The organism is Confluentibacter sediminis, from assembly GCF_003258355.1.
In the GTDB taxonomy this organism is placed as follows: domain Bacteria; phylum Bacteroidota; class Bacteroidia; order Flavobacteriales; family Flavobacteriaceae; genus Confluentibacter; species Confluentibacter sediminis.
This window is the reverse complement of record NZ_QKPO01000015.1, coordinates 57,672-146,209: the sequence shown is the minus strand read 5'-3', so window position 1 is coordinate 146,209 and position 88,538 is coordinate 57,672. Positions and strand designations below refer to the sequence as shown.

73 protein-coding genes, 2 tRNA genes and 1 pseudogene (1 of these 76 only partly in view) are annotated in these 88,538 nt (G+C 33.8%); 43 read left to right on the top strand and 33 right to left on the bottom strand.

Annotated features, from left to right (window positions below):
• A partial coding sequence (locus tag DKT72_RS14330; protein ID WP_162623319.1) for a hypothetical protein occupies positions 1-685 on the top strand: 685 nt, incomplete at its 5' end.
• Positions 686-797: 112 nt separating this feature from the next.
• Here the strand turns inward: DKT72_RS14330 and murI are convergent.
• The 8 genes from murI to DKT72_RS14290 form a co-directional block, all read right to left on the bottom strand.
• Complete coding sequence (murI, locus tag DKT72_RS14325; protein ID WP_111309424.1) at positions 798-1,577, bottom strand: glutamate racemase; 780 nt, start codon at positions 1,575-1,577, stop codon at positions 798-800.
• Between the two features lie 64 nt (positions 1,578-1,641).
• A complete protein-coding gene (locus tag DKT72_RS14320; RefSeq protein WP_111309423.1) occupies positions 1,642-2,145 on the bottom strand; it encodes an OmpH/Skp family outer membrane protein in 504 nt (167 codons plus the stop codon).
• A gap of 31 nt (positions 2,146-2,176) precedes the next feature.
• Positions 2,177-3,157, bottom strand: coding sequence for an OmpH/Skp family outer membrane protein (locus tag DKT72_RS14315; protein WP_111309422.1), 981 nt, complete (start codon positions 3,155-3,157; stop codon positions 2,177-2,179).
• A gap of 276 nt (positions 3,158-3,433) precedes the next feature.
• Entirely contained in the window at positions 3,434-6,121 is a 2,688-nt protein-coding gene (locus DKT72_RS14310; protein WP_111309421.1) for a BamA/OMP85 family outer membrane protein, read from the bottom strand.
• Positions 6,051-6,794, bottom strand: coding sequence for an undecaprenyl pyrophosphate synthase (uppS, locus tag DKT72_RS14305; protein ID WP_111309420.1), 744 nt, complete (start codon positions 6,792-6,794; stop codon positions 6,051-6,053). Before uppS ends, DKT72_RS14310 begins: the two co-directional genes overlap by 71 nt.
• Position 6,795: 1 nt before the next feature.
• A complete protein-coding gene (gene porG, locus DKT72_RS14300) occupies positions 6,796-7,482 on the bottom strand; it encodes a type IX secretion system protein PorG (RefSeq protein WP_111309419.1) in 687 nt (228 codons plus the stop codon).
• A 99-nt stretch (positions 7,483-7,581) separates the two neighbouring features.
• Positions 7,582-8,463 carry an NAD kinase gene (locus DKT72_RS14295; protein WP_111309418.1) on the bottom strand — a complete coding sequence of 294 codons (882 nt, stop codon included), beginning with the start codon at positions 8,461-8,463 and terminating at the stop codon, positions 7,582-7,584.
• A gap of 3 nt (positions 8,464-8,466) precedes the next feature.
• Positions 8,467-9,126: a CBS domain-containing protein gene (locus tag DKT72_RS14290; RefSeq protein ID WP_111309417.1), complete on the bottom strand. Its 660-nt coding sequence runs from the start codon at positions 9,124-9,126 to the stop codon at positions 8,467-8,469.
• A gap of 109 nt (positions 9,127-9,235) precedes the next feature.
• Here DKT72_RS14290 and DKT72_RS14285 point away from each other — a divergent pair, with 109 nt between their 5' ends.
• The 6 genes from DKT72_RS14285 to clpX all read left to right on the top strand — a co-directional run bounded on the left by DKT72_RS14285 (position 9,236) and on the right by clpX (position 14,685).
• The gene (locus DKT72_RS14285) at positions 9,236-9,949 is read left to right on the top strand and encodes a pyridoxine 5'-phosphate synthase (protein ID WP_111309416.1); all 714 of its coding nucleotides are present in this window, start codon (positions 9,236-9,238) and stop codon (positions 9,947-9,949) included.
• On the top strand, positions 9,949-10,716 hold the full coding sequence (locus DKT72_RS14280; RefSeq protein ID WP_111309415.1) for an alpha/beta fold hydrolase: 768 nt from the start codon (positions 9,949-9,951) through the stop codon (positions 10,714-10,716). Before DKT72_RS14285 ends, DKT72_RS14280 begins: the two co-directional genes overlap by 1 nt.
• A 30-nt stretch (positions 10,717-10,746) precedes the next feature.
• Positions 10,747-11,100 (top strand): phage holin family protein, encoded by a 354-nt coding sequence (locus tag DKT72_RS14275; RefSeq protein WP_111309414.1) that lies wholly within the window; start codon positions 10,747-10,749, stop codon positions 11,098-11,100.
• A 136-nt stretch (positions 11,101-11,236) separates the two neighbouring features.
• Entirely contained in the window at positions 11,237-12,565 is a 1,329-nt protein-coding gene (gene tig, locus DKT72_RS14270; RefSeq protein WP_111309413.1) for a trigger factor, read from the top strand.
• Between the two features lie 139 nt (positions 12,566-12,704).
• Positions 12,705-13,379, top strand: a complete 675-nt coding sequence (gene clpP, locus DKT72_RS14265; protein ID WP_111309412.1) for an ATP-dependent Clp endopeptidase proteolytic subunit ClpP — start codon at positions 12,705-12,707, stop codon at positions 13,377-13,379.
• Between the two features lie 73 nt (positions 13,380-13,452).
• Complete coding sequence (clpX, locus tag DKT72_RS14260; RefSeq protein ID WP_111309411.1) at positions 13,453-14,685, top strand: ATP-dependent Clp protease ATP-binding subunit ClpX; 1,233 nt, start codon at positions 13,453-13,455, stop codon at positions 14,683-14,685.
• 15 nt (positions 14,686-14,700) lie between these two features.
• Here clpX and DKT72_RS14255 read toward each other — a convergent pair whose 3' ends face one another.
• Positions 14,701-17,196, bottom strand: coding sequence for a DUF5686 and carboxypeptidase-like regulatory domain-containing protein (locus DKT72_RS14255; protein WP_111309410.1), 2,496 nt, complete (start codon positions 17,194-17,196; stop codon positions 14,701-14,703).
• 63 nt (positions 17,197-17,259) lie between these two features.
• Positions 17,260-18,237, bottom strand: coding sequence for a pyruvate dehydrogenase complex E1 component subunit beta (locus DKT72_RS14250; protein ID WP_111309409.1), 978 nt, complete (start codon positions 18,235-18,237; stop codon positions 17,260-17,262).
• Positions 18,238-18,507: 270 nt separating this feature from the next.
• Between DKT72_RS14250 and DKT72_RS14245 the strand changes: the two genes are divergently transcribed.
• The 5 genes from DKT72_RS14245 to DKT72_RS14225 all read left to right on the top strand — a co-directional run bounded on the left by DKT72_RS14245 (position 18,508) and on the right by DKT72_RS14225 (position 23,579).
• Entirely contained in the window at positions 18,508-19,254 is a 747-nt protein-coding gene (locus tag DKT72_RS14245; RefSeq protein ID WP_111309408.1) for an electron transfer flavoprotein subunit beta/FixA family protein, read from the top strand.
• Positions 19,255-19,361: 107 nt separating this feature from the next.
• On the top strand, positions 19,362-20,321 hold the full coding sequence (locus DKT72_RS14240) for an electron transfer flavoprotein subunit alpha/FixB family protein (protein WP_111309434.1): 960 nt from the start codon (positions 19,362-19,364) through the stop codon (positions 20,319-20,321).
• 119 nt (positions 20,322-20,440) lie between these two features.
• A complete protein-coding gene (locus DKT72_RS14235) occupies positions 20,441-21,058 on the top strand; it encodes a bifunctional nuclease family protein (protein ID WP_111309407.1) in 618 nt (205 codons plus the stop codon).
• An 11-nt stretch (positions 21,059-21,069) separates the two neighbouring features.
• Positions 21,070-22,593, top strand: a complete 1,524-nt coding sequence (locus DKT72_RS14230; RefSeq protein WP_235841718.1) for a NupC/NupG family nucleoside CNT transporter — start codon at positions 21,070-21,072, stop codon at positions 22,591-22,593.
• Between the two features lie 161 nt (positions 22,594-22,754).
• Positions 22,755-23,579, top strand: a complete 825-nt coding sequence (locus DKT72_RS14225) for a thymidylate synthase (RefSeq protein ID WP_111309406.1) — start codon at positions 22,755-22,757, stop codon at positions 23,577-23,579.
• 53 nt (positions 23,580-23,632) lie between these two features.
• Here DKT72_RS14225 and DKT72_RS14220 read toward each other — a convergent pair whose 3' ends face one another.
• Entirely contained in the window at positions 23,633-23,923 is a 291-nt protein-coding gene (locus tag DKT72_RS14220) for an isoamylase early set domain-containing protein (RefSeq protein ID WP_111309405.1), read from the bottom strand.
• Positions 23,924-24,213: 290 nt separating this feature from the next.
• Here DKT72_RS14220 and DKT72_RS14215 point away from each other — a divergent pair, with 290 nt between their 5' ends.
• The 7 genes and pseudogenes from DKT72_RS14215 (at position 24,214) to lspA (ending at position 29,183) form a co-directional block, all read left to right on the top strand.
• Positions 24,214-25,098 (top strand): dihydrofolate reductase, encoded by an 885-nt coding sequence (locus DKT72_RS14215; protein ID WP_111309432.1) that lies wholly within the window; start codon positions 24,214-24,216, stop codon positions 25,096-25,098.
• Positions 25,099-25,226: 128 nt separating this feature from the next.
• A pseudogene (locus tag DKT72_RS18750) lies at positions 25,227-25,372 on the top strand (DUF4256 domain-containing protein).
• The gene (locus tag DKT72_RS18745) at positions 25,348-25,488 is read left to right on the top strand and encodes a DUF4256 domain-containing protein (RefSeq protein ID WP_369074225.1); all 141 of its coding nucleotides are present in this window, start codon (positions 25,348-25,350) and stop codon (positions 25,486-25,488) included. The pseudogene DKT72_RS18750 and the gene DKT72_RS18745 overlap by 25 nt, the downstream one beginning before the upstream one ends.
• A gap of 121 nt (positions 25,489-25,609) precedes the next feature.
• The gene (locus DKT72_RS14205) at positions 25,610-27,166 is read left to right on the top strand and encodes an NAD(P)/FAD-dependent oxidoreductase (protein ID WP_111309404.1); all 1,557 of its coding nucleotides are present in this window, start codon (positions 25,610-25,612) and stop codon (positions 27,164-27,166) included.
• A gap of 11 nt (positions 27,167-27,177) precedes the next feature.
• Positions 27,178-27,738, top strand: coding sequence for a sugar O-acetyltransferase (locus tag DKT72_RS14200; RefSeq protein ID WP_317048443.1), 561 nt, complete (start codon positions 27,178-27,180; stop codon positions 27,736-27,738).
• Between the two features lie 32 nt (positions 27,739-27,770).
• Positions 27,771-28,655, top strand: coding sequence for an ACP S-malonyltransferase (gene fabD, locus DKT72_RS14195; RefSeq protein WP_111309403.1), 885 nt, complete (start codon positions 27,771-27,773; stop codon positions 28,653-28,655).
• 12 nt (positions 28,656-28,667) lie between these two features.
• On the top strand, positions 28,668-29,183 hold the full coding sequence (gene lspA, locus DKT72_RS14190; protein ID WP_111309402.1) for a signal peptidase II: 516 nt from the start codon (positions 28,668-28,670) through the stop codon (positions 29,181-29,183).
• 23 nt (positions 29,184-29,206) lie between these two features.
• Here the strand turns inward: lspA and galE are convergent, their stop codons facing one another.
• Both galE and DKT72_RS14180 read right to left on the bottom strand, forming a co-directional pair.
• Entirely contained in the window at positions 29,207-30,256 is a 1,050-nt protein-coding gene (galE, locus tag DKT72_RS14185) for a UDP-glucose 4-epimerase GalE (protein WP_111309401.1), read from the bottom strand.
• The gene (locus DKT72_RS14180) at positions 30,249-31,403 is read right to left on the bottom strand and encodes a DegT/DnrJ/EryC1/StrS family aminotransferase (protein WP_111309400.1); all 1,155 of its coding nucleotides are present in this window, start codon (positions 31,401-31,403) and stop codon (positions 30,249-30,251) included. The genes galE and DKT72_RS14180 overlap by 8 nt, the downstream gene beginning before the upstream one ends.
• 204 nt (positions 31,404-31,607) lie before the next feature.
• On the opposite strand from DKT72_RS14180, the gene DKT72_RS14175 reads away from it, so the two are divergent.
• The 4 genes from DKT72_RS14175 (at position 31,608) to DKT72_RS14160 (ending at position 41,182) form a co-directional block, all read left to right on the top strand.
• On the top strand, positions 31,608-32,783 hold the full coding sequence (locus tag DKT72_RS14175) for a 3-deoxy-D-manno-octulosonic acid transferase (RefSeq protein WP_235841716.1): 1,176 nt from the start codon (positions 31,608-31,610) through the stop codon (positions 32,781-32,783).
• 321 nt (positions 32,784-33,104) lie between these two features.
• Positions 33,105-36,155 (top strand): SusC/RagA family TonB-linked outer membrane protein, encoded by a 3,051-nt coding sequence (locus tag DKT72_RS14170; protein WP_235841715.1) that lies wholly within the window; start codon positions 33,105-33,107, stop codon positions 36,153-36,155.
• A 10-nt stretch (positions 36,156-36,165) separates the two neighbouring features.
• Complete coding sequence (locus tag DKT72_RS14165) at positions 36,166-37,713, top strand: RagB/SusD family nutrient uptake outer membrane protein (protein ID WP_111309398.1); 1,548 nt, start codon at positions 36,166-36,168, stop codon at positions 37,711-37,713.
• Positions 37,714-37,822: 109 nt separating this feature from the next.
• Positions 37,823-41,182 (top strand): VCBS repeat-containing protein, encoded by a 3,360-nt coding sequence (locus DKT72_RS14160; RefSeq protein WP_235841713.1) that lies wholly within the window; start codon positions 37,823-37,825, stop codon positions 41,180-41,182.
• Between the two features lie 74 nt (positions 41,183-41,256).
• Here the strand turns inward: DKT72_RS14160 and DKT72_RS14155 are convergent, their stop codons facing one another.
• The 4 genes from DKT72_RS14155 to DKT72_RS14140 are packed head-to-tail and all read right to left on the bottom strand — an operon-like array spanning position 41,257 to position 47,089.
• Positions 41,257-42,294, bottom strand: coding sequence for a glycoside hydrolase family 43 protein (locus DKT72_RS14155; protein ID WP_111309397.1), 1,038 nt, complete (start codon positions 42,292-42,294; stop codon positions 41,257-41,259).
• Positions 42,295-42,315: 21 nt separating this feature from the next.
• Entirely contained in the window at positions 42,316-43,752 is a 1,437-nt protein-coding gene (locus DKT72_RS14150; RefSeq protein ID WP_111309396.1) for an MFS transporter, read from the bottom strand.
• Positions 43,753-43,756: 4 nt separating this feature from the next.
• Entirely contained in the window at positions 43,757-44,899 is a 1,143-nt protein-coding gene (locus tag DKT72_RS14145) for an endo-1,4-beta-xylanase (protein WP_111309395.1), read from the bottom strand.
• A 36-nt stretch (positions 44,900-44,935) separates the two neighbouring features.
• Positions 44,936-47,089, bottom strand: coding sequence for an alpha-glucuronidase family glycosyl hydrolase (locus DKT72_RS14140; protein WP_111309394.1), 2,154 nt, complete (start codon positions 47,087-47,089; stop codon positions 44,936-44,938).
• A 232-nt stretch (positions 47,090-47,321) separates the two neighbouring features.
• On the opposite strand from DKT72_RS14140, the gene DKT72_RS14135 reads away from it, so the two are divergent.
• A complete protein-coding gene (locus DKT72_RS14135) occupies positions 47,322-49,592 on the top strand; it encodes a glycoside hydrolase family 3 C-terminal domain-containing protein (protein ID WP_111309393.1) in 2,271 nt (756 codons plus the stop codon).
• Between the two features lie 38 nt (positions 49,593-49,630).
• Here DKT72_RS14135 and DKT72_RS14130 read toward each other — a convergent pair whose 3' ends face one another.
• Positions 49,631-50,662, bottom strand: a complete 1,032-nt coding sequence (locus tag DKT72_RS14130) for a LacI family DNA-binding transcriptional regulator (RefSeq protein WP_111309392.1) — start codon at positions 50,660-50,662, stop codon at positions 49,631-49,633.
• Positions 50,663-50,805: 143 nt separating this feature from the next.
• On the opposite strand from DKT72_RS14130, the gene DKT72_RS14125 reads away from it, so the two are divergent.
• Positions 50,806-51,081, top strand: a complete 276-nt coding sequence (locus DKT72_RS14125) for a hypothetical protein (protein WP_111309391.1) — start codon at positions 50,806-50,808, stop codon at positions 51,079-51,081.
• A gap of 76 nt (positions 51,082-51,157) precedes the next feature.
• On the opposite strand, the gene DKT72_RS14120 is transcribed toward DKT72_RS14125, so the two are convergent.
• The 8 genes from DKT72_RS14120 to mutS all read right to left on the bottom strand — a co-directional run bounded on the left by DKT72_RS14120 (position 51,158) and on the right by mutS (position 60,939).
• Positions 51,158-52,828 carry a sodium:solute symporter gene (locus DKT72_RS14120; protein WP_235841712.1) on the bottom strand — a complete coding sequence of 557 codons (1,671 nt, stop codon included), beginning with the start codon at positions 52,826-52,828 and terminating at the stop codon, positions 51,158-51,160.
• Between the two features lie 201 nt (positions 52,829-53,029).
• Positions 53,030-54,355, bottom strand: coding sequence for a xylose isomerase (xylA, locus tag DKT72_RS14115; RefSeq protein WP_111309390.1), 1,326 nt, complete (start codon positions 54,353-54,355; stop codon positions 53,030-53,032).
• A 23-nt stretch (positions 54,356-54,378) separates the two neighbouring features.
• Positions 54,379-55,866, bottom strand: a complete 1,488-nt coding sequence (locus DKT72_RS14110) for a xylulokinase (RefSeq protein ID WP_111309389.1) — start codon at positions 55,864-55,866, stop codon at positions 54,379-54,381.
• A 3-nt stretch (positions 55,867-55,869) separates the two neighbouring features.
• Positions 55,870-56,856 carry a GntR family transcriptional regulator gene (locus DKT72_RS14105; protein ID WP_111309388.1) on the bottom strand — a complete coding sequence of 329 codons (987 nt, stop codon included), beginning with the start codon at positions 56,854-56,856 and terminating at the stop codon, positions 55,870-55,872.
• Positions 56,857-57,031: 175 nt separating this feature from the next.
• Complete coding sequence (locus DKT72_RS14100) at positions 57,032-57,916, bottom strand: carbohydrate kinase family protein (RefSeq protein WP_111309387.1); 885 nt, start codon at positions 57,914-57,916, stop codon at positions 57,032-57,034.
• Between the two features lie 164 nt (positions 57,917-58,080).
• Positions 58,081-58,164 (bottom strand) — tRNA-Leu (locus DKT72_RS14095).
• Between the two features lie 23 nt (positions 58,165-58,187).
• Positions 58,188-58,260 (bottom strand) — tRNA-Gly (locus tag DKT72_RS14090).
• A 99-nt stretch (positions 58,261-58,359) separates the two neighbouring features.
• Positions 58,360-60,939, bottom strand: a complete 2,580-nt coding sequence (gene mutS, locus DKT72_RS14085; protein WP_111309427.1) for a DNA mismatch repair protein MutS — start codon at positions 60,937-60,939, stop codon at positions 58,360-58,362.
• 271 nt (positions 60,940-61,210) lie between these two features.
• Between mutS and DKT72_RS14080 the strand changes: the two genes are divergently transcribed.
• Positions 61,211-61,741 (top strand): RNA methyltransferase, encoded by a 531-nt coding sequence (locus DKT72_RS14080; protein WP_111309386.1) that lies wholly within the window; start codon positions 61,211-61,213, stop codon positions 61,739-61,741.
• A gap of 64 nt (positions 61,742-61,805) precedes the next feature.
• Here DKT72_RS14080 and DKT72_RS14075 read toward each other — a convergent pair whose 3' ends face one another.
• Together DKT72_RS14075 and DKT72_RS14070 are read right to left on the bottom strand one after the other, a co-directional pair.
• Positions 61,806-63,107, bottom strand: coding sequence for a beta-helix domain-containing protein (locus DKT72_RS14075; protein WP_111309385.1), 1,302 nt, complete (start codon positions 63,105-63,107; stop codon positions 61,806-61,808).
• Positions 63,108-63,158: 51 nt separating this feature from the next.
• The gene (locus DKT72_RS14070; protein WP_111309384.1) at positions 63,159-64,034 is read right to left on the bottom strand and encodes a hypothetical protein; all 876 of its coding nucleotides are present in this window, start codon (positions 64,032-64,034) and stop codon (positions 63,159-63,161) included.
• 442 nt (positions 64,035-64,476) lie between these two features.
• Between DKT72_RS14070 and DKT72_RS14065 the strand changes: the two genes are divergently transcribed.
• From DKT72_RS14065 to DKT72_RS14030, 8 genes are all read left to right on the top strand, one after another.
• Positions 64,477-65,514 carry a sensor histidine kinase gene (locus DKT72_RS14065; protein ID WP_235841711.1) on the top strand — a complete coding sequence of 346 codons (1,038 nt, stop codon included), beginning with the start codon at positions 64,477-64,479 and terminating at the stop codon, positions 65,512-65,514.
• Positions 65,507-66,184 (top strand): response regulator, encoded by a 678-nt coding sequence (locus DKT72_RS14060; protein ID WP_111309382.1) that lies wholly within the window; start codon positions 65,507-65,509, stop codon positions 66,182-66,184. Before DKT72_RS14065 ends, DKT72_RS14060 begins: the two co-directional genes overlap by 8 nt.
• A 298-nt stretch (positions 66,185-66,482) precedes the next feature.
• Entirely contained in the window at positions 66,483-66,812 is a 330-nt protein-coding gene (locus DKT72_RS14055; RefSeq protein WP_111309381.1) for a hypothetical protein, read from the top strand.
• A 1-nt stretch (position 66,813) separates the two neighbouring features.
• Positions 66,814-68,151, top strand: coding sequence for a TrkH family potassium uptake protein (locus DKT72_RS14050; RefSeq protein WP_111309380.1), 1,338 nt, complete (start codon positions 66,814-66,816; stop codon positions 68,149-68,151).
• Positions 68,152-68,529: 378 nt separating this feature from the next.
• Positions 68,530-69,321 carry an SDR family NAD(P)-dependent oxidoreductase gene (locus tag DKT72_RS14045; protein WP_111309379.1) on the top strand — a complete coding sequence of 264 codons (792 nt, stop codon included), beginning with the start codon at positions 68,530-68,532 and terminating at the stop codon, positions 69,319-69,321.
• A gap of 781 nt (positions 69,322-70,102) precedes the next feature.
• Positions 70,103-70,432, top strand: coding sequence for a helix-turn-helix domain-containing protein (locus DKT72_RS14040; RefSeq protein WP_162623318.1), 330 nt, complete (start codon positions 70,103-70,105; stop codon positions 70,430-70,432).
• On the top strand, positions 70,429-71,478 hold the full coding sequence (locus DKT72_RS14035; protein ID WP_111309377.1) for a DNA cytosine methyltransferase: 1,050 nt from the start codon (positions 70,429-70,431) through the stop codon (positions 71,476-71,478). Before DKT72_RS14040 ends, DKT72_RS14035 begins: the two co-directional genes overlap by 4 nt.
• A 3-nt stretch (positions 71,479-71,481) precedes the next feature.
• Positions 71,482-72,441 carry a HaeIII family restriction endonuclease gene (locus DKT72_RS14030; protein ID WP_111309376.1) on the top strand — a complete coding sequence of 320 codons (960 nt, stop codon included), beginning with the start codon at positions 71,482-71,484 and terminating at the stop codon, positions 72,439-72,441.
• Between the two features lie 257 nt (positions 72,442-72,698).
• On the opposite strand, the gene folK is transcribed toward DKT72_RS14030, so the two are convergent.
• Positions 72,699-73,826 (bottom strand): 2-amino-4-hydroxy-6-hydroxymethyldihydropteridine diphosphokinase, encoded by a 1,128-nt coding sequence (folK, locus tag DKT72_RS14025; RefSeq protein WP_111309375.1) that lies wholly within the window; start codon positions 73,824-73,826, stop codon positions 72,699-72,701.
• A 72-nt stretch (positions 73,827-73,898) separates the two neighbouring features.
• Between folK and DKT72_RS14020 the strand changes: the two genes are divergently transcribed.
• The 4 genes from DKT72_RS14020 to rpsU all read left to right on the top strand — a co-directional run bounded on the left by DKT72_RS14020 (position 73,899) and on the right by rpsU (position 78,641).
• Positions 73,899-74,603: a queuosine precursor transporter gene (locus DKT72_RS14020; protein ID WP_111309374.1), complete on the top strand. Its 705-nt coding sequence runs from the start codon at positions 73,899-73,901 to the stop codon at positions 74,601-74,603.
• A gap of 132 nt (positions 74,604-74,735) precedes the next feature.
• On the top strand, positions 74,736-77,438 hold the full coding sequence (locus tag DKT72_RS14015; RefSeq protein ID WP_111309373.1) for an AsmA-like C-terminal region-containing protein: 2,703 nt from the start codon (positions 74,736-74,738) through the stop codon (positions 77,436-77,438).
• A gap of 108 nt (positions 77,439-77,546) precedes the next feature.
• Entirely contained in the window at positions 77,547-78,410 is an 864-nt protein-coding gene (locus DKT72_RS14010; RefSeq protein ID WP_111309372.1) for a sigma-70 family RNA polymerase sigma factor, read from the top strand.
• A gap of 36 nt (positions 78,411-78,446) precedes the next feature.
• Complete coding sequence (rpsU, locus tag DKT72_RS14005) at positions 78,447-78,641, top strand: 30S ribosomal protein S21 (protein ID WP_111309371.1); 195 nt, start codon at positions 78,447-78,449, stop codon at positions 78,639-78,641.
• 51 nt (positions 78,642-78,692) lie between these two features.
• Here rpsU and DKT72_RS14000 read toward each other — a convergent pair whose 3' ends face one another.
• On the bottom strand, positions 78,693-79,487 hold the full coding sequence (locus tag DKT72_RS14000; protein WP_111309370.1) for a DUF2797 domain-containing protein: 795 nt from the start codon (positions 79,485-79,487) through the stop codon (positions 78,693-78,695).
• Between the two features lie 42 nt (positions 79,488-79,529).
• Here DKT72_RS14000 and DKT72_RS13995 point away from each other — a divergent pair, with 42 nt between their 5' ends.
• From DKT72_RS13995 to DKT72_RS13985, 3 genes are all read left to right on the top strand, one after another.
• Positions 79,530-81,050: a GH3 auxin-responsive promoter family protein gene (locus tag DKT72_RS13995; RefSeq protein WP_111309369.1), complete on the top strand. Its 1,521-nt coding sequence runs from the start codon at positions 79,530-79,532 to the stop codon at positions 81,048-81,050.
• A gap of 364 nt (positions 81,051-81,414) precedes the next feature.
• Complete coding sequence (locus tag DKT72_RS13990; protein WP_111309368.1) at positions 81,415-81,942, top strand: inorganic diphosphatase; 528 nt, start codon at positions 81,415-81,417, stop codon at positions 81,940-81,942.
• 123 nt (positions 81,943-82,065) lie between these two features.
• Positions 82,066-84,480, top strand: coding sequence for a sodium-translocating pyrophosphatase (locus DKT72_RS13985; protein ID WP_111309367.1), 2,415 nt, complete (start codon positions 82,066-82,068; stop codon positions 84,478-84,480).
• 51 nt (positions 84,481-84,531) lie between these two features.
• On the opposite strand, the gene DKT72_RS13980 is transcribed toward DKT72_RS13985, so the two are convergent.
• The 3 genes from DKT72_RS13980 to DKT72_RS13970 are packed head-to-tail and all read right to left on the bottom strand — an operon-like array spanning position 84,532 to position 86,816.
• On the bottom strand, positions 84,532-85,371 hold the full coding sequence (locus DKT72_RS13980; protein WP_111309366.1) for a phosphatase PAP2 family protein: 840 nt from the start codon (positions 85,369-85,371) through the stop codon (positions 84,532-84,534).
• 38 nt (positions 85,372-85,409) lie between these two features.
• Positions 85,410-86,024: a deoxynucleoside kinase gene (locus tag DKT72_RS13975; RefSeq protein ID WP_111309365.1), complete on the bottom strand. Its 615-nt coding sequence runs from the start codon at positions 86,022-86,024 to the stop codon at positions 85,410-85,412.
• Between the two features lie 3 nt (positions 86,025-86,027).
• Entirely contained in the window at positions 86,028-86,816 is a 789-nt protein-coding gene (locus DKT72_RS13970) for a hypothetical protein (protein ID WP_111309364.1), read from the bottom strand.
• Between the two features lie 166 nt (positions 86,817-86,982).
• Here DKT72_RS13970 and DKT72_RS13965 point away from each other — a divergent pair, with 166 nt between their 5' ends.
• Together DKT72_RS13965 and DKT72_RS13960 are read left to right on the top strand one after the other, a co-directional pair.
• Positions 86,983-87,837, top strand: coding sequence for a GLPGLI family protein (locus DKT72_RS13965; RefSeq protein WP_111309363.1), 855 nt, complete (start codon positions 86,983-86,985; stop codon positions 87,835-87,837).
• A gap of 36 nt (positions 87,838-87,873) precedes the next feature.
• On the top strand, positions 87,874-88,538 hold the beginning of the coding sequence (locus DKT72_RS13960) for a TonB-dependent receptor (protein ID WP_111309362.1). It continues 2,047 nt past the right edge of the window; the window shows 665 of its 2,712 coding nt (coding positions 1-665); it begins with the start codon at positions 87,874-87,876; its stop codon lies off the right edge, out of view.

Below are 88,538 nucleotides of genomic sequence, written 5' to 3'. Positions count from 1 at the left end.
ATTACTGTTTAAAGTTAATATTATTTTTACACTTTTAAACAGTTCGGTTTTAAGGGAAGCTTACAAAGATCATGAACAACTGACAACAGTACTAATTAATGATTCGATATTGCATTTATTTAATAATCTTAAAGATTACGAGTCATCATCTTTGTATGAAGAAAATGAAAAAAAATCTATTTTTAACAAGAATTTAAATACAAACAAAAGTTCCATAGCTTCTCAAACTAGTGTTAGTACTATTTCTGAAACATTACCTACATATCCTAATTTTATAAATGAAGTTTATTTGTATCTTAACAAGGATTATATATTCAATGTTAAAGGATATTATATTACTTCTTACACTGGTAGTGGTCCTTTAATGATACCAGATTTTAACAATTTAGCAAATACTGCATCTTCCTATGGTAATAGACCTGGGTCTAGTTTGTTTCCGTTAAGCTTTTATAATCAACAATTTGGAAATCTTAATGATGCAATAAGTTCTGTTTATGTCAATTTGGCTAAAATAACCCTTTATGAACATCCAAACTATGGAGGAAAGGTACTGATATTAGATGCAAGACCAGGACCTACTTATTATGTACAAATATCGAATTTAAAAGATGTGAAATATAGTTGTGGGTTTTTATGCAAAAGGAATTGGAATGATAGGATATCTTCGGCTATTATTGAATTTTAGATAAAAAGCACAGATTTTAATTGAAATCTGTGCTTTTTTTACTTAAATATTTATTTCTGGGTTCTTAAAATTATAGATTTCTAGGAAAGATTTAAAAAAACATAAAATTTGATTAAAAATCCAAAATATCTACTTTAAATTTTGAATCTAAAAGCGATTGCATAATCTCTGGATTTCCATTTGTAAAAAATTTATTTTTAGGACGAATAGTTTTTGTGCTTAGTAGATTGTACTTTTCTAAAACAGCTTTAGTTTGTCGTGCAACTGCTTCTCCCGAATCAATGATTTTAACATGATTGGGGAGCAAATCAATAAGCATGGGTATCAAATATGGGTAATGTGTACAGCCCAAAACTAAATAATCGATATTAGCGTCTATCATAGGCTTTAAATACACTTTTAATAAAGCGCTCATCTCGTCAGAATCCAATTGACCTCTTTCAATAAGTTCAACGAGACCTTCACCAATGCATTCTATCACTTTTATGTTACTTGCAAATAAATTAGTGGTTTTATGAAACAACTCGCTTGATAGCGTTCCTTTGGTAGCTAATATACCTACTGCTTTTGTTTGTGTGTTTAAAGCCGCTGGTTTAATAGCAGGTTCTATACCTATAAAAGGGATGTTATAAGTTTCTCTTAAAACACTAATTGCATTGGTTGTGGCGGTATTACAGGCCACTACAATAAGTTTACAGCCTTTATCAATTAAGTATTCAGTATTTTTAATGCTGAGGTTAATGATGGTTTTTTTCCCCTTTAAGCCGTAAGGAGCATTGGCACTGTCTGCTAAATATAAGGTGTTCTCATTTGGTAAAAGTTTATGGATTTCTTTCCAAATGGAAGTCCCTCCAACTCCAGAATCAAAAATGCCAATAGGTTGTGTGCTCATGTAACAAAAATAAAAAAGCTGTCTTGTAAAAAGACAGCTTTAAGTAATTTTATTTGTTTTAAAATTAGATGCCTAATTCCTTTTTTACATCATTAAGTAAATCTTTCCCATCGGCCACTATGGTTACTCCAACTGAGGAGTCTAAAACATAATCAAAACCTTGAGCTCTACCTACTTTCAAGATAGCAACTCTAGCTTTTTCTGTAATAGGTTTTAAAAGTGTTTCTTGTTTTTCTTGATATTGTTTTTGTGCTGTATTTTGAAATTCACGAGCATTTTGTTCCATAGTCATTAATTCTTGCTGTCTCTTATCATTTTCTTCTTGAGTTTTAGTAGGTGCTTCAGCAGTATATTGTTTTGATTTGTTTTGTAATTCTGTACCTAAGGATTGTAACTCTGTTTGCAATGTTTTTGAAAATGTTTCCAGTTCTGTTTGAGCAGCTTTCATTTCTGGCATAGCAGAAATTAAATCATTCGTATTTATATGAGCAATTTTGCTTTGCGCTTGTGTAAAACTTACGGTTAAAATGCATGCAGTTGCTAATAATAGGGTTTTTAATTGTTTCATTTTAAATGTATATTAATGTGTTATAAATTATTTAATTATTGTTTATACTATCTTTTATTTTTTGTCGTTCTTCTAAAATTTGTTTCTTTTTATCTTCGAGTTCTTTTTGTCTAGCGGCTCGTTCTTCTAATTTTTTTTGTCTATTTTCTTCAATAAGTTGTTCTCTTGTTTTTGTTACTACTTCTTTTGTAGTTGTTCCAGTTTCACTTTCAGGATCTTTAGACACATTATTCCTAGCATCTAATTTTTCTTGTTTGGCCTTTTCGCGTTCTTCCAAAATTTGTTGACGTTTGGCATCAGCTTCTTTTTGTTTTGCTTCACGAGCTTCTAAAATTTCTTGTCTGCGTTTTTCTATAGCACTTTCACGTTCAGCTTTTTTTTCTTCTAATGCTTTTTCACGAGCTTCCAGTTCTTCATTTATTTCAGGAAGTAATTCCTCTTCTTCAGCAGCTCTAACTTCAGCTTTAGTTTCTGCTTGTGTTCGTTTTGACGCTCTTGTAATACTCCTTAATATTTGCTCACTCAAATCAAATTGCTTTGCCGAATATAGCATGACGGCATCAGATGACTTATCAAAAATGAAATCATATTTTCTGCTTGCTGCCATATCTTGAACTGCTGAGAAAATTTGATCTTGAATAGGTTGCATTAATTGCCTTTTCTGAATCATTAAATCTCCATTTGGTCCAAAACGTTTTTGCTGATAGTCTAAAATTTCTTTTTCTTCAAAAGATATATCTTCTTCTCGTTCGTCAATAAGTTCTTTTGTGAGTAAAGCCTTTTCATTACTTAAATCTTTTCGCTTTTGTTCAACATGTAACATTTTTGTTTGAATTTCATTTTTCCAATTCTCAGCTTTACTATCTAGCTGAATCATGGCTTCTTGATATTCGGGAACATTTTCTAATATGTATTCTGTATCAATATAAGCAATTCTTACACCACGTTGCGCATTTGAATAAAAGCTACACATGAGAACCAATGTCAATAAAAAAAGAACGTTATGTTTCATCTGTTTTTAATATTTTATAATGTATTATCATATAAATTCTAAAAAAGACAAATGATTTTTATTTGAAATCTATTTCCTTTTTGAACTATATTTTCAAAATTAACGAAATTTAATCTTAAAAATTTTAATTCTTGTTTTATCTGATTAAATTTATTTGTTTCTAATGGTCTCAGATAGCATGTTTTTTAAAGCATTCAGGACAATTTTCAAAAATTTATCATTTAACATTTCAGATAATTAAAGTATTAATAGAAAATATCGTGCCAAAAATTATTATTAAAATTGTTGTCCAATGATAAAGTGAGTTTCCCATCCATGACTGCCTGTTTCGCCAGGTAGAGGATCGAATCCATGACCAAAATCTATTCCTAACAAACCAAAAGCGGGCATAAAAATACGAACACCTAAACCAGCAGAACGATATATATTAAAGGGATTGTAATTTCTAAATCCATTATAAGCAGAACCCCCTTCCATAAAAGCTAATGCATAAATTTTAGCAGATGCTTTTAAGGTAATTGGATAACGTAACTCTAATGAAAACTTATTGTATATGGTTGCACCATCATTAATAGTAAGTCCATTACTATCAACAGGTTGTATAGATTGGTTTGGATACCCTCTAAGAGCAATGGTTTCTCTACCATCTAAGCTATAACTGCCCATGCCGTCACCTCCTAAGAAGTAGCGTTCAAAAGGGATGACACCTCTATCATTATTATAAGCACCTAAAAAACCAAATTCCATACTGGGCTTTAATACTAAGTTCTTTGTGATTTGAGTGAACCATTCTCCTTTAAAGTTTACTTTATAAAACTCCAGCCATTTGTAACGCTCTTGGTCGATTTCACCAATTCTTTTACTCGCAGAAATATATTCGGGAGATGATGTACTAGAGGCATTTACTTTTTTTATGACTTCACTATCATATTCTTTCGATAATTGTTTATAATCAACACCATTGAAGAGGGAGTATGGAATGGTCATTTTTCCAACAATACTAAATCTAGAACCACCTGTTGGGAAAATAGGGTCTATATTGGTATCATCTCTACTTAGCCCAATGGTATAAGACAAGTTTTTTGCACTTCCATTTCCAAATGTGAAGAGACCAGTGTTGTAATTATTTAAGTCATAAATTTGGAAAGTTACGGCTTGTGATAATACAAAATAATCATCAGGAACAGTTAGTTGCTTTGCTAAACCAACAGTAATACCGGTTATATTAAAGCTTTTGCTTTTATCAGCTCTTCTGTTTATAGGATCGTAAAGAAATTGTTTTGTTTGAGATATAGAGGTAGAGAATTGTACAGGTCTTTTGCCACCTAACCAAGGTTCAGAAAATGAAAAACTATAGGTTTGATAAAATTGACTGGCTTGCAGGCGTAATGCTAGCTTTTGACCATCACCCATTGGAATTGGCTTATAAGCATCTTTATTAAATAGGTTTTTTATGGAGAAATTGTTAAAAGACAACCCAAGCGTTCCAATAAAACCACCACCACCATAACCGCCTTGCAGTTCTATTTGGCTTGATCCTGTTTCTTTTACAGAATATTTAATTCCTACAGTACCCTCGTTAGGATTCGTAAGTTCAGGAGGAAAAGTAGGCGTTATTTCTTGAGCATCAAAGAAGCCTAATTGACCAAGCTCTCTAACTGTACGTACGACATTGGCTTTGCTATACAAATTACCTGGTCGCGTACGTAATATCCTGTAAATAACATGGTCGTTGGTTTTGTCGTTACCAACTACAGATACATCGCTAAAATAAGCAGGTTTGCCTTCAGAGATACGTATTTCCATATCAATTACATTCCCGTTTGCACTGACTTCTACTGGGTTTATTGAAGAAAATAAATAACCATAATTTTGGTAGGCGTTTGCTATATCATCCGCATCAGGACTTTCATCTTGTATCCGTTCTTGTAATAATACACCATTATAGACGTCCCCTTTTTTTATACGTAAAAGCCTAGTTAATTGTTCATTCGTGTAAACGGTATTCCCAATAAATGTAATATCACCAAACTTGTACTGCTCACCTTCTTCTAAATTGATATGCAGTGAAATGGTTTTGTCACTATTTACAATTAAACTATCAGATAAAATACGCGCATCTCTATAGCCGTTTTCTTTATATTTATCTATCAGTTTGGTTAAATCTTCTTTATAGTCTTTTTCTATATATTTTGAACGCTTTAAGATACGTATAGGATTTATTTGTTTGGTTTTTTTCATGCTTTTTCTAAGCTTTTTATCGCTTAAAACATCATTTCCAGTAATAACAATATCCTTTATTTTTACTTTTTTCCCTTTGTCTATATTAACGACCATGTTAACACGGGCAATTTGCAACGAGTCTTTTACTTCAACAGTGTTTATATTAACTTTTGTATTGTAAAAACCTTCTTTTTGGTATTTTGAAGTAAGATAATTTTTTGTAGTAGATTTAAGGTTTTCGGTAACTTTTGTTCCTTTATCTAATTTGTTTTCTTTAATAATAGCTTCGACTTTTCCTTTTTTTACACCGTTAATTTTAACTTCATTAAGCTGGGGTAAATCTGAAAGGTGAATTTCTAAATAAGCAACATCACCTTCAATTTTAGTTACATAAACTTCAATATCGCTAAATAAATTAGAACCCCAAAGTTTTTTAATAGCATTACCAATCTCTTCACCTCCAGGAATGGTAATTTCTTGTCCTTTACTTAATCTAGAATAGGCTACAATGGTTTGTTCGTTAAAGGTTGTGTTTCCGGAAACTGTAACGCCTCCTAATGTATACTTTTTACCACTATCATAAGATGAGTCTTGAGCAGTTACATTAAAACTGATTGCAATTATTAACAGTGCAAGGCATTGTTTTATATAATATGTTTTTGTAAGTAGTTTACTGGCTAAGTTGTTCACTTGTTTTCCCAAATCGTCTTTCTCTTTTTTGATATTCAATAATAGCTTCATGCAAATTTTGCTTAGTAAAATCAGGCCAAAGTGTCTCTGTGAAATACAATTCGGCATAAGCAATTTGCCATAGTAAAAAGTTACTTATACGTTGCTCCCCGCTCGTCCTTATAAGTAAATCTACGTCTGGTAAATTTTGCGTGTAAAGATGCTCATTTATAATTGATTCATCAATTTTTTCTGCCGAAATTATATTATTTTTAACTTTAATACTAATTTCTTTTATTGTATTTATGAGTTCTTCCCGTGAACCATAGCTTAGAGCAATGGTTAAAGTCATTCTATTATTGTTCTTGGTTTTTTCAATAACCTCAGATAATTCTTTGTGAACCTTGGATGGAAGTGCGTCGAGTGTGCCAATAGCACAAAGTTTTATATTGTTTTCATGAAGTGTTTTTATTTCCTTTCTTAAAGAAGAGATTAACAATTTCATGAGTGTTTGTACTTCTAATTTTGGTCGATTCCAGTTTTCTGTAGAAAATGCATAAAGTGTTAGGTTTTCTATACCAAGTTCTGCACTACCTTCTACAACTTCTCTGACTGCTTTTGCACCATTTTCATGTCCGATAGTACGTATCATGCCATGCTTTTTTGCCCAGCGACCATTCCCATCCATAATAATGGCAACATGCTTAGGTAATTTTTTTGCTTGTATGCTTTCTAGTGAATTCATTTTAGTTTACACAATAACAAGGGTTTTGCCCAAAGGTATAAGTTAATATAATACCTGAAAACATATACCAATCATTATTATTAATATTCCCGAATCTATTTGCTATATGGTTGGTATTGTTAGGATAACTTCCATCAATAGCATCACTGAATGTATATCGAGCACCAACTTCAAAACTTAAAATAAAATTATTAATAAATGTGGTTTTAAAACCAATGGCCATTGGGATACCAAATGCCCAACTTGAAGCATTTTCGGAGGTTTGAACACCATTTTGAAAATAATAATCCTTATAATTTGTAATAGTTACCCCTGAATACAAATAAGGAGTGGCCATTTTTTTTTCAGAATGTAAATCGAAATCAAAAAAAGTAAGTTCCATTCCAACTGAGCCTTCTATTATTTTATTCTTAAAATTATAGCCTCTTTGCGTGCGTCGAGGGTCCTCAGACTTTAAATCATCACCTTTTAAATTGCTAAAAATCAATGAGGCTCTATACGAATGTCTAGAACTTCTGTTCCATCTATAAACCGCACCCAAAGCCAATTGGTTGGGTGATACGTAATCTGTAGCACCAACATCGCCAATAAAATTACTCCCACCAACATACAAGCCAAGTTCATTAATTTGAGAGTGACTACATTGAATGCTAAAAATGCTTATAATAATTATGGTTATATACCTCATAATAATTTAAAAGTTTGCAAATATAATAAATAAGATTAGCCCAAAGCAATTTGAATTGATTTGTATGGCTTTAAAACAACATTTAGCAGAAATTATTGTTTAATTACGCTTATCTTCTCCCCAAAGTAGTTTTTTGCGAAGCGTATCTAAAAAGCTTTCATTCAGCAAATCGATCATTTTAATTTTAAATGGCGCTTTTTTAATTTTTATGAGTGTATTATTATCTAAAGTGGCTATTCTGGAATCTAGAGATATTAAGTGATTATCTTCTCTACCCGTAACTTTAAGATGTATTTCTGTGGAATCTGGAATTACTAATGGGCGGGCGCTTAAATTATGTGGTGCTATGGGCGTTAAAATAAAGCTATTGGTGTCGGGTGTTATTACAGGACCACCACAGCTTAACGAATAACCTGTAGAACCCGTTGGTGAAGCTACTATTAAACCATCGCTCCAATAAGATGTTAAGTATTCACCATTTAAATAGGTTTCTACGGATATCATGGAGGTAGTGTTTTTTCTGTTAACGGCTATTTCGTTCAAAGCGAAATTAAGAGGCGTGATATCAGCATTTTCCGGTACAGTTTCTACGGATAATAAGGTGCGCTCTGAAATGGTGTATTTACCATCAATAATATCTTGAATGGCATTTTCTATACCATCTACTTGAATGGTTGCTAAAAAACCTAGACGCCCCGTGTTAATCCCAATAATAGGAATGTCTATATCTTTTACAAAGGTTATGGCTCTTAAAATAGTACCGTCACCTCCAACACTTACAAGTAAATCAAAAGACTTATCTAAATCATCAAATGTTTTAAAGTTTGAATAGTTGTTGTTGGGCGCTTCTGCTTTTATGATGTTATAGAATTCAGTTTCTATATAAGCGTCTACATCTTTTTTTAATAAGTAGTTAAATAATGTTTCAACAGAACTCGACGTCGTTTTATTGTAAAATCTTCCAAAAACAGCAACCTTCATACCTTAAATATTTAAGTATTTGTTTAAATAATCCGATCGTTCTTTAAGGCTCTCTGTATAACTGTCTTCTTCATGTTCAGAAACTACATTATAGCTATAGCGTCTAAATGTTTGAATGATAGAGCTTAATCCTACATTGCCAATTTTTACGGTTATTTGTATAACATCATTTTTCATTCTAGACACAAACGCCCCGAGAACTTTTCCGTTGTTAGATTCCACAATTTGACTTATTTCACTTAATGAATAGTCGTTAACACCTTTTTCTATGACAACAATGCCGCCAGGAGCTGTGAAAAATGGAGATTCGCCAAAAAGACTAATAATATCATTCAATTCATAATATCCTAAATACTTGTTGTTTTCGTCTAAAACAGGCATGATATTAGTAGAGTTGCGAGCAAAAGCTTCCAGTACATCTAACCATAAAGTTTTGTTCCTCACAAAAAAATCCTCAATGGCATACCCGTATTGACTTAAGGTTTTGTCGGTTTCAAAACAATGCGCATCAGTTTGGGAAAAACACCCCAAAAAAACATGATCATCATTTTCAACGGGAATATGCGAATAGGTAAGTTCATTGAATAACAATTGCAAATCACTTATTTTGCTATTCCTGTTTAAGGGTTTTATATCGTTAATAATGTATTCTGAAAGTTTCATCGGTCGATGTTTCCTTTTATTTTCACTAGTTAAATATGTCTGCAAATTAATCAAAAAAAAAGTATGTCTGCCTGTTCTACTTTGTATTTTTGCATTTTAAAATGAATTCATGACAAAGTTAAGTGTAAACATTAATAAGATAGCTACCTTAAGAAATTCGAGAGGTGGTGATGTACCTAATGTCGTTCAGTTTGCAAAAGATGTGCAGCGGTTTGGTGCTGAAGGTGTTACCATACATCCAAGGCCAGATGAACGTCATATTCGTTATCAAGATGCGCGAGATTTGAAGCCAGAAGTGTATACCGAATATAATATTGAAGGTAATCCTGTCGAATCATTCATGAAATTGGTTCTAGAGGTCAAACCAACTCAGGTGACATTGGTTCCAGATGCTGAAAATGCTATAACGTCTAACGCAGGGTGGGATACCATTAAGCATAAAGGCTTTTTAATTGACGTGATTAAAGAATTTCAGCAAAACGGTATTAGGACGTCCATTTTTGTGGATCCTGTTTTAAAACAGGTTGAAGGGGCAAAAGCAACAGGAACTGATAGGATTGAATTATACACCGAAGGTTTTGCGCACCAATATGATTTAGGATATAAAGATGCTATCAAGCCTTATACAGAAAGTGCTATCTTGGCAAATGAATTAGGGCTGGGAATTAATGCCGGACACGATTTGTCCCTAGATAATATCAAGTTTTTTAATGACAATATCCCCAATTTATTAGAGGTCTCTATTGGTCACGCGCTTATAGCGGAAAGTTTATATCTTGGGGTCGAGAATGTTATTCAAATGTATTTACATAAATTAAAATAATGCTTTTACATTCAAATATATTAGGAGAAGGACAGCCATTTGTTATTCTTCATGGATTTTTGGGAATGAATGATAATTGGAAAACCATGGGGCTAAAGTTTAGTGAAACGGGTTTTCAGGTTCATTTGGTCGACCAAAGAAACCATGGGCATAGTTTCCATAGCAATGAATTTAATTACGATGTTCTTGTAAAAGATTTAAAAACATATTGTGATGCCCATAGTTTGAATAATATTATTTTACTTGGGCATTCCATGGGTGGTAAAACAGCTATGTTGTTTGCGGCAAAATATCCAGAAATGGTTTCCAAATTAATAGTTGCTGATATTTCTCCTCGTTTTTATCCAATACATCATGATGGTATTTTAAATGGATTAAGTGCCTTGAATTTTGACGACATAAAAAGTAGAGGGGAAGCCGATGATGTTTTGAGTAAATATGTATCCGATTTAGGTACTAGACAATTTTTGCTAAAAAACTTATATTGGATTGAAAAAGGCAGGCTTGCTTTACGAATGAATTTAGAAGTTTTAAAAAATGAAGTGGGTGAAATCGGAGAGCCTTTGCCAAGCCAAGCGTTGTTTGAAAAAGACACATTGTTTTTAAGGGGTGATAGGTCTGAGTATATTGGAATTGAAGACGAGGATATTATAAAGAATCATTTTCCTAAAGCTGAAATTATCACCATTCCAAATGCTGGACATTGGTTACATGCCGAAAACCCCGATGGCTTTTTTGATGCTGTGATTCAGTTTGTTGAACAATAATTTTTGTATTTTTAATCAAAACTCATTAAAATGAATCTAATTATAAAACTCTTGTTAAATGCCTTGGCGGTATTTATATTGGCTTATTTTTTGCCAGGTGTGGAATTATCTGGAGATAAGTTTGTTACAGCAGTTATTGTTGCTGTTGTATTATCTGTTTTGAATATATTGGTAAAACCAATTCTGGTTATTTTTACGCTGCCAATAACCATTCTTACCCTAGGTTTATTCTTGCTTATTGTGAATGCTTTAATCATTCTTTTGGCAGATCAACTTATTGCTGGGTTTTCTGTAAGCAGTATATGGGTGGCTATTTTATTTAGTGTCTTGTTATCTATACTTCAATCCGTTCTACATTCGCTTTTAAAAGAACCTAATAACTAGTCTAAAATACAGTATATTAAAACTTTGTTAGGATGTAAAAAAGTTATATTTTTGCATCCCAATTTCAGTTACAAAAAATTCAAGCTATAAAAAGGCTTTTTGTTAAATCCCCTATTAGGGTTTTATATCATTTAAAATGAATATTACAAGAGAAAACGTAGATGCATTAAATGCTGTAGTAAAAGTAGATATTGCTAAAGAAGATTACATTGCCAAAGTAGAAAAAATCCTGACCAATTACCGTAAAACGGCTAATATTCCAGGTTTTAGAAAAGGGCAAGTGCCGATGGGAATGGTTAAAAAACAGTATGGAAAAGCTGTTTTGGTAGATGAAGTAAACAAGTTATTGCAAGATGCCTTAAACAAATATTTAACGGAAGAGAAGCTAGATGTTTTAGGGCAACCATTGCCAAAGCCACAAGATAATATAAATTGGGATTCCGATGGATTTTCTTTTGAATTTGAATTGGGTTTAGCTCCGGAATTTGAAGTTAATTTAAACAGCAAACAACCAATCGATCAATATATTATTATTGCTGATGATAAAATGATTGATGAGCAAGTGGAACGTATTCAAAAACAATACGGAAAATTAGTGTCTCAAAGCGCTGTTGAAGCAGATAGTAATATTACTGGTGTTTACAAAAATGAAGAGCGTAATATTGAAAATACAGTAACGTTAACGTTAGATAAGTTTAAAGGTAAAGCAACCCAAAAACAATTTATTGGTGCTAAAGTTGGAGATGTTATTACATTAAACACTAAAGGACTTTATGAAGATGATCATGAGTTAATGCACGCTTTAAAATTAAGTCATGATGACGTTCATGGATTGGATATTGATGTGACATTTACCATTACCGAAATTACAAAAAGTGAATTGGCAGATTTAGACCAAGATTTGTTTGATAAATTATTTGGAAAAGGAAATGTGAATTCGGTTACTGAATTGAAAGACAAAATAAAAGAAGACGCTGAAAAACAATTCAAACAACAAGCAGATCAAAAACTATTAAATGATGTTACGGAATATTTAGTTGACAATACCAAGTTTGATTTGCCAGCAGAGTTTTTACAAAAATGGATGCAAACTGCAGGTGAAAAACCTATGGATAACGATCAGGCTAAAGAAGAATATGAAAAATCTGAAAAAAGTTTACGTTACCAATTAATTGAAGGTAAATTAATTACAGATAATAATATACAGGTAACTCTTGAGGATATTAAAGGTCATGCAAGAGATATGATAAAAGCACAAATGGCACAATTTGGCCAATTAGATCCGTCAGATAAAGAGTTAGATGATATTGCGGCACGTGTGTTATCAAATCAAGATGAAGCTCGTAGAATTTCAGAACAACTTATAAGTCAAAAACTTATAGCGTTGTATAAAGAAAAAGCAAATTTAAAGGTTAAAGAATTGACTTATGAAAACTTTGTTAAAGAAGTTTACGGAGACAAATAAACTATCATTTAAATAATTATTCCTTATATTTAGGCGCTTTAATTTTTACATTAAAGCGCTTTATTTATTAAGTATAAAATAAAAGACTCAGGTTATATTATCGAGGGTTTAATTTAAAGTATTATAACATAAAATTACTATGGATTACGGTAAGGAATTTGAAAAATTCGCTATAAAAGACCAAGGTATTAGCAGTACATATTACAATAAAATCATTAGTAGCATGTATCCAGCTAACATGACACCTTATATTATTGAAGAACGTCAATTAAACATATCCCAGTTAGATGTTTTTTCACGCTTAATGATGGATCGTATTCTGTTTCTTGGAACAGGAATTAATGATAACATCGCTAATATTGTTCAAGCACAATTATTGTTTTTAGAAAGTGTTGATGCTAACAAGGATATTCAAATGTATATCAATTCTCCTGGAGGAGGTGTATATGCTGGTTTAGGAATTTATGATACCATGCAGTTTATAAAACCAGACGTTGCCACTATATGCACAGGTATGGCTGCTTCTATGGGTGCGGTGTTGCTTTGTGCCGGTGCAAAAGGAAAACGAAGTGGGTTAACGCACTCAAGAGTAATGATTCACCAACCTTTAGGTGGTGCTCAAGGACAAGCAAGTGATATAGAAATTACAGCAAGAGAAATATTAATTTTAAAAGAAGAACTTTATAAGATAATTAGTAAGCATTCAGGTCAGCCTTACGACAAAGTTTATGAAGATAGTGATAGAGATTATTGGATGAAAGCTGATAAAGCCAAGGAATATGGTATGATTGACGAGGTTTTAGCTCGCAGTTAAACATTTTTTTGTAATTTTATAAATTCTAATTAGAGAATTAATATCATTTTTCTCTCATTTAAACAAATGATTAATGGCAAAAGAACAATTAGAATGTTCGTTTTGTGGTAGAAAAAAACCTGAAACGAATTTATTAATAGCAGGATTAGACGCACATATTTGTGATAGATGTATTGAGCAAGCCCACGGTATTGTTATTGAAGAATCTAAACAAAGTGATAGCGGCGATTTATCTGCGGAATTAAAATTACGCAAACCTTTACAGATTAAAGAATTTCTAGACCAGTATATCATTGGTCAAGATGCCACTAAAAAAGTTATGTCTGTGGCAGTTTATAATCATTACAAGCGTTTATTGCAGCCTGCAACAAATGACGATATCGATATTCAAAAAAGTAATATCATCATGGTTGGTCAAACAGGAACAGGTAAAACCTTAATGGCAAAAACCATTGCTAAAATGCTTAACGTACCTTTAGCTATTGTAGATGCAACGGTTTTAACAGAAGCGGGTTATGTAGGTGAAGATGTGGAAAGTATTTTAACGCGTTTACTTCAGGCAGCAGATTATAATCTTGAAAAAGCAGAAAAAGGTATTGTGTTTATTGATGAAATAGACAAAATAGCTCGTAAAAGTGATAATCCTTCCATAACTCGTGATGTGTCAGGAGAAGGTGTTCAACAAGCACTTTTAAAATTGTTAGAAGGAACAGTTGTTAATGTTCCGCCAAAAGGAGGCAGAAAACACCCAGATCAAAAATTCATTGAAGTAAATACTGAAAATATATTGTTTATTGCTGGTGGTGCTTTTGATGGTATCGAGCGTGTTATTTCTAGACGTTTGAATATGCAAGCGGTAGGTTATAGTGCCTCAATTTCTGATGATGTTGTAGACAAAAACCATTTATTGCAATATATTATTCCTAAAGATTTAAAAGATTTTGGTTTGATTCCTGAAATTATAGGAAGATTACCTGTATTGACCTATATGGATCCTTTAGATGCAGAAACATTAAGAGCTATTCTTACCGAGCCTAAAAATGCCATTATAAAACAATATAAGAAGTTGTTTACCATGGATAATATAGAGTTTAGCATTACTGATGGTGCTTTAGATTATATTGTTGGAAAAGCCATAGAATATAAACTTGGGGCTAGAGGATTACGTTCTTTATGTGAAGAAATTTTAACCGATGCTATGTTTGAATTGCCTAGTAGCGATGAAAAGAAATTGAACGTTACTAAAATGTATGCGGAAGATAAAATAACAAAAACGACATTGAAAAAACTAAAAGCAGTGTCTTAGGTTTTAAGAATAAGTTTAAAAATAAAATCCGAATGTGCCTGTAATTCCAAACTTACGGGCATTTTCTTTTTCAAGATAATTTCCTCTAAAGTTAAAGTCAATTCTAAAGACTTTAAAAATATTACCAATTCCAAACCCATATTCATAATACACTTTATCATTAGGGGCTAATAATGGGATACTATTTGGGTTGCTTGTAGTGCTTAAAGCGATGTTTTTATCTGAAAGATCTCCCCAAACCCCTCGGAAACTTACAATTTCCCTTAAATTATATTTTCTTAAAAATGGAATTCTAGAAAAGAAACGGCCATTGAAATTATGTTCTAAATGAAATGATGTATAAGTATCTGAAACAAATTCATAATAATCTAATTGAGAAAAGGTATTGTATATTGAGAAATAGGATTGATTTCCGGGAATAACACTTAATAAGCCTAAAGGCACCTCACCAAAAGTTTTCCCGGCCTCTATGGTTGTGGTCAGTCTTCCAAAACCACCAACTAGCCAAGGCTGAATATATGAAAGCTGAACTTTGGTATAGTCAAAATCACTATCAAATATACGTTTGTCACCCCTAGTAACTTGTGCAAAAAGACTTGCAAAGTTATCATTGGCAACCAATCGTTCTACACCAAAACCGGTCATTTTTCTACCAGGGAAATAAGATATTGAAAAAGAAGATTCAAATTGTTTTATTTCTGATTCAATACCATTAGGTGTGTTATAATCCAAGCTAAAAGTTGGTGAAGCAGATTCTAAAGTTCTGTAATTTCCACCTAACCTCATTATGAAATTCCGCCAAGGTTCAAGTTCAAATGCTAAACTAGTAAGATTTATGGATGTTAGCTTATTGTTAGCGCCTGTTCCTACAATGGACGATGAAGCTAAACTTCGACCTAATACATCCGTAGAGGTTGTTAAACTAGCTCCAATTTGCTCAACATCCCGTCTGTTTCCACCTGAAATTATGAATCTATTTTTCTTATCTATGAGCCATTTTCCTGAAATGCCATATTTAAATTTATCGTCTCTAAATCCGTAAGCTAAAAACCCTTCTAATCGCCATAAATCATTTCTGCCAAAATAGGTTCTTAAGCCTGTGCGTAAACGTAATCCTTCAACTTCATTATATCCAAAAGTTGAAAATATAGGACCGTAATCTAATGGTAGTGTGTTGAACTCAATATAGCCAGATGCCAAGATGCTTCCTAAATTGTAAAGACGCTTAAATTTTTTGACTGTTTTTAAAGTGTCTAACATTTTGTAAACACCTTTCTCATCTTGATTTAAATTCTCTAAACGATTTTCTGCCCAAAAATCGTCATCCCTATCATATATATCTTTATCGTAATTATAAACTTCTTCATCATAGAATTTTTTATCCTTTATTTTATCGAACTCATAATTATCATATAACGTGGTACGCTTGCCATAAATACCATGCGAAGTTTCTTTTTTGCTAAAAGCAAAATCAGACATCATATAATCTCGTTTTATAAGAAACACAGAGTCGTTCAAGACTTCAAATTCTTGTTCTATATAAATGTCTTTTACCCAGTTAATATTGGCACTTTTTGATGCTTGTAAATTAATTTCCTTAATAGCATATGTGGTGTCGGCTACCCAGAAATCACCTTTAAAAGTTAATTCATTTTTCCTTCTAGGATAATAAATAATATTATAACACCATTTATTGTCTATAAATGAGCTATCTGCCAATACATAGTTATAAGTATTGATACCTGTTCTTGACAATGGACTTACAAACCCTTTATCAAAAAACTGTAAATAATTGTCATATACATTAAAGTCTGGATACAGTTGGCCAACAAAATCTATGATGGTTTGATTGTCACTAAATCCTGAATTTTTATTTCCTTTTAAAACTTCTTTTTTCTTATTAAGAATATTATCCCCATATACATCAGAAGCGGCTTCGTTGATGAACATCGGTAAATAGGTTTTTCCAGTAACACTTGATGTGTCGACTTGGTTAAAAACAAATTCCATGCCTTTAAAGAGTTTACTCTTCATTAAGGCACTATCAATCGTATTAATGTCAAATTCTACTTTTTCGTATTTACTGTACTGATATTGATCGAATTTTTTTAAGCCGTTTTTTCGTTTATGTTCCCATATTTTTCTTAGAATATCTATGGCAGGATTATTTTTTTTAGGCTGTTTCCCTGTGGTTATAAATACCTGTTGTAATTGAGAAGCTTCTTCTGCCAATGTGAATTTTAAATCATAATTAACCTTTTTCTCAAGAGGGATCTCAAGTGTTTGGTAGCCAATAAATGACACCACTAAAGTGTTCCAAGTTTGTTCGGATTCTAAATAAAATTTACCATTTTCATCTGTAATGGTGCCTTGTGTAGAACCTTTGAATAAGACATTGGCAAAGGGAACCGATTGGTTGTTTTCGTCAAATACATAACCGCTTACTTTGGTTTGAGCGAGTAGGGATATGGTTCCGAATAAAAATAGGGCAATAGCTAGTCTTAATTTCATAATATAAAAAAACTTCATCAACAACAATGCTAATGAAGTTTATATAACGTAAAATGTTTTAATTTATTTATATAAAACTTTTTTTACTGCTTTTATAACATCTTCACTGTTTGGTAACCATTCTGCAAATAGAACTGGTGAATAGGGTGCCGGTGTATCTGCAGTATTAATTTTTACAATTGGGGCATCTAAATAATCAAAAGCTTCCGATTGTACAATGTAAGTGATTTCGGTAGCGACATTTCCAAAAGGCCATGCTTCTTCTAAAACGACTAAACGATTTGTTTTTTTTACTGATTTCAAAATAGCTTCTTTGTCCATAGGTTTTACGGTACGTAAATCTATTATTTCACAAGAGATATTTTCTTTAGCCAATTCATCGGCAGCTTTGTAAGCTTCTTTTATGATTTTACCAAAAGATACAATAGTTACATCGGTACCTTCACGTTTAATGTCTGCAACACCTAAAGGTATAACATATTCACCTTCAGGAACTTCGCCTTTATCGCCATACATTTGTTCGCTCTCCATGAAAATAACAGGATCATTATCACGTATAGCCGCTTTTAAAAGTCCTTTGGCATCGTAAGGATTCGAAGGTACCACGACTTTTAATCCAGGCGTATTGGCAAACCAACTTTCAAATGCCTGCGAGTGTGTAGCCCCCAATTGACCAGCAGAAGCTGTAGGGCCACGGAAAACGATTGGGCAATTGAATTGTCCTCCAGACATTTGTCTGATTTTTGCAGCGTTATTGATGATTTGATCAATTCCCACAAGCGAAAAGTTAAACGTCATATACTCAACGATGGGTCGGCAGCCTGTCATTGTTGAGCCAATCGCAATACCAGCAAAACCTAGCTCGGCAATTGGCGTGTCTATAACACGTTTAGCCCCAAATTCATCTAACATGCCTTTTGATGCTTTGTATGCACCGTTATATTCTGCAACTTCTTCACCCATTAAATAAATGCTTTCATCTCTGCGCATTTCTTCGCTCATGGCTTCACAAATAGCTTCTCTAAATTGAATTGTTTTCATTCGCTTATTTTATCTTCCTCGTTACTTGAGGATCTTAGTAAATTGAATTGCAAAAATAGGAATAAATGGCGTACTTTTATTAAAAGAATAATTTAAATTTATTATGCGTGCATAGTAATTATTCAGAATAAAATAATTAACTTCGTAGCATAAAATCTATAAAAAAAGCTACAGTGCTTTTAACTCATTGTATTCTGTTTTAGTATGCGATTTTTTTCTGTTTCTACTTAAGAATACAAGTAAAATATTAATGTTTTAAATAATTGATTAATGAAAATACTAGTTTGCATAAGTCATGTACCAGACACCACTTCAAAAATCAACTTTGCTGATAACGACACTAAATTTGATGCCAGTGGTGTACAGTTTGTAATTAACCCAAATGATGAATTTGGTTTAACTCGTGCCATGTGGTTTAAAGAAAAACAAGCGGCAGAAGTAACTGTTATTAATGTTGGTGGACCGGAAACTGAACCAACGCTTCGTAAGGCATTGGCCATTGGGGCAGATGCTGCCATACGCGTAAATGCCGTTGCCACAGATGGTTTTTCTGTTGCCAAACAATTAGCAAAAGTTATTAAGGATGGAGGTTACGATGTGATTATTGCTGGTAGGGAGTCTATTGATTATAATGGGGGCATGGTGCCAGGAATGATAGCGGGTCTAACCAATTCCAATTTTATAAACAACTGTATTGGTTTAGAGATTGATGGGAATTCAGTTAAAGCCATAAGAGAAATTGATGGTGGAAAAGAAACGGTGTCCACAACATTACCATTGGTCATTGGGAGCCAAAAAGGTTTGGTTGAAGAAAGTGATTTACGTATACCAAATATGAGAGGCATTATGATGGCGCGTCAAAAAGCATTAACGGTTTTAGAACCTGTGGATGCTAACGCAGAAACGACCTCTACAAAATTTGAGAAACCAGCGGTAAAAGGTGCTATTAAATTGGTGTCTCCCGATAATTTGGATGAATTAATAAACTTACTTCATAACGAAGCAAAAGTGATTTAAGTTGTCATTAGTTAAGTCGAATCTTTGATTTCCTGCGGAGACAGGAATCCACGAAAGAATTAAATAAACAGATTCCTGCTTTCGCAGGAATGACAAAACAAAAAAATATGTCAGTTTTAGTATATACAGAATCAGAACAAGGGAAATTTAAAAAAGTGGCTTTTGAGGTGGCTTCTTATGCCAAAACAGTTGCCAATCAATTGGGAACAACGGTTACTGCCATAACGATTAATGCAATTGATACTTCTAAATTAGGAATTTATGGTGTAGATAAAGTATTAAATGTAACTAACACGCAGTTAGATGATTTTAATGCTAAAATGTACGCAAATGTAATAAAGCAAGCAGCAGAAAAAGAAGGAACAAAAGTTGTGATTGTTAGCTCGAGTGCCAATAGTAAGTATTTAGCACCATTATTAGCCGTAGAACTTAATGCCGGCTATGCGTCTAATGTTATTTCTGTGCCAACAAGTGTTTCACCATTTACAGTGAAGCGTACCGCTTTTACTAATAAAGCTTTTGAGTTTATACAAATTAATACAGATGTGAAAATAATAGGAGTTTCTAATAATTCTTTTGGATTGGTCGAAACTTCTGGCAATGCTTCCGAGGAAGCGTTTTCTCCGTCTATAGCAGAATCTGGTATTAAAGTAGAGTCGGTAGATAAAGTATCTGGTCAAGTGAGTATTGCTGATGCGGACATTGTTGTGTCGGGAGGAAGAGGTTTGAAAGGTCCAGAAAATTGGGGCATGATTGAAGAATTAGCATCGGTTTTAGGTGCTGCTACGGCTTGTTCTAAACCAGTATCGGATTTGGGTTGGAGACCACATGGCGAACATGTAGGGCAAACAGGAAAACCTGTAGCTGCCAATTTATATATTGCTATAGGAATTTCTGGAGCTATTCAACATTTAGCAGGAATTAATGCCTCAAAAGTTAAAGTGGTTATTAACATAGATCCAGAAGCACCTTTCTTTAAAGCGGCTGATTATGGTGTGGTTGGTGACGCTTTTGTAGTGGTTCCAGAGCTAATTGAAAAATTAAAAGCCTTTAAAGCGCAACAGTAAATTATTTTTTATAAATTGTATAAGCGAAAAAAGTCTGTTAAATTCGGTTTTTTAATAAAACGGTATTAGGCAGTTTGGTAAAGTCCTAATTTAAACGGTTCTTTGCGTTTTTATAAATTATGAGTTTAGTTAGATTAAATATAAAGGGAATATCTTATAGTCAAACCCAGAATGGTGCGTATGCACTAATATTGAATGAAGTGGATGGAGACCGTAAACTTCCTATTGTAATCGGTGCTTTTGAAGCCCAGTCCATAGCCATTGCTTTGGAAAAGGAAATTAAACCTCCCAGACCTTTAACCCACGATTTATTTAAAAATTTTGCTGATAGATTTGATATTGTTATTAAACAAGTAATTATCCATAAACTTGTAGATGGTGTATTTTATTCAAGTTTAATATGTGAGCGTGATAAAATTGAAGAAATTATTGATGCTAGAACTAGTGATGCTATTGCATTGGCCCTTCGTTTTGAAGCACCTATTTTTACTTATAAAAATATTTTAGATAAGGCTGGAATTTATTTAAAAGTAGAGTCTAAAAAACAAAAAGAAGATGAAAATCAAGATAGTATTTTAATGGATGAATTATTAGATAACAATCTTGAACCATCATTTTCTAAAGAAAATTATTCCACAAAAACATTAGAAGAACTTCATAATATGTTAAATGAAGCTGTTAGTAATGAGGATTACGAGAAAGCGGCACATATTAGGGATGAAATTTCTAAGCGTTAATATTCAAATATATGAAGCAAATTTTTTTATCTGTTTTTGTTATTTTATTTAGTGTATCAACTTTACTAGCACAAGAATCAGGTATAAAAAATAGTTCGGTTATAGATCAAGATCAGGATGAAACCCAGTTAACTTTAATAAGTTCAGATTCAACAAATCCATCCCTACTTCAAAATAAAAGTTTACAAGAAATTCCTCAATCGTCAGAAATAAAAACCATCATACCAAGTCAAGGCTTTTCATTAAATAGTTTATTTCGGGGTATTTTAGGGATGGGTTTTTTAATATTTTTAGCCTTTTTATTTAGTAAAAATAGAAAAGCAATAGATTGGAAAATTGTCATTTTAGGATTGGCTTTTCAATTACTTATTGCCATAGGTGTTTTAAAGGTTGAATTTGTAAAAACCATATTTGAATTTGTGGGTAGCCTCTTTGTAAGTGTTTTAGAATTCACTAGGGCAGGAAGCCAGTTTTTATTTGAGGGTCTGGTAGTTGATCAAGAAAAATTCGGCTATATCTTTGCATTTCAAGTATTGCCAACTATCATATTCTTTTCAGCATTAACATCTGTTTTGTTTTATCTAGGTATCATTCAAAAAGTAGTTAAAGGCATGGCATGGTTGCTTTCAAAATTTTTGAAAGTTTCTGGAGCCGAAAGTTTAAGCGTTGCAGGAAATATTTTTTTAGGACAAACCGAAGCACCTTTATTAATTAAGGCCTATTTGGAAAAAATGAATAAGTCTGAAATGCTTTTGGTTATGATTGGAGGTATGGCAACAGTAGCTGGCGCCGTATTGGCTGCATACATAGGCTTTTTAGGAGGTGAGGATCCAGTATTAAGACTGTTTTATGCCAAGCATCTTTTAGCCGCTTCAGTTATGGCAGCTCCAGGGGCGATTGTTATTTCAAAAATATTATATCCACAAACTGAAGACGTTAATAATGATGTTAGTGTGTCACAGGAAGTTATAGGAACTAACTTTTTGGATGCTATTGCCAATGGGACTACAGAAGGTTTGAAATTAGCCGTGAATGTTGGTGGGATGCTGTTGGTTTTTGTTGCTTTTATAGCTATGTTTAATGGAATTTTAGGTTGGTTTGGTGATGTAACGAGTATTAATTTGTGGGTCTCTAGTCATACCGTTTACCAAAGTTTGTCTCTTGAGCTTATTTTAGGTTATATTTTTGCACCCCTTATGTGGATTATTGGTGTGGCAAAAGAAGATATGGCACTTATGGGGCAACTATTAGGTATTAAACTTGCAGCTAGTGAATTTGTTGGATATATTCAATTAGCAGACCTTAAAAATGTAGCGAGTGTTACTCATTTAAAATTTGAGAAATCGATTATCATTGCTACGTATATGTTATGTGGCTTTGCAAATTTTGCGTCCATAGGTATTCAGATTGGAGGTATTGGTTCTTTAGCTCCTGGACAGCGTAAGACCCTTTCAGAATTTGGTATGAGAGCCTTGCTTGGGGGTACTATAGCCTCATTGATTTCTGCTACTATTGCAGGGATGATTATTGGATAATTTTAGTAATATGTTTTACTAAGATAAAATCAAAACTTAAGTGGTTGATAAACTCTTAATAATTAAGGTTTATTTATTAAAAAAACATTATTCCTATTTTCTATTTTTACAATCTAAATGATTAAAATTTTCTTCTCATTGAGAAGATTGAAGAATAATTTATGAAACAATATCACGATCTAGTAAAGCACGTTTTAGAAAATGGCAACCAAAAAGGTGACCGTACGGGTACTGGCACAAAAAGTGTTTTTGGTTACCAAATGCGATTTGACTTAAGTGAAGGTTTTCCTATGGTAACTACTAAAAAGTTACATTTAAAATCTATTATTTATGAATTACTTTGGTTTTTAAAAGGTGATACGAATATAGATTATCTAACCGAAAACGGTGTGCGTATTTGGAATGAGTGGGCTGATGAACATGGTGATTTAGGACCTGTTTACGGTCACCAGTGGCGTAATTGGAACAGTGATGAAATAGACCAAATAAAAGAAGTAGTTGAAACTTTAAAAAACAATCCAAATAGCCGACGTATGTTGGTGTCTGCTTGGAATCCATCAGTTTTGCCAGATACCTCAAAATCGTTTAGTGAAAATGTTGCTAATGGGAAGGCTGCTTTGCCTCCTTGCCATGCATTTTTTCAATTTTATGTCGCTGAAGGGAAACTGTCTTGTCAACTCTATCAACGTAGTGCTGATATATTTTTAGGTGTGCCATTTAATATTGCATCCTATGCTTTATTTACCATGATGATGGCTCAAGTTTGTGGTTATCAGCCAGGTGAATTTATTCACACCTTTGGGGATGCCCATATTTATAGCAATCATTTTGAGCAATTGGAATTACAATTGTCTAGAGACTTAAGGCCATTGCCGAAAATGCTGTTAAATCCAGAAATTAAAGATATTTTCGATTTTAAATTTGAAGACTTTACTTTGGTAGATTATAATCCGCATCCTCATATTAAAGGAGCCGTAGCTATATAAAAAAAAAGTGCTTTCATTTGAAAGCACTTTTTTGTTTAATTTTTAGGATTCAACTAAACATTTACAACGCTATTATTGGCAGCGGCAAAATCATTCCATACATAATTATCGGCAGCATCATCGTTTACATAAATACCGTCAACAATGTATTTAAATTCATAAGAACTTTCGGTATCTAAATCAATGGTTCCTTTAAAAGTTCCATTTTTTAATTTTTTTAAAGGTGTAGCTTTCCATTTGTTAAAACTTCCCGCAAGTTCAACTTTTTTAGCATCTTCAGCAAGTATTGAAAAAGTTACTTTGCAAATAGGTTTGCTTTTAAGATATTGTTTTGTAATAGACATAATTAGAATGTGTTGTGTTGTTTGTTGTTGCAAATTTAGGAAACAATTTTCTAAGCTTTAAACATTAATCAGCTTCGAAATAAAGAATTATCAATTTATTAATATGAGTTCTTTTTAATCTTATCTGAATAAAAAATTATTGATTAAATTGTAGAATCATCAGTATTGTAAATTTTGTTTTTATCTGATTTTAAATGGGTTAATATGATGTCAAATTTTAATATAACCTGTTTGTAATGGTTCTATTTTCATTAAAAAACATTAATTTTACATATTATAATTATTACAAGATGTTTGGAAAAAGTAATGCAAAACCACAGATAGATAAAGATCAGTTAGAACTTCTAAAAAATGCTCAAAAACGAATCAAACAAAAAAAGCGTTTGTACATACATTTTGTGGTTTTCTTAATAGGATCCGTATTTTTTATATTCCTCAATTTGGTGCTGGGTTTAGGAAAGGAATTTAGACCTTTTGATACGAATTGGTTTGTATTTGCTATCTTAATTTGGTTATTTTTGTTGCTTTATCATCTTTTCAATGTGTTTATAACACATAAGTTTATGGGCAAAGCGTGGGAAGAAAATCAATTACAAAAATTGGTTTCCAAACAAGAAAAGCGCATAGAATCACTAAAACAGAATTTAGAAGCGGAAGCTTCTCTAGAAGATTCAGAAAAAAAAAAGTCTAAACTAACCTTAATTGTTGCCGCTGCCGAAAATAATGCGATAGGCAAAGACAATAAATTAATTTGGCACTTAAGCGACGATTTAAAACGATTTAAAAAGCTTACTAATGGGCATTACATTATTATGGGACGAAAAACGTTTGAAAGTTTTGCGAAGCCATTGCCAAACAGAACCCACGTTGTAATTACCAGACAAGCTAACTATAAAGCACCACAAGGCGTTATTATTGTTAATACACTAAAAGACGCCATTACTATTGCTAAAAACGATACACAGCCATTTATAATTGGTGGAGGTGAAATTTACAAGCAGGCTATGGATATGGCCAATAAAATTGAAATTACCAGACTGCACGAAACCTTTGAAGCCGATACATTTTTTCCTGAGATTGATACATCTGTTTGGAAGGAAACTAATAATATTTTCCATAAAAAAGACGAAAACAATGAGTATGATTTTTCCTTTATTACCTACGTTAGAAGCTGAAAATTTATTTGTTTTATAAAGTATTCAACTAATACATTATCGTGTGGGAACTAAAAAGCAATTATCACACACGCCTTATAAACGTGTTAAAAGCATGTTTTGAGAAGCATAAGAATCGGCATGCCGATATGGAATGGTTAAATGTTCAGACAAAACTAGAGTCCAACCTGAAAAACTTTGGTCGCTTAATGAAATGGAAATTACAGGTGGTAAACCTGACGTTATTGATTTTGATGCCAAAACACCCAGTTGGTTAAAACATCAGCAGCTATAAGGAAACTAGAAGGTCCTATTTTTGGCGATTACCGTTATGATATGGTTTTTGTTTACCACAATGATGCACAATCTTATTATGCTGCTAGAGGATTTCGTGGGTTATTAAAAGTTTGATTTTACTCTATAGCAATAAATACTTTGTTTATACATAAACTATTTTAACATCTTTTTAATTGAATTTGTTTAATATAAAAAGAAATGAATCCTATATACCAAATTTCAGTAATTTTGCAGTATGATAGAAGAACTTCAGCTTCGTGTTACGCTTAAAGAAGAAGAATATAAGGATATTTTAGTAGTTAAATCTGCTCAAGCTTTAAATATTGATAAAGAAGATATTACAGGTGTAAAAGTGCTTCGAAAATCTATTGATGCCCGTAAAACAAAAATTATTTTCAACTATAAAGTTGCTGTTTATATTCGAGAAATGCTGCCAAAAACTTCAGATTATCAATTTGAATATCAAGATGTTTCAAAAGCTAAAACGATTCATATCATAGGGTTTGGTCCAGCAGGGATGTATGCAGCTTTGCGTTGTATTGAATTGGGCTTTAAGCCCATTGTTTTAGAGCGTGGTAAAAATGTACAAGACCGTCGTCGCGATTTGAGAGCGATTAATCAAGATCATTTTGTAAACGAAGACTCCAATTATTGTTTCGGAGAAGGAGGTGCGGGAACCTATAGTGATGGTAAGTTATATACCAGAAGTTTAAAACGTGGTGATGTACGGCGTATTTTTGAAAACTTAGTCTTTCATGGTGCCACAGACCAAATATTGGTTGATGCACATCCTCATATCGGTACCAATAAACTTCCAAAAGTCGTACAGAATATTCGGGAAACTATATTGAAATATGGAGGTGATATTCACTTTGAAACCCGAGTGGTCGATTTCATTATAAAAAACAACAAACTACGAGCCATTCAATTGCAAAACGGTGAAGAAATGCCTGTAAACCGGGTTGTTTTAGCAACAGGACACTCAGCACGCGACATATTTTATTTACTTCATAAAAAAGACATTGCATTAGAAGCTAAATCGTTTGCTATGGGTGTTCGGGTAGAGCATCCACAGCATATCATAGATTCTATTCAATATCATTGCAGTGGTGAAAGAAATGAATTATTGCCCGCTGCATCATACAGTTTAGTACAACAAGTCAATAATCGTGGTGTATATTCATTTTGTATGTGTCCTGGTGGATTTATTGTGCCTGCAGCAACAGCTAATGGTGAAGTAGTCGTAAATGGTATGTCTCCATCAAAACGAAATAATCTATTCGCCAATTCTGGTATTGTAGTTGAAATTGATGTGAATAGAGATTTACATAAATATGAGCATTTTGGACCTTTAAAAGGGTTGGAATATCAAAAGAATTTAGAAAAAATAGCGTTTACTGCCGGTGGTAGAAGTCAGGTAGCACCAGCGCAACGTTTAACCGATTTTGTTGAAGGACGGCTATCGGCAGATTTAAATGCATCGTCGTATCAACCAGGGTTAAATTCTGCGCCATTACATTCTTTACTACCCAAATTAATAGGAAGTAGTTTACGAAAGGGATTTCAGGCTTTCGGACAAAAAATGAAAGGTTATTATACGTCTGAAGCGAATGTTGTAGGCGTGGAATCTAGAACCTCATCCCCAGTTTGTATTCCAAGAAACGAACAGTTAGAACATCCACAAATTAAAGGCTTATTTCCATGTGGAGAGGGTGGTGGTTATGCGGGAGGCATCGTTTCTGCCGCTATGGATGGCGAACGTTGTGCGGAAGCAGCCGTTATTGGTTTATAAAATTTAATATTATGACAGAAAAACAGAAAATGTTAGCAGGTGAAATGTATAATCCATCTGATCCAGAATTAATGAAAGAGCGTCATCGCGTTCGACTATTGTTTCACAAATTCAATAGTTTGAGTGAAGAACATATGGAAGAGCGAAATAAGGTATTATATGAGATTTTTGAAGGTGCTGGAGAAAATTTATTTGTAGAACCGCCATTTCATTGCGATTATGGTAGTAATATTAAAGTAGGTCACAATGTTTTTATGAATTTTAATTGCTGCATTTTAGATGTGGCAACTGTAATCATTGGAGATAATTGCATGTTTGCACCTCATGTACAAATTTACACTGCAACACATCCTATAGAATATAAATTAAGAAATAGTGGGAAAGAATATGCAAAACCAATAACTATAGGCAACAATGTATGGATTGGAGGTGGAGCTATCATTTGTCCAGGGGTTACATTAGGCAATAATACAGTTGTGGCAGCAGGAGCTGTTGTTACTAAAAGTTTTCCTGATAATGTTGTTATTGGTGGTAATCCTGCTAAAGTGATTAAGAGTATAAATAATAATTAATTCCTATTTTTGCACCACAAAAAATAAAATACATGAACGCATATATATTTCCAGGTCAAGGAGCCCAATTTTCAGGAATGGGTTTAGAACTTTATAAGAATTCGTCTTTAGCAAAAAAAATGTTTGAACAAGCGAATGATATTCTTGGTTTTAACATTACAGATATTATGTTTGAAGGTTCTGCTGAAGACCTTAAAGAAACCAAAGTAACACAACCCGCCATATTTTTACATTCGGTGATTCTTGCAAAAACTTTAGGGGATAGCTTTAAACCAGATATGGTTGCAGGACATTCCTTAGGAGAGTTTTCAGCATTAGTTGCCAATGATACTTTAAATTTTGAAGATGGATTAAAGTTGGTCTCACAACGTGCCATAGCCATGCAAAAGGCTTGCGAAATTCAACCAAGTACCATGGCTGCTGTTTTAGGATTAGCAGACGATATTGTTGAAAGAATATGTGCTTCAACAGAAGGTGTTGTTGTTGCGGCAAATTATAATTGCCCTGGGCAACTAGTTATTTCAGGTGAGATTGATGCCGTAAATAGAGCATGTGAAGCTTTAAAAGCAGCTGGAGCTAGACGTGCTTTGGTATTGCCAGTTGGTGGTGCTTTTCATTCCCCTTTAATGGAACCTGCCAGAGAAGAATTGGCAGCAGCTATCGAAAATACAGTGTTTAATATACCAAACTGTCCAATTTATCAAAATGTTACAGCTCAAGCTGTGATTAATGAAAATGATATTAAGACAAATTTAATTTTACAACTTACAGCACCAGTGCGCTGGACACAGTCTATACAGCAAATGATTACCGATGGAGCTAGTCTATTTACCGAGGTAGGGCCGGGAAATGTATTGCAAGGTTTAGTGAAAAAAATTTATAGAGATGCAGAAACTACTTCAGCAATTTTAATATAATTAAATAGGCTAATGAAATTATCGAAACGCTCCATTTATATCATATTAGTAATTGTATTGACCATTGCCATCGATCAAATTTCTAAAGTGCTTGTAAGAGCTAATATTCAACCTCAGACAGAGATAAGTTCAGGAGAACGCATTTCATTAATTGGTAATGCTTTCATTATGATGAATGTTGAAAACACAGGTGCTTTTTTAGGTATGGGGAGTGATTTAAACCCGACCCTTAGACTCGTCTTCTTACTTATTTTACCAATGATCGTTTTGGCTTTTGTTTTACGCCATATTTTAAAAGACAAAATGTTAGATAACGTATCACTTTTTGCTTTTGCTAGTATTATTGGCGGAGGAATTGCAAATGTTTATGACAGAATTATGTATGGATCGGTCACTGACTTTTTTTATATAGATTTAGGAGGCGTTTTTAAAACGGGTATTTTTAATATGGCAGACTTATCAGTAACTACTGGAATGATTATACTTGTTCTGATAAGTTTTAAAAAGAAGAAGAGAATAGCAGAATAATAAAAAAAGGCGGCTAAATTTTATTAACCGCCTTTTTTAGACATCAGAGGGTTATTTACCCCTAACCTTTTTTCCCATTTCCATGCGGAACTCATGGCGTCATCTAAAGTTAATTGAGATTTCCACCCCAATTCATTATTAGCTTTTGTGGTATCTGCATAAGCCGAAACAACATCGCCTTCACGTCTATCAACGATTTTATAGTTTAGTTTTTCACCAGAAACCTTTTCAAATGAATGGATGACTTCCAATACAGAACTTCCTGTTCCAGTTCCTAGGTTAAAGGTTTCATAATTATCTTTGTTTTTGTTGTTAAGTAAACGTTGCAAAGCAATAACGTGAGCTTTAGCTAAATCTACTACATGAATGTAATCTCTAACACAAGTACCATCTGATGTCGGGTAATCATCACCAAACACAGAGAGCTGTTCTCGAATTCCTATGGCGGTTTGTGTAATAAAAGGTACTAAATTTTGGGGAACTCCAATGGGTAATTCACCAATTTTAGCTGAGTCATGTGCTCCTATTGGATTAAAATATCGTAAAGCTATAGCTTTTAAATTTGGGGTTACTTTGCAAGTATCCTTGATGATTTCTTCGCCAATTTGTTTGGTGTTTCCATAAGGAGATTCCGCTAATTTTACAGGAGCATTTTCAGTGATTGGTAATTCATCTGCTTGGCCATACACTGTACAAGAGGAGCTAAATATAAAATTTCCAGAAGGCAATTTCTTTAATTCTTTTAGAATGTAAACCAGCGTACCTATATTATTTTCATAATACATTAATGGTTCCTTTACACTTTCACCAACAGCCTTACTAGCAGCGAAATGAATAACTCCTTTCAAATCGTTATGTTTTTTGAAAAAAGCCTCGACACTTTCTTTATCTTTTAAATCTAATTTTTCGAAAATAGGGGCTTTGCCCGTTATAGACGTAATACCATCTAGAACATCTATGGAAGCATTTGATAGATTATCAATAATAACCACTTCATAGCCCTCATTTTGTAATTCTACCACTGTATGAGAACCAATAAAGCCCAATCCACCAGTTACTAATATTTTATCCATTTATAAAATTTATAATAGTTGAGGTAATATAATCGATTTGTTCATTATCCAATTCAGTATGCATTGGCAATGAAATAACTTCTTTAGCCAATTTATTTGTTACGGCAAAATCTTCTTCATTATAACGCTCATCTGAATAGGCTTTTTGTTTATGAAGTGGTATAGGGTAATAGACTCCGCAAGGAATTGATTTTTCACCTAAATGCTTTACTAAAGCATCCCTATCTATACCTTTAAGTTGCAATGTATATTGGTGAAATACATGGCAATCGCAAATATCACATATGTCATCACAATTCCTAACAGTTTTAGGAGTCTTGATATTTTTAACATCTTTAAAGGCTAAATTGTATTTTTTAGCAGCATTTTGTCTAGCTTTATTATAAGTGTCTAAATGTGGTAATTTAGCATCTAAAACAGCAGCCTGTATACTATCTAAACGAGAGTTTACCCCAACGACGTCATGATGATAACGTTCATACATACCATGATTTACGATGCCTCTAAGGGTATGGGCTAAATCATCGTCATTTGTAAATATAGCACCGCCATCACCATAGCAACCTAAATTTTTTGAAGGGAAAAACGAAGTGGCTCCAACATCTCCTATAGTTCCAGCTTTTACTTTTTTGCCATTTTTATAAGTGTAGTTTGCCCCAATGGCTTGTGCATTATCTTCAATAACATATAAATTATGAGCTTTTGCAATTTCCATAACAGCTTCCATATTGGCGCATTGACCAAACAAGTGCACTGGCACAATAGCTTTTGTTTTGGGCGTAATGGCTTTTTTAATAGCTTCAATGTTAATATTGAAATCATCTTCATTAACATCAACTAAAACAGGTGTAAGCTGTAGTAAAGCAATAACCTCAACAGTTGCAGCAAAGGTAAAATCTGCTGTAATAACTTCATCGCCAGGTTTTAATCCTAATCCCATCATGGCAATCTGCAACGCATCCGTTCCATTAGCGCAAGGAATTACATGTTTAACACCTAAATATGCTTCTAAATTTTTTTGAAATTCCTGAACTTTTGGACCGTTAATGAATGCGGTAGTTTCCATAACTTCTTGGATTGAAGCATTAATGACATCTTTAATTTGGGTATATTGACCTTTAAGGTCAACCATTTGAATTTTATTCATCTAAAAAAATTACAGACCATGTATGTGTGGTCAATTTTAACAACTCCTGAGTTTGATTTGGAGACATACAAAATTACAAAATTCATTTACGTAATTGGTTAATTTATTTCAAAGAAATGTAATTTAGCATCAAAGAAAAAAGAATTGGGTTTTATATATAATATTGGAGTTCATCTTGCACATTTTGGATTAAAATGCGCTTCCTTGTTTAATAAGAAAATTGAATTGGGAGACAAAGGTAGATCCGAGACTTTCACTATTTTAAAAAACAATTTAACTTATAAAGATAAAACACTTTGGTTTCACTGTGCATCCTTAGGAGAATATGAACAAGGCCTTCCCGTATTTGAAGTATTAAGAGCTCATTTTAGAAATCATAAAATTGTTTTAAGTTTTTTTTCCCCATCTGGTTATGAAATTAGAAAAAACTCACCCATTGCGGATATTGTTGTTTATTTACCATTAGATACAAAGAATAATGCAAAGCTGTTTTTAGATATAGTTAATCCAGAATTGACAGTTTTTGTAAAATATGATATTTGGCCAAATTTTTTAAATGAATTAAAAAAAAAGAAACTAAGAGCGATTCTTATTTCAGCTAGTTTTAGAGGCGACCAATCTTTTTTTAAATTTTATGGAAAATCTTTAAGAGACGCTTTGTTTGCTTTCGAGCATATTTTCACTCAGAATGAAAAATCTAAAAAGTTACTTAATTCTATACATTATAATCATGTAACAGTTTCTGGAGACACTCGTTTTGATAGGGTATCTAGTCAATTACACCAAGATAATTATTTAGATTTTATTGAAATCTTTAAACAAGATAAATTATGCGTAGTTGCGGGTAGTACTTGGCCCGAAGACGAAGCATTGCTTATTGAGTTTATAAATTCTGAAGCATCCAAAGATGTGAAATTTATAATGGCACCACATAACATTAAATCAGGACAAATAAAAAATATCCAAGAAAAGTTGTTAGTGGAAAGTGTTTTGTTTTCTAATAAGGATAACAAAAAACTTCAGGATACTCAAATTTTAATAGTAGATACCATCGGAATACTTTCCAAAATTTATAGCTATGCTGACATTGCTTATGTTGGTGGCGCAGTAGGCACTACTGGATTGCATAATACATTAGAACCAGCGGTTTTTGGGATACCTATTATAATAGGTAATAACTTTTCTAAATTTCCCGAAGCGAAAGAGATGATTTCTTTAAAGGGCATGTTTTCAATTTCGAATCAAAAAGAATTGAATTCCATTTTAAAGGAATTAATTCAAAATTCAAAAAAGCGACTATATTCTGGACGTAATAATTCAGATTATATTAAAAGAAACAAGGGTGCAGTAAAAGAAATACTTAAATACTTAGGGGTATAATTACTATTTTTCTTTTTAATGTCCATTTGTAAAAGTAATTTCATATTCGAAAAAACACAAAGACTCCACAATTTTTCAAAAACATCAAACCATTATTAAACTTATCAAAATAGTGTGTCCTTATTCTGATGTTAACTGATTGAAAATTTAACCTAGAGTAAGTAATAAAAATCTGAAAATTTAGCGCAATCGGTTGTTTGGTTTGAAAAATTTTCTATATTTGACAAAATAAAACATGTTTTGGTTAAAATAGAGCATGTTTGTATTTAACAATTAAGTGTTAATTCCAATTAATACTAAAACTAAACTAAACTAAATTTTATGACAAAATTTTTATTTTTTAAAAAAGAAGGCATTAAGTATTTAGGATTCCTATTGCTTGTGTTTATGTTTTGTACAGGTATGAATGCCCAAACCAGAGTTTCTGGTACTGTGTCTGATCAAAACGGACCATTACCTGGTGTATCTGTCATTGTTGACGGAACTTCTAATGGTGCTGCTACCGATTTTGATGGTAGATACACATTGTCAAATGTGGCCTCTAATGCAACCCTTGTAATCAGTTATGTTGGGTTTGTTACCCAGAGAATTCCTGTAAACGGAAAAACAACTATTGATGTTACTTTGGTAGAAGACCTACAGGCGCTAGATGAGGTGGTTGTTGTAGGTTATGGGACTCAAAGTAGAGCAACCGTAACAGGTGCTATTTCTAATGTGAAAACAGAAGAGATTGCTGCTGTACCTGTTGCTAATGCTGTTGAGGCTCTTCAAGGTCGTGCAGCGGGGGTGCTGGTAATTAATACTGGTGGCCCAGGTACTGAACCTCAAGTTAATATAAGAGGATTGGGTACTTTTGGAAATAATGCTCCTTTATATGTTGTAGATGGTGTGATAGTAGGAAATCTTTCTGGAATCAGCCAAAACGACATAGAATCTATAAATATATTAAAGGATGCTTCCACAACAGCAGTGTATGGTGCTCAAGGTTCCAATGGTGTTGTCGTAGTGACAACCAAAAAAGGTAAAAAAGGACAAACAGAATTGTCATTGAATGTATTTACAGGATTCCAAACTCAAAACAAAAGATATGACCTATTAAATACACAACAATACCTTCAATACGCACAAGAGGCTTATGGTGTTACTATAACATCTCCTTTGTCTCAATCAGGTATTGTAACCGATTGGCAAGATGAAATCTATCAAACGGGTTTTATTCAAAACTATGATATGGCAGTCTCAGGTGGTGGAGAGAAAAGTACATTCAGGTTTTCTGGAGGATATTCAGAAAAAGAAGGAATCATTATAGAAACTGGTTTTGAAAAATTTTCTTTTAGAGCAAATAGTGATTTCGATTTAGGAAAGTTAAAAATAGGTCAGACAATGTCTGTCAACTTCAATAAAACAAAACCAGAAGCTAACTCTGGAGGACGTTCTTTACTAGAACATGCCATAAAAATGGCTCCTTATTTACCGGTTTACAATCCAGATAATATTGGTGGTTATCAAGGTCCGAATAATGATGATGGTGGAAATGATGCGGAGAACCCTGTTAGAATAATGGAGATTTCTACAAGAAATAACAGATCATTTGCCTTGGTAGGTAATGTGTTTGCTGAATATGAATTTATTGAAGGTTTGAAATTCAAAACACAAGTCGGTTTGGATTATTTTAGTACCAATAATTCTACCTTTACTCCATCTTACTCGGATGGTGATAAAAATAAACAGGATTTTGCCTCAATCAATAAAAGTTCTTCTTTTGGCCAAACCCTAATTTTTACAAATAGCTTAACGTACAACAAAACTATAGCTGATATGCATAATTTTGAATTATTGTTATTAGCGGAGAAATTTGAAAATAAATTTAATAATTTGAATGGTAGTAGTCAAAATCCAGTTTCTAATGAGATAGATAACATTCAGTCTTCTGATAAACAAATAAGCGCAACTAGTTCTAATAATGAATATAATAGGTTGGGTTATTTAGCAAGGTTAAATTACAATTATGATAACAAATATATAGCATCAGCATCGATTAGACGTGATGCGTCATCCAGATTCGGTGCGAATAATCGTTGGGGTACGTTCTATTCTGCGTCTTTAGGTTGGAATATTGCTAGAGAAGCATTTATGGAAAATTCTGATTTTAGTACCTTAAAAGTTAGAGGTAGTTATGGGGTGTCAGGTAACGATAAAATAGCTAATTATTCTTATGCAGCATTGCTTACCAGTGATTTTAATTATCCTTTTGGAAATGGTAATGGTTCTGGTACCACACCTGATGCATTACCAAATGCAGCTTTAAAATGGGAGCAAACAAAACAATTAAATATAGGATTGGATGTAGGTCTTTTTAATGAGAAACTTACAGCAGCTTTAGAATATTACATCAATACAAGTGATGATTTATTAGTAAGGGTACCTATTACTCCATCACTTGGAGTACACGCTGGTTCACAAGTTAAAAATGTAGGTTCTGTTGAAACTAAAGGTTTTGAAATAAACTTGGGATATAATGATTATGAGGGAGATTTTAAGTGGTCTGCAAACTTAAATGTAGGAACGAGTAAGAATATTGCAAAATCTACAGGAACTGCAGAGTTCTTACAAGGCGGGGGGTTTGAGAATGATCAAATTACAAGAATTCAAGTAGGAGAACCTCTTTTCTATTATTATGGATTGGTGAGCGATGGTATATATCAAACTACAGCTGAAGTTGATGCGGTATTTACTGCTCCTGCAGCTAATATATCATATCGTCCGCTGCCAGGTGATGTTAGATACTTAGATTTAAATGGGGATGGAAACATTACAGAAGCCGATAAAACCAATTTAGGAAATTCCACACCAGATTTTACTTATGGCGTGAATTTTGAAGCTTCATATAAAAATTGGGATTTTAATATTTTTATTAATGGTGTACAGGGCAGAGATCTTGTAAATACTAATATATACGATTTGCAAGGGATGCCAAGGTTGTTTAATTCAGGTGTTGGTGTATTGGATAGATGGACGCCAACAAACCCTTCTAATACAATTCCTAGGGCTGGAATAGGTGGTAGTGCAACTAGTGGAGCGCCTTTTAATGTTAGAATGTCAGATCGTTATTTAGAAGATGGATCTTTTGCCAGACTTAAAAACTTAGCTATTGGCTATACATTACCTAAAAACGCTTTTGGTCAAGATTATTTTTCAAAATGCAGAATATATTTCAGTGCTCAAAACTTAATAACAATAACGAATTATTCTGGTTTAGATCCAGAAATAGCTAATGTAGGTCCAGATGGAAGTCTATTTGATTCTGGTATTGATAGAGGTGCATTTCCCCAGCCTAAAACGTATTTAGTAGGCTTACAAGTTACATTCTAAAAAAAAAAATATGAAAACAACAAATAAAATTATTCTTTCGTTTTTCTCACTTTGTACCATATTAGTTATAGTCAGTGCATGTAGTGAAAAGGATCTAGAGCTGGCCGATCCAGGAAAATTATCGCCAGATAATTTTTACAGTACAGAACCTCAAGTACAATCAGCTGTAAACGCGATATATTCTAATTTTCAAACAATTGGTTTGTTCGTTAGGGCTTATTTCTTCCAAATGGATTTGATGGGTGGGGACGCTGCGGGAAATCCCCAATTAGAAGCAGACAAAGTTCAATATAGAAATTTTTCGTTTGATTCAAGCCATGGAAATATATCAGATTATTGGGAAAGTTGCTTTAGAGGCATTAACAAGGCCAATTTTGTTATAGTTAATGAAGACAAAATAAATAGTATAAATGTCGATTTGTTGAGTGATGTTAAAAAGGCAGAATATTTAGGAGAGGCTAGATTTTTAAGAGCTCTTTATTATTATCTTTTAGTTATTAGGTTTGGAGATGTACCATTAATTACTGAAATCCCCAAAACTCCTGAAGGGTTTCCTATATCTCCAAAGGAAGATATTTATAATTTGATTATTTCGGATCTTCAAGCAGCAGTACCTGGACTATATAGTAAGGACCAAGAGGAATATGAATTAGGAAGAGCAAATAAAGAAGCTGCTACTGCGCTATTAGGTAAAGTGTATTTAACTTTAAAACAATATGACTTGGCTTTGGCAGAGTTTAATAAAATATATGGGAAATATGCTCTGGAACCAAATTATTTCGACAATTTTAAGGATGAGACTGAGCATGGTGTAGAATCTATTTTTGAGATTGAATTTGATACAGCTTTAGGAACATCCGCTTTATGGAACAGTAGTGTTTCTGGAGCAGGGCAAAACGAATCTACTTTAAGGGGACAGGAGTATGGATGGAACGATTGGTTCAACACGTATCCAGATGATGATTTACTTGCTGAATATGAACCAGGAGACTCTAGGTATGATGATACCTTTTATACAGATGGGGATATATTCGAAGGGGATCCAGCACAACGTACAATTCGAACAGGAGTACCTCCAGCAACTGTTCCTGCTACAGAAATTTATATTTCGTTGGCACGTCAATCTGCTTGGAGAAAGTATCAAAACTATTATAAACGTTTGAACGAAAACACTAATTCTAGTATCAATTTTAAATATATAAGATATGCAGATGTTTTGCTTATGATGGCTGAATGTGAGAACAAAAGACCTGGAGGGGATCAAGATGCTGCTATTGGTTATATCAACGAAGTGAGACAAAGACCAAGCGTGATGTTACCAGAGTTGCCATTAGGACAGTCTCCAGAGAACGTTTTTAATGCCTTAGTGCATGAAAGACGTGTAGAGTTTGCTGGTGAACAATCACGTTTTAACGATTTATTGAGATGGGATATGGCTGGAACGGAATTGTCAGGACAAGGTTTCAAAACTGGAATACATGAGTTATGGCCAATTCCTCAAAGAGAGATTTCAAATAATGATGCCATAACAGATGATGATCAAAATCCTGGTTATTAATATTTTGGATATTATTAGTTAATTTATATTGATTTGGTTTAATAAAAGCAGCGTAAATAATACGCTGCTTTTATCTTTCATTTATTTTTTCACAAATGCAATTACTATCATGAAAACAATAACATCAGATAATTTACTGTCGTCTATGTTTTTTTTCAGACTTTGTTTAGGGTTCATTTCTTTAAGCACCTTACAAAACTGTTCTAAAAAAGAGGAATCGAATACCACTTTAACCGATACTAAAATTTTTAGTAAACTAGATACTTCCAAGACAGGAATCAATTTTATTAATACGCTAACAGAAAGTGATTCTTTAAACTATTTCACATACGGTTATTTATACATGGGTGGTGGCGTAGCTGTTGGTGATATAAATAATGATGGTTTGATAGATATATATTTTACTGGAAATCAAGTTAAAAATAGATTATACTTAAATAAAGGAAATCTTCAATTTGAAGATGTTACTGATAAAGCTAATGTAGGGGGAGATAATAGATGGTATACTGGTGTAACTATGGCAGATGTTAATGATGATGGATTGTTGGATATTTATTGCTCTGTTAGCGGTCAATCTGGCTCAAGGCAAAACCAATTGTTTATTAATAATGGTGATTTAACTTTTACGGAGAGCGCTGAGGAATATGGTCTAGGCGATAGAGGCAGTAGTGTACAAGCTACCTTTTTTGATTATGATAACGATGGTGATTTAGATGTGTATGTGGCTAATTATCCGCCAACACCATTTTCGGCACCTGTAGTTGTTTATACCTATGCCTTGAATCATGTGAAGGATATAGAATCAGATCATTTATACAAGAATGATAATGGAAAGTTTGTAGATGTAACGACCGAGGCAGGTGTAAAAGCTTTTGGGCTATCATTAAGCGCGACTGTAAGTGATGTAAACAATGATGGTTGGGATGATGTTTATGTATCCAACGATTTTAGCACACCGGACTATTTTTACATTAATAATCAAGATGGCACCTTTAAAGAAGTAACTAAACAAGCAACGCCACATACCGCATTTTACGGGATGGGAGCAGACATTGCCGATATAAACAATGATGGGAACTTGGACATATTTCAAGTGGATATGGATGCTAATAATAACCGTCGGAAAAAAGCAAATATGGCAAGTATGAATCCCCAATTATTTTGGGATGTTGTCGATGCTGGATTCCATTATCAGTACATGAATAATGTCATGCAGATTAATACTGGTCTTTACACTGACGATGGTGTTCCTTATTTTACGAATGTGTCTGGGATTACAGGAACCACTTCAACAGACTGGAGTTGGGGGCCATTGCTAGCTGATTTTGATAATGATGGAAAAAAGGATTTATATATAACCAATGGTACGCGTAAAGAAATAAACCATAATGATTATTTTAAAAGTTTAGATCATGAAAGAAAGAACCTATCTATTCTTGAGAAAAGCGTAGGGATTCCCTCAGAAAAAATAGATAACTTCATGTTTAAAAACCATGGAGATCTTAATTTTGAAAAGGTTAACGATAAATGGGGAATTGAAATGAAAGGCTTTTCCAATGGTGTTGCTTATGCAGATTTTGATAATGATGGTGATTTAGAAATAATAATTAATAATATTGATGATATTGCTACATTTTTTGAAAATAAAAGCTCCGAAAACACAAATTATATATCAATAAATTTTGAAGGTAAAGATGGTAATAAATTCGGACTTGGAAATAAGGTTTATGTTACTAATGAGAATGAAACTCAAGTGCAGGAATTAACATTAAGTCGTGGATTTCAATCATCTGTTGCTCCTGAATTGCATTTTGGATTAGGACAATCTAAAACTATTGAAAAACTGAAAGTAGTTTGGGGCGATGGTAAAATACAAGAACTAAGTAATGTAAATGCCAATCAAAAATTAAAATTAAAGTATACGGATGCTGTAGTGAAGAATGTTGTCGATGAGCAATTAAATGATAAAGTTTTGTTTGCAACAGTTCCGTCTACTTCAGAAATTTTCCCAGAATATAAACATGAAGAAAACATCTTTGATGATTTTGAAACGCAGGTTTTACTGCCACATAAAATGTCCTCATTTGGACCTGCATTAGCTGTGGGCGATTTAAATAACGATGGTTTAGACGATTATTTTATTGGAGGATCATCTGGTTTTGAAGGTCAATTATTTTATCAAACAACTAAGGGAGCTTTCGAAAAGCAAACACAAAATTTTTTCGATGAAGATAAAGTTTCAGAAGATTTAGGGGCCTTAATTATCGATATCGATAATGATGGAGATAATGATTTATATGTAGTAAGTGGAGGCTATGAATTTTTGACCGAAAAGAAATCGGAAAGTTTACAAGACCGATTGTATTTAAATGATGGTAAAGGGAATTTTAGTAAAGCAACCAAAGCTTTACCTAAAATGATTTCAAGTGGTTCTAGAGCTTATTCGGCCGATTTTAATAAAGATGGAAAGCCAGATATTTTAACTTTAGGAAGACAAGTTCCTGGAAATTATCCATTACCAGCAGATAGTTTTGTGTTAATTAACAAGAGTGACAAAAACACTATAAAGTTCAACATACTTTCTCCTGAAGTTTTTAAGGATTTGGGAATGGCAACAAGTGCAATTATTACAGATATAGATAATGATACTTGGCAAGATATTATTATAGTTGGAGAATGGATGCCCATTCGTGTCTTTAAAAATGTTAAAAATGGTTTTAAAGAAGTATCAGAAGATATGGGACTCAATAAAGACTCAGCTGGTTGGTGGTGGAGCATCAATCAAGGTGATTTTGATAATGACGGCGATATGGATTACATACTAGGAAATAACGGTTTAAACTATAAGTATAAAGCTAAGGAAAATGAAACTTTTGATATTTATGTAAATGATTTTGACAGGAACAATAAAAATGATATTGTTTTAAGTTATTATAATGAAGGGGTACAATATCCAGTAAGAGGAAGGGGTTGTTCTTCTCAACAAATCCCCTCAATTAAAGAAAAATTTAAAAATTATGAAACGTTTGCAGAAGCCTCTTTAGTAGATGTGTATTCAAAAAGGGATTTAGAAAATTCATTACACTATCAAGTTAAATCGTTTGCAAGCATATATTTGGAAAATAAAAACGGAAAATTTATCATTCATAAATTGCCTAATATGGCTCAAATATCAAGTGTCAATCAGATTTTAATTGATGATTATGATAAAGATGGATATTTAGATGCTTTAATAGCAGGAAATTTATATGTTTCGGAAGTAGAAACTCCTCGAAATGATGCAGGCTATGGTCTTTTTCTAAAAGGAAACGGAAAAGGTGATTTCAAAGCTGTTCCAGTAACTAAAAGTGGTTTCTTTGTGCCTGGTGATGTAAAGGAGATGGCTACCATAAAAGTAGGTAATAAATCATACATTATTGCGGCTAAAAACAATGATTATTTGCAATTTATTGAGTGTTTAAAATCTTAATTCTCTACAGTAGGCTATAAACAAAGAACACCCTCAATGGAGGGTGTTCTTTGTTTATATTAAATCTGTTGAATTTAATCCTTATAAGGAGTTAAAGTGTTGATAGTACCGTCTTCATTATAAGTGATTTCTGCAACTTTAATGGATCTCAAATGAGTTACCCCTTTAGAAAGGCTTGAGTCATGATAAAATAAATACCATTTATTGTCAACCTCACAAATGGAATGATGGGACGTCCAACCAACCACAGGATTTAAAATTTTCCCTTGGTAAGTAAAAGGCCCATAAGGACTATCTCCAATGGCGTAACAAATAAAGTGAGTATCTCCTGTAGAATACGAAAAATAATATTTCCCATTGTATTTGTGTAACCAGGGACCTTCAAAAAAACGTCTTTCATTATCTCCCGCCAATAAGGGATTTCCGTTTTCGTCTAAAATAACTACGTCTCTTGGGTTTTCGGAAAACTCCAATAAATCATTCGTCATTTTGACTACTTTTGCATTTAAAGCAGGTTCATTGTTTTCAGGAAGATGTGCAGTTGGACTATCTGGATGCTCTGCATTAAATATTCCGGTTCTCCAACGTTGTAATTGTCCGCCCCAGAGACCTCCAAAATACATATAATAACTTCCATCTTCATCTTCAAAAACAGCAGGGTCTATTGAAAAACTTCCTTTTATTGCCTCAGGTTGTGGGATAAATGAACCTACTGGAGAGTTACTTACTGCGACTCCTATTCTAAAAATACCATCATATCCTTTTGCTGGAAAAAATAAATAATATTTTCCATCTTTATGTGCAGCATCAGGAGCCCACATTTGTTTTTCTGCCCAAGGCACATCATTTACATGTAATGCTAAGCCATTATCTACAGCATCACTATTAATACTTTCCATAGATATGACATGGTAATCCTCCATGGCAAAATGACTTCCTAAGTCATCAAATGCTTCTCCTGCATCTATATCATGGGAGGGATATATATAAATTTTTCCATTAAAAACATGAGCCGATGGATCAGCAGTATATATGTGCTTCACTAAAGGCTGCGAAATAGCTTTTTTATTTAAAATTTCAAAATCAATGTGATCAATTGCTTCTTCTGGCATTATTATTTATTGTTTTATTTATTATAATCTCCTAATTTTTAAATCAGCTTCTATTTGAGTCTCCATTTTTTTGTTAATTTCATAGAAAAACAACAATCCAACTCCAATTAAAAATGGGATGGCTGGAAAAATGCTTACAAGTAACCTAGTTCCTTGTATGGCAGATTCTGGTTGTATGATGGGTATACCTGCAACAGCAGCTTCTTTAGTAATGTATCCATATGCGCCTAATAGCCATGAAACTAAAGCACTACCTATACTCAAGCCTCCTTTTAAACCTACCATCATGGCAGAAAAGATAATAGCCGTAGCGCGACGATTGTTTTTCCATTCAGAGTAATCGGCTACATCTGCTATCATCGCCCATAAAATAGGGGTACTAATTCCATAGAAAAACATGTGTAAAATTTGAGAAATAAAAATTATTTCGATTGCTTTAGGAGGATAAAAATAAAAGGCAATGATAAACAGTGTTGAAATAAATAAAGATGCTCCAAAAACGTTTCGTTTGCCATATTTATCTGCCAATCTTTTAGAAAGTGCAATACCTATTAAGCCAATAAGAATCCCACCTCCATTAAAAACACCTAATCCTAAAGATGTTTCATTTTCGAAAGTTGGTAAGAAACTTTTTAAAGGGTTTAAGAAGGAGTTTAATGCATTTTGATCTACATAATTTTCAAAGTAATATACATAAGAACCACCTTTCATTGCTAATGTTACAAAGACTAGCGTTGTTAGGGTTAACATGATAACCCAAGGTTTGTTTTTTATTAAATCACCTAAATCTTCTTTTATACTTGATTTTTGATCCAGATTAGGCACAACGCGTTCTTTTGTTGTGAAAAATGTAATCAGTAGCATAACAGTGCCTATTATGGCTAGCCAAGTCATTACGGTTTCCATACCTGCGGCTTTATTGCCATTTCCAGCTTTCAAAATAAAATCGTACATGAATACTTGAACGAAAAATTGAGCACCCATAACAGCTATAAAACGGTAAGCAGATAAGCTGTTTCGTTCTTTCATATCACCTGTAATAACACCACTTAACGCAGAATATGGTAAATTGTTTGCAGCATATAATAAAAGCAGGAGAGTATAGGTAATTACCGCATAGATAACCTTCCCTTTATAAGCAAAATCAGGAGTGCTAAAGGCAAGCATTGATGCCACTCCTAATGGTATGGCTGTCCACAAGATCCAAGGCCTAAACTTACCCCATTTGGTAGATGTCCTATCGGCTATCATGCCCATAATAGGATTAAAAGCAAAGGCGGCTATAAGCCCTACAACTAATGTTACTGCAGAGGCGTCATGAGCTTTAAGTCCATATATATCTGTATAGAAATAGGCTAAATAGGTAACCAATGTTTGGAACACCAAGTTTGCTGCGAGGTCTCCTAGACTATATCCAATTTTTTCTTTTATGGATAGTTTGTGTGAATCTGTACTCATGTGCTTATTTAGTTAGTTGTTTATCTTCTCTTAGTTTTAATGCAATAATACTATCATAGGCACTTTTTGGTTTTAGTTGCCTATCAAAAAGCAAAGGATAATTAGTTCTTCCTCTAACTGGGAAGCCATTAAGCCAAGATTGCCCATCGCTTACACCCCAAAATGTAACTCTACTGATTTTATCTTTATGCTTTAAAAATATTTTAAAAATGTCTTTATAACGGTTGGCTAGTTTTACTTGGATAGAATCTGGTAAGCCTTTTGTATACGGATTCATTACTTCACTATTTTGAAAGTTTTGAGCAATGTCAGCACCTACTAATTCATCAGGATTTGGTAGCACACTTATGTCAAGCTCTGTAATCGCAACTTTAACACCTAGAGCCGAGTAATCTAAAATACTTTGTTCAATATCTTCAAGAGAAGGCGTATTTAAATGCCAATGCCCCTGCATACCAATACCATCAACTTTAATGCCTTTATCTATAATATTTTTAACCATTTTTATGGCGCCTTTCCTTTTTTCCGCATTAGCCATGTTGTAATCGTTATAATATAAATCTGCTTTAGGATCAGTTTCGGATGTCCATTTAAAAGCTAAAGCTAAATAATCCTCTCCCATAGTGTTTAAGAAAACGGATTGCCTTAAGGTACCATCTTCATTTAAGGCTTCATTTACAACATCCCAAGAATTCACTCTGCCTTTATATCTACCAACAATTGTTTGGATATGGTTTTTAAGGGCTTCGGCCATTTCTGTACTGTCTTTTATGCTTCTTATCCATGAAGATAATTGACTGTGCCAAACTAATGTGTGCCCATGTATGAACATATTGTATTTTTCGCCAAGAGCTACAAATTTGTCTGGATATTCATAATTAAAAGAGTCTTTTGTTGGATGAATTTGCATCGACTTCATTTCATTTTCGGCAGTAATACTACTAAATTCTCTACCGACGATACCTGCCATTACAGAATCGCTTTCATCTATTTGAAATTTATTAATAGCGGTGCCAATATAAAAGGCGTCTTCATAAACATTTCTAAGGGTGATCGCAGGTTTTTTAGGTTCTACTTCATTGGTTTTACAACCAATGACTAATATGAGCAGTGCTGTAAAAAATAGGAATTGTTGTTTTATCTTCATGATTTGTTTATATAGTTTAGTTGTTTTTTTAAGTCTTTAATTACCCGGAGCGAAAGGAAATTTTAATGATTGAAAATAGTCTAAGGTTTGCGTTGGTTTTTCTACGTCTTCTGGTAAAGGCATACCAGAAAATTGTTGAAAATATAATAAACAAGCATCACGCCACCATTTGGCTTCTTTATATTGAATGTTCAATAACATTTTTATGTTATTAAATCTTTCGACATCTACATAATTTTCCATTTTATCCCAAGTTTTTATCATAGATGCTACTTGGTCAACACCTTCTTGGTATTTCAAAGCCATACCATTCCAAAGTGTTTTGCCATTTTTTAATTTATAATCCCAAGGGACATGATGAAACCATAATAAATCTTGTTCTGGAATAGATTTTAAATCATTAAAGACGTTAGCAACTTCAGGAGCATATTGTGCTGTGGCATTACTTCCTGTAGGCGTTCTATCAAAACCAATGCCTAGAGAATCTGCCTTATGGTAATATACAGGATTCCATTCAGGCCTTGAAAGATTAGAGACCCAAGGCCCGGGACCATAGTGGTGCCCAGTATCCATAATATGATGCAAACCTAAAGGCGTCATATAATTAACGACAGCTTCTCTAGAGTCCAGCATCATCTGTTTTATTGGTTTAATAAAGGTTTCGTTATTGGAGAATGTTTGTTTTAGCCATTCATCTGCAATAGTCTCAGCACTCAAATATGGATTCCAAGCGAGTCTGCCAAATCCATACCAATTGGCTTGTAATAAGGAGTTTCCTGTCCAATTAATATCATTTCCTATATTACTAACACCAGCGATGCCAGTTAGTCTTTTGCCGTCTAACGAGCCATCAATATCTTTAGCAACTGTTGAACCTTTTCCTTTTCTATAGGTGTCTGCATGTAATGTTTCCTCATAAAGCTTAGGCAAAAATATGGAATGCGTGCTAAAGCCTAAATACTCTTGTGTAATTTGAAACTCCATCATTAATGGCGTTTTTGGCATAGCTCCAAACATGGGGTGAAATGGTTCTCGCGGTTGAAAATCTATAGCGCCATTTTTTACTTGAATAATGACATTATCTTTAAATTGACCATCATAGGGTACAAACTCCGTGTAGGCTTGTTTCGCTCTATCAGATGCATCATGTTCAGAATATACAAAAGCTCTCCACATCACAATGCCTCCAAATGGCTCAAGGGCATTTGCTAGCATATTGGCACCATCAACATGATTTCTATCATAATTTTGTGGTCCGGGTTGGCCTTCAGAATTTGCTTTTACTAAAAACCCACCAAAATCGGGAATTCTTTGGTAAATCTCTTTCGTTTTTTCTTTCCACCAATTTATAACATTATAGTCAAGCGGATCGGCAGTTTCCAAACCACCAATTTCTATGGGAGCAGAAAAACGAGCGGTTAAATATACTTTTATGCCATAAGGTCTAAAAATATTGGCAAGGGCCTCTACTTTTTCTAAGTATTGAGGAGTCAAAATAATAGCATTGGCATTGACATTATTTAAAACAGTGCCATTAAGGCCTATAGAAGCATTTGCTCTAGCATAATCTGTATAGCGAGGGTCTAGATAATCAGGCAGACGATGCCAATCCCAAATGGAGAAGCCAGCATAACCCCTTTCTACCGTTCTGTCCAAATTATCCCAATGATTTAAAACACGTAAATTGATTTTTGGGGAATCAATGATATGTAATTTTTCTATGGATTGATTTGTTTGCAACAATCTTAAAAAATTATAAACCCCGTAAAGAACACCAACATCTGTTTTTCCTGTGATTATAATATGGTTTTTACCTTTAAAAGCAACAGATTTTATAATAAAACCTTCTTCATTTATTTCATTAAAAGCATTGCCTAATTGAATTAGAACATCTTTATCCAAATTGGCTTTGGAACCAAAAACTAACGTGTTTTTGGTATTCTTATTAGAAGATAAAAACTCTGACCCCAACATGCTGCCAAATCCTCTTTTAAGCTCTTCTAATCCTATATTTATGGTTTCAGAATGCCCTGATGGGACTAATTTTCCAATAGTTTTTAGATAATCTTTTCTTAAAGATTCACTCTTTATATAACTATATTCTAGCCACAATTTGTATCCATCATTTGCAAAAATGTAATTACAAAAAACAATCGAAAACAATAATATGAAATGGTTTTTTTTAAGCATAAATTTTGTGTGAAAGATATATAATTTTCAGCTATATTGCATTATCAATTTTTTTTTAAAGTGCTCAATTTATATGTATTTAGCAATATAGCAGCCATTAAAATGAGGAAGATTTATTTAAAATATGATTTAATTCGTAAAACTAAAACAATCAAAACTAAAATAAAAATTATTCAATACATTTGCTGTATTAAAATAGCCATCCAAACTTAACTAAATAGAACTAATTGCCATGAGAAAAACCATATTTCCTTCTCTTTTGATTATCTTATCCATTCTAGTTATTACTTCATGCAATAATAAGAGGGAAAATATTTCAGGGAATGTAAATAAAGTATCTGAAAATAGTTATGATTCACTTCCTTTTTATAATCCATCACTTTCAATAGATGAAAGAGTTCAAGATTTAATTTCAAGATTAACACTTGAAGAAAAAATAAGTCAGATGATGAATGGTACACCAGCCATTGAACGTTTGCACATTCCTCCTTATGATTACTGGAATGAAGCACTACATGGTGTTGGTCGTACTTGTGCCGCCACCGTTTTTCCTCAAGCTATTGGTTTAGGTGCTACCTTCGATGCCGATTTAGCATTCAGAGTATCAACAGCAATCTCTGATGAAGCAAGAGCTTTGTATAATGCTACTGCAGAAAAAGGATACTACAAACAATATAATGGGTTAACGTTTTGGACACCTAACATTAATATTTTTAGAGATCCAAGATGGGGTCGCGGTCAAGAAACTTATGGGGAAGATCCTTATTTAACAGCTGTTTTGGGGACTGCTTTTGTAAAAGGATTGCAGGGTGATAATCCAAACTATTTAAAAACAGCAGCTTGTGCTAAACATTTTGCGGTACATAGTGGACCAGAGCAAGTAAGACATGAGTTTAATGCCGAGGTAAGTCAAAAAGATTTATGGGAAACGTATTTGCCTGCATTTGAAGCTTTAGTTAATGCGAATGTGGAATCTGTAATGTGTGCTTACAATAGAACTAATGGTGAACCATGTTGTTCAAATAATTATTTAATTACTGATGTACTTAGAAATAAATGGCATTTTAAAGGCCATGTTTTAACAGATTGTGGTGCGTTAGAAGATTACTACAAACAAGCTAATGAAGGAGGGCATGGCATTGTTAAAACAGAAACTGAAGCCGCTGCGTTAGCATTAAAAAGCGGCGTGAGTCTTAATTGTGGTGTTACGTATTCCGCTTTATCCAATGCTATTAAGGAAGGGTTAATTGGAGAAAAAGATATAGACACCCAATTAGCTATTTTGCTAAAAACTAGATTTAAGTTAGGATTATTCGATCCAAAGGGAAGTAATCCTTATGATGACATTTCATTTGATGTGGTAAACGGAAAAACCAATAGAGCCTTAGCGAAGGAAGCCGCCCAAAAAAGTATCGTACTTTTAAAAAACAATGGCATATTGCCTTTAAAGAATGACCTTTCAAAATATTTTGTTACGGGGCCAAATGCCACGAGTATAGAAATCCTTTTAGGCAATTACTACGGTGTAAATTCAAATATGGTAACCATTTTAGAAGGTGTAAGTGCAGCTATCAGTCCTACAAGTCAGTTACAATATAGATTGGGTGCTATGCTTAATAAACCTAATATAAACCCTATAAACTATGCTATTGGGCATGCTGGCAGTAGCGATGTAACCATTGTGGTTTTGGGTTTATCCAGTACCTTGCAAGGAGAGGAAGGAGATTCTATTGATTCTTCAACGGCAGGGGATAGATTGGATTATGATTTACCAGATAACCAAATAGCTTATCTTAAGCAATTACGAGAAGCAGCCGATAAAAATCCGGAAGATAAAAAACCTATTGTAGCTGTGATTACTGGAGGAAGTCCTATAAATCTATCAGAAGTACAAGAATTAGCGGATGCTATTTTAATGGTTTGGTATCCAGGTGAAGAAGGCGGAACGGCTGTAGCTGATATTCTTTTTGGGAATGTGTCCCCTTCCGGCAGATTGCCAATAACATTTCCAAAGTCTTTAGATCAGTTACCAGCTTTTGATGATTATTCTATGAAAGGTAGAACCTATAAATACATGAACCAAGAGCCAATGTATCCTTTTGGGTTTGGATTAAGTTACACCAACTTTACTTATAGTAACATAAAAGCTGCTAGCACTACAATTTCAAAAAGTGATAGTGTAAAAGTGCAAGTGAAAATTACAAACTCTGGAAAAGTAAAATCAGATGAAGTTGCTCAAATATATATATCAGATATAGAAGCATCTGTCTCCGTTCCTAATTTTCAACTTATCAATACAAAAAGAGTGACTTTGGAGCCTGGAGAATCAAAGGATTTGGAATTTGAACTAACTCCCAAAGATTTTGAAATTGTGAAAGAAGATGGTACAAGAACAATAGAATTGGGCGAATTTAAAATCTACGTTGGTGGTTCAAGCCCTATGAAACGTAGTTTTGAACTGGGTGCACCAAAAATGTCTGAGATTCTAATTGCTATAAAATAATGGGGTAGATATCTTAGCTAATAAACTGCCTGATAAAATTAGTTTCTTTTGGATGAATCACGAGCAATAACCTCAGTATTTAAAACTGTGATGTCTTTAATGTCGTTTTTTGTAGGTTGTTCTAAATTTTTTAGAATAATTTCTGCCGAAGCTTGACCCAATTTTTCTGCCGGGTGTGAAATGGTTGATAAATTAGGTTCTATAATCCTAGAATTTGGGTCATTGTTAAAACCAATTACCGCTATTTCCTCTGGGATTTTAATGCCTCTTTTTTTAACACATTGAATGGCACTAATGGCTAACATGTCTCCTGCTGCAAAAATACCATCGGGACGGTTTTTTAAGTTAAGCAGTTTGTTGGTTGCTGTTTCGGTTTCTTCGTAGCTTACAGATTTAAGATTTACTATAAGTTTATTATCAACTGGCAGGTTGTTTTGCTTTAAGGCATCTATATATCCTTTTTTTCTTTCACTATAAATATTCCCAAATTCAGAAGCTCTAGTAATATGTGCAATGTTTATACATCCTTGGTCTATGAGATGTTTAGTCGCTTTATAACCTGCAGCATAATTATCAATCATCACTCGGTAGGTGTCCGCATGTTTTGGTACTCTATCTACGAAGACTAACGGAATGTCATTATCTGTGAATATCTTGAAATGCTTGATGTCTTGGGTTTCCATTGCTAAGCAACAAATAACACCACTAACCCTGCTGCTATATAGTGACTGGATTAAATTGACCTCTTCTTCATAGGAGTCGTGTGATTGCATAATAACTACATTATATCCTGCTTCTTGAGCTGTTATCTCAACACCGCTTATTAATGAAGAAAGAAAAGGTTGAGCAATGGTCGGTAGCAGAACCCCAATAGTCTTTGTTTTTTTATTTCTTAAACTAGCGGCTAAATTATTTGGACGATATCCCATTTCAATAGCTGCTCTTTTTACTTTATCAATGGTTTTTTGACTAATACTATGATGACCATTTAATGCCCTTGAAATTGTCGAAGTTGCTAAATTCAATTTTTCAGCTAAATCATAAATAGTAACTTCTGTATGTTTTTTCATGGATCTTAAAAAAATATGTCAAATATACATTTTTAAAACAAACTACATTTTTAATTTAAAATCAATTTAATTTAAAATTTTAAGAAATTATCATCTAAATGTATAATTATTCGCATATATAACTTAATAATTAAATGATTTCAATGAAAAAAATGGTATTAATGTTCGCTTTAATATTTGTACTAAGCTTAGCTTTTACATCTTGTAGAAATAATAAAAAGGTTGATTCTGCCGAAGAAGTTCTTGAAAATGCCGGTGAAGCGATTGAAGATGCTGCCGATGATGCAGCAAAAGCAACAGAAGAAGTATTAGAAGATGCAGGGAAGGCTATTGAAAGTGCTGTTGATGCTATAGGAGATGCTGTTAAAAAGGCTGGTAAAGCCATTGATAAAAAAATTGATGACGTTAGAAAAGACTAATTCTATAGATTTATAATAATAAAAAAGGGTCTTCAATAGAAGACCCTTTTTTATTAAGTGATTTATAAATAGTAACTTAAGTGAAATAACTAAGGACACCAATTACAATAAGCACTAATAATACAGAAAGAACCACATCAATAGCGTCAAAACTATCCTTATTCGCTTGTTTTTGTTCTTCTGAAAGTGTTCCAAAGGCTAAACCTTTAATCGATTCGTAATTAGGTGATTGGGAAGTCAAGCTAACCGTTACACATACAATTACAGAAAAAATAAACATAAATATAGCCATGTGGGCAAAATTAATGGTAGCGAATATGAAAGCGAAATTTTCAACTTTAATACCTGATGATATTTGAGGTTGATAATATATTTCAGAGCCTAAGCGTAAAATTAATAGAACTAATCCTGATAATAATGTTACTATAGCAGCTTTAGAATTTACTCGTTTCCAAATGATTCCCAATAAAAAAACAGCAGTTACTGGAGGGGCTATATAAGATTGCACATTTTGAAGGTATTGATACATCACTCCGCCACCAATTTTTTCCATAATAGGAATCCAAATAATCCCTAGAACAACAATGAATCCAGTGGCTATTTTACCGGTTTGAACCAAAATTTTCTCTGTTTTTTCTGGATGTAATTTTTTATAAATATCAATAGTGAAAATAGTAGAGCAGGAGTTGAATACGGAAGCTAATGAACTCATTAAAGCTGCCATTAAGCCTCCCGCTACCAATCCTTTTAATCCAACTGGTAATAGTGTTTTTACCAACATAGGAAATGCTCTATCTGCTTTTTCTACTGAAAATACTTCTGGATTTTGAATGGATAAAGCAAATGCGATGATACCAGGAATAAGGAAAATTAAGATAGGAAGTAGTTTTAAATAGGCTCCGAAAATAGCTCCACGTCTACCAATTTTAATATTATTGGCTGCCAAGGTTCGTTGAACTATGTATTGGTCTGTACACCAATACCAGATACCAACAATCGTTCCACCAAATAATAAACCTGTCCATGGGAATTGAGAATCGTGCATTGATCGCCACATATTAAAATGCTCAGGCTTTACAGCAATAACTGTTTCCCGTAATTGTGACCATCCACCCACTTCTCTTAAACCCAAATAAGTTATAATTACTGAGCCCAAGATTAGAATAACAGTTTGTAACGTTTCCGTATAGATAACCGCTTTCATACCTCCAACAACCGTATATATTCCTGTGAAAATCACAATGCCAATGGCACCATACCAGAATGGAATTCCCAATAATTCAGATACTACAATACCGCCTGCATAAATGGTAACGGATACTTTAGTAAGGACATAAGCTACTAACGAAAATAAAGATAAAAACCATCGAGAACGGCTGTCGAACCTTTTTTCTAAAAACTCGGGCATGGTAAAGGCACCGCTTCTAATATAAAAAGGCAGAAATAACCATCCTAGAAGTAATACGATCCACGCATGTAATTCATAATGGGCCATGGGGGTTCCAGATTCAAATCCCGTTCCAGCCAATCCAACAACATGTTCAGATCCTATATTGGAAGCGAAAATAGAAGCTCCAATAACAAACCATCCCACATTTCTGCCCGCTAAAAAATAATCTTCGGTATTTTTATCTTTTTGTAAAACTACCCAAACGGCTACAGCTATTAAGGCAAGGAAATAAACTCCGAGAACTACCCAATCTAAGTTTTCTAGAACCGATTGCATAGCTAAAAAATAAGTTTTCATATAAAAAATGATTTAGTTTAGTCGACTATAAATATATTAATTAAATTATTACAAATTACTCTTGCTTAATAAGTTGATGAAATATTTATTATTTTAATGAAACTCCAATAAAAACGAAAAGAGAGGCTATTAGCCTCTCTTTATTATTAACACAATCAATATTATTTGATTTTACTGAAAAGTAAAGCCAAAATTCAATTTTTAGATATATTGATTTATAATGTTTTCAAACAACTCTTGTTTACCACTTTGTAATGATAATTCACCATTTTCTTGAGCTATTTTGTATAAATCTTGTAAACTTAATTTGCCTTCTTCAAATTCTTTTCCTTTCCCAGAATCAAAAGATGCATAACGCTCTTTTCTAAGTTTCTCGTAAGGGGAAGAAGTCATGATTTTATCAGCAATCAATAAAGCTCTAGCAAATGTATCAGCTCCACCAATATGAGCATGGAAAACATCTTCTAAATCGGTAGAGTTTCTTCTGATTTTTGCATCAAAATTAACACCACCACCTTGTAAACCACCAGCTTTAAGGAAAACTAACATAGCTTCTGTTGTTTCTTGAATGTTATTTGGGAATTGGTCTGTATCCCAACCATTTTGGTAATCACCTCTGTTAGCATCTAAACTTCCTAACATACCAGCTTTTGCAGCGGTTTCGATTTCGTGTTGGAAAGTGTGTTGTGCTAAGGTCGCATGGTTTACTTCAATATTGATTTTGAAATCTTTATCTAAACCGTATTCTTTTAAGAAACCGATAGCAGTTGCACTATCAAAATCGTATTGGTGTTTAGATGGTTCCATTGGTTTTGGCTCAATAAAGAAGTTTCCTTTAAACCCTTTAGCACGTGCATAATCTCTACACATCGCTAAAAATTGTCCCATATGGTCTAACTCACGGCCCATATCTGTATTCAATAAGGTCATGTAACCTTCACGACCACCCCAGAACACATAGTTTTCGCCATTTAATGCCATAGTAGCATCTAAAGCTAATTTTATTTGTCCACCAGCTCTTGCCACCACATTGAAATCTGGATTGGTAGATGCACCATTCATGTAACGTGGGTTAGAGAAACAGTTTGCAGTACCCCAAAGTAATTTAACACCTGATGCGGCTTGTTTTTCTTTTAGATAGTCTGTGATAGTTGCTAATCTAGATTCAGATTCAGCAAATGTTGCACCTTCTCTAATTAAATCGAAATCGTGGAAACAGTAGTAACCAAATCCCATTTTGGTAATAAATTCGAAAGCAGCATCTGCTTTATCTTTTGCAGCTTGAATCGCATCAGAAGATTTATCCCATTCAAAACTTTGTGTTCCAGGACCAAATGGATCACTTCCTTGTCCGCAGAATGTATGCCAGTATGCCACTGAAAATTTAAAATGCTCACGCATGGTTTTACCTGCAACCACTTGGTCTGGGTTGTAGTATTTAAATGCTAATGGGTTGTCGGATTCTTTTCCTTCAAACTTAATGTCGCCAATACCTTTGTAGTATTCTTTGTTGCCTATAATTGCCATTGTAATTATAATTTAGTTAATGTTTATTTGTTATTTAATATGATTTCTAATTCGTTTTTCCAATTCTGATAAGCCTCAAGATACGGTATCTTGTCTTTAAAAGGCATAAACGTCATCACATGATCGTTGTCAATGATGGCTTTTCCGAAGCTTTCAAAATCGCCTTTGTGTAAATCTGCAGCACGTGCAGCTCCTATAGCACCAGTGGTATTATATATTTCTATTTCCTGCTCAATCAATGTGGCTACGGTATTTGCAAAGATGTCTGAGCGAAATAAATTATCGTTTCCAGCTCTAATAACAGTTGGATTTATACCATCAGATTTTAATATTTCCATTCCATACACAAATGAAAAGGCAATACCTTCTAAAGCTGCTCTACAAATATGTCCTTTATGATGATTGTTGAGGTTTAAATTTACGATTCTGGTACCTATTTCTTTATTATTAAGCATACGTTCTGCACCATTTCCGAAAGGAATTAAGCAAACGCCGTCAGACCCTACTGGAATACTTGAAGCCAAGTTATTCATCTCTTCATATGAATCTACATCTAAATTATTTAACAACCACCTGTACTGGATGCCAGCGCCATTAATACATAGCAATTTGCCAATTCTTGCCGCTTCATCCTTTTTATAGTTAACATGTGCAAAATTGTTAACGCGTGCGCTTTCTTTAACAGATAAACTGTCTGTTATGGCATACACGACACCTGAAGTGCCTCCAGTCGCAGCTACTTCTCCTGGATTAAATACATTTAAGGATAAGGCATTGTTTGGTTGGTCTCCAGCTCTATAATAAATAGGTGTGCCAGCAGCAATACCACTTTCGGCTTCTCCTTTTTCATCCACAACAGATTGTAAACCAAACGTATCAACAATATCTGGTACTAAGGATTCATCAATGCCATAATGTTCTAAAAGAAAATTGGCTAGGGTATTGTTTTTAAAATCCCAAAAGATTCCTTCAGAAAGACCAGAGATAGTTGTGTTTATAGTATTTGAAAATTTGTAAGCTACATAATCTCCAGGAAGCATGAATTTATAAATCTTGTTATAAATGTCTGGCTCATTATCTTTTACCCATTTTAATTTAGAGGCTGTGAAATTAGCCGGTGAGTTAAGTAATTTCGATGAGCAGGTGTCTTCACCAATCTCTTCAAAAGCTTTGTTACCAATTTCTACAGCTCTGCTATCACACCAAATAATACTTTTTCTAAGGGGTTTGCCTTCTTTGTCAACCACTACCAAACCGTGCATTTGATAAGAAATACCAATACCTTTTATTTGGGTTCTTGAAATATTATACTGTTTTTTTAAACGGGTAATGGCATTACATATATGTACCCACCAATCTTCTGGTTTTTGTTCTGCCCAACCATTTTTTTGAGCGAACATACTCATTTCTTGTTCTGGTTCTTGAACCACACCGATACTCTTCCCAGTCGCAACTTCAACTAAAGCCGCTTTAATAGAAGAACTTCCTATATCTAATCCTAAATAATACATAATTTATAATGATTCTCTTAATATTAATTTTGTTGGTATATAACTTTGTAATGGTTTGTCTTGTTTTATAAACGCAGCAGCTTTCGCACCTAATTCCTGAAAATCGGTTGAAATAACAGAAATACCTTTATAGATGAATTGTTTCATAGGTGTTTCGTTATAAGATAAAAAGCCCACATCGGTTCCTGGTTCAAAATTGTTGCTTCGGCATTGTTCTAAAAACATTCCTAAAACGCGATCACTCACACTAATATAAGCTTCGCCTTTTGTAATGATAAACTCACTAGTATTGGTAATAATTTTATATTTTAGATTATGTGATTCACAAAACTTTTTAAAATAAGTAAGCGATTCTGTTGGGTGACTTGTATAACTAGGGTACACAAAAACCACCTTCTTATATTTTTTGAAAGGAATAATAGCTTCCGTTAAAGCATTATAAAAGGCCTTTCCGAAATCTTGGAAGACATAATTTTTAGTGTCGGTTGAATGGATATTCCAATCTATTAATAATAACTTTTCATTATCAAATTCAGATAATATTACAGGTACATCTTTATGATTAAAACTCATAACGACATATTTGTAATATTTGCCCTTGCCATTATTTAAAATGGTTTTGAAATTACTAATGTTATAATGATGAAATTGTACATCTACAATAACATTTTTAGGTAAATTATTTACAAATGAATGATATAACACTTCTTTGTACGCTTTGAAGGTATCCAATACTAAAAGCACTTTCCGGGTATCATTAGCAACATAATAGCCTTTGTTGGGAACTGATTCTATAACACTATTTTCTTTTAAAATAGTATAAGCCTTAAATACAGTATCTCTAGACAGGCTATAATTATTGCATATGCTGTTAACAGAAGGCAAAGCATCTCCACTAGTCAGCGTATTGTTAGCAAGCGCATCATTAATGGCATTTACCAACTGCTGATATTTTGGAACATCGCTATTAAAGTTTATATCTAAATTCATTAAACCGTTCTGTTCTGTTCTGGTATGCAAATGTAATTATATTTTTTAATCGTACAAATACAATTATCGATTTTAACCAAAAATTTTACCAAATTCTAAATATGTGGATAAGTTATTGGTATAACTTTAAATCAAACAGTTATAATTTTTAACCAAAAGGAGTTGGGGTACTTATTTACGTTGGGTTTATAAAGTCTTCAATCTGAGAAGTTGTTAATTTAGGGTTGGCACCTTCACTTTGCGCCACCAACGCACCTACAGCACATGCAAAGTCTATAGCTTCTTGGGGATCAACATTATTGAGTAGTTTGCTAATCAAGGAGGCTAAAAAAGAATCGCCAGCCCCAACGGTATCTTTTACATCAATAAGGTATCCGCTATTGTAGTATAGTTTGTTATTATAAAGTAGTACGGCTCCATGGCTTCCTTTGGTAACACATATGTTTTTTGTGTTTGTTTTTTGTGAAATAAATCGAATGTTTTGCTCCATGGCATGGTATTTAGATTCTAAATATCCACTTACCTCATACAGTTCGTCATCGTTAAATTTAATAAAATCAGCCTTGTTCATTAAATGAATTAAAAGGTCTTTCGAGTAATAAGGAGGACGAAGATTTAAATCGAAAACTTTGTAAGGAGCGTATTCTAAAAGTTGAAATAAGGTGTTTTTAGAAACATGATGTCTTGTTGCCAAGCTGCCGTATATAAAAGCATCTGATCCTTTTACGCTGCCAATGGATGTGTCATTTATAAGAATATGATCCCAAGCACTGGGAAAATTTATATCGTAGGATGCAGACCCTTTTTCGTTGAGTGTTACTTGCACCTTTCCTGTTTTAAAAGCGTCAGTAATTTGAATATGTTCTGTGTTTACACCATTTTCTGCTATATAGTCTAGAAGCTTTCTTCCAAGGGCGTCATCGCCAACGCTGCTTATCATAGACACATCATTGCCTAAGGATTGCAATCGTAAAGCTACATTCAATGGGGCACCTCCAATTTTTTGATGATTGGGAAATACATCCCATAAGACTTCTCCGAAACAAATAATTTTAAACATACTTTTAGGATTGTTAAAAAGAATAGAAGAAACTAAAATTACAAAATATCTTTTGGAATAGAACCTATCACCGGTGTTTTATTATGGTTTTGATATGTTTTAAGTATTTTTTAAAGGGGATATAAATAAAAAAAGCCTCTACAATATTATTGTAAAGGCTTTAGTACTGAGGACGGGACTTGAACCCGTACAGCCTAATGGCCATTGGATTTTAAGTCCAACGTGTCTACCAATTCCACCACCTCAGCATGGAATTTTTTATAAGTTTCTGAGCGAAAAACGGGATTCGAACCCGCGACCTCCACCTTGGCAAGGTGGCGCTCTACCAACTGAGCTATTTTCGCCTATGTATTATGAACGTGCAAATCTTTCGATAGCGGATGCAAATTTAAAATTTTTATACTAAAACCAAAGCCTTTTTAATAAAATAATATTTTTTATTTCTAGGCTCTTTTTTTCTTTAAGAGCATACGCTTAATTTCATTCAATTTCATAAGGGCTTCTACAGGTGTAAGTGTATCAATATCAATATGTAATATTTCTTCTTTAATATTTTCTAGTAAAGGGTCGTCCAGATTAAAAAAGCTTAATTGCATCTCATTATTTAAAGATTTTACCTTCTCTGTTAGCTCTTCACTAGAGTGTGATTTTTCTAATTTCTTCAAAACTTGGTTAGCGCGATGCAAAACTTGTTGAGGCATACCCGCCATTTTCGCCACATGAATACCAAAACTATGTTCGCTGCCACCTTCCACTAATTTCCGTAAAAAAAGCACATTATCTTTTAATTCTTTAACGGATACATTAAAGTTTTTAATACGACCAAAGGTTTCGGTCATTTCATTGAGTTCATGATAATGTGTCGCAAATAATGTTTTTGGTTTTGAAGGATGCTCGTGTAAATATTCGCTTATAGCCCAAGCAATGGAAATGCCATCATAGGTACTCGTGCCACGACCAATTTCATCCAACAACACCAAACTTCTGTCAGAAATATTATTTAAAATAGAAGCGGTTTCATTCATTTCCACCATAAAGGTCGATTCTCCCATCGAAATATTATCGCTAGCACCAACTCTCGTAAATATTTTATCAACCAAGCCAATTCTTGCCGATTCGGCAGGTACAAAACTTCCTATTTGAGCTAATAAAACAATGAGGGCGGTTTGACGTAAAATAGCCGATTTACCAGACATATTGGGGCCCGTAATCATGATAATTTGCTGGGTACTTCGATCTAAAAATACATTGTTAGTGATATAGGGTTCGCCAATAGGGAGTTGTTTTTCAATAACTGGATGGCGACCCTCTTTAATATCTAAATCAAAGGAATTATCCATAACAGGATGCACATACTTATTATCTGTCGCCAATTGTGCAAAGCCACATAAACAATCAAGCTGTCCAATTAAATAGGCGTTTTGTTGTACAGGTTGGATATATTGATTGAGCCACATAACAAGCTCTGAAAACAACTGTTGCTCTATGCCTAGAATCCTATCTTCGGCACCTAGTATTTTGGTTTCGTATTCTTTTAGTTCTTCGGTAATGTAACGCTCGGCACTTACCAAGGTTTGCTTGCGTATCCATTCCGCAGGTACTTTATCTTTATGGGTGTTTCTAACTTCAATATAATATCCAAAAACGTTGTTGGAATCTATTTTTAAGGATGTGATGCCTGTGCGTTCACTTTCACGCTGAAGCATGTTGTCTAAATAATCTTTTCCCGATTTGGACAAGCCTCTCAATTCATCCAATTCCGAAGAAAATCCCGCAGCAATGGTATGGCCCTTTAAAACATTAACGGGCGCATCTTCATTAAGCATGGCTTTTATTTTGGCCCGAAGCACATCACAATTTTGAAGGGTATCGCCAATAATTTTAAGCGAGTCGTTATCACAATTTGATGCCAATGCTTTTATAGGAACGATCGCTTCCAACGAATTTTTTAACTGAATGACTTCTCGTGGATTGACTTTGCCAGTCGCCACTTTAGAAATCAATCGTTCTAAATCGCCGATATGTTTTATATGATTTTGAATTTTTTGATGTATCGCCGTTTCTTTGGTAAAAAAGCTAACCACTTCATGGCGTTGCTTTATGTTGTCCACACTTTTTAAAGGCAATGCCAACCAACGTTTTAACATACGTCCACCCATGGGCGAAATGGTTTTATCAATAACACTTAAAAGCGTTACGGCATTGTTGTTAGTGGAATTATAAAGCTCTAAATTTCGGATAGTAAATTTATCCATCCACACATACTCATCTTCGGCAATTCTGGAAATAGCAGTGATGTGTTGCAATTTGTTATGTTGCGTTTCCGATAGATAATGAAGAATGGAGCCCGAAGCAATAATGCCTTCATGCAAATCTTCAATACCAAAGCCTTTAAGCGTTTTGGTGTTGAAATGCTTTATCAGGGTTTCATAAGCATAATCGGGTTGATATACCCAATCTTCCATATAAAACGTATGGAAATCTTTCCCAAAAGTTTCATTAAAAAGACTGCGCTTTTGTTTAGAAACCAAGACTTCGCTAGGGCTAAAATTCTGTAACAGTTTATCAATATACTCAGCGTTGCCTTGTGAGGTTAAAAACTCCCCAGTGGAAATATCAAGAAAAGAAATCCCAATATGCTTTTTGTCAAAATACACCGAACATAAAAAGTTATTGGATTTAGAAACCAATACCTCGTCATTTAAAGCCACACCAGGGGTGACCAACTCCGTTACACCTCGTTTTACAATATCTTTAGTCAGTTTAGGATCTTCTAGCTGGTCGCAAATAGCTACGCGTTCACCAGCCTTAACCAGTTTAGGTAAATAATTATTTATAGAGTGGTGCGGAAAACCGGCCAATTCAATTTCACTGTCGCTACCAGCACCACGTTTGGTTAAGATGATACCTAAAATATGAGCAGTTTTAATAGCATCCTCCCCAAAGGTTTCGTAAAAATCGCCCACCCGAAACAATAGCAAAGCATCAGGATATTTTGCCTTAATCGAATTGTATTGTTTCATTAAAGGGGTTTCTTTTTTAGCCAATGGAAAAGTGGTTTTTAAATGTTATTTTTGCTCGTGTTGATTTCAAAATAGTAAAATTGCTAATGTAGATATTATTTGATATTTTTTGAAATCAAGATGTTAGAAGTTATCTACAATTATTAACATTGTATGGATTGAAAAATAGCCACAAATGCACGAATATATATTTTAATTAGGGTATCCGTGGCAAACACCCTTAAAAATGAGATTCCCACCTTCGTAGGGATGGCAAAAAGATTTTTTTGAAATGCGAAAACTAAAGAACAGTGAATTAGACCGATTGAGTGTTGAAGATTTTAAATCGGTAAAAAAAACACCGCTAATCATTATCCTCGATAATATAAGAAGCCTGAACAATATTGGTTCCGTATTTAGGACCAGTGATGCCTTTTTAATAGAGAAGATTTATCTCTGTGGCATCACCGCCACGCCACCGCATAAAGACATTCATAAAACGGCTTTAGGAAGCACCGATACCGTTGCTTGGGAGTATGTTGAAAACACCATCGATTTGATTGAAAAATTAAAAGCCGACAACGTGAAAATCTGTTCCATCGAACAAGCTGAAAATGCCACCATGCTAAACAACTTTACGACAAACCCTCAAACAACCTATGCCTTGGTTTTTGGTAATGAAGTAAAAGGGGTGTCTCAAAGTGTCGTGTCTGCAAGTGATGTGGTGATTGAAATCCCTCAATATGGTACTAAACACTCATTGAACATTTCAGTGAGTGTTGGAGTGGTTGTTTGGGACTTGTTTTCTAAGTTGAACACATAATTTTGCAATTCCAGTTTTGATGGGATATTGAAAAAGTATCATAAACTAATTATTAGCTGTTTTTTTAACCTTTATTCATAGCCAATATTCTGTCTATACGTAATCTATAATCTGGTTTTTTGCTTGTGTTTGTATCAATAAATAATTCCGAATGATTTGTTTTAGAATAGACGTTGAAAAAAGAAGGGTTTCCGTACCAATTCTCTAAATCTTCATTGTCATCTTTAAATTTTGAAGAAATATTTTTACTGCAATTGTTAAAATATATGTTTTTAAGCTGTATTCTAGACAAACTAGCATCATTAATTTTTATGTTTTCATCCAGCATTATGGCGTTATTAAAACCAGAAATCACACTTCTTTCCATCCTAAAATTTGTATGGTCGCCTACATATATAGATTCCCTTATTAACCCCAATTCAATATCATGCTCTACGTTTTCTGTATCCGTTAAAAGCGTCATGTTTTCTGCTACTACAAAGGTTTCTTTTTTAGTAGGATCCACCTCATGGGCAGTATCATAAGAAACTACGTTTATACTTCTAGAATCGGTTGAGGATACATAAGGAGCGCGAACAGCCAATGAGTTGTATATAGTACAAGTGGCACCATCACTAAAATTATAGTCATTTCCCTTAGCTTTATAAGAAACCATATGTTCCATGTTAACGTCTCCGCCCATAACACTTACAGAATTACCAGCCGAATAGCTTACCATAACATTATTTATGCTTGTTTTGGCTCCTACACCTGCTAATAATAAAGCATTGGATACTTGGGAATTTTGCGATGTCCCTCCTGCGTATTCAATTCTCATATAGGATATAAATCCGGAATTGTTTTTTGGTGTTTCTCCAACTGAATGGCTGTCTTTATAGTTTGAAGTGTCAAGATCTGCATAAAGAGAATTTACTGAATTTTCCCCCATAGTCTTTGTATATCCCTCTCCAAGTACTATGATGCCTCCCCAATCTCCTGCTTTTTTTGTCATGTTATTTGAAGTGAAAACAATAGGATCGGTGATGGTCCCTTCTGCTATGATGCCAGCTCCTGCGGTAATAGTCAGTGTGGCTTTAGATTTGGAATCTCCCATAATCACTGTGCCTGGTTCTATACTCAGAATGGCATTATTTGTAACAAAAACATGTCCTAATAGCAGGTACGTGTATTTTTTATACAGTACGGTATCTTCTGTTATGTTGCCAGATAAGATATGGGTGTTTTCTTTATAATCGACTTTATTTGGCATAAATTCTGTCCAGATATTTAGCCAATTGTTAGAGCCTATGATGCCTCTTTCTTGTTGGGCATTAAGAGATCCTGAAACTAGTATTAGCAAGCATATTATTTTAGTGGAATTTTTCATGATAATAGATTTAATTATTAAACAAGCATTATAAAACCGAATAATGCCTTTTTAACTTTTTACTGAAAAGTTGTTAATAAAGCTATTGTCAACTAAGTACATTTCTTTAGTTCGCTTATTTTGAATGAGCATTTTCTCTTTAAAGGAGTATAATTTTTTTGAAGGGATGCCTAGACTCAAAACAGCTTTTTTTGATACCAATTGATTTTTTGAAAACCCGTGAGTTGGCATGCTTAATACATAATAGCTGTTTACAAGCTCAAAATTTCCTGCGATGTCCTCAGGAGACACCATGTTATTCTGTAACATATAGCCATTGGCACTCTTTGAATCTTTAGTCAGCTTTTTCTTAGTATGGGATAGTTTCTCTCTTAAAGCCACTGAAGAAACATAGGTAGGCATTTCTGGGGCTTTAATTTTAGCATCTAGTTTCAATACAATCTTGTTTAAATGCACTTTCATATCCTCAGGCTTTAAAGTTAGAAGCAAAAAACCAGCCTTCATTTCTTTATTTATCTCGTTATCTGAATAAAAAAGATCTCTCATATGATGCTTTAAGGCTAGAATCTGTGACTCTTTTAAAAGCGTTACTTTTTTTCCAAACGATTCACTGGAGTTATTAAAAGCAATGACCTTGTTTTTAATAATCGATATATCATTAATTTTAGCAAGAGCTTTGTCGTAATCAGCCTTTTTAGAAAGACTATCGGCGACTAACTTTTCTAATTCCGTTTTTAATGTTGTGTATTCAGGATTTGTTGATTCCTCTATGGCAGCGTAAGACACGCTATAGATTTCTGAAGCAGATTGTCCTTTTAATTCTAATTTCCTAGTATGTAGTCTGTTAAATTCAAAATCCTTTTCTTGAGACTGTGTAGTACACACCGTTAAGAATGCAAGAATGGGCAATAAGAATATTGTTTTCATAAGTAATAAATTAAATTCAATAAAGTAAATGAGGGTAGGTCAAATGTAAATGCTAACATATTATAACCTCAAAAAAATTCGATTAAGGGCATTTTTAGTAGTTTTAATAGCTTAAAATCATGTATTTAGGCATTATAAATCGTTGGAATTCTGTGAATTCACAAATTCTAAAATAGATAGAATGCTATCCTAGGTAGTGTAAGTAATGTAATAATTGAACGTTAAAAAGTTTTCTGAGTTTATCATTCTAAGATGGATGTAGGATTCACTTTTAATTTTTTAGATTACCGACTCTTAATAAAACAGATTTCATATGTCAAGATGTTTTCTCCTTATTTAACACCTCATATCTTTACGAAATCTTTATAATACAATAGCTAACTTTGTAATAAAAATTTTGGATTTTCTTCGAACAAGGAATTACAGCAAAAAGAATCAATACTTGATAAGTGTTCTACTCGTCGTGCTTACTGCTGTTTTGTGTTTTTTCTTGGTAGGCTTTATTGGTTATAGAGCTGTTGCTCTTATTTTGCTTTTGGTTGTTTCTCTCAATGCCATTCTTTTTGATATTTTTCCAGTGATGCTTTCGGCATTGTTAAGTGCGTTAATTTGGAATTTCTTCTTTATCCCACCAATATTCACATTACATATAAGCACTGCAGAAGATGGATTGATGTTTTTAATGTATTTTGCCATTGCTTCCATTAATGCGGTTTTAACCTATAAAATAAGGGAAGTGGAGCGCAAGGAAAGAGATGAAGAAGAAAAGGTAAAAGCAATCAAACTTTATAATACCTTGCTCAATTCGCTTTCGCACGAATTGAGAACGCCTATTTCAACCATTATTGGGGCGATTGACACCATAAAAGACAATCAAACCAAACTTTCTGATAGTAACCGTTATGAGCTTTATTCTGAAATTGAAATTGCGGGATTACGACTCAATAGGCAAGTAGAAAACTTGTTGAGTATGAGTAGACTTGAGGCTGGATTTATTCAGCCCAAAAAGGATTGGTGCGATTTGAATGAGCTTGTGTTTACCGTTATAAAGGACAATAAAGAGGCCGCGACTTATCATAAAATAGAGTTCATGCCAAATGAAAAATTACCTTTGTTTAAATTGGACAGAGGGTTGGTAGCGCAAATACTGCATAACCTTATCCATAATGCCATACAGCACACTCCCAGAAATTCTACTATTAGGATTGATCTAGAATATAAAGAAGCCCACTGCATTATTCATATTTCTGATAATGGCAAGGGGTTTCCAGAAAATGAAATGGATTTTGTTTTTGACAAATTTTATCGTTTACACAATACTGCAGCAGGAGGAACTGGTTTGGGACTTTCCATTGTTAAAGGATTTACTGAATCCATGAACGGTAACGTGATTTTAGAAAATTTACCAGAAGGAGGAGCCAAATTCACAATTGAAATTCCTTGTGTAATATCACAAAATACAGACATCGACAATGAATAAGGCAGAAATACTCATTATAGATGATGAACCACAAATTAGGAAATTGCTCCAAATAAATTTGGAAAGCAACGGCTATAAGGTTGTTCAAGCAAGCACAGGAAAAGAAGGGTTGATAGTATCTGCTAGTCATCCACCCGACTTAATTTTGCTTGATATTGGTTTGCCGGATAAAAGTGGTCATCAAATTCTAAAAGAGTTAAGGGAATGGTATAATAAACCCATCATTATCCTATCGGTTCAAGACAATGAAGCGGATATTGTTTCTGCTTTGGATAATGGCGCAACCGACTATTTAACTAAGCCTTTTCGAACAGGGGAGTTATTGGCACGAATTCGTTCGGCAATTAAAAGAAGTCAGAATACAGAAAACAATTCAACCATACTTTGCGGAGATATTGAAATAGATTTAATTGCCCGAATAGTTAAGCGAAAAGAAGACATTGTAAAACTCACTTCAACGGAATATAATTTATTGGCATTGTTTGCCAAAAACGAAGGGAAAGTGTTAACTCATCAATTTATTCTAAAAGAAATTTGGGGTTATAGCTACCAAACAGAAACACAATATCTTCGGGTGTTTGTTGGTACACTTCGCAAAAAGATTGAAGAAAACCCCAACAATCCTCAGCACATCATCACAGAAAGTGGTGTTGGGTACAGATTCCAGTAATAATATGCCTCCCACTGGCATTACGGGACATAAGCCGTCCTCTTTATAAAATCTTTATAAGATCTCATTAAACCTTGATTTTTTGCATATCACTTTCGTGTGAACTTTGTAGCATTAAAATTTTACAAGAATGTGGCGGGTTTTTTTCTATGATGAGTATAACAGCAAACCACATGAGTTTATTAGCGATTGGTATGTGGATGCTAAGTATTTGATTGTACCAACTATTGTCATATTAGTTTTAGGAACTCTCATTTACAATTGCTCCAAATACTTCCATTTCTAAAAATTACAATTCATGAAAAGAGACATAACAATAACCAAAAAAATGACCGATGTGATGGTGCTGCTATGCTTTGATATTGTAGAATTTTCAAGACTCTATGATGTAAACGCTAAAAGCATTTTTCAATGTAATGATAATATAAAAAAAGGTTTAAAATGGTTTGCCCACTCCGAGAGTTCTGTAGACTTATATAACAATATTGAAGATTTTCTTCAAACAGTAAAATTTGCCTTGTTATTATATGAGAATCTAAATATCCCCATGCAGAATAAGGATAAAATAATTGTTCAACTAACAAGCCTTCAAAAACACTTAACCGAATTACAAAATCAATTACACTAATATGATACCACTCATTAAAAAATATCGAAAATTTCAAATATCCCTATCGCCCCAACAAAATATTTTGTTCGGATTTATGACTTATACGTTTATAGGCTGGGCGTTACTGTGTGTACCTTTCTTCCATAAACAGGCAGTTTCGGCATTGGATAGTTTGTTTATTGCTACATCGGCCATTTCGACAACCGGGTTGGTGACAGTCAGTATTTTTGATACCTATAATTGGTTTGGTCAATTCATTGTCATGTTACTTATTCAAATAGGAGGTATAGGATATATGACGTTTACATCCTTCATTTTACTATCTAATAAAAGTAAACTAACCCATTGGCATCAGCGCGTTTTAAATGCTGAATTTTCTATGCCCAAAGGTTTTGAAATAAAAGATTTTTTGAAATCTGTCATCATCTTTACTATTGTTATTGAGACCATTGGAGCGTTATGCTTTTATATAGCCTTTACAAATGCAGGTGTAGAACCTAATTTTGCCATCTGGAGCAGTGTTTTCCATAGTATATCTTCTTTTTGTACGGCAGGGTTTGGATTATACAATGACAGTTTTGAGCAATTTGCTGGCAATACCTCCATCAATACCATTATTTCAGTATTATCCATTTGTGGGTCGTTGGGTTTTATTGTTGTTACAGATTTTTGGAATCGGCTTTCGGGCAAAACAAAAGCCATAACCTTTACCTCTAAAACCATCTTGGGTGTTATTGTGTTATTGTTAATCCTAGGTACTGTTATGATATATTTCTTTGAACCTTCTATAAGTCAATTAGAAGACAGTAAACTCATGGTATCGTTTTTTCAATCCATGACGGCACTTACAACAGTGGGGTTCAATACGGTTCCCATAAGTGATTTTTCACTGGGAATATTGCTTGTGGTTATTTTTTTAATGTATGTAGGAGCCTCGCCATCTGGAACGGGTGGCGGTATGAAGTCCACCACACTAACAGCCTTAATGGCGATTATGTGGAGCAGAATACGAAACAATAAACAGGTTACTTTTTTTGGAAAAGAGATTCCTCTGGAAAGACTTTATGTAGCCACTTCTGTTTTTATGCTTTACGCTTCGGTTATTTTTATTTCTACTTTTTTATTGGCAATGACTGAAGATTTTCCGTTAGACCAAATTCTTTTTGAAACCACTTCGGCCATAGGAACCGTAGGATTAAGTATGGGAGTAACAGGTAGTTTATCCGCTTTTGGGAAAATAGTAATCATTGCAGTCATGTTTGTTGGCCGATTGGGTGTATTAACTTTTGGGTTAGCCATTCTTGCCAGACGAAACAATATGAGAACAAAAGCAGGGGAAGTAGATTTGGCTATATGAGTTTTTGATGATTGACTCTTTAATTTAAAGTATGATGATACGTCGTTTCGAATTAATCCTATTTAATATTTAGGCGATTTCTGAAGAGTTTAGCAAATATCAGTACGACATAACACTGTTTATGAATTGGTGTTTAGGCAATAAACATATATTTAACCCACTATTTTGTAAGTTAAGATATCCATGTCGTCTAAATAGAATAATTATGAAACTCTTAAAAGCATGATTAAAATTAGGAGTCGGAATACCGTCTTTCGAATAAATTAATAATACATTTAATACTAGATAGGACGTCGCCATTAACAATAGGTTTAAACAACCAGCCGATGAACAGTATGTAACACCTTATAGCTATTAAAAAACAATAAACACTTATACATGAAAAATTTTGAAAATAAAAAAGTCGTCATATCAGGCGGAGGTAGTGGCATAGGAAAAGCGATAATCCATGAGCTGTACCAAAAAGGAACGAGGGACTTTGCAGTGATAGGTAGGGATTTAGATAAGTTGAAACCTTTACAAAATGAGTTCCCAGAAGCCCGTTTTCTGTTGTTTCAAGGGGATGTCTCCAAACCAGATGCCATACACGGATTTGTGAATGCCATCTCAAACGCATGGGATGAGGTGGATGTATTAATAAATAATGCCGGTGTGGTGAGTGCGGGCAAGCTGGAATCTATTTCAGATGAGGATATCGTTTCCCAAATAAATATAAACGTTACTGGCTTGGTTCTACTTACTAAACACGTGTTACCGCTTTTAAAAAAGAGCCAAGAAGCTGCTATTATTAATGTATCTTCGGGTCTGGGACTCATTGGGATGCCATTTTATGCCCCTTATGCAGCCACAAAAGGAGGCGTTAGGTTGTTTTCTGAAGCCATAAGAAGGGAATTGAAAGATTTCCCCATTCAAGTGCTAACGGTTTACCCAACAGCCACCGCAACCCCTATGATGGCATCTGCTAAAATGGGCAGCATGGATACCCCGGAATTAGTGGCACAAAAAACAATGGAAGGTTTACAAACTAATAAGATTGATGTGATTTTAGGGGGAGACCAACGTTTGGAAGATGTCAAAAACAATTTAAATCATCCCGAAGAGTTTGATAAAAAGGCTGCGACCATGTATAATGCCTTGTTAGAACGCACCTCCAATCACCGTTCCATGTAATTCGAAACTAGAGGCCTGTTTACAAATTAATAGCAAATGGGAAAGGGTTGTTATCGTTTTGTTTTTGTCTTTTGTGGATGGCCTGATGGGATGTTGTAAACAGGCAGTAAAAACATAGCCGTCAATGGGTTCAAAAAGTCAATAATGAACCACCTCCATTGTTATTAAAATACACGTCTAGAAACCGTCTTTTATAAGGACGGTTTTTATTTTTTAAAGTAAAACCTCACAAAATACAATATTAAAAGCATATTTCCAAATTATGACACATATTGACACGTTTTGACACATATTGACACACTTTGACACGTATTGACCCATCGTCCTAAAAAAGTAGGGGTTTTGTTCGAGTTTTGTTCGTGTCTTGTTCGAGGATGGCTTTGGTGTATGTTTTAAAAATGGGGGTTTGTACGAAGAAAGGACGAATTAGACTGAAATGGGTATGGGATAAGAGGGGTAATTAATGAAGATATCAAATAGATTATTCTGAAATGCTTCTTCTTTATTAATAACAAATTTGTCTTACAGTTTAGTTTGATTCTTAACCTTGAGAAATCTAACTTCGCTTATTGAGTGATATAAATCATTGATACGGATTCATATCTTTGAAATTGGCTTACATCTTGGTTCAATTAAAAATTCAGCAAAATATGTCACCAGCACACTTTAGCACTTTCGGTTTTTTGCAAATGCTTTAAAAACAAAAGAGCTAAAATTTTCTTACCACACAACTTGGGTATTCATAAAAATGTTTTAGATTTGTCAAAAAATGACAAGTCTTATGAAAACAACATTTGGAGAATACATTCGACTTTTGAGAACCGAAAAGGATTTAACTCTGACACAACTTGCAGCGAAACTGAATTTGGATTCTGCCAATTTGAGCAAAATCGAAAATGGAATTCGGGATTTCGATGAAAAGAGGCTTCCAAAATTGGCAAATATATTTGGACTCAACCTCAAAGAGTTGGGAGAAGAATATATAACCGATCAGCTAGGTAAGAGAATATACGAAACAAATTGTACAAAACAACTCTTAAAAGTAGCCGAAGAAAAGGCAGAATATCGCAGAACACTAAATAAAAACCTTCAAACAGAAAAAGCAGTATGAAAATAGTATCATTTTTTGCAGGAGCAGGCGGGCTTGATTTAGGATTCCAAAAAGCAGGTTTTAATGTGATTTGGGCAAACGAATATGACAAAGATATTTGGGAAACCTACGAGAAAAATCATCCTAAAACAATTTTAGATAAAAGAAGTATCATTGATATAAAATCTAACGAAGTTCCAGAATGCGACGGAATCATTGGTGGACCACCTTGCCAAAGTTGGAGTGAAGCTGGGTCGTTACGTGGAATAAATGACAAAAGAGGACAACTTTTTTACGATTTTATTAGAATCTTGGAAGCTAAACAACCAAAGTTTTTTCTTGCCGAAAACGTTAGTGGAATGCTTTTGAACAGACATAGCGAAGCTTTAAAAAACATACAAGAGTTGTTTAAAAATGCGGGAATTGGATATGAATTATCATTCCAATTACTTAATGCATCAGACTTTGATGTTCCCCAAGACCGAAAAAGAGTGTTTTTTGTAGGTATCCGAAAGGACTTGAACTTCAAATTCCAATTTCCAAAACCTGTGAAAGAAAAAATTTCGCTAGAACAAGCAATTATGGATTTGAAAGATAGCGTTGTTCCTGCAAAAGAAGGAAATAAAACCAATAAAGAAAATTGTCAAGTTTCAAATCACGAATATATGATTGGCGGATTTTCGTCAATGTTTATGTCAAGAAATAGAGTTAGAACTTGGGACGATCAATCTTTCACTATTCAGGCAGGCGGTCGCCACGCGCCTATTCATCCGCAAGCACCCAAAATGAAATTTATCGAACAAAATGTTCGTGAGTTTGTAAAGGGCAAAGAAGATTTATACAGAAGGTTAAGTGTTAGGGAATGTGCAAGAATTCAGACATTCCCAGATACATTTAGTTTTCATTATACTCACATAGCGGCCGGTTATAAAATGATTGGGAACGCAGTTCCTGTTAATCTGGCAAAGCATATGGCGTTAAGTATCAAATCCCAAATTGAAAATGCAGAAAAACAAATTTCTAAAACCAATATAATGCAATTAGAATTAGAAAATACACTATCCTAAAGTATGGCGAATCAAACAGTAAATGGAAAAGCGTTTGAATATGCTTTACTTATAGAATTCTATGAACGTTTAAAAAACATCACCAGCATTTCAATTAAAGAAAATGAACCTTATAAAAATGCAAAAGGTTGTTTTAATAGCTTTGTTGAAAACGATCGAGACACTTTTAGAATTACTGCTAGTGCAGCTATTAATTTTTTGATTGACATTGAACCTAAATTGTCAAATGGAATAGACAAAAGCGATACTTTGGTTCTTGAAATTGTCAGTGACCAAGCAGGCCAAACAGGTGATGTTCGGGATGTTTTAATAATTCGTTCTCTTCAAAAATGGGAAATTGGAATTTCTGCGAAGAATAATCACAGAGCGGTAAAACATTCTCGATTATCATTAAGCATTGACTTTGGCGAAAAGTGGTTGGGAGTGCCGTGTTCACAAAGCTATTTTAACGAAATTAAGCCAATTTTTGATATGTTGACAAGTTTAAGAGCAAAGGACAAATCAACGAAATGGACTTCGATTGAAAATATGCACGAAGTTGTTTATATTAAAATTTTAAACGCTTTCCGAAGAGAACTTTTAAGACTTGATAAAGAAAATCCAAATATTGTTGCCGAAAATCTTGTGCAATATTTGATTGGAAATCAGGATTTTTATAAAGTAATTAAAGGCAGCAAAAAAGTTGAAATTCAAGCTTACAATTTATACGGAACTTTGAATTTGCCATTTGAATCTGTAAAACCTAAAGCTAAAATCCCAAAACTGAAATTACCGACAAGATTAATTGAAATTGTTTATCAAGATAATTCAACTACTACATTGTTGGTATCATTAAATGAAGGTTGGCAAATATCTTTTAGGATTCACAATGCAAGTTCTAGGGTTGAACCTTCATTGAAATTTGACATTAATCTAGTTAGTGCACCACATACTTTATTTACAAATCATATTTTTATAGCATAATGCCAACGCTAAATTTCATGCTCAATTGCTAAAGCCAAAAATTACAAAATAGTATATCTAGCCACCACGCAATCTGAACTGAATTAAAAATATGGAATTGATAATTAGAACGGAACAAAGCCAGCCACTATTATCATCCTAAGGGATTTGTTTGCTAAACGAAAGGGGCTAACTTTCTCAAAAGTTCATTTAAGTGGAAAAGTAATAACATAATTTTCCTTACTAATACTATACAAAACCGACAACCATAACCCAAACTACCCACAAATCTCCTCCAAAACCCACAAATAATCCGAACGGTTTTCAATAAAATCCCTGTCAGAAATATCAATGATTTTGACGTTCACATCTGTTTGGCTTTTTAAAAATTCCAAATAACCCGTGTTTATTTTTTCCAGATACTCGTTTTGGATGTTGAGTTCGTAAGCACGTCCACGGCTTTTAATGTTTTTTTGCAAGCGTTCTGTGCTTTGGTGTAAAAACACATACAAGTCCGGTTTCGTAATGTCTTTGTACATTAAGTAAAACAGCTTGCGGTACAAATTAAACTCATCCTCTTGCAAGGTGATTTTCGAGAAGATAAGCGATTTAAACACGTCGTAATCGCTAATAATAAAGTCTTTAAACAAATCGAGCTGCGATAAATCGTCGGTAATTTGTTGGTAGCGGTCCGCTAAAAAAGACATTTCCAAAGTAAAAGCAAAACGCTTAGCATCTTCGTAAAACTTAGATAAAAACGGATTGTCGGCAAAACGTTCTAAAATCAGTTTGGCATTAAAATCATGTGCTATTTGGGTCGCTAAACTGGTTTTTCCCGCACCAATATTGCCTTCAATAGCGATGTAATTATATTTTGAAAAGTTGTAGGCTTTACTGGGGTTTTTTAACCAAATATTAATGGTTTCTAAAACGGAGTTGTCCTCGCAGGTTTCCAATAACTCTGAAATCTCCTTATGGTTTTCAGGATGTTTTAATTTGGAGTCCAAGTCATGCAGCGGTTGTAAAACAAACCGGCGCTTTGCCAGTTCTGGGTGCGGAACTTTAAGTGTTGAGGTATTTAAAATGCGGTTTTCTGCAAAAATAATGTCCAAATCTATCGGGCGCGCTTCATAAACCCCTGAATGGTTTCTTTCTCTGCCCAACCCTTTTTCAATAGTCAGTAATGCTTGTAATAAGGTTTCCGCTTCTAAAACACTTTCCACAATTAAAACAGCATTAAAAAAATCGTCACCATCAAAACCCAAAGCAGGCGATTTATAAACCCTTGAGATGGATTTTATTTGCCCAATAGTGTTGTGAATGGCATTTACAGCGTCCTGAAGGTTTTTAAATTTATCACCTTTATTACTGCCTAAAGCAATATGAAATGTTGTTGGTAGTCCCATAAGTTATGGCAAAATAATAAAAAGTAAATGGTTTCCTTTATATTTACAAGACCTATTTATTCACAATCTGATATGACCATACAAGACAAACTAGCCGCACAACGTATATACATGCTTCTGGGTGCGCTATTTATAACCTCCTTAGTCGTTTCCAATTTAATTTTTCAGAAATTTTTTTATTGGTACCCATTTCATATAGAAGTTTTTGGAACCAAGCTTTTTGAGATTTCTGTAGGTATTTTGCCGTACCCCATCACGTTTTTAATAACCGATTTAATCAGTGAAATTTATGGTAAAAAGCGTGCCAACCAAGTGGTAGTGGCAGGTATTTTTGCCTCTATCTTTTCATTAGGTATTGTGTTGGTCTCCGATGCGGTGCCAGCCACGAGTTGGTCGCCTGTTACAGATGGGATGTTTCAAACAGTTTTTGGCAGCACAGCTATTGCAGTCACCGCAAGTATGTTGGCCTATTTGTTTGCGCAATTTGTAGATATTCAAATCTATCATTTCTGGAAAGGACTAACCAAAGGGAAACACTTGTGGTTACGCAATAATGGCTCTACCTTTTGTTCCCAATTTTTAGACACCTTTACCATTGTATTTTTATTGTGCTCGTTTGATATTATAGAATGGGAGAAATTTAGCGGCTTATTAATAAGTGGCGTCGTATTTAAATGGCTGATTGCCATTTTCGATACACCTTTTATGTATTTGGGTGTGTTTCTATTCAAGAAACGATTTAAATTACAAGTTAATGAGGAAATTTCGTTATTGTAAAGTTTGTAATACAATATTTTCTTAAACTTAACATAAAATAAGATGCTAATTCATCTTTTAGTGCCAATTTTACGTATATTATTCTAGAGGTGTTTTTTCTTAACACCCCTAAAGAACAATAAATATTTTTATATGAAAAAAGCTTTAAAAATTACAGGTATTACATTACTAACGATTATTATATTATTGATTGCAACACCATTCTTGTTTCAATCGCAAATTCAGAATATGGTGAAACGGTTTATAAACCAAAACCTGAATGCACATGTGGAGTTTAGTGATGTAAGCTTAAGTTTTATAAAAAGCTTTCCGCAAGCCCATGTGAGTGTGAGCGATTTGGTCATTACTAATTTTGAACCTTTTAAAGATGAAACGTTTTTAACTTCTAAAAACATTTCGTTTACCATGTCTGTAAAAGAATTATTTAAAAAAGCAGATGACCCCATTGTTATCAATTCCATTAATGTTGATGAAGCCTTAATAACCTTGAAAACCAATAAATACGGCAAAAGTAATTACGACATTACAAAAGAAGATGACGCCCCAGCAAAAGAAACAAGTTCAAGTGGTTTTTCTTTTGATATACAAGATTATAAAATAAACAATAGTGCCATCACTTATTTAAGTGAAGAATCTAACCTCAGTCTTCAAATTACGGAGCTAAACCATCAAGGAAATGGTATTTTTTCAGCGGATAAATCGGAATTAGATACTAAAACCGAAGCGCATATAAGCCTTACCATGGATAGCACCAATTACTTAAACAATAACCTCATAAAGTTAGATGCCTTAATTGGTTTGGACTTAGCCAATAGCAAATACACCTTTAAAGATAACAAAGGGTATATTAATAAATTACCCATAGAATTTAAAGGCTATGTGCAACTTATTGAAGAAGGACAAGATATAGACATCACTTTTGAAAACCCGGAATCTTCTTTTAAAAACTTTTTGGCAGTTATTCCAGAAGCCTATTCAAAAAACATAGAAAATGTGGAAACTACGGGCGATTTTAAAGTCAAAGGTGTCATAAAAGGTAAAGTAACCGAAGAAACCATTCCCACTTTAGATATTAATATTAGTTCCAACAATGCCTCGTTTAAATATCCAGACTTGCCTAAAAAAGTTGAAGATATTGTGATTAATACATCTATTAAAAACACGACAGGTAATGTTGACGATACCTACGTAGATATACAAGCTTTGAACTTTAAAATAGATAATGATGTTTTTAAATCGTCCATGATGCTTAAAAACATAACAGGGAATATGCTTGTTGATGCTATGGTAAATGGTGTTTTAAACTTAGGAAATTTAACCAAAGCATACCCTCTTGATTTAGATACGCCACTAAGCGGGATTTTAAAAGCCAATATCAATACTTCCTTTGACATGGATGCTATTGAAACCAATGCTTTTGAGCGTATAAAAGCATCAGGAACGGCTAATATTACCAATTTTGTATTCACGTCCGATGCCATGAATCAACCCATGACCATCTCAAAAATGGACATGACCTTCAATCCATCAACCGTTAAGCTTAATAGTTTTGATGCTAAAACAGGGAAAAGTGATTTAAGTGCCACGGGAACCATTCAGAATCTATTGGGATTTGTAATGAGCGATAAAACCTTGCAAGGTAATTTTGATTTGTATGCAAACAATTTTGTGGTCAATGATTTTATGGCAGAAGACGAAAGTACTGCTACTAAAACCGAAACAAAAAGCGCAAATGCCACTACGGAAACCTTGAAAATTCCGCAGTTTTTAGATTGTACCATTCATGCGGTAGCAAAAAATGTAGTGTACGATAATTTGAATTTAAAAGATGTGATGGGCACGCTTTTAATAAAAGACCAACAAGCCACGGTTAAAGATTTAACCTCGAGTTTGTTTAAAGGGAAATTGGCAGTAAACGGAAATGTATCCACAAAAAATGCTACCCCTACATTCAGTTTTAATTTAGGAGCAAAAGATTTTGATATTTCCGAAGCCTTTAAAGGATTGGATTTACTTCAAAACTTAGCACCAATCGCCAAGTTTTTACAAGGGAAATTCAATACAACCATTGGTTTATCGGGAGATTTAGATAAAGAATTCACACCAAATTTAAGTACCATTTCTGGTAATCTTTTAGCGGAATTAATGGGAACAGAGGTGAACCCAAAGCAAAGTCAATTATTAACAAAGCTAAGTGGAGCTTTGTCTTTTGTTGATTTTAATAAATTGGACTTAAAAGATTTAAAAACCAAGATAGAGTTCGCCAATGGGAAAGTGAGCGTAAAACCATTTCAGCTAAAATATCAAGATATTACGATTGATGTGTCTGGATCTCATGGTTTTGATAAGTCCATAGGCTATAGTGCAGTATTTAACGTGCCGGCAAAATATTTAGGAAGCGACGTTAATAGACTTATTGGTAAAATAGATAATCAACAAGCAAATAATATAACCATTCCGGTAACGGCCAATATTGGTGGAACGTTTACAAGTCCAACCGTAAAAACCGATTTAACAAGTGGAGTGAGCAATTTAACCAAACAACTTGTAGAGATAGAAAAACAAAAACTATTAAATCAAGGAAAAGATAAAGTGCAAGGCATGCTTGGCGATTTAATAAATGGAAACAAGTCTAAAACAGACTCCCTTAAAACACAACAAAATAATACGGTTAAAGACGTATTAGGCGGTATTATTGGAGGCAGTAAAACAAAAACAGATACCACCTCTGTAAAAACAACCGATACCACAAAGACCAATGCCACAAAAGAGGCCGTTAAAAATGTACTTGGAGGCTTGTTAGGTAACAAGAAAAAGAAAGATACCGTTAAGTAAACAGTTATTGGGTTTCCGCATATTTAAAAGAAAATACCGTATTTATTAGGTTTTCTCATTAAAAAAGTTAAGTTGTAGGTATATAACTTTTAAACTTTTGAAATATAAATGCGGCAATTAAAAATAACAAAACAAGTTACCAATAGAGAATCGAAGTCCCTTGATAAATATCTTCAGGACATTAGCAAGATTGGATTAATTACTGCTGATGAGGAAGTTGAATTAGCTCAAAAAATACGCAAAGGCGATCAAAAGGCTTTAGATAAACTCACGACGGCTAATTTACGTTTTGTAGTATCGGTTTCAAAGCAATACCAAAATCAAGGTCTAGCCTTGCCAGATTTAATAAATGAAGGGAATGCAGGTTTGGTGAAAGCCGCAAAGCGATTTGATGAAACCAGAGGTTTTAAATTTATTTCCTATGCCGTTTGGTGGATTAGACAATCCATTCTTCAAGCTTTGGCAGAACAATCAAGAATTGTTAGACTTCCTTTAAACAAGATAGGGTCTATCAATAAAATAAATAAAACCTATTCTTTGTTGGAACAAACCCATGAAAGACCGCCAAGTGCTGAGGAAATTGCCAGTAATTTGGATTTCACGGTTAGTAATGTCAAGCAATCCATGAAGATTTCTGGAAAGCACATTTCCATGGATGCCCCTTTAAGAGAAGGAGAAGTTTCAAATCTATATGATGTGATGAGCTCCAATGAATCGCCTCAAGCAGATAGAGGCTTAATGAACGATTCTTTAAATGTTGAAGTGAATCGGGTTTTAGAGACATTATCTGAAAAAGAGGCAAAAGTTATAAGACATTATTATGGAATAAGTCAAAAACACCCCATGAGTCTTCAAGAAATAGGAGATGCTTTTGGTTTAACACGAGAACGTGTAAGACAAATAAAAGAAAAGGCTATTAGACGATTAAGACGTACATCAAAAAACAAAATTTTAAAAACGTATTTAGGATAATCCTGAAACACAAATCCATTAATTAAAAAATTATAGATGCTAAAAATTATTATTAAAGAAGGTGAAAACATTGAACGGGCTTTAAAACGCTATAAAAGAAAATATAGAAACGTTAAAGTGATGCAAAATTTAAGGGAAGCGCAATTTTTTACCAAACCATCTGTAAAAAGACGTAAAGAAATTCAGAAAGCAGAATACATTCAAAACATTAGAGATCAAGAAGATATTTAGTGGTTGGATTTTAAAATATATCCCATTTACAATAATAGGTGAGTGGGATTTTTAATGCATGGAAATACCAACAAACAAGCCTTCGTTACCGCGAATATTAAAAACAGTATCGTCGTCAAAAATTAAATACTGACCTTTTATTCCCATAAGTTTTCCCGTGTAGCTTTGTTCTTTTTCTAAATTTAAGCTTTTTGGATTTACAGTATATTTATGCACAGGAAATTCCAAATGGGTTTCAGAGTTGCTGGCAATAAAATAATCCATAGCTTCATTGGGGATGTATTGTTTTAAACGCTCTCGCCATGCCACCAAATCCTCATCCTTAATATCGTTTTTAAGCATGGACCGCCAGTTGGTTTTGTCGCTCACATAATCTTTTAGGGCAACCTCGGTGATGCCAGCTAAATATCTGTTAGGTACTTCAACAATTTCTATCGCTTCATGCGCACCTTGGTCTATCCACCGGGTCGGTACCTGACTTTTTCTGGTAACCCCTACTTTGACATTGCTGGAATTTGCTAAATAAACAATATGCGGCTGTAATTGCACTTTCTTTTCATACTCTAAGTCTCGGTCTTCTTTATCTAAGTGTGCGGTGCTAAGTTCGGGACGCATAATCCAATCCGCTGCTTGTGGAATATCAAAAAAACAGCTTTTACAAAACCCTTGTCTGTAAATAGGTTTATCTAAACCACAATTTAAACATTGGTATTTAATAAAACTAATGGTCATGGTTTTCTCTAGTAACTGGTTCATACTCAAAAAATCAGTTTCAAATACCAAATAGTATTGAATAGGATTTGAGAATTCACTTTCCATTTTTGTTAAAACACCTTCAAAAGTCATGAAAAAAAGTATTATTTTTAAGGAATTAAATATAATACAAATATGCCAATTCCGATAGTGAATTCTATTGCTTCTTGGTTTTTAAAAAAACGGTTCCATCAAATAGAATTGTTTTTAAAATACCCAAATGAAGTACAGAATGAATTACTTTTAAGTTTAATAGATTTTGCTAAGGATACTTATTTTGGTAAGGAACATGACTTTGCATCGATTAAAAATTATAGGACATTTGCAGAACGAGTGCCTATAACAAATTATGAAGGCTGCCAACATATTATTCAAAGAGCTAGAGATGGTGAAAATAATATTTTGTGGCCAACGCCCATAAAGTGGTTTGCAAAATCTAGCGGCACCACTAAATCTAAAAGTAAATTCATACCTGTTAGCCAAGAATCTTTAGAGGATTGCCATTATGCAGCCAGCAAAGATTTGCTGTGTATGTATTTAAATAATAATGAAGATTCGCAGTTATTTACAGGCAAGAGTTTAAGACTTGGCGGAAGTAAAGAAATGTATAAGGAAAACGGTACTATTTATGGCGATTTGTCTGCCATACTAATTGATAACATGCCTTTTTGGGCTGAATTTAGTAGTACGCCCAGCAATAGAGTGTCTTTAATGAGCAATTGGGAGCATAAAATGCAGGCCATTGTAGATGAGACCATTCAAGAAAATGTGACTAGTTTGGCAGGCGTGCCGTCTTGGATGCTTGTGCTATTAAATAATGTTTTGGAAACCACAGGGAAAAAGGATTTATTTGATGTATGGCCGAATTTAGAAGTTTATTTTCATGGAGGCGTTAGTTTTACACCCTATCAAAATCAATATAAAAAACTACTTCCCAAAAAAGGATTTAGGTATTATGAAATTTATAATGCGTCCGAAGGTTTTTTCGCTATCCAAGACCGGAATAACTCCAGTGAATTACTGTTGATGTTAGACTACGGTATTTTCTACGAGTTCATTCCTATGGAGTTTTATGGTACTTCACAAGAAAAAGCCATCCCATTAAGTGAGGTTGAATTAAATAAAAATTATGCCATAATTATCACTACCAATGCAGGACTTTGGCGGTATAAGGTAGGAGATACGGTTAGGTTTACATCTTTGAATCCGTATAGAATTAAAATTACGGGCAGAACACGAAGTCATATTAACGTGTTCGGAGAAGAACTTATCATTGAAAATGCTGAACAAGCTTTGAAAAAGGTCTGTAAACTTACCAAAGCAGAGATCGTAGATTATACGGCCGCTCCCATATTTATGGAAGGCAAGGAAAAAGGTGGGCACGAATGGATCATGGAGTTTAAAAGGCAACCAGAAGATATTAATTATTTTACTGAATTATTTGATAATGCCTTGAAAGCCTTGAACTCAGATTATGAGGCAAAACGATATAATAATATCACTCTTAACAAGCCAATAATACACATGGCACGCCCTAATTTATTTTACGATTGGTTAAAACAAAATAACAAATTAGGAGGGCAGCATAAAATACCGAGGCTTTCGAACAATAGAGATTATTTAGAAGCGTTATTAAGTTTAGACTATAAAATCTGATTATTTTACCGACCAATAGCATCCTGGAAAGTTTTTAAACGGGTATTTTATCTTATAATCTAAAATAGAGTAAAATTTTTTGCCCTCTTTTTAAATAACTATACTTTTACAAAAGTTTATAATTACCATGTGAATAATTTCAATAGTGTACATTATTAATTAACATCCATAAAAATAAAAAACACTCTAATTAGAGTGTTTTTTTATATGATTAATTCAACAATAATGGAATATTCACTTGTGATAATTACAGATAATACATATTGTTTTAGTTGTTAAACGTGTATGTGTTCATTAAATTTGCAGTCTAAAAGTCTAAAATAAATTATACCATTACGTAATTGGTAAAAAATAAAAATCAACTATGAGCGAAAACCATTCAGTAACTTTTGATGTATTGATAGAAATACCAAAGGGAAGTAGAAATAAATATGAATACGATTTTACATTACACAAAATCAGATTCGACCGTATGTTATTTTCATCCATGATGTATCCAGGTGATTACGGATTTATTCCGGAAACATTGGCTTTAGACCATGACCCGTTAGATGTTTTAGTATTAGGGCATCAGGCAACTTATCCTATGGTCGTTATGGAAGTAAGGCCTATTGGAGTGTTTCATATGACAGATGAAAAAGGACCCGATGAAAAAATCATTTGTGTGCCCGTATCAGATCCTATTTGGAGTAATAACCACGATATAAGTGACTTAAATCCTCACAGATTAAAAGAAATAGAGCATTTCTTTCAAGTATATAAAGATTTAGAAAAGAAAAAAGTAGATACAGGTGGATGGGGAAATGCAGAAGAAGCTATTAAGATTTATCACAAGTGTGTTCAAAGATATGATGAAAGTGAACACAAGAAAAAGAGAACGTTTACTATCTAATTGAAAGATTACTAATAAATCCCTAAAAAAATGAACCATCTTTAATTAAAGGTGGTTTTTTTTATCACTTATATTTTACTATTTTTAACTCCATTAAAAAAATATTTAACTAACTAACTTAATATGGAATTAATAGTAAATTTTTTGCCCCTTTTTGGTGTTTTAGGACTTTTATTCGTTTTTGTGAAGAGTGCATGGGTTACCAAGCAAGAACAAGGTAATGAAAGAATGATACGAATTGCTAAAAGCATTGCCGATGGTGCCATGTCTTTTCTTAAAGCAGAGTATAAAATTTTATCAATTTTTGTAATAGCCGTGGCTATATTGTTGTTTTTTAAAGGAAACAATGAAGTAGGTTCAAACGGTATGGTTGCATTGTCATTTATTGTCGGAGCCATTTGTTCGGCTCTAGCGGGCTTTATTGGCATGAAGGTAGCTACTAAAGCGAATGTGAGAACGACGCAAGCAGCTAGAACCTCTTTAGGGAAAGCTCTAGAAGTAGCTTTCGCTGGTGGGGCTGTCATGGGATTAGGTGTGGTTGGACTTGGCGTATTAGGTCTAAGTGGCCTTTTTGCTATATATCAAAACATATGGCCAGGAGCAGATAATTTAGGACTGGTTTTAAATGTGCTTTCTGGTTTTTCTTTAGGAGCATCTTCTATAGCGTTGTTTGCACGTGTTGGAGGTGGTATTTATACTAAAGCGGCCGATGTAGGTGCCGATTTAGTTGGGAAAGTAGAGGCTGGAATTCCAGAAGATCATCCTTTAAATCCCGCAACTATTGCAGATAATGTTGGTGATAATGTTGGTGATGTTGCTGGAATGGGAGCCGATTTATTCGAATCGTATGTAGGTTCTATTATAGGAACCATGGTTTTAGGAGCTTTTATTATCACACCGGATTTTGCGGGTTTGGGAGCTGTTTATTTACCATTAGTATTAGCTGCTGTCGGTATTGTGATGTCTGTTATAGGAACCTTTTTTGTTAAAGTAAAAGATGGAGGTAATCCTCAAACCGCTTTAAATATTGGGGAATTTGGTTCAGCAGGATTAATGGTTTTAGCATCATATTTTATTATCGATATTTTAATTCCAGAAACATGGGTTTATGAAAATGTTTCATATAGTTCCATGGGCGTGTTTTGGGCAACGATTGCAGGATTAGTAGCTGGTTTATTAGTTGGTAAAGTAACCGAATATTATACAGGTACAGGAACAAAACCAGTAAGCAGTATTGTAAAACAATCTGAAACAGGTGCAGCTACAAACATTATTGCCGGTTTAGGTGTAGGAATGATGTCTACCATGGTTCCTATTTTATTAATAGCAGCTGCTATTTTAGTGTCTCATTATTTTGCAGGTCTTTATGGTATAGCTATTGCAGCCGTGGGTATGTTAGCCAATACAGGAATTCAATTGGCCGTTGATGCTTACGGACCCATTTCTGATAATGCTGGTGGAATTGCTGAAATGGCAGAACTGCCTCATGAAGTACGTGAGCGTACCGATAAATTAGATGCTGTTGGTAATACAACTGCTGCGATTGGTAAAGGTTTCGCTATTGCTTCTGCCGCTTTAACAGCGTTGGCGTTATTTTCTGCATTTATGAAAGTGGCTAATGTTTCATCCATCGATGTTTCAAAACCGACTGTTATGGCAGGTTTGTTAGTGGGAGGGATGTTGCCTTTTGTGTTCTCTGCGTTATCAATGAATGCTGTAGGTAGAGCAGCTATGGCCATGATTGAAGAAGTACGTCGTCAATTTAAAGATATTCCACAGTTAAAAGCGGCTTTAGGAGTCATGCGTAAGTATGATTCTGATATGAGTAAAGCAACTGCAGAAGATCGAGCTATTTTTGATGCCGCCGATGGGTATGCAGAATATGAAAAATGCGTTGCCATTTCAACAAAAGCATCCATTAAAGAAATGGTGTTGCCAGGATTATTGGCCATTGCTGTTCCGGTAGCTGTTGGCTTCATTGGTCATGCTGAAATGTTGGGAGGTTTGTTAGCTGGTGTAACGACATGTGGTGTATTAATGGCTATTTTTCAATCGAATGCTGGTGGCGCTTGGGATAATGCTAAAAAGATGATTGAAGCCGATGGTCGTAAAGGAACAGATGCCCACAAAGCAGCTGTTGTTGGAGATACTGTTGGTGACCCATTTAAAGATACTTCGGGGCCTTCATTAAATATCTTATTAAAATTAATGTCGGTTGTAGCCTTGGTCATTGCACCAAGTATAGCTTTGCCTTCCGATGATGTTATGACAGCTTATGTATCAAATAATGATGCGCAAAAAGAAATGGTTTCTAAAGAAGTTAAAGTGAATATGATTGAAAATGAAGATGGTACTTTTAAAGCCGTGGTAACTACAGTAACAACTAAAAACGGAGAAACATCTACAAGTTACGAAAACTTTACAGGAACAGAGGAAGAAGTTAAAGCGAGTGTAGAAGCTTTAAGAAATAACGATAAAATTGATTCATCTGAAATGTCAAATTCAGAACAGATGACAGAAGACGTAATCATTAAATAAAATAATTAACCTTTTAAACAAAAAAACCACGCATTGGCGTGGTTTTTTTGTTTAAAAGGTGCCAATAAAACCAATAGTGCCATAGCCAGCTTTTATTTGCCAGTTTATTTGCTTTAGTTTTGAATAGTTGTAAACATTTTTCTTTTTCATAAAATTATCCATGCCATCCACAACTACAATACTTAAAGCAATGCCAAGACCAACATCGCTCAACCAATGTGCATCTGCCCATAACCTTGAAACAGGAGCAATGGAGCCGAGTGTATAAATACCTGTTTTTATCCAAAAATTATCAAACTGTTTAGCAATTGAATGTGCCATTGAAAATGATAAAATAGCATGACCAGATGGAAATGAATGATATCCCGCTCCTTTATCAAAAGGTTTGAAATCGTCTCGATTTCCAGACGAGGGGCGGGCACGTCCCACAGCGGTTTTAGTAATAGATTGAACAATGCCAGACGTAACTGCAGATGTAATAATTAAAACGCCTGTGTGGCGTACCTTTTCGTTATCTGTTATGAGTCCAAAGCTATAAATTCCTGCGGTAAGCATAAAGAAGTTTTGAGGACTACCAAAGTACCACCCAGCGTCTTTCAAGACTTGTGGAACATCTTTTTGATGATTTTGAAAAAAAGATTGAGCATCATTATCAGCTAGATAAAGAATTCCCGTACCAGCAACTATTGCACCCGCGGTAATAAAATCTCCTTTTTGCCATCGTAAGGGCTGCGTCAATCCGTTACCAATGCTTTGCAATGTGAATTTACCATCAAAGGCAAGTTGTTTCCATATTCTGTTTTTTGTTGCCGTTGTGTCTGTTTGGGCTTGGCTAATATTCGAAAGTAAAAAACAAATATAAAAAGCAGTTAAAGTTTTAAAATTCAGCATCAATAGAAAATATAAGGAATAATTATTTTTAAAACTTTCTAAAACAATCCATTAATCTCTGCGTCAATGGTATTGATGACATGTCCTAAATCTTCTGGATTATCTACAAAATCAAGTTTATCTACATCGATAATTAATAATTTGCCTTTATCATAACCATGAATCCAAGCTTCATAGCGTTCGTTCAACCTGCTTAAATAATCTATGCTTATAGAATTTTCGTAATCGCGTCCACGTTTGTGGATTTGTGCCACTAAATTCGGAATAGAGCTTCGCAAATAAATTAATACATCTGGCCCTTGAACTAACGATTGCATTAAATCAAAAAGAGATTTATAGTTTTCGTAATCACGATTGGTCATTAAACCCATGGCATGTAAATTAGGCGCAAAAATATGGGCGTCTTCATAAATTGTCCGGTCTTGAATAATGTCTTTACCACTTTTTCTAATTTGTAACACTTGTCTAAATCTACTGTTTAAAAAGTAAACTTGTAAATTAAAACTCCAACGCTCCATTTGATTATAAAAATCATCTAAATACGGATTATCTACGACATCTTCTAGTTGTGCCTCCCATTTATAATGTTTTGCTAGTAATCTAGTCAGTGTGGTTTTTCCGGCTCCAATGTTACCGGCAATAGCAATATGCATGTTTTAGTTTATTTTTAATTTAAATTTATGAAGATATTCACCATCGTAAATATACAAGGTTTCGTCGGTTGTATAAAACTGATTTATCAATAAATTGGGAAGTTGTATGGCAGCAGGTATTTCTGCATTGTCTTTTAAATAAAACAGGTCATTATCTTTTTTTAAAATAAGATTTCCATTGTTTTCAACTATTTCAGTAAACCCGTTATTCTTTATTTTTTTTAATAAACTTCCAGAATAATTATATATGTATAAATGGTCTTTAGTTAGTAACCAGCAAGCATTATAATTGCTTTTTAAGTCAAAAACGTTACCTTTAACAGGTAAGGTTTTGGCTCGACTAGAATTGCTTTTGTAATCATAAAGTTCTAAAGTTTGTGTGTCTTGATTAAAAACCCAAAGGGTATTATCAGAGCCCGTAGATATATGCGTCACGTTTTTATGTGGTTGAAAGGTGTTAAAATCAATTTTAAACATTTCAGTAAGTCTATTATCTAAAACCACAACAGTATTAACATCTTTATAAAACACATTGATTTTTAAAGGATTAAACGTGTTGACTGATGTGATGTTGCCTAATTCAAAATTATTATATCCAATATCAATACCTTTTGTTTCATCCGTTTTTTTAAAAAGAATGTTTTCTGAAATATAAAATATAGTATCAAAGTTATTTGCACTCACTAAGGTGTCTGCCTCTAAAGCAGTTTTATCTATAAACAATGTTTCAATAGCATCTTTTTGAAATATGGATAAAGATAAAAAGGTAATAATATAATATATATGTCTCATAGTTGGGTGTTGGGTTTGAAAACGCTAAAATTCAAACAAATTTTAGTTATAAAAGTTTTAGCCGTGCAATTTAATAAGAATTTAACTATCTACAATTAAACTAAAGAGGTTTAAATGAGTCTAAGTGTCATTAAACGAGTTTTATACGTGCCATAAACATGAAATTATGAAAATTATATCTCCAAAAATAGCCCTTACCGTATCATTGCTTTTTTTTACAGTTTTATCTTTTGCTCAAAAAGACTTTCAGGGAAAGGTTTACTACCAAACGAAAACATTTTTAGACATGGGTAATTTTGGAGGAGGGCAGATGAGCGAGGCGCAAAAAAAGCAAATAGCAGAACGAATGAAAAGCGCTTTGGAAAAAACATACATACTCACATTCAATCCGTCAGAATCACTTTATAAAGAAGAAGAAAAATTAGATGCTCCAGCGCAAGGTGGAGGCGGTATGCGTTTTGGAATGATGAGCGCCGGTGGTGGAAATCAATACAAGAATATAAAAGACTTACAATTAATACAAGAACGGGATCTTTTTGGAAAACAATTTTTGGTAAAAGATAGTTTGTCAAAATTAAATTGGGACATGGGAACTGAAACCAAAATGATTGGTCAGTATATGTGTTTTAAAGCCACTGCAATAAAAAAAGCAGATGTAGGCATGGGACTCCCGAATTTTAATAGAAATAATAATCAAGAGAGCCAAGATCCTATCGCTAAGGAATATACAGTCACTGTTTGGTACACACCACAAATACCTGTGAGCCAAGGGCCGGGAGATTATTGGGGATTACCAGGTTTGATATTAGAAGTTCATGATGATACAACGGTTATGTTATGCTCAAAAATTGTATTGAATCCGACCGAAAAAGAAACCATAAAGATGCCTTCTAAAGGGAAAGTGGTTACAAAAGAAGAGTATGAAAAAATAGCGGCTGACAAACAAGAAGAAATGCGGCAAAACTCCGGTGGAGCAAGATCTGGTGGAGGCTTTGGCGGAGGGAGAAGAGGTTCTTTTTAAAAAAACAAAACCAACAAACCAATCCATAAAATTTAAATGAAAAAATTAATTTTTTTAGTAACTGTTTTAGTTGCTACGTCATCGTATGCACAAATAAAACTTGAAGGTGTCGTAAAAGATAGTTTAGGCTCGCCTTTAGAACTGGCTAATGTTATAGCCATCAACCAACAAACCCAAAAATTGGATTCTTATGGAATTACCAATGAGAAAGGGTATTATAAGTTAACTTTAGATAAAAACACCTCTTACAAAATACAGGCGAGCTATATTGGTATGAAAACCGCGCAAGAGGATGTTGTGACAAAAGAACAAGATGTTCTGAAGAATTTTAGTTTACAGGAAGATAATAGTCTAGAAGAAGTAGAGTTGGTCTACGAAATGCCAGTAACCATTAAAGGGGATACCATTTCTTATAATGCGGACTCATTTAGTACGGGAACCGAAAGAAAATTAGGCGACGTACTTAAAAATTTGCCTGGCGTAGAATTGAATGATGACGGACAAATTGAGGTTGAAGGCAAAGTGGTTTCTAAAATTATGGTGGATGGAAAAGAATTTTTTGATGGTGATACCAAACTGGCTACACAAAATATTCCGTCGAATGTGGTTGATAAAATACAGGTTCTTAAAAATTATGCTGAGATAGGCCAATTAAGTGGTGTTACAAATAATCAAGATAATGTAGCCATCAATATTAAATT

Bases quoted from the DNA above. Each gene is read 5' to 3' on its own strand.
- DKT72_RS14135 (WP_111309393.1), top strand. From the start codon at position 47,322: ATGAGAAAAACCATATTTCCTTCTCTTTTGATTATCTTATCCATTCTA.
- DKT72_RS14280 (WP_111309415.1), top strand. From the start codon at position 9,949: ATGCTTTTACATTCAAATATATTAGGAGAAGGACAGCCATTTGTTATT.
- DKT72_RS14015 (WP_111309373.1), top strand. From the start codon at position 74,736: ATGAAAAAAGCTTTAAAAATTACAGGTATTACATTACTAACGATTATT.
- DKT72_RS14110 (WP_111309389.1), bottom strand. From the start codon at position 55,866: ATGTATTATTTAGGATTAGATATAGGAAGTTCTTCTATTAAAGCGGCT.
- DKT72_RS13965 (WP_111309363.1), top strand. From the start codon at position 86,983: ATGAAAATTATATCTCCAAAAATAGCCCTTACCGTATCATTGCTTTTT.
- DKT72_RS14215 (WP_111309432.1), top strand. From the start codon at position 24,214: ATGTTTGGAAAAAGTAATGCAAAACCACAGATAGATAAAGATCAGTTA.
- lspA (WP_111309402.1), top strand. From the start codon at position 28,668: ATGAAATTATCGAAACGCTCCATTTATATCATATTAGTAATTGTATTG.
- DKT72_RS14225 (WP_111309406.1), top strand. From the start codon at position 22,755: ATGAAACAATATCACGATCTAGTAAAGCACGTTTTAGAAAATGGCAAC.
- mutS (WP_111309427.1), bottom strand. From the start codon at position 60,939: ATGAAACAATACAATTCGATTAAGGCAAAATATCCTGATGCTTTGCTA.
- DKT72_RS14130 (WP_111309392.1), bottom strand. From the start codon at position 50,662: ATGAAAAAACATACAGAAGTTACTATTTATGATTTAGCTGAAAAATTG.
- clpX (WP_111309411.1), top strand. From the start codon at position 13,453: ATGGCAAAAGAACAATTAGAATGTTCGTTTTGTGGTAGAAAAAAACCT.
- DKT72_RS14245 (WP_111309408.1), top strand. From the start codon at position 18,508: ATGAAAATACTAGTTTGCATAAGTCATGTACCAGACACCACTTCAAAA.
- DKT72_RS14230 (WP_235841718.1), top strand. From the start codon at position 21,070: ATGAAGCAAATTTTTTTATCTGTTTTTGTTATTTTATTTAGTGTATCA.
- DKT72_RS14035 (WP_111309377.1), top strand. From the start codon at position 70,429: ATGAAAATAGTATCATTTTTTGCAGGAGCAGGCGGGCTTGATTTAGGA.
- murI (WP_111309424.1), bottom strand. From the start codon at position 1,577: ATGAGCACACAACCTATTGGCATTTTTGATTCTGGAGTTGGAGGGACT.
- xylA (WP_111309390.1), bottom strand. From the start codon at position 54,355: ATGGCAATTATAGGCAACAAAGAATACTACAAAGGTATTGGCGACATT.
- DKT72_RS14235 (WP_111309407.1), top strand. From the start codon at position 20,441: ATGAGTTTAGTTAGATTAAATATAAAGGGAATATCTTATAGTCAAACC.
- DKT72_RS14290 (WP_111309417.1), bottom strand. From the start codon at position 9,126: ATGAAACTTTCAGAATACATTATTAACGATATAAAACCCTTAAACAGG.
- DKT72_RS14040 (WP_162623318.1), top strand. From the start codon at position 70,103: ATGAAAACAACATTTGGAGAATACATTCGACTTTTGAGAACCGAAAAG.
- DKT72_RS13995 (WP_111309369.1), top strand. From the start codon at position 79,530: ATGCCAATTCCGATAGTGAATTCTATTGCTTCTTGGTTTTTAAAAAAA.
- DKT72_RS14075 (WP_111309385.1), bottom strand. From the start codon at position 63,107: ATGAAAAATTCCACTAAAATAATATGCTTGCTAATACTAGTTTCAGGA.
- DKT72_RS13985 (WP_111309367.1), top strand. From the start codon at position 82,066: ATGGAATTAATAGTAAATTTTTTGCCCCTTTTTGGTGTTTTAGGACTT.
- DKT72_RS14220 (WP_111309405.1), bottom strand. From the start codon at position 23,923: ATGTCTATTACAAAACAATATCTTAAAAGCAAACCTATTTGCAAAGTA.
- porG (WP_111309419.1), bottom strand. From the start codon at position 7,482: ATGAGGTATATAACCATAATTATTATAAGCATTTTTAGCATTCAATGT.
- rpsU (WP_111309371.1), top strand. From the start codon at position 78,447: ATGCTAAAAATTATTATTAAAGAAGGTGAAAACATTGAACGGGCTTTA.
- clpP (WP_111309412.1), top strand. From the start codon at position 12,705: ATGGATTACGGTAAGGAATTTGAAAAATTCGCTATAAAAGACCAAGGT.
- DKT72_RS14010 (WP_111309372.1), top strand. From the start codon at position 77,547: ATGCGGCAATTAAAAATAACAAAACAAGTTACCAATAGAGAATCGAAG.
- DKT72_RS14125 (WP_111309391.1), top strand. From the start codon at position 50,806: ATGAAAAAAATGGTATTAATGTTCGCTTTAATATTTGTACTAAGCTTA.
- DKT72_RS14205 (WP_111309404.1), top strand. From the start codon at position 25,610: ATGATAGAAGAACTTCAGCTTCGTGTTACGCTTAAAGAAGAAGAATAT.
- DKT72_RS14275 (WP_111309414.1), top strand. From the start codon at position 10,747: ATGAATCTAATTATAAAACTCTTGTTAAATGCCTTGGCGGTATTTATA.
- DKT72_RS14320 (WP_111309423.1), bottom strand. From the start codon at position 2,145: ATGAAACAATTAAAAACCCTATTATTAGCAACTGCATGCATTTTAACC.
- DKT72_RS14100 (WP_111309387.1), bottom strand. From the start codon at position 57,916: ATGTTTAAAATTATTTGTTTCGGAGAAGTCTTATGGGATGTATTTCCC.
- DKT72_RS14165 (WP_111309398.1), top strand. From the start codon at position 36,166: ATGAAAACAACAAATAAAATTATTCTTTCGTTTTTCTCACTTTGTACC.
- DKT72_RS14155 (WP_111309397.1), bottom strand. From the start codon at position 42,294: ATGCCAGAAGAAGCAATTGATCACATTGATTTTGAAATTTTAAATAAA.
- DKT72_RS14180 (WP_111309400.1), bottom strand. From the start codon at position 31,403: ATGAATAAAATTCAAATGGTTGACCTTAAAGGTCAATATACCCAAATT.
- DKT72_RS14285 (WP_111309416.1), top strand. From the start codon at position 9,236: ATGACAAAGTTAAGTGTAAACATTAATAAGATAGCTACCTTAAGAAAT.
- DKT72_RS14000 (WP_111309370.1), bottom strand. From the start codon at position 79,487: ATGACTTTTGAAGGTGTTTTAACAAAAATGGAAAGTGAATTCTCAAAT.
- tig (WP_111309413.1), top strand. From the start codon at position 11,237: ATGAATATTACAAGAGAAAACGTAGATGCATTAAATGCTGTAGTAAAA.
- DKT72_RS13980 (WP_111309366.1), bottom strand. From the start codon at position 85,371: ATGCTGAATTTTAAAACTTTAACTGCTTTTTATATTTGTTTTTTACTT.
- DKT72_RS14120 (WP_235841712.1), bottom strand. From the start codon at position 52,828: ATGAAAACTTATTTTTTAGCTATGCAATCGGTTCTAGAAAACTTAGAT.
- DKT72_RS14295 (WP_111309418.1), bottom strand. From the start codon at position 8,463: ATGAAGGTTGCTGTTTTTGGAAGATTTTACAATAAAACGACGTCGAGT.
- folK (WP_111309375.1), bottom strand. From the start codon at position 73,826: ATGGGACTACCAACAACATTTCATATTGCTTTAGGCAGTAATAAAGGT.
- DKT72_RS13975 (WP_111309365.1), bottom strand. From the start codon at position 86,024: ATGCATATTGCTATTGCCGGTAACATTGGAGCCGGAAAAACCACACTG.
- DKT72_RS14315 (WP_111309422.1), bottom strand. From the start codon at position 3,157: ATGAAACATAACGTTCTTTTTTTATTGACATTGGTTCTCATGTGTAGC.
- DKT72_RS14240 (WP_111309434.1), top strand. From the start codon at position 19,362: ATGTCAGTTTTAGTATATACAGAATCAGAACAAGGGAAATTTAAAAAA.
- DKT72_RS14070 (WP_111309384.1), bottom strand. From the start codon at position 64,034: ATGAAAACAATATTCTTATTGCCCATTCTTGCATTCTTAACGGTGTGT.
- DKT72_RS14045 (WP_111309379.1), top strand. From the start codon at position 68,530: ATGAAAAATTTTGAAAATAAAAAAGTCGTCATATCAGGCGGAGGTAGT.
- galE (WP_111309401.1), bottom strand. From the start codon at position 30,256: ATGGATAAAATATTAGTAACTGGTGGATTGGGCTTTATTGGTTCTCAT.
- fabD (WP_111309403.1), top strand. From the start codon at position 27,771: ATGAACGCATATATATTTCCAGGTCAAGGAGCCCAATTTTCAGGAATG.
- DKT72_RS14310 (WP_111309421.1), bottom strand. From the start codon at position 6,121: ATGAAGCTATTATTGAATATCAAAAAAGAGAAAGACGATTTGGGAAAA.
- DKT72_RS14255 (WP_111309410.1), bottom strand. From the start codon at position 17,196: ATGAAATTAAGACTAGCTATTGCCCTATTTTTATTCGGAACCATATCC.
- DKT72_RS14150 (WP_111309396.1), bottom strand. From the start codon at position 43,752: ATGAGTACAGATTCACACAAACTATCCATAAAAGAAAAAATTGGATAT.
- DKT72_RS14055 (WP_111309381.1), top strand. From the start codon at position 66,483: ATGAAAAGAGACATAACAATAACCAAAAAAATGACCGATGTGATGGTG.
- DKT72_RS14200 (WP_317048443.1), top strand. From the start codon at position 27,178: ATGACAGAAAAACAGAAAATGTTAGCAGGTGAAATGTATAATCCATCT.
- DKT72_RS13970 (WP_111309364.1), bottom strand. From the start codon at position 86,816: ATGAGACATATATATTATATTATTACCTTTTTATCTTTATCCATATTT.
- DKT72_RS14140 (WP_111309394.1), bottom strand. From the start codon at position 47,089: ATGCTTAAAAAAAACCATTTCATATTATTGTTTTCGATTGTTTTTTGT.
- DKT72_RS14020 (WP_111309374.1), top strand. From the start codon at position 73,899: ATGACCATACAAGACAAACTAGCCGCACAACGTATATACATGCTTCTG.
- DKT72_RS14145 (WP_111309395.1), bottom strand. From the start codon at position 44,899: ATGAAGATAAAACAACAATTCCTATTTTTTACAGCACTGCTCATATTA.
- DKT72_RS14080 (WP_111309386.1), top strand. From the start codon at position 61,211: ATGCGAAAACTAAAGAACAGTGAATTAGACCGATTGAGTGTTGAAGAT.
- DKT72_RS13990 (WP_111309368.1), top strand. From the start codon at position 81,415: ATGAGCGAAAACCATTCAGTAACTTTTGATGTATTGATAGAAATACCA.
- DKT72_RS14170 (WP_235841715.1), top strand. From the start codon at position 33,105: ATGACAAAATTTTTATTTTTTAAAAAAGAAGGCATTAAGTATTTAGGA.
- DKT72_RS14050 (WP_111309380.1), top strand. From the start codon at position 66,814: ATGATACCACTCATTAAAAAATATCGAAAATTTCAAATATCCCTATCG.
- uppS (WP_111309420.1), bottom strand. From the start codon at position 6,794: ATGAATTCACTAGAAAGCATACAAGCAAAAAAATTACCTAAGCATGTT.
- DKT72_RS14160 (WP_235841713.1), top strand. From the start codon at position 37,823: ATGAAAACAATAACATCAGATAATTTACTGTCGTCTATGTTTTTTTTC.
- DKT72_RS14105 (WP_111309388.1), bottom strand. From the start codon at position 56,856: ATGAATTTAGATATAAACTTTAATAGCGATGTTCCAAAATATCAGCAG.
- DKT72_RS14030 (WP_111309376.1), top strand. From the start codon at position 71,482: ATGGCGAATCAAACAGTAAATGGAAAAGCGTTTGAATATGCTTTACTT.
- DKT72_RS14060 (WP_111309382.1), top strand. From the start codon at position 65,507: ATGAATAAGGCAGAAATACTCATTATAGATGATGAACCACAAATTAGG.
- DKT72_RS14250 (WP_111309409.1), bottom strand. From the start codon at position 18,237: ATGAAAACAATTCAATTTAGAGAAGCTATTTGTGAAGCCATGAGCGAA.